Origin of the sequence: Vibrio sp. 10N.247.311.49 (assembly GCF_041467655.1) — a bacterium.
Classification (GTDB): Bacteria; Pseudomonadota; Gammaproteobacteria; order Enterobacterales; family Vibrionaceae; genus Vibrio; species Vibrio crassostreae_C.
Genome location: NZ_JBFSVA010000013.1, coordinates 57,672 through 144,377, shown reverse-complemented (window position 1 = coordinate 144,377; position 86,706 = coordinate 57,672). Strand labels below are relative to the sequence as shown.

Here is an 86,706-nt window from a genome sequence, read left to right as displayed (position 1 = left end):
CTCGCATCTCGCATCTCGCATCTCGCATCTCGCATCTCGCATCTCGCATCTCGCAGTATGTTACAAGCAATAAAAAGCCCCGCAAGCTTTCACTTGCGGGGCTTTTTTAGCTAATTGAGAAAAGGGCTAATTACTTACCAGCTTCTTTTTCTGCTTTAACTTTTGCAATCACTTCGTCAGCAACGTTAGTTGGACATGGTGCGTATTGTGCGAATTCCATAGAGAATTGGCCACGACCAGAAGTGATAGTACGTAGGTGACCGATGTAGCCGAACATCTCAGAAAGAGGTACGTCAGCTTTAATACGAACACCAGTAACGCCAGCTTGTTGATCTTTGATCATGCCACGACGACGGTTAAGGTCACCGATAACATCACCAACGTGATCGTCTGGAGTGAACACGTCAACGTTCATGATTGGCTCAAGAAGTTGCGCGCCAGCTTTAGGCATAGATTGACGGAATGCGCCTTTCGCTGCGATTTCAAATGCGATAGCAGATGAATCGACTGCGTGGAAACCACCATCGAAAAGTTCAACTTCAACGTCTAGAGTTGGGAAGCCAGCTAGTACGCCGTTTTCCATCATAGATGCGAAGCCTTTCTCAACTGCAGGCCAGAATTCTTTAGGAACGTTACCGCCCACAACTACAGAGTTGAACTTGAAGCCAGAACCTGCTTCGCCTGGTTTGATACGGTAATCGATCTTACCGAATTGACCAGAACCACCAGATTGCTTCTTGTGCGTGTAGCTATCTTCAATTGCTTGAGTGATAGTTTCACGGTAAGCAACTTGAGGAGCACCTACAGTTAGGTCAACGCCGTATGTACGCTTAAGGATATCTACCTTGATGTCTAGGTGAAGTTCACCCATACCTTTCAGGATAGTTTCGCCAGTCTCTTCGTCAGTCTCAACTTGGAAAGATGGATCTTCTGCAACCATTTTACCGATCGCGATACCCATTTTCTCAGAACCGCCTTTATCTTTTGGAGATACAGCGATTGAGATTACTGGAGTTGGGAATACCATTGGCTCAAGCGTTACTTGGTGCTTAGGATCACATAGAGTGTGACCAGTTTGCACGTTCTTCATACCAACGATCGCAATGATGTCACCAGCTTGTGCGCTAGTTAGTTCGTTACGGTCATCAGCTTGCATCTCAACCATACGGCCAACACGTTCTGTCTTGCCAGTGAATGAGTTAAGAATCGTGTCACCTTTGTTCAGTTTACCAGAGTAAATACGAACGAAAGTTAGAGCACCGAAGCGGTCATCCATGATTTTGAATGCAAGCGCTTTGAAAGTTTCATCTGTAGAAACGATAGCGTGTTCGCCAGTTTCTTCGCCGTTCTCATCCATTAGAGGTTGAGGATCAACTTCAGTTGGTGCTGGTAGGTAATCTACTACAGCATCAAGGATAAGTTGCATACCTTTGTTCTTGAACGCAGAACCACAGAACGTTGGGAAGAATGCGATATCACGAGTACCTTTACGGATACAACGCTTAACGTCTTCAATAGAAGGCTCTTCACCTTCCATGTAAGCTTCCATTAGGTCATCGTCTTGCTCTACAGCAGTTTCGATTAGCTCTTCACGGTATTGCTCAACGTCATCAACCATGTCCGCAGGAACATCTGTGATTTCGTAGTTTTCAGGAAGACCAGTGTCATCCCAAACGTATGCTTTACGGCTTAGTAGGTCTACAACACCAACGAACTCGTCTTCACGGCCGATTGGTAGAACCATTACTAGAGGAGTTGCACCTAGAACGTTTTTAACTTGGTCAACAACGTTGTAGAAGTCTGCACCCATACGGTCTAGTTTGTTAACGAAGATCAGACGAGATACTTCTGATTCGTTAGCGTAGCGCCAGTTAGTTTCTGATTGAGGTTCAACACCACCAGAACCACAGAATACACCGATACCGCCATCAAGAACTTTAAGAGAACGGTATACTTCAACTGTGAAGTCAACGTGTCCAGGAGTATCGATAACGTTTAGACGGTGATCGTTCCAAAAACAGCTTACAGCTGCTGATTGGATAGTAATACCGCGCTCAGCTTCCTGTTCCATGAAGTCAGTCGTTGATTCGCCATCATGTACTTCACCAGTCTTGTGGATTTGACCAGTTAGCTTAAGGATACGCTCAGTGGTAGTTGTTTTACCCGCATCAACGTGCGCGAAAATACCAATGTTTCTGTATTTCGATAAATCTGCCATTGTCTTACTCTGTTAATAGGATATAAAATGCGCGCAGAGTATATCACAATCTGTGAAGACTGATAGCTTTGCATGCATTTGGGACTAAAAAACTTTGCCTTTTTCTAACATATAGAAAAAGGCACTCAGTAGTAACAATCTAAATGATTGTTAATTATAGTGCTAACCTAAAGCCTAATCGGCGTTAAGGTTAGGCTGAATTGCTGCTGTATAGAGTAGCTGAAGTGAGTTCAATTACAACTCATCAAAAGCATTAATTGCTTCCGATAATTTTTTCACACCGTGGATCTGCATTCCTGGAATGCCACCTTTAGGCATGTTAGCCGCCGGTACAATCGCTTTCTTAAAGCCGTGTTTAAATGCTTCATTTAAACGCTCTTGTCCGCTCGGTACAGGTCGAATCTCACCCGCTAGGCCTACTTCTCCAAATACCACCACATCTTTTGGTAATGCGCGGTCTCTGAAACTAGAAAGTAGAGCCATCACCAACGCAAGATCAGCACTGGTTTCGGTTACTTTAACACCACCGACGACATTCACAAACACATCTTGGTCAGCCATTTGTAAGCCGCCGTGTTTATGCAGCACCGCTAATAACAAAGAAAGCCTGTTTTGCTCTAGGCCGACAGCGACGCGACGTGGGTTAGCCAGCTGTGAATAATCCACCAGCGCTTGGATTTCGACAAGAAGTGGACGCGTCCCTTCCCACACCACCATGACAGAACTGCCCGAGGTTTCTTCTTCACCACGAGACAAGAAGATAGCGGATGGGTTGCTGACTTCTTTTAGCCCTTGCCCTGTCATCGCAAACACACCCAGTTCATTCACTGCACCAAAACGGTTTTTGTGGCTGCGTAGCGTTCTAAAACGGCTATCGGTTCCGCCATCTAATAAAACAGAACAGTCAATAATGTGCTCAAGTACTTTTGGCCCTGCTAAGGTGCCGTCTTTAGTTACGTGTCCAACTAAGAACACAGCAACGTTATTCTGTTTTGCGTAGCGCGTTAATGCGGTTGCCGATTCACGAACCTGTGCAACACTGCCCGGAGAAGATTGAACATCCGCAACGTGCATAACTTGGATCGAGTCGATAACCATGATCTTAGGTTGTTCTTTTTCTGCAACCTGACAAATCTTATCCACGTTCGTTTCTGAGAGCATCTTTAGGTGCTCTTTTGGCAATCCAAGTCGAGACGCACGCATCGCGACTTGTTGCAGAGATTCTTCCCCGGTTACATAGAGAGTCGGTAATTGAGAAGAAAGCTGACACATGGTTTGTAATAGCAGCGTTGATTTACCGGCACCCGGGTTACCACCAATCAGGATCGCAGCACCCGGTACGACACCACCACCAAGTACGCGGTCTAGCTCTTTAAAGCCACTACTAAAGCGTGGTACTTCTTGTAGATTAATTTCAGATAATGTCTGAACGCTCGATTCTGTTACTGCACCTGCATAACCAGATAATCTTTCATTGCGCGCTACTTGAGGTGAAGCGGCTAACCTAACTTCTGTAATCGTGTTCCAAGCACCACATGCGTTGCACTGCCCCTGCCAACGTGGAAAGTCAGCACCACAGTCATTACACACATAAGCTCGTTTTGCCTTAGCCATAAAACCTCAATAATTTACTCAGTTACACAATGATGTTGTCAATTTGTGACTTATTTGACCGTACGGGTGAAAATAAACGTTGCAGTCATACCACTTATACTTAAAGATCGATTTAAACTAGTCGATAACATAAATGCACCGTCCATTCTAACAAGAAAAGTATGCAGCAATCTGAAATTCTATCTGTAGCAGAACGTCTTATCCCGGCCTACCACGCCGAAGATTTCGAATTCCTTCTTTCTCAAATGACAGAAGGCGAATCTCCGTCTCTAAAACTGCTCGTTAAAATGGAACTGAATCGTATCATGGCTCCGTGTACAAAGAGCATTGATTTACGCGGGCGTATTGATAATGAGTGTCGTCAGTTCACTCTCGATGGCCGTAAGCACTGGCTCGATGATATCGCTTTAAACGCATATCAACGTGGTACGAAAAAGTTTAAAGGTTACACAGAAGGCGCATGGGAGTTAGTAATGACTCCGCGAACTCAGCCTCTGAGCGTTGTTAAAACATCTTCTCAAGGTAACCACGACATTACTAGCGCCAATAGCCCGTACGAAGCGGAAGCTATTAACCTAGGTTACGACTTAAAACGCCAAGAGAACAGACTCAAGATTAGCTCGCAGGTCGAGATCACCACATCGAAAGGGCAAAGCCTACATGGTGTAACGGTTGATATCTCCCCGTCGGGTGCAAAGTTCAAAGTACCGAGCGCCTTTCGATACAACCTCGGCGAGATCATCAGCGTTAAGTTCTCAGAGCTTATCGAAAAGTCCCAAGAAAACGATGTTAACCAAGCGGTTGAATTTCGTGTTTTGGGTATCGACGAATCTTATGAGAACAACGCGGTCAAATTTCTAAGAACCATCAAGGTAAGCGACAACAATATTGTGGCTCGCTTACTCGATGAGTCTTTAAATAGCACCAGTAAGAAAACCAGCCATGAGAATCAAGATAGGATTATTCGAACTCGTACTCGAGGAATCGAACATACCTATCTAAAGCATACTTGTAACCTACCCCTGTTTTTCAGCGGCAGCGAACTAAAGCTTGCCCTACTGACGGATAACAACCATCCATTATGGCAATATTGGCACGACGAACGAAATCAACAAGCGCTGGGTACCCTGTTCAACGAGCAACGTATGAACCTGTTGGCGAAACCAGGAGTGAAGGGAACCAGTAACGTTATCTACTCTTTTACCCATGAACACCAAAACAAGACCTTGTTCTATTCAATGATGCTGCCTGAAGCCTCTCGTGAACAAAGACAGCTGTTCTGGCACATCGGTGGCAAACGTAAAAGTTGGAAGGCGTTCAAGTTCTCGGTTTTCGAACTTTCAGACACTGAGCGACAAGCATTAGCTAAACACTCGGATACGCTGGCTCAAAGCTCAGCTCAACTGACGCATTGCGGAATCTTGCAAGAGATTGGCGATCACGAAAGTGCGGCGGACTATCTTCTGAGTGAAAAGCCACGCATTCCAAGCAGTGAATTGAACCGCTTCCGTCACCCGCGTACTGTCGTCGGCAATATTCAAAGCATCTACTTTGACTCTCAGACTCGTCGTAAAGAGCCGAGATACCAATTTAAGTCACCGTTGCAACTTACATCACAAGATGGCACAGCGGCGAACGGACACACCTTAGATATTTCGAAGCGTGGACTGAGCATTAGCCTTGAACACCCAATGGTACTCAAGATTAATGATCCGGTATTAGTGAACTTCAATGAACTGCAGCTCTATGACAAGAACCTGCCACTGAGCACAGTGCCTTACCACGTAATTCGAGTGAGTCCGAATGGTCGCAACGTGCAGTTGGTTATTGCCGAGAACGCCAAGACAATGCGTACCATCGCTTTCCTTAATGGGCTTATCGATCAAAACCAAAGTAAGCTGATTAAGAAGCAAGAGATACTGCCAACACATTCGCTACTCGAATCACTGCACAACATTTTGTTGAGCAAGATGGTCAGTAACCCAATATTCATTGATAAGCCAAGTTCAACGCTGCGCTGTAAGATCATTGGTGTGAATTTCCCACTGAATAAGCATCTAACGTTACTTGCTAAGCTTGGCCATAATCAAAAGTTCTCACTCGAGCCAATCTTCAAGGGTCACACCAACTCACTGTTGGCTGAGCCACTAAAAAGAATTGAAGGTGCGGAGCCTAAGCATCATGACGTGTACATTGCTGCAGTGAAGTTTGGCGACAAAATCCAGTCGGTACACACCAAGTTGGTCAAAGACTTCGCCTCAGCAAAGGAACGCATCTTATTCATCAAGAAAGCGCAGCACTTAGGTGATGTGTATGTATTGCGAGTCACCACGGCACCTATCTTTAATCCGCTAACGAGTTTATTCCAGTCGGATTTAGAAGAGCTTTCACGCATCAGTATGCATCAAGCTAAGAAGCTAGAGAATGAGGTGACGGCGTTTATCGGTTATGGCGAGATAGAGGACATTACCGATGAAGTGCTGATTCGATTGGAGCTAACACGCTAGCCTCGAGTGGCGTATTAACTTAAGCATGAAAATTGAAAAAGCAGGCTGATAGCCTGCTTTTTTTGTGTCTGAGCCACTATTGCTAAATAAGATACATAGCCAATAGCACTTAGGTAGAGCCCCTAAGGTTTCGCTTGCCAGCTGATCTTCTGTTGCTTAGCCAATACACCCGACAAGATACACAGCACACCGCCTAAACCTGCGTAACGAACAGCAGTTTGAGCTTGCTGCTCTACTTTTGGTTTTGCGTGGTAGGCAATGCCTAAACCTGCAGAGCCCATCATCACCAAGTCATTGGCACCATCACCAACGGCAACGGTATTATGTAGTTCCAATTCGTACTCTTCAGCCAACTCTACCAAGATATCCGCTTTGGTCTGCGCCGAAACAACATCGCCTAAGACTTCACCCGTCAACTTACCGTTGACGATCTCAAGCGTGTTTGATTGAGCATGGTCTAGATCAAGGGTATCTTTCAGGTAGTCAGAGAAGTAAGTAAAACCGCCTGATGCAATCGCCGTTTTCCAGCCAAGCTTATTTAGAGTATTCACCAGCCCGACCAAGTCTGGCATGAATGGCAATGACTGACGCACTTGCTCTAATATCGATTCATCCGCACCTTTCAGTGCTCCTACTCGCTGGCGTAGGCTCTGTTCAAAGTCGAGCTCGCCTTGCATTGCTCGTTCTGTGATTTCAGAGACTAACTCTCCCACTCCAGCTAGCTTGGCAATCTCATCGATGCATTCAATTTGAATCGCTGTGGAATCCATATCCATCACGATCAAACCTGGCTTAGATAAGTCTGGTACCTCGCTAAGGCAAGCATAATCAAGCTTTAGCGCTTGGAGGATTTCTTCGTGTGCTGGCGTTAGATTGCCTGACATCAAAGCCACTTCATAATGCCCAACCTTCCACGTATCGAGGATGGTGTTGTAAGTGCCAGTGAAAAAGTCGATGTCATCGAAAGATTGTGGAGATAGGTACTCACCAAACACAATCCAATTGGCCTTGGATTTAGCGAGTTGAGAAGCGAAACGAGTCTCGGGGAGTCGAGTTAATAATGTCGTATGCCTTTTTATCGGCAGATATTTCTGAGCGTCCATGTGTATGATTCCTAATTAACTATGCTAAACGTTAACCTATTGCAATTTGAAAACGCAAGTCTCAATATGTCTTAATCATAACATTTGTTTATTTCAGGCTTCGTGAAACATGAATGAATCATTGTTCTCAATACGTAACGCTTTACGAATGCTAGCCCTCATTTTGTTGGCTACCATGTTCGTTGTAACGATTAAAAATACGGTCGTGATCAGTAAAGGTAACGAGAAGATCCAAGCAAAACAGTTGGAAACTCTTACCAAGCTGCTTATCTCTCAGGCATCACTTTCAGCCAGCAAGATGATCACGCAACAAGACCAAGAGCGATTGCTTGATCTGACTAACCAGCTATCTCAAGACCGACTGGTGTTCGATACCACCATCTATGATGCAGAGGGTATTCGACTGGCTTCGAGCGAAAAAGCCCTCTCGGTACGTGAGGTTCTTGGCTTAGATACGCCACTTTCAACAGCAAGTATCGGCAGACAACAGTTAGTTGAACCTATTTATTCTCCAGAGAAAACGATCATCGGCTTTATTCGAGTGACTTTTGAAACCGGTAAGATGACGGCGATTTCTGATCACCACTACCGCAAAAGTGATCACTACATGATCGGTATGGTGTTGATGGGGTTTGTGAGTGGCGTGTTGTTCATCATGCTGATTCGCAGAAGACCAACTAAGTCTGGTGAGAACTTACTATTGAAAAATGTAAGCTCATAAACACACTAGGCTGACAATAAATACTAGACTCAGAATAAGTACAGCAATCCAATAAAAAGCCCCGACGCTCAGGCAGCAACGGGGCTTTTTGTTATCTGTTAACTTATCAAGCTAAGACAAATCAAGATTATTCTTGGTCACCAAGCAACACTGAGTCTAGTGCGATAACCATCATGTCGTTGAAAGTCGTTTGACGTTCATCTGATGTCGTTTGCTCACCAGTCTTGATGTGGTCAGAAACAGTACAGATCGTTAGAGCTTTTGCGCCGTATTCAGCACACACACCATAGATGCCAGCCGCTTCCATCTCTACGCCAACAATGCCGTATTTGTCCATTACTTCGAACATCTCTGGATCTGGCGTGTAGAACAGCTCAGCCGAGAACAGGTTACCGACTTTTACGCCGACACCGAGAGCTTTGGCTGCATCTTCTGCCGCGCGCACCATTTTGTAATCCGCAATCGCCGCAAAGTCATGATCTTTAAAGCGAATACGGTTCACTTTAGAGTCAGTACATGCGCCCATGCCGATCACCACATCACGCACTTTGATATCTTCGCTCACTGCACCACAACTGCCCACACGAATGATCTTCTTCACACCAAAGTCTTTGATAAGCTCAGTCGCGTAAATAGAACAAGATGGAATGCCCATACCGTGTCCCATTACCGAAACCTTACGACCTTTGTAAGTACCGGTGTAACCAAACATGTTGCGAACGTCGCACACTTGAACCACTTCTTCTAAGAAGGTTTCAGCGATGTATTTAGCACGTAGCGGGTCACCTGGCATTAAAACTACGTCAGCGAAATCACCCATTTCAGCATTAATATGTGGAGTAGCCATTGAAAATATCCTTAATCTCAAAACAAAAAAAGAAGAGAGAGGTTTCCCTCTCTCTTCGTTAACTATTATAGAAAGCTTGTACCGTGTCCCATTGGCGATGTACCAAAGTATGACGCTAAGCTTTGACCGATATCAGCGAACGTATCGCGACGGCCTAAAGAACCGGCTGGAACCTTCTGACCGTAAACAATCACAGGGATGTGCTCACGAGTATGGTCTGTACCTGGCCATGTCGGATCACAACCGTGGTCAGCCGTTAGGATAAGCACATCATCTTCTTTCATCATATCGATGATTTCATTGATGCGACCATCGAAGTACTCAAGTGCCACTGCATAACCAGCAACATCACGGCGGTGGCCGTAAGCTGAGTCGAAATCAACGAAGTTAGTGAACACGATAGTGTTGTCGCCTGCTTCATTGATCGCTTCTTTGGTTGCTTCAAATAGCGCAGGAATACCTGTTGCTTTGGTTTTCTGAGTGATGCCACAACCCGCGTAGATATCAGAGATCTTGCCGATTGAGTGAACGTTACCGCCCTTCTCATCAACCAACTTCTGAAGAATGGTGGCTGCAGGTGGCTCAACAGAAAGATCACGACGGTTACCAGTACGTTCGAATTGACCTTTACCTGGGCCAATGAACGGACGAGCGATAACACGACCAATGTTGTAGTCTTCTAGCTCTTCACGAGCAATCTGACAAAGGTCTAATAGGTTTTGCAGGCCGAATGTCTCTTCGTGACAAGCGATCTGGAAAACAGAATCTGCAGAAGTATAGAAGATAGGCAAGCCAGTCTTCATATGCTCTTCACCTAGGTTATCTAGGATTTCCGTGCCAGATGAGTGGCAGTTACCTAAGAAACCAGACAGGCCTGCACGCTCAAGGATGCGGTCAGTCAGTTCTTTTGGAAAGCTGTTCTCTTTGTCGGTGAAGTAGCCCCAGTCAAACAGTACAGGAACACCCGCAATTTCCCAGTGACCTGATGGCGTGTCTTTACCAGAAGACAGCTCAGCAGCGTGACCGTAAGCGCCAATGATCTCAGCGTCTGCATCCATACCAGGAGCAAAGCGACCTGTAGACTCTTTGTGAGCCATCGCTAGACCTAGCTTAGACAGGTTTGGCAATGTCAGTGAACCTTTACGATCTGCATTGTCTGCAAGACCTTGGTCACAATGATCTGCGATGTGGCCCATAGTGTCAGAACCTACATCACCAAATTTGTCTGCATCCGCTGTTTCACCGATACCGAATGAATCTAAAACTAAAATAAATGCTCTTTTCATTTTCTTCACCAACTTATTGCTCTTTGCACCAGAACTCTGTTTATCGGCATACACGAGGTATGCCGATACCTGTTATTTACACGTCTTCAGAACGAATCTGACGGTAAACGTCTGGCGTTGCTGTATATTCTCCGCCCACAGTGATTGCATTTTGTAATGCTGTTGCAGCTTCTTGCCACTGTTGTTCGTTGCGAGCATGAATCATTGCTAATGGTTTATCTTCACTTGCTACTTCGCCAAGACGAATGAAGTGATCAAAACCGACTGCGTAATCAATGCTGTCAGTTGCTACGCGACGACCGCCGCCCATACCAACCACAGCCATACCAATTGCACGAGTATCCATTGCTGATACCACACCGCTTTCTAGCGCGTACACTGGTTTAATAATTTCTGCTTTTTCTAGGTAGTTATCGTAGTTCGTTACGAAATCAGCTGGACCGCCAAGGCCCGCTACCATCTTACCGAAGCACTCTGCTGCTTTACCGTTATCCAGTACTGTCATCAGTTTTTCGCGCGCTTCGTCTGAATCTTTTGCAAGGTTACCCAACACCAGCATTTCAGCACACGATGCCATCGTAATTTCTAGCAAACGTGGGTTACGGTATTCACCCGTTAAGAATTGAACCGCTTCACGAACCTCTACTGCGTTACCCGCTGAAGAAGCTAGAACTTGGTTCATGTCCGTTAGGATTGCTGTTGTTTTAGTACCTGCACCATTTGCTACTGCAACGATAGATTTCGCTAGCTCTTCTGACGCTTCGTAAGTCGGCATGAATGCGCCTGAACCTACTTTTACATCCATCACTAGAGAATCAAGGCCAGCAGCCAGTTTCTTAGATAGGATTGAAGCCGTAATTAGCGAGATGTTATCTACGGTTGCTGTGATATCACGAGTCGCGTAAACACGCTTGTCAGCAGGCGCTAGATCGCCTGTTTGACCGATGATAGCCACACCAGCATCTTTCGTTACTTCACCGAACACTTCGTTGGTTGGTGTAATGTTGTAACCCGGGATAGATTCTAGCTTGTCTAGCGTACCGCCAGTGTGGCCTAAACCACGACCAGAGATCATTGGAACGAAACCACCACATGCTGCCACCATAGGGCCAAGCATCAGAGAAGTTACGTCACCAACACCACCAGTAGAGTGTTTATCAACGATTGGGCCATCAAAGTTCATGTGGCTCCAGTCAATCACCATACCTGAATCACGCATTGCACACGTTAGTGCGATACGTTCTGGCATCGTCATTTCATTAAAAAAGATAGCCATTGCGAATGCGGCAATTTGGCCTTCAGAAACCGTGTTTTTAGCAACACCTTGAATGAAGAAGTTAATTTCTTCAGCTGTTAGGACTTCACCGTCACGTTTTCTGCGGATAATTTCTTGAGGTAGATACATTAGTGCCTCCCAAACTCTAGTGAGTATGGTTTGTAGGGAAAAGAGGTAATATGGAGTGGCTTGACGCCACTCCATCAAACAGACTTATTATGTTCAATACTCTAAATATTTGGCGTTGCAGTTAGGCGACCAGTGAGTTCATTCCTATGAGCATAGAGGCTCTATGTGATTAGGAGGAACTTACGCAGTCAACAACGCTGCGGTGTCAAATATGACGAGTAAATTAGTATGCTGCTGGATCAGCAGTCTGGTCTGTCACTTCTAATGTATTAAGAAGGTTAGTTAGTAGGCTTGAAGCACCAAAACGGTAGTGCATGTTGTCTGCCCACTCAGCGCCTAGTAGCTCATCAGCCATTGCTAGGTATAGTGCTGCATCTTCAGCAGTACGTACGCCACCAGCTGGTTTGAAACCAACTGTTTTAGCAACACCCATGTCACGAATAACTTCAAGCATCATGCGCGCGTACTCTGGAGTCGCGTTTACTGGCACTTTACCTGTTGAAGTTTTGATGAAGTCTGCACCTGCTTCGATACAGATTTGAGAAGCTTTCTTGATTAGTGCTTCTTCTTTCAGTTCACCTGTTTCGATGATCACTTTAAGCGTGATGTCACCACAAGCTGCTTTACACTGTTTAACTAGCTCAAAGCCAACTTCTTCGTTGCCAGCAATAAGAGCACGGTATGGGAATACTACGTCAACTTCGTCTGCGCCGTACGCTACCGCTGCTTTTGTTTCTGCAACAGCAATTTCGATGTCGTCATTACCATGAGGGAAGTTAGTTACAGTCGCAATGCGTACTTCTGGAGTACCTTGCTCACGCAACGCTTTCTTAGCTGCTGGGATAAAGCGAGGGTAAATACAGATTGCAGCGGTGTTGCCTACTGCAGTCTTCGCGTCATGACAAAGCGCCACTACTTTTTCAGTAGTATCGTCGTCATTTAGCGTAGTTAGGTCCATAAGTTTAAGTGCACGTAGAGCTGCTGCTTTTAAATCGCTCATTTCTATCTCCGATCAATATATTCAAATAGTTAACTACTTCGCCCTCCATCCAGTATAGATGGATATTTTAGTAATGCTCAGTAGCCACAAATGAACGGACTTGGTTCCCTGAAGACTTGATAACTTTCGCTACCAATTGCAATCCTTGTCACCGCACAGTACCAGTTTGGTCTATGGCACAACAAATCAGTCATGTTGTGTCTAACATCTATAGCGTATCGCTAATTTTGGCTTAATCCCAGAAGAATAACGTTCGAGTTGATTTCGAGGTTACTTTCTTGCCAACAGAGACATCCTATCCCTTTAGCTTATACATTATAGGTATCCATCAATAAATTGTAGTGCTCCTTAGAACGCAAACGGTTTGTATCTCAAAAAAACATTCTAGACCCTACATCGAATCTAAGCATAAGCGCGTGCATATACTAAAAACGGTAGGCCTAAAAACAAAAAAGCCCCGCAGCAATTTCTTGCTACGGGGCGATATTATTATGGCGTCTATATATCGATTTCTAACTAATTAGAAAGACAGGAAGAAGCCAGCAATTGTTGCTGCCATCAGGTTAGATAGAGTACCAGCAATTACCGCTTTAACACCCATACGTGCGATGTCGTGGCGACGGCTTGGTGCAATACCACCTAGACCACCTAGAAGAATCGCAATTGAAGAAAGGTTTGCGAAACCACATAGTGCGAATGCGATGATAGCTTGAGTCTTCTCAGACATCACTTGACCAGTTGCTGCAACAACTTGAGCGTTTTCACCAACGTATGGTACGAAGTTTAGGTATGCAACGAATTCGTTAACAACTGTCTTCTGACCAATGAAAGAACCAGCGATAGTTGCTTCTTCCCATGGAACACCAATGATGAATGCTAGCGGTGCGAAGATCCAACCTAGAAGAAGTTCTAGAGTTAGGTTTTCCATACCGAACCAACCACCGATGCCACCTAGGATACCGTTGATTAGAGCAATTAGACCGATGAATGCTAGTAGCATTGCACCAACGTTAAGTGCTAGTTGTAGACCAACTGATGCGCCACCTGCTGCTGCGTCGATAACGTTAGCTGGTTTGTCATCGCCACCGTCCATTTCGTCAGCGATGTTGTCGTCTGGCGTATCTGTTTCAGGCTTGATGATTTTAGCGAATAGTAGACCACCAGGTGCTGCCATGAATGACGCTGCAACTAGGTACTCTAGAGGTACACCCATAGATGCGTAACCTGCTAGTACACCACCAGCTACAGAAGCCAAACCACCACACATTACTGCGAATAGTTCAGAGTTAGTCATTTTAGGAACAAATGGACGAACAACTAGAGGTGCTTCAGTTTGACCAACGAAGATGTTTGCTGCTGCAGACATAGACTCGGCGCGAGAAGTACCTAGAGCTTTCTGAAGACCACCACCAAGAACTTTGATTACAATTTGCATAACACCAATGTAGTAAAGTACAGAGATAAGTGCAGAGAAGAAAATCAGAGTTGGTAGTACTTGGAAAGCAAAGATGAAACCGATACCGTCAACTGAGAAGTTAACTAGGCTGCCGAATAGGAAACCAGTACCGTCTTTACCGTAGTCGATCACGTTTGCTACACCAGCAGAGAAACCTGCAAGTAGATCACGACCCCAAGGGATGTAAAGTACGAATGCACCAAGTGCGAATTGGATAGCGAAAGCGCCACCCACTGTTCTTAGATTAATAGCTTTGCGGTTGTCAGATAGTAGTACTGCGATTGCGATCAGTGCAACCATTCCGACTAGGCTCATAAACAGGCTCATAGTTTATGACTTCCTTATTAGTTATTTATTGGCGTGTTACAAAATGGGGCTATAAAGCGGAGGCAATTATACTCATGCGACCACTAATAAAGTAATGCCGTCCTCACACTTTCGTAGAAGATTCATGTACCATTCACACACAAATGTGACCCAAATCACAAGCTCAGTGCAATTTACGCAAACGATAAACAAAAACCTTCGATTTTATTCACATATACCGAATGCGCGATGGCTATTTTGCCAAATTTGCGCTGCAATCGATTGCTTTGGCTCTTTTCTAAGCAAAAAAAGTTCATTTAAGATCGTAACTAAATATTTGGAATGATTAACATTTCCTTGGTTTCCATACATGGGCATGTCCGGAGCATCCGTTTCCAATACCAGACATTCAAGGGGCAATTTTGCGATGGTTGTGCGTGTTTTTTGCGCTCTTGGGTAAGTTATCGTTCCACCGACGCCAATATAGAAACCGAGCTTGATCCACGCCAAAGCTTGCTGTTCACTCCCAGAAAAACCGTGAATCACACCACCTAAGGTGAACTTATGCTGCTTTATTAGCTCGATAAGTCGGTTGTAAGACTTCCTCTCATGGATGATTAAAGGCAGGTCAAACTCCTTCGCAAGCTCCATTTGTTGGATGAAAAAGCGCTCTTGTTTCTCTCGTTCAACGTCCACAAAAAAGTCGAGCCCGCACTCACCTATCGCGACACATTGGCTGTTTTTTGAAGCGAGTAATTGGTGAAGTTCTTCAAATTGCATCTCATCCGCTTGCTCTAAAAAGTAAGGATGAAAGCCTAATGCGTAGTAAACATTGGGGTGAGATTGAGCGATTTCATCGAGCTTCCTCCAGTTACTTTGGCCAATAGAAGGGATGATTAACTTCTCGACTTGAGCTTGCTTTGCTTCTTTAAGATAGCCATCAATACTTTGTTCAGGTGTAAAACCTTGCTCAAACGCCTCAAAATCCGCGTGGCAATGAGTATCAAACAGCGGAAAGTCACTTATTTGCTGTGTCATCTTCCCTACTCTCTGTTTGTTTCCCTTGAGGATCACGGCGATAAGCAACACAACTGCGCTTGTTCTCAGGCGTTAACCCAAGCTCTTCACACCACTTATCGTATCTTTTAACCCAAGTTTTTATCCAACCCAACATAACTGCCTCTAACCTCAGCCTTTAAACCTCAAATAAAACGCATTAAAAAACGCCTATTGCAGAACAATAGACGTTTTTGTTTAACTCTAATAGATCGCTGAGAAATTAGTGCTCGCGCGTCGCTCGGAATTGAACTTCAGGGAAACGTTCAGAAGCTAGGTTCAAGTTCACCATAGTTGGTGCGATGTAAGACAGGTTGTCACCGCCATCTAGCGCTAGGTTAGATTGGTTCTTACGTTTGAATTCTTCTAGTTTCTTAGCGTCATCACATTCAACCCAACGAGCTGTTGCAACGTTAACACCTTCGTAGATAGCTTCTACGTTGTATTCCGCTTTCAAGCGCGCTACAACCACGTCGAACTGAAGGACACCAACCGCACCAACGATCAGGTCGTTGTTCTGCATAGGACGGAATACTTGTACTGCGCCCTCTTCTGAAAGCTGAACTAATCCTTTTAGAAGTTGCTTCTGCTTCAGTGGATCGCGTAGACGGATACGACGGAATAGCTCAGGTGCGAAGTTAGGAATACCAGCGAACTTAAGGCTCTCACCTTGAGTAAAGGTATCACCAATCTGGATAGTACCGTGGTTATGTAGACCGATAATATCACCCGCGTATGCTTTTTCAGCACGCGCACGGTCGCCCGCCATGAAGGTTACCGCATCCGAAATACTTACGTTCTTACCAGTACGAACATGGTTCATCTTCATGCCTTGGTCGTAAGTACCTGATACGATACGCATGAATGCGATACGGTCACGGTGTTTTGGATCCATGTTTGCTTGGATCTTAAACACGAAACCAGAGAATTTCTCTTCTGTCGCTTCTACATCACGCTCATTCGCTTGGCGCGTTTGAGGTGCAGGAGCCCACTTCGTTAGACCATCAAGCATGTGGTCCACACCAAAGTTACCCAATGCAGTACCGAAGTAAACCGGCGTTAGCTCACCAGCAAGGAACAGTTCGTGATCAAACTCCGGACAAGCACCAATAACAAGCTCTAGTTCTTCACGTACGCTTTCCGCAAGATCAGCACCTACCGCTTCATCTAGCTCAGGGTTGTCCAAACCTTTAATGATGCGAACTTCTTGAATCTCATGACCGTGGCCAGATTCGTACAAGATCGTTTCGTCACGGTGAATATGGTAAACACCTTTAAACTCTTTACCACAACCGATTGGCCATGAGATCGGAGCACAGGCCATACCTAGCTCGCTTTCCACTTCATCAAGCACTTCCATCGGGTCACGAACATCACGGTCAAGTTTGTTCATAAACGTTACGATTGGAGTATCACGAAGACGTGTTACTTCCATCAGCTTACGAGTACGGTCTTCGACACCTTTAGCAGCATCGATAACCATCAAACAAGAATCAACCGCTGTTAGCGTACGGTACGTATCTTCCGAGAAATCTTCGTGTCCTGGAGTATCGAGTAGGTTTACTAGGCAATCATTGTATGGGAATTGCATTACCGACGTAGTTACCGAGATACCACGTTCTTTTTCCATCTCCATCCAGTCAGATTTAGCGTGCTGGTTAGAGCCACGGCCTTTTACGGTACCCGCTTTTTGAATCGCGTTTCCGAATAAAAGAACTTTTTCAGTAATCGTGGTTTTACCCGCATCCGGGTGAGAGATAATCGCAAACGTTCTACGTTTGCTCACTTCTTGTTGGAAAGACATAGTCGCCCTTTGCTGATCTAAAGCGTAAAAAGGGCAAGTAGATAATACTTGCCCTTGAATTCTGTGTGCGGATTATACAGAAAGCGTATCACTTTCTAAAGGGTCAGTTTACACCCTATTTTTTGGCTAATTTTGTGATTAGCTATCTAGTTAGCGAAAAGACGTAACATGACTAGCTAAAAGACATAAAAAGATAGCTCATAATGATGGCATCTTCGTTGCCTTGTTTAGTTGGATAGTAATTACGACGGCGATCAACTTCGTTGAAGCCTGCCTTTTCGTAAAGATTAAACGCGTTCACATTACTTTCGCGAACTTCCAGCCAAGCGCTTTCAGCGTCAGCTTGCTCACACATATCAAGGAAATGTTCCGTTAACGCTTTTCCATACCCTTTGCCTTGCTGGCTTGGGTCTACCGCGATATTAAGCAATGTGACTTCGCCAACGATGTTTTGCGCGAAGAAATAGCCCACCACTTGTCCATCAACCTCAAGGACATGATGACAAGCGCCTCGGCTATCAAGATCTCGGATCATATTTTCAGACCAAGGGTGAGAATGCGCGGCCTGCTCTATCTTCCAAATGGCGTCTAGGTGTTGTTGTGAAGTCGGTAAAAATTGATTAGTCATAAGCACAAATTTGTTGCCATAAGTCGCGGCGGTGTTGGTTGTTACCGTTAATGTCAGACAGTAATGGCGATTGAAGTGTTTTAGCCTTCAGCTCTTGAGCCGACTCACAACCAGCAAACCATATCCACTCAACCGAACCTAAATCCACAGTAGACAAGTGTTGCGGTTGAAGGTGTAAAGCCTGAGATAAGTCGAGCTTGATACTTTTGAGTACTCGCTCAAACATCACGGCGAGATCTTCCTGAGGTTTTTCAGGCGAAACCAACAGTAACTTGCAATCGCTCGAGAGCGGAGTCAATTCAGATTCATAACCTGCTAAACGCTCTGGGTGACTTAGTTCCCATTGGCTAATGCCCATCTCATGTAGGTATTGCGCGTGTGTTTGTGACATATCTAGCGGTAGTAACCTTAAGTTTATTGGAGCCAAAGTTTATTGGAGCCAGAAGTTTGTTAGAACTAGTTTTGTGAAAGCTGCCTCTATTGAAAGAGCGCTTATTAGAGCAGGGCTGATACTAACAAAAAATAAAGGAGCATCAAGCTCCTTTATTTAGACTAAATCAGTTTGTATCTTGTTGCGTGATAAATCAGCTTATAAGTCGTTGAACTCGGGGCTGTAAGCAATCTCACCAGCATGTCCAGCAAACGCACCGTTTACCAATTCAATCGCTTGGAAAGCACCTTCAGGCACATCCCAAACACAACTCAGGCCAAACTCGCTCGCAGCCTTGAAACCAAAGCGGCTGTAATAAGCAGGGTCACCCAACACAACGCAAGCTGGGTAACCAAAATCAACCAAAGTGGAAAACGCATCTTCAACTAGAGATTTGGCAATGCCTTGGTTGCGGAACTCTTCTTTCACAGCGAGAGGCGCAAGCCCTTGCCAGTTATGATCGTCGCCATCAAGAGTGATAGGGCTAAACATCAGGTGACCAACCACCTCGCCTTCATCAGAACAAGCCACCAGCGATAGCGTTAAATGGCTATTCTCACGCAAGCTCATAACCAAGTTAGCTTCTGCATCTGTTTCAAAAACAGATTTCAATAAACGATCAATGACAAGTATATCTGCCGGTGCTTCAGTTCGAATAAGCATTCATTACCTCACTTTGTGTATCTGGGGATTGTACTCCCTTCTGCACAAAATCAGCTAATTGATTTAACAAAGTTTTCATAGGAGTCGGCAATAAGTCCAAATCTACGCTATCCATCAAGTTTTTAACTTCTAAACCGAGCTCGGTATCGCCTTCAATAGACAGTCTACGTTGGAAGAAAAGCGTATCTGGGTCTTCTTTACGCCCCGCAATCAACACAAGATCGTTAAGATTGCCGCTAAAGCTTACATCTTCAACCACCTCTTTATCAGCTACAACCAGTTGCTCATTTTTGTAGCTAATACACCAACTTAACCCCATGTCTTTTATTGAGACTTTCAGCCATTTGTCTTCTAAAAACTCAAAGTCACCGTCCTCTAAAGCTTCCTTGAATACATTCTTAAGCGCCTCCAATAAGGCTCTTTTTTGTACTGTTTTAGGCAATAACTGGACTGGAGATCGCAAAATTGATGCGGCATTTTGAACTAGTTGAGTGCGAATCTTGTTTATCACGTGACTTATCCGTAACTTTGTCAATAATATGGAATGCATCATAGATGATGTTGAGATCTCAGTTACTGTTATGTATCAAATTAACTTCTGTTTGATACTCGACCTTTAATATCCTGAAAATCACAGTTATAGTAACTCAGGTAATGAGAATTACAGCGGATCGCTGCACTCACAGGTAAATATCGATAGCCACACAAAAAGTAATAAATATTTATCGATAGTGAATATTCAAGCTCTTGGAGAATTGGTAGTACTTTGATGCCTCCCCAACAACTACAACATTGGTTTACCCAGCTAACTGCAAATAGTCCGTTCTTTTTTGCAGTACTTGATGCTCAACATAACTATTTTATGGTGAATGAGCGTTACTGCGATATTGCTGGTTTGAGTCAAACAGAGCTTGCAGGCATGAATGATCGCCAAACATTGGGCGAACAGTTCTACCAACATCTCAAGCCTTACTATGAGCGTGCATTCAGTGGCGAAACGATTGAGGCCGAAGTCACCCTCAACGAAACAGACCTCGATACCAGCCTTCATTTCAGCCTATCTCCGCTTACCAATGGCAACAAAACCGACTACATCGTCTTTCACGCCTTCGACACATCAGAAAACCAAGTACTTGTCCGTTCTTTAGAAGAATCCGAAGCCAAATTCCACAAACTATCTCAACTACTTCCAGATGGATTACTGCTCGTTGAAAGTGACTACATCTTGTCATCTAACCCAGCAGCAGCGCGCTTGCTTGGCTTTAACTCAACCACAGAGTTAATTGGTGAAGAGTTGGGACGCCTATTTATCGATGAACAAACCAAAACAGTCTTCAATAATAACCTCAGCTCTATTATTTCTGAGTCTGGTTTGGTTTGCTTAACGGGTGCACGATGCGGCTTTGAACGTAAGGTTCAGCTCAACATCGACTCCACCACTGTTCTTGGAAGCAACACTCAGTTGGTGCTTATCCAAGACGCACAAGAAACCGCAAAACAATACACACCAGCAAACAGTGAAGATGCCTACATAGATGCACTGACCAAACTCTACAATCGAGTTGGGTTTACTAAGCGTCTTGAGCAGTTCATTCACAACGATACGCCGGTGGTGATGCTCTACTTAGACATTGATAACTTTAAAAATATCAATGACTCACTTGGTCATCACATCGGTGACAAGGTGATTAAAGAGGTCGCTTCGCGTCTTAAACGCTTACTGCCTCGTAAGGCCGTGATTGGACATTTAGGCGGGGATGAGTTTGGTATTATCCTTCCAGAACCTGAACATCAGCGAACACCTGAAATGCTCGCTGAAAAGATCATTTCCCTGATCAATCAACCCTTCGATCTTCACCACTTTAGCAAGCGCTTAGCCTGCTCTATTGGTAGTGTGAGCTTTCCTCAAGATGGTACTGATGCTCGTATCTTGCTGCAAAATGCAGACACAGCAATGTATGAAGCGAAAGATCGTGGTCGTAATCGTCTGATCAAGTTCAACGAACAGATGAATAAAGAAGCGCGTATGCGACTGTGGCTTGAGATAGAGCTCCAAAAAGCACTGCAACAAAATGGACTTGAGGTTTGGTATCAACCGAAAGTGAATGCCCGTGATTTCACCATCAACGGCGCTGAAGCTCTGGTACGTTGGAAGCATCCTGTCGAAGGTTATATCAGTCCGGCCGCGTTCATTCCTGTGGCGGAACGAGCAGGGCTTATTGAACAACTTGGCCGAGTGGTAATGCGTGAAGTATTTGCTACGGTTAAGCGCTGGAAGATGCAAGGTATCCTTCCAGGTCGAGTGGCTATCAACCTTTCACCAGAACAGTTTGGTAACCCGAAACTGATTGATTACATGGAAAAGCTACTGCGTTCGACCGAGCTTGATCCAAGTGCGATTACGTTCGAGCTAACGGAAAGTGCGGTGATGAGTGATAGTGAACACACACTCCAAATGCTTAACGCCATCAAGAAACTTGGCTTTGCTCTCTCCATTGATGATTTTGGTACAGGTTACTCTTCACTGTCTTACCTTGCTCGCTTCCCAATTGATGAGCTTAAGATAGACCGTGCTTTCATCTCTGATATCGATACCCTACCAAAGCAAATCACCGTAATTGAAAACATCATCAACCTAGGTAAATCTCTCGATTTGACCGTGGTTGCTGAAGGTGTCGAAACCAGTGAGCAAGCAACTCTGCTATCGAACCTCAACTGTAGTTCGATTCAAGGCTTCCACTTCTACCGTCCGCAACCAAAACAAGATGTCGAAGAGTTGTTTGCCCAAAACCGCCGTCATAAGAACTAATCAAGTACCTCATATTTAAACCAAGCCAACATGTAAAACGGTCACTCGTCAGTACCTCAAACGGAGTAAAAGCAGATTTATCCATCTAAACCTGCCTTACATCAATTCCGTCATTCACAATTCTTCATAAAATGCTCGCTTCAACTTAATTCTACTGGTAGTGAGCAAATGGAACTCTTATGCCCAGCGGGTAACTTACCTGCTTTGAAAACCGCTATTGATTGTGGTGCGGATGCTGTCTATATCGGATTCAAAGACGATACCAATGCCCGACACTTTGCAGGCCTAAACTTTGCGGGTAAAAAGCTCGATCGTGCTGTGCAGTATGTGCATGACCACAACAAGAAAATTCATGTTGCCCTAAATACGTTTGCTCACCCAAATGGCTTCGACCGTTGGACTAATGCCGTAGACAACGCCGCTGCTCTGGGTGTTGATGCGCTGATCATCGCAGACATCGCGGTGCTTGAGTACGCAGCAAATAAGTATCCAGATCTAGAACTGCACCTATCAGTGCAAGCATCTGCGACCAATGCGGCGGCTATCGACTTCTACCATAAAAACTTCAACGTTAAGCGTGTCGTACTGCCGCGTGTGTTGTCGATTCATCAGGTCAAACAGCTTTCTCGTAATATCACTTCTGACGTTGACCTTGAAGTATTCGCTTTCGGTAGTTTGTGCATCATGGCAGAAGGTCGTTGCTACCTCTCTTCATACATGACAGGCGAATCACCAAATACTGTTGGTGCTTGTTCTCCCGCAAAATACGTTCGCTGGCAAGAAACAGAAACTGGCCTCGAGTCTCGCTTGAACGAAATCCTTATCGATAAGTATGAAGCAGGTGAGAACGCAGGTTACCCAACGCTGTGTAAAGGCCGCTTTGAAGCCGAGATCGATGGTGAACGTAAGCGCTATCACGCACTTGAAGAGCCCACCAGCCTCAACACGCTATCCATGTTGCCTGAGCTTTTCGCGGCAAACGTTGCCTCAGTGAAGATTGAAGGTCGCCAACGCAGCCCGGCTTATGTTGAACAAGTCACTCGCACTTGGCGCGCAGCTATCGATCGCTACTTAGCGAACCCAGAACAATACCAAGTGGAACAAGCTTGGAATGCGACACTGGCGAATGTATCTGAAGGTACACAAACCACGCTTGGCGCTTATCACCGTAAATGGCAATAGAGCCAAATGGAGAACTCAATGAAATACGCATTAGGCCCTCTACTTTATTTTTGGCCAAAACAAGACGTTGAAAGCTTCTATGAGCAAGCGAAATCAAGCTCTGCCGATATCATCTACCTAGGTGAAGCGGTGTGTTCAAAGCGTCGTGAGATGAAAGCGAAACACTGGATGGACATTGCTAAAGAGCTGTCGGCTTCAGGTAAGCAAGTCGTACTTTCCACCATGGCATTGCTAGAAGCACCAAGCGAAGTCAACATCATGAAGAAGTACATCGATAACGGTGACTTTGCGATCGAAGCCAATGATGTGTCTGCTATTCAACTGGCCAGCGAAAGCAAAGTACCTTTCGTGGTTGGCCCGGCAGTAAACACCTACAACGCACGCACCCTGAACCTGTTCTTGAAACAAGGTATGACGCGTTGGTGTATGCCGGTTGAGCTTTCTCGCGAATGGCTAAGCAACGTAATGACCCAGTGCGAAGAGCTAAATATTCGTAACAAGTTCGAAGTTGAAGTGTTTAGCCACGGCTACCTACCGCTTGCTTACTCAGCACGCTGCTTTACCGCTCGCGCTGAAAACAAAGCTAAAGACGATTGCGAAACCTGCTGTATCAAGTACCCAACAGGGCTACAAGTAGAAAGCCAAGAAGGCCAATCAGTCTTCAACCTTAACGGTATTCAGACGCAATCAGGCTACTGCTACAACCTAGTCAACGATTTGCCAAATATGCACGACTTGGTTGATGTGGTTCGTTTAAGCCCACTCGGCATCGATACCTTCTCTGAAATCAATAACTTCAGAGCGAACGAGCAAGGTCAAAAACCGATGAAGATTGAAAGCCGCCAATGTAATGGTTACTGGCATCAGCTTGCAGGTTTAGACGTTAAGAACATCTAGTTCCTCGCATTGGACTAACCAGCAACAGATACAAAAAAGGTCTAGCGTTCGCTAGACCTTTTTAATGCGACTTAAGAAACACGGCCTATGCCGTCGCTGTTTCCATCGGTGAGGCATCGAGCTTCTTTAAGTCTTTGTAGAGCATTACCATCACCACCACACTTAGTGCGATGTTAGACAGTGGGTACGCAATCCAGATCCCCGGCACACCATACAACTTAGGCATAATGTACAAGAACGGTAGTTGGATAAGCATATTACCTATAGTCACAAACATCGCCTTGCTGCCCTTGTTCACCGCTTGATAGTAAGCAGCTGCGACTACCAAGAAGCCATCCAGCGCCAGTGCAAACATGTGAAGGCGAATACCCAACACGGTGTACTCAACCAACTGAGGTTCGTCTGAGTTAAATACTGATACAAACTCACGTGGGAACGCATTGAGAAGCAGCACGAACGCCACACCAATCAATACCGAACTCATCATCGCAATCTTAAGTAGCTTGCGGATGTTTGCTTGGTTACGCGCACCATGGTTGTAGCTCACCAATGGTTGCATGCCGTTGGCGATACCTTCAGCCGTGAGATAATAAACCGTCACGATGTAGCCCAAAATCGCGTAAGCACCGATCATCAACTGGTCGCCATATTGAGAGAACAACGCATTGTGCAACGCCACCATCATCGAACCATAAGCGTACATAAAGAAGCTTGATGTACCAATGGCGAAGATTTGTGGAATCACATCCAGCTTCAATCTCAACTCATTCCAACGTAAACGTAGGTTTGCTCGACGCGAGAAGAAGTAAGCCAAGCCGAGAGCCGTTACTACAAACTGGGCAATCGCTGTTGCTAATGCTGCACCCATCAACTCCCAGCCATAGAGAGCGATAAACAGGTAATCGAGCACGATATTAATCACCGCACCAACGATCATCAGTATCGTCGCTAAGTTCGGACTGTCATCGTTACGCAGTAGAAACGGCATCGCGATCGAACCTAGCGTGAAGACACTAGCACCAATCAGAATGTGTAAGTACTGCAGACCAAGTTCATACACTCGCCCTTCAGCGCCCTGCCAAAGCAAGAAGTTATCAGCAAACAAGAACAGCAATGCAGAGACAATAGGCGTTATCGCTAACAACAAGGTTAAGCCCGTTGCTAAGATCTGCTTAGCGCCTTGAGTATCTTTTTCACCTTGGCGAATCGAGACAAGCGCACCTGTGCCCACACCCACCAACATACCAATACCAAGAATCGAACCAATCACAGGCCACGCAACATTGATACCTGCAAGTCCATCAGCCCCCACATAGCGGCCAATGAAGATGCCATCCACCACTTGGTACAGGCCATTAACCAACATGGCCGCCACGGTAGGGATTGTGTATCGCCAAAATTGACGACTAATTGAGTTACTCATTTCTTACTCTACTTTCATTTGTGAGTCGCATATCAACAAGATATGACTCGAAAAATTAGTTAACAAGGCTAACTAAATATCTAAATTATTTACTTTAAAGCTTTATTTAATAATAGGTTTAACTGCTGAGATTCTTGCTCAGACAAACGGCTTTCCAGTATCTGTGCCATGACCTGATAGATCTTACTTTCTTCTTCCAAGCCGACTTCCGCTTTGCTGGTCAGTACGACCAACTTAGACCTCGCATCTTCGAGCGAAGCTTTACGCTCAACGAGACCTTTTCTCTCTAACCTTTGAACCATAGTAGTTGCTGAAGGCTTGGTTACTTGCATTTCAATCGCCAGATCTGTCAATCGGATCGGTTCAGGAGAGGCTTGAATGACCTTCAAATAGTCATATTCATTGAAGCTCAATTGGCAAATAGGATCTTCATTTACCTGAGTGCGCCATATCTTAGAGGCGAAGCGCTCAATCTTTTCTAAATTCTGGTTCAGCATACTCACCTAATCAAAGAATAGCATTTAGTTAGCAAGGCTAACTATTTTAGTGTTGTTTAAATAAAAAGCAATCAAAACGAGATGAAGATCATAAAAAAGGAGCATAAAAAAACCGCTGACAGACAGCGGCTTTTCGGAATCAAAATGTGTTGCTTACTTAGCGTTGGCTTCTTCTTCGGCCTCAGCCAGCTTAACTTGCGCTAAGTGCTCAGCTTTAAGTGTGGTGAAGATACGGCTTAATTCTAAGAAAGAGTAACGATGTTCTACGTATTCATACACGTTAAAAGAAACCGCTAACTTGTACAAAGAGATAGCATTCGCGTAATCACCATTCATATGGTAACGCTTAGCAAGGTAGAAGTACGTCTCTGTTAGACGCTGCGCAAGTAACGTGTTGTCACGAGTACCGGTTAAGATCGCCTTGAAAGCCTGCTCTTCAGTAATGTCATCAAGCATAATCGCGACTAATACCCAACCCCACTGCTCATCACGGCTCTCGTAACGTTTTTGCAAATCAAGCTTAGCCTGCTCTGGCGTCAGCTCATGCTGAATGATGTACAACCACAGAGCGCGAAACGGATCGCTAGGATCGTCGGCATAGTGCTTCATCATCTCTTCATTGGCTAAGTCGTAACGCTCGCCATAGTAAAGCGCGATAGAGCGGTTCCTTTCTGCGTAAGAGTTTGCAGGATCAAGCTCTAACGTAGAATCAAAAGATTCATAAGCCGCATCAAACTCCCCTACCTGCGTAAAGTAAACACCCAAAAGATTGAAGATATCAGGTTGAGCAGGGTTCAATGAAAGAGATTGGTTGAAGTCGAGACGCGCGAGATCACGCAGGCCAACACTGTCGTAGTAGTTACCACGTTCAAACAGCATCTTAGCTCGAACTTCATCGTTCAAATCTGGGCGCTGTAATAACTGACTAAGACGTGCAATTTGAACTTCTTGCTGAACGCTTGGTTGCAGTGGCACAGCCATCGGTGGATAAACCCAACTTGAGGTGTTATCTGATGTTGTCGCACAACCTGTTAGTACAAGCAGTAAACACATACTCGCGGTTTGAAACCATTTCACAAATAATTACTCCTGTTATGACCGCAATAAAAAAGGGGAGCGATATGCTCCCCTTTATAACATGCTTTGTTGACGATAGGTTAGAAATCACTAAAAAGCGATATCACCATCGACACACTGAGAATTACTCAGCAGCAGGTGCTTCGCCTTCAGCTGGCGTTTCAACTGCTTCTTTCATGCTTAGACGTACACGGCCTTGACGGTCAATTTCAAGAACCTTAACAGGAACTTCTTGACCTTCAGTTAGGTAGTCAGACACTTTCTCAACGCGCTTGTCAGCGATTTGAGAGATGTGTACTAGACCATCTTTACCTGGAAGGATAGTAACGAATGCACCGAAGTCAGCTAGACGAGCAACTTTACCTTGGTAAATGCGGCCAACTTCAACTTCAGCTGTGATCTCTTCGATACGACGGATAGCTTCTTTAGCAGCTGCGCCTTCAGTAGCAGCAATCTTGATTGTGCCATCGTCTTCGATTTCGATTGTAGTACCAGTTTCTTCACAAAGAGCACGGATAACTGCGCCGCCTTTACCGATAACATCTTTGATCTTATCAGAGCTGATTTTCATTGTGTGGATACGTGGAGCGAATTCAGAGATATCTTCACGAGCACCAGAGATAGCTTCATCCATTACAGAAAGGATGTGCTTACGTGCACCTTGCGCTTGGTTAAGTGCAATTTGCATGATCTCTTTAGTGATACCTTCGATCTTGATGTCCATTTGAAGTGCAGTGATACCAGCGTTAGTACCTGCTACTTTAAAGTCCATGTCACCTAGGTGATCTTCGTCGCCAAGGATGTCAGAAAGAACAACGAAATCGTCGCCTTCTTTAACAAGACCCATTGCGATACCCGCAACAGAAGCTTTGATTGGAACACCAGCATCCATAAGAGCTAGAGATGTACCACATACAGAAGCCATTGAAGAAGAACCGTTAGATTCTGTGATTTCCGATACAACACGAACTGTGTATGGGAATTCTTCAACAGAAGGCATTACTGCTTGGATACCACGTTTAGCAAGCTTACCGTGACCAATTTCACGACGCTTAGGAGAACCAACGAAACCAGTTTCACCTACACAGTATGGAGGGAAGTTGTAGTGTAGAAGGAAGTTGTCTTTCTTCTCACCCATCAGGCTGTCGATGATTTGAGCATCACGTTGTGTGCCAAGCGTTGCAGTAACAAGTGCTTGAGTTTCACCACGAGTGAATAGAGAAGAACCGTGTGTACGTGGAAGAACACCAGTACGTACGTCTAGCGCACGAACCATGTCTTTTTCACGGCCATCGATACGTGGGTTGCCAGCGATGATGCGGCTACGTACTACGTTTTTCTCTAGAGAACCAAGCATGCCGCGGATTTCGCGCTCATCTAGGTTTTCGTCTTGTGCAATTAGAGCTTCAACAACGTCGTTCTTGATTACGCCAACTTGCTCGTAACGAGCCATTTTCTCAGTGATCTGGTACGCGTCAGATAGACGAGTTTCAGCAAGTTCAGCAACTTGAGCTTTAAGCTCAGTGTTAACTGCTGGTGCTTCCCAGTTCCAAGATGGAGTTGCAACTTCAGCAGCAAACTCGTTGATTGCTTTGATTACAACTTGTTGTTGGTCGTGACCGTAAACAACAGCTGAAAGCATTTCTTCTTCAGATAGGTTATCTGCTTCAGATTCAACCATAAGTACTGCGCCTTCTGTACCAGACACAACTAGGTCTAGTTTAGAGTTTTCAAGCTCAGTATTTGATGGGTTAAGAACAAGTTCGCCGTCGATGTGACCAACACGTGCAGCACCGATAGGACCATTGAATGGAGCACCAGAGATAGCAAGCGCAGCAGATGTTGCGATCATAGTGATCATGTCTGGGTTTACGTCAGGGTTGATAGAAACAACCGTAGCGATAACTTGAACTTCGTTTTTAAACGCACTTGGGAAAAGTGGACGAATTGGACGGTCAATCAGACGAGCTGTTAGTGTTTCGCCTTCAGATGGACGACCTTCACGCTTGAAGAAACCACCAGGGATTTTACCCGCAGCGTATGTACGCTCTTGGTAGTTTACTGTTAGTGGGAAGAAGTCTTGACCTGCAACTGCTTCTTTCTTAGCAACAACAGAAACGAATACTGAAGTATCGTCCATAGTCGCCATTACAGCAGCAGTAGCTTGACGTGCAATTACGCCCGTTTCTAGAGTAACGGTGTGGTTACCGTACTGGAACGATTTTACAACTGGTTTTTCAAACATTGTATATCCTTAGCTCTAAAGTCAGACTTTAGATTAAGTGAATAATGACTCAAGACATTACCAATCGCGACTAGTGAAAAGGGACTTAGGATGGTGACTCTTTGTATGTGTTCATACGCCGAATTAAGACCAAATCCGCCTTTGAATAGTCGCGACCTATTGGCCGACATCTGTGACTGTAATCTCTTGAGAGGTTGATTGCCAAACGCTGAAAACGCTATAGGCGGGCGTAGTATAAACTATTTTTATTAGGAGATATATTTCCTATCAGAAAAAGCCAGATGATATTCTGAGCATCCAGCCTAGCATTTTCTTACAGGCACAAAAAAAGGAGCATAAATGCTCCTTTTCTTCAAACTGTCTTTGCAGACATCGCTATTAGCGACGTAGGCCTAGACGCTTGATTAGGTCTTGGTAACGAGCAAGGTTTTTGCCTTTCAAGTAATCAAGAAGCTTACGACGGCTAGAAACCATACGTAGTAGACCACGACGGCTGTGGTGATCGTGTTTGTGCGCTTTGAAGTGACCTTGTAGGTGGTTGATAGAAGCAGTAAGTAGTGCTACTTGTACTTCTGGTGAACCTGTGTCGCCTTCAGATTGTGCGTATTCTGCAACGATTGCTGCTTTAGTTTCTGCATTCAGAGACATAATTCTCTCCTGATAAGAGTAAGTTTATATTTGTAGCAGCCAATCTCTGATTCAGCCGCTACGCGAGCCGAGGATTATAGGGAAGTTTGTCAGTTGGTGCAATAACAATCGAACCCATTAAAAACGAAAAAAGCGAACCACCTAAATTAGGCGTTCGCTTTCTATCTTATTTGCTCGCTTTTCACGACTCAGCGCTAAGATCCGATGTAAGCGCTACGCTTGTGGCTCTTCATCTCTGAAAACAACCAAACGCTTCGGTGCAACTCGGCCATCTTCAGCAATCTGAGCTACGCCGACAAACAGCTTCTCTTCGCCACTTGTCATACGAACCGTGCCTTCAGTTGGCGCACCAGCAACCTGAACTGGCATACCGTGCTGAACTAGGTCAGTCAGTTCCGCGTTCAGGTTTACTTCTGGTAAGTCTTCAACGGCAGTGTCCATTGGCATCAGCAGTGGATCAAGCAGCTCTTTCGGTGCAATTTCTTGCGCCTGTGCTTGCTCTAAGATCTCGTTTAACTGCTCCAAAGTCACCATACGCTCGTATGGGTACTTCGCGACACCTGTACGACGAAGCATGGTCACGTGAGCACCACAACCTAGCATCTCACCAAGATCGTCGGTAATTGTGCGGATGTATGTGCCTTTCGAACAATGCACTTCCATTTCAACTTCATCACCTTCAAAGCGAAGCAGTTCAATAGAGTACACAGTGATCTTACGAGACTCACGAGGAACCTCAATACCTGCACGTGCGTATTCGTACAAAGGCTTACCTTGATACTTCAATGCCGAAAACATTGATGGTATCTGATCGGTTTCACCCTTGAAGCTCGCAATGCAACGCTCAAGCTGTTCTTGAGTCACGTTAACATCACGTGTCTCTACCACTTCACCATCAGAGTCAGAGGTATTGGTACGCTCACCAAGCTTAGCGATAACAACGTAGCGCTTATCAGAATCTAGAAGAAACTGAGAGAACTTCGTCGCTTCACCAAGACAAATTGGCAGCATGCCAGTCGCAAGAGGATCCAGAGCACCGGTGTGCCCTGCCTTCTCTGCAAAGTAAATACGCTTTACTTTTTGCAGTGCATCATTAGACGAAATACCAGTCGGCTTATCTAATAGAATTACCCCGTTGATAGGGCGACCTTTACGACGGCGAGCCATTACTCTTCGCCCTTAGACTGAGTTTCGTCAGTGCGGCCAGCTTCTTCTTGCTTACGCTTGTCGTCGTTCAGAACTTCACTTACTAGGTTAGACATACGCATGCCTTCTACTAGTGTGTTGTCGTAAGTAAAACGAACTTCAGGCGTTAGACGGTGGCGAATACGCTTACCAAGAGCCATACGAACTGGCACTTCATGCTCTTTAAGAGCTTTAAGGCATGATTCAGGAGTTTGCTCACCAACACACAGGAAAGTCACGAACACTTTTGCGTAAGCAAGGTCACGAGACACTTCTACGTCTGAGATAGTTACCATACCAATACGTGAGTCACGAACTTCACGTTGTAGGATAAGAGCAAGCTCTTTTTGAAGCTGCTGAGACACACGTTGTGTGCGGCTAAATTCTTTTGACATTTTCTTTTCTCACTTAGAAAGATGGGGGGCTTGGTAATTACCAGCCCCCCATGGTGTATTCAACAACCGATTACTTATTACCTTTACTAGTAATGTTAGTAACCTTAGTCAATATGTCGAGTCGTACAGACTGATTAGTCTAGAGTACGTTTAACCTCAACGATTTCGAATACTTCGATCTGGTCACCAACGCGAACGTCGTTGTAGTTCTTAACGCCGACACCACACTCGTAACCGTTCTTAACTTCTTGTACGTCATCTTTAAAGCGACGAAGTGACTCTAGTTCACCTTCGTAGATAACAACGTTTTCACGAAGTACGCGGATTGGGTTGCTACGCTTAATCGTACCTTCAGTCACGATACAACCAGCGATTGCACCAAGTTTAGGCGACTTAAATACGTCACGAACTTGTGCAAGACCAATAATCTCTTGACGGAATTCAGGAGCAAGCATACCGCCCATCGCCTGTTTAACTTCGTCAATCAGTTGGTAAATGATTGAGTAGTAACGTAGATCTAGGTTTTCGTTCTGAACCGTGTTACGCGCAGTTGCGTCAGCACGAACGTTGAAACCAAGGATGATAGCGTTAGAAGCTGCAGCAAGCGTTGCATCAGTTTCAGTAATACCACCAACACCAGAACCTACGATGTTCACTTTCACTTCGTCAGTTGACAGTTTCAGTAGAGAGTCAGCAATCGCTTCTACAGAACCTTGAACGTCAGCTTTAAGTACCACGTTAAGCTCAGCAACTTCGCCAGCCGTCATGTTCGCGAACATGTTCTCTAGTTTCGCTTTTTGTTGGCGAGCTAGTTTAACATCACGGAATTTACCTTGACGGTAGTTCGCAACTTCACGTGCTTTACGCTCATCACGTACAACAGTCGCTTCATCGCCTGACGAAGGAACACCAGAAAGACCTAGAATTTCTACAGGAATAGATGGACCTGCAGTTTCGATGTCTTTACCGTTTTCATCACGCATTGCACGAACACGGCCGTACTCTTGACCACAAAGAACGATATCGCCTTTGTTTAGAGTACCAGACTGTACTAGTACTGTTGCAACTGGACCACGACCTTTATCAAGACGAGATTCAACAACAACACCAGACGCCATGCCTTCTTTAACCGCTGTAAGTTCAAGAACTTCAGACTGAAGAAGGATTGCTTCTAGAAGACCATCGATGTTTGTACCCTGTTTTGCAGAGATGTGAACGAAGATGTTCTCACCGCCCCATTCTTCAGGGATAACGTCGTATTGAGCTAGCTCATTCTTAACGTTGTCTGGGTTTGCACCCTCTTTATCGATCTTGTTCACAGCAACAATCAGAGGAACACCTGCCGCTTTCGCGTGCTGGATTGCTTCGATTGTTTGTGGCATTACGCCATCGTCTGCTGCAACTACAAGTACAACGATATCTGTCGCTTGAGCACCACGAGCACGCATAGCTGTAAACGCCGCGTGTCCAGGAGTATCAAGGAAAGTGATCATACCGTTGTCAGTATCTACGTGGTAAGCACCAATGTGCTGCGTGATACCGCCAGCTTCGCCAGAAGCAACGTGTGCTTTACGAATGTAATCAAGTGTTGAAGTTTTACCGTGGTCAACGTGACCCATGATAGTAACAACAGGAGCACGACCTTCAGCGATAGCATCGCTATCACGGTCAGCTAGTACTGCTTCTTCAAGTTCGTTTTCTTTACGTAGGATTACCTTGTGACCCATTTCTTCAGCAACAAGTTGTGCTGTTTCTTGGTCGATCACTTGGTTGATAGTCGCCATAGCGCCCATCTTCATCATTACTTTGATAACTTCAGTTGCTTTAACTGACATTTTGCTAGCCAGTTCAGAAACAACGATAGTTTCGCCGATAGCAACGTCAGATTTAGCAACAGTTGCTGACTTATCGAAGCCTTGCTGCATTGAAGTTGGTTTAGCAAGCTTACCTTTACCGCCACGACCACGCTGGTTACGACCACCACGGTTGTTTGCAGGTTGGTTAGCAGGAGCTGCTTTCTTCTTGCGACGACGAGGTGCTTTCTCATCTTTCTTATCTGCCGCATCTTCAGCTTCACGAGCGTAAGTAGAAGTAGTCACATGGTAATCCGCAGATTTCTCTTGCTCTTTCTTCTTCTTCTCTTCTTCAGACCAACGTTCTTGGTTCTCTTCTGCTAACTTACGAGCTTCTTCAACAAGCTTAGCTGCTTCAGCTTCTGCTTTACGAGTTGCTTCTAGCTCTTGACGAGCTTTAAGTTCATCCGCTTCTTTTTTCGCTTGTGCGTTAGCGTCTGCATTTTTTGAATTCATGTCTTTTTTAGCCTTTTCAGCTTGTGCGCGTTGAGCCTTCTCTTCAGCTTCACGTTTTGCATCCGCTTCACGTGTTACTTTTTCTTCAGCTTCGCGCTGTGCTTTCTCTGCAGCATCACGTTTCGCTTGCTCTTCAGCATCGCGTTGTGCTTTCTCTTCCGCTTCACGATTAGCTACTTCCTCAGCTTCACGTTTCGCTTCATCTTCAATAGTGCTGCGCTTCACGTAAGTACGCTTTTTACGTACCTCTACTTGAACATCCTTACTCTTACCGCCTCCAGCGGCAACACTTAGCGTGCTGCGGGTCTTGCGTTGAAGAGTTAAACGAGTCGGTTCTGTTTCGCCTGAAGTATCGCCGTGCTCCTTTTTAAGGTGCGTTAGCAATGTTTGCTTCTCTGAATCAGTCACTTGATCCGACCCTGCTTTCTTCATGCCTGCATCAGCAAGTTGTTCAATTAAGCGGTCAACTGGCGTACCAATCTCTTCACTCAGTGCTTTAACTGTTAATTGTGTCATACCGCTTTCTCTCCTTGCTGAATTATTCTTCGTCGCCGAACCAACAGATGTTACGCGCAGCCATAATTAGCTCGCCTGCACGCTCTGCAGTTAGGTCTTCGATGCCTTCTAGTTCATCAACGCCTTGGTCAGCTAGGTCTTCCAGTGTCGCAACGCCTTTTGCTGCTAGCTTGTAAGCCATTTCACGCTCAAGACCTTCAAGTGCAAGTAAGTCTTCAGCAGGCTCAACACCGTCGAAAGTTTCTTCTTTCGCTAGCGCTAGAGTAGTCAGTGCGTCTTTTGCGCGGTTACGTAGTTCTTCAACGATACCTTCGTCTAGACCGTCTACTTCAAGAAGCTCGTTCACAGGAACGTATGCTACTTCTTCAAGCGTAGAGAAGCCTTCTTCAACAAGCATTTGAGCAAAGTCTTCTTCAATGTCTAGGTGCTTCATGAAGTTTTCAATAGATGCAACTGCTTCTTCTTGGTGCTTCTTCTCAAGATCAGCAACAGTCATTACGTTCAGTTCCCAACCAGTAAGTTGAGACGCTAGACGTACGTTTTGACCGCTACGGCCAATCGCTTGTGCTAGGTTATCCGCTTCAACAGCGATATCCATAGAGTGTGCGTCTTCATCAACGATGATTGAAGCAACATCAGCAGGAGCCATTGCGTTGATTACGAATTGAGCCGGGTTATCATCCCAAAGAACGATATCGATACGTTCACCACCAAGATCGTTAGAAACAGCTTGTACACGTGCGCCACGCATACCAACACACGCACCAACTGGGTCAATACGTTTGTCGTTTGTTTTCACAGCGATTTTAGCACGAGAACCAGCGTCACGTGCAGCACCTTTAAGTTCAATTAGCTCTTCACCAATCTCAGGCACTTCAACACGGAATAGTTCAGCTAGCATTTCTGGCTTCGAACGAGTAACGAAAAGCTGGAAACCACGAGCTTCTGGTTTAACTGCGTAAAGAAGACCACGAACACGGTCACCTGGACGGAAGTTTTCACGAGGAAGTTGGTCATCACGAAGGATTACCGCTTCAGCGTTGTTACCTAGGTCTAGAATAATAGTGTCACGGTTAACTTTCTTAACTGCGCCAGTTACTAGCTCGCCTTCGTTATCGATGAACTGCTCAACGATTTGAGCGCGTTCAGCTTCACGTACTTTCTGTACGATAACTTGCTTAGCCGTTTGAGTCGTAATACGGTCAAACGTTACTGATTCGATATCATCTTCAATGAAACCGCCAAGTTCGATCTCTGGGTCATCGTACTTTGCAGCTTCAATAGAGATTTCTTTTGTTGGGAATTCAACTTCCTCAACAGCTTCCCAACGACGGAAAGTTTCGAAATCACCCGTTTTACGGTCAATTTCAACACGAACTTCAATTTCTAGTTCGCTTTTCTTTTTTGTTGCCGTTGCAAGCGCGATTTCAAGCGCTTCAAAAATACGCTCACGAGGAACTGCTTTCTCATTTGAAACAGCTTCTACTACCGCCAAAATTTCTTTGTTCATTAATCTAGCCTCTTAAGCTCTTCTCTCTAGGAGAACTAAAATTTAGGGATCAGGTTAGCTTTCGCAATATTGCTCAGGACGAATTCTTCTTCTTGTCCTTCAACCAATACTTTCACTGTCTCGCCTTCGATAGATTGGATATCACCTTTCCATTTACGACGGTTGCCGACAGCCATTTTCAAAACGATGCTTACCTCGTGACCAATAAATTGTTGGTAATGCTCTGCTTTGAACAGTGGTCTCTCTAAACCTGGTGAAGACACTTCAAGGTTATAAGCCACTGAAATTGGATCTTCAACGTCCATTACGGCACTTACTTGGTGGCTAACTTCAGCGCAATCATCTACATTGATACCGTTTGGTGAATCGATGTAAATACGTAGCGTTGAGTGCTCACCAGCACGAATAAATTCTAATCCAACTAACTCATAACCTGATGCTGCTACTGGAGCGTCAAGCATTTCAGTAAGTTGTCTTTCTAAACCAGTCATTTAACCACTCCAGAAACAAAAAAAGGGCTCAAAGCCCAATTTAAATTCCAAGCAAACATTATCTAAATACATTTACAAATGCTTAGATAACAAAAAACCCCGTATAAGCCGGGGTTTTTGTTGCTGGACCCTTATATGTTAAGTGCCATCACATTCGATATCGCACCTAACTCACAGTGAGGTTCACACTGTGCAAACTTGCTACCAATACAAGCTATATAATAGCATTGAAATTGGTTGCGGGAGCCGGATTTGAACCGACGACCTTCGGGTTATGAGCCCGACGAGCTACCAAACTGCTCCATCCCGCGTCCGACTTGCGAGCATTATACGCCCAACAAGATGTTTTACAAGTTTGTAAACATGGTGCCGAGAGAGGGACTCGAACCCTCACACCCTAAGGCACTAGCACCTCATGCTAGCGTGTCTACCAATTTCACCATCTCGGCATCAAATCTTTACAGATTATTGTGGAATTTCGTCGCCTTGCGCCGGAACTTCACTCACTGCATCATCAGCTTGTTGAATCACCTGACCTTGGGTCGGGTCAATCCATTGTGACTCAGTTTTATGTGTAGACATATTACCAAGCACTAAGCTAAGGATAAAAAATGTAGTTGCAAAAATTGCAGTCATTCGGGTAAGGAAATTTCCTGAGCCACCAGCACCAAACACAGTGTTTGAAGCGCCAGCACCGAAAGAGGCTCCCATATCTGCGCCTTTACCTTGTTGAATCAACACTAGGCCAATTACACCAAGCGCTGCCAACAGGTAAATCACAAGTAGAACTGTAAACATTTTTCCACCTATGTTCCTAATTGTTGAGCCAGCGCCGTTCAAAAAACTATTTTTAAGAACAAGGCTAGCGACCTCCTAACTGAAGGCCGAGCAATACTAGCGAATGCGACGATGGCTGACAAGGAGAATTTGCTAAAAAATAAGCCTTTACCAAGTGAATGGTCAAAAAAAGGTCAAAAGCGACACAAAACTCATTTATGTCTCTTTTGACCGTTATATCTTTTGACCGTGATATAAGTCAACCACTTCTAATCACAAGCGCTATTCGCTGCGCCAGCTAAGTAAAAGGTTAAATTAGCAGTTTGCTTTTACTGCATCTGCAATCTTAAGCGCTGATGCTTGAACAAGCTCTGCATCTTCGCCTTCAACCATGACACGCAGTAGTGGCTCGGTACCAGACTTGCGTAATAGCACACGACCTTTCTCGCCAAGCTCAGCTTCTACTTCAACAACCGCTGCTTTTACCGCTTCGGCTTCTAGTGGGTTTGAATCTCCGCTGAAACGAACGTTTTCTAGAACTTGAGGGTACAACGTCATGCCCTGAGACAACTCATTCAGTGTCATTTCGCTATCAACAACTGAAGCCAAAACTTGCAGAGCAGCAACGATAGCATCACCCGTCGTCACTTTATCTAGTAGGATAACGTGCCCCGAGTTTTCAGCGCCGATCTTCCAGCCTTTAGCAAGAAGCTGTTCCATTACGTAACGGTCACCAACAGCAGCACGTACAAACGGAATACCTAACTGCTTAAGGCCGTTTTCCATACCCAGGTTGGTCATTAGTGTACCAACAACGCCGCCTTTCAACTCACCGCGACGCAGTGCATCACGAGCAATAATGTAAGCGATTTGGTCGCCATCAACTTTGTTGCCTAGCTCGTCAACCATGATGATACGGTCACCATCACCATCAAAGCCAAGACCTAATGCCGCTTTTTCTTCAAGCACTTTTGCTTGCAGAGCACGTACATCCGTCGCACCGACTTCGTGGTTGATGTTAGTACCGTTTGGCTCAACACCAATCGCAACGACCTCAGCACCCAGTTCTTTAAATACAGCAGGCGCAATGTGGTAAGTCGCACCATGTGCACAATCGATAACGATCTTCATGCCAGCTAATGTCATTTTATGTGGGAACGTACTTTTACAGAACTCGATGTAACGGCCAGCCGCATCGTTCAAACGTACTGCTTTACCTAGCTCTGAAGAATCAACACATTCGATGTCTTTATCCAACTCAGCTTCAATTGCCAACTCGATATCGTCCGGCAGTTTTGTTCCCTCAGAAGAGAAGAACTTGATACCGTTATCGTAGTATGGGTTGTGTGATGCAGAGATAACAATACCGGCTTCAGCGCGGAAGGTTTGAGTTAGGTAAGCCACAGCAGGTGTTGGCATTGGGCCAGTAAACGTAGCCTGAAGACCAGCAGCAGCAAGGCCAGCTTCTAGCGCTGACTCAAGCATGTAACCAGAGATACGAGTATCTTTACCAATGATGACTTTCTTTGTGCCTTGCTTCGCAAGAACACGACCCGCAGCCCAGCCAAGCTTCAGAACAAAATCAGGTGTAATCGGGTACTGGCCTACTTTGCCACGCACACCATCTGTGCCGAAGTAACGTCTCTTATCAGACATATTGATTTTCCTTAATTATGATTAGTGATTGTTATTCATCACTTCGATTATCTTCATCGCTTCCAATGTATCTTCAACATCATGAACGCGAATAATTTGTGCGCCTTTGATTGCAGCGATGGTAGCGCAAGTGACGCTAGCAACCATGCAATCTGCTGGAGCTTTGTCTAGTAGCTTAAAAATCATCGACTTTCTCGACATCCCCGCTAAGACTGGCAACCCAAGCCTGTGAAACTTTTCAAGGTGCGCTAATAGGTGGTAATTATGCTCAATGGTTTTACCAAAACCAAAACCAGGGTCAAGGATCAGCTGATCTTTTGAAATACCCACCGCCTCACACGCTTCTACCCTTTCTTGCAAGAATGCTTCTACATCCTGAAGAACATCATCATAACTTGGGTTAGCTTGCATGGTTCTCGGCTGACCTTTCATGTGCATCAGACAAATCGGAACATTAGCATCAGCGGCGACTTGTAATGCTCCAGGCTCTTGCAAAGCGCGCACATCATTGATCAAATCAGCGCCCGCTTCAACAGCTTGGCGCATCACTTCCGCTTTACTGGTATCTATCGAGATCCACACATCAAACTTGGCACGAATGGCTTTAATAGCAGGAATGACACGGGCAAGCTCCTCTTCTAACGAAACATCAGGAGCGCCAGGTCGAGTTGACTCACCACCAATATCGATAATGCTAACGCCCGCTTGAACCATGCGTTCAGCTTGCTGTAAGGCATTATCAAGTGAGTTAAATTTCCCACCGTCAGAGAAAGAGTCAGGGGTGACATTGAGGATGCCCATCACATGTGGGCGATCTAACACGAGAGTTTTATTCTTTGCTTTTAATATCATGGAAGGCCGATCTTAAAGGGAAAAACACCATAGGCTATAAACAGAAAAACCCTGAGCGTACTCAGGGTTTTAATTGATAGTTTAGCGATTAAGAATCTTTGTTTTGAGCATCATCTGATTCAGATTTAACTTCTTCAACTTTTGACTCTTCAGCTTTAGGTTCCGCTTTAGCTTCTTCTGCCTTAGCTTCAGGTTTTGCTTCTTCCTTTGTAGGTTCAGCTTTTACCTGATCACCCCAACCAGCTGGATCACGAATCTCTTGCTTACGCTCCATCAAGTCATCAATTTGACCTGCATCGATCGTTTCGAACTTCATTAGAGCGTCTTTCATCGAATGCATGATATCCATGTTATCTTCAAGAATCTTCTTAGCTCTATCGTAGTTACGGTCGATAAGGATACGAATCTCTTCATCGATAAGCTTAGTCGTGTCATCAGAAACGTGCTTAGCTTGGCTCATGCCGCGACCTAGGAAAACTTCACCTTCTTCTTCTGCGTAAAGAAGAGGACCCAATTTCTCAGAGAAGCCCCACTGCGTAACCATCTTACGAGCAATATCAGTTGCACGTTCGATATCGTTAGACGCACCAGTTGACACTTTGTCTTTACCGTAAATAAGTTCTTCAGCAAGACGACCACCGTACAAACTAGAGATCATTGATTCTAGATGTTGGCGAGACATGCTTACGCGGTCTTGCTCAGGTAGGTACATGGTTACACCAAGCGCACGACCACGTGGAATGATTGACACCTTGTACACTGGATCGTGTTCAGGTACCAAACGACCAACAATTGCGTGACCCGCTTCGTGGTAAGCCGTTGACTCTTTCACTTCTTCAGACATAACCATTGAACGGCGCTCTGCACCCATCATAATTTTGTCTTTCGCAAGTTCAAACTCAACCATAGATACATTGCGCTTGTTACCACGAGCAGCAAATAGCGCCGCTTCGTTCACAAGGTTCGCAAGATCTGCACCAGAGAAGCCTGGAGTACCACGAGCGATCAGCGACGGTTCAACATCACCTGATAGTGGCACTTTACGCATGTGTACTTTAAGAATCTGTTCACGACCACGTACATCCGGTAGACCAACCACAACTTGACGGTCAAAACGACCAGGACGAAGTAATGCAGGGTCTAGTACGTCTGGACGGTTAGTCGCAGCGATAACGATAATACCTTCGTTACCTTCGAAACCATCCATCTCAACCAACATTTGGTTCAGTGTTTGTTCACGTTCATCGTGACCACCACCAACACCAGCGCCACGTTGACGACCTACAGCATCAATTTCATCGATAAAGATGATACAAGGTGCCGCTTTCTTCGCTTGTTCGAACATGTCACGCACACGAGATGCACCAACACCAACAAACATTTCAACGAAGTCAGAACCAGAGATAGTAAAGAACGGTACTTTCGCTTCACCGGCAATCGCTTTTGCAAGCAATGTTTTACCCGTACCAGGAGGACCAACCAACAGGATACCTGTCGGGATCTTACCACCTAGCTTTTGGAAGCGGCTTGGGTCACGAAGGTAGTCCACAAGCTCTTTCACGTCTTCTTTTGCTTCGTCACAACCAGCAACATCAGCAAACATGGTTTTGATTTGTTCTTCGCTCATCATTCGAGCTTTACTCTTACCGAAAGACATCGCGCCTTTACCGCCGCCGCCGCCTTGCATTTGACGCATGAAGAAAATCCATACACCAATCAGTAAGATCATTGGGAACCATGAGATGAAGATAGTGCCAAGCAGGCTCTGCTCTTCAGGTGGTGTACCCTGAACTTTTACGTTTTGATTAATTAAGTCATCAAGTAGCTTTTGATCATAAACAGGCATGTAAGTTACATACTTAGAACCACCACCACGACGTGTGAAAGTGATTTCGCTGTTATTGAACTGTGCGTCTTGAATCTGGCCTTGGCCAACTTCCTGTACAAACGTGGTGTAATCTACTGCTCTGCCGTTACTTTCCCCAGGGCCGAAGCTCTGGAATACCGACATCAACACTACCGCGATAACAAGCCACAGAATTAAATTTTTTGCCATGTCACTCAAGGTGTAAGCCTCTCGATAACTAATTGTAATTAAAGGTAGGGTACTACAGTTTGTAACCTGTAGCCATGTTGTTAACTCTCACTCTTGGAAGAGAATCGTTAACCTTTGTAACCAGTGGCTACGATAAACACTTCACGAGATCGAGCTCGAGAAGAGTCGGGTTTTCTAACTTTTACTGTTTTAAACATCTCACGGACGTCCTTAACGTATTGGTCAAACCCTTCGCCTTGGAATACTTTTACAACAAAACTACCATTGGTAGCTAGAACTTGTCGACACATATCCAAAGCTAATTCAACTAAATACATAGCTCTTGGCTGATCCACAGAATTGTTGCCTGCTATATTAGGTGCCATATCTGACATCACGACATCAACCATGTTTGGTTGTATACGTTCCAACAAGGCATCTAGCACAGCTTCTTCGCGGAAATCGCCTTGTAAAAAGCTAACACCAGCAATCGGATCCATTGGTAACAAGTCACACGCAATGATTTGTCCGTTGTCTCCAACAATCTTAGCAGCATATTGAGACCAACCGCCAGGTGCTGCACCCAAATCCACAATGGTCATCCCAGGAGACAGCAATTTATCTTTCGTTTGAATCTCTTCCATTTTGAAATAAGCACGTGAACGATAGCCTTTCTTTCTTGCTTCATTTGCGTACTTGTCGTCGAAGTGTTCCTTCAACCAACGGCCTGAACTGGCCGAGTGTTTCTGTTTGCTCATTGGATACCTAAATTGGAGGAAAGTACTAATTGCTGAATAAATTATAGTCTTCAGCATTAGATGGCGTTAAAATAGGTTTTTTCAACCCTAATAGTAAAGAAAATTGGCCGCGTAATGAACCTAAGTACCAAACAAAAGCAGCATCTAAAGGGCCTAGCTCACAGTTTAAAACCTGTAGTGCTAATGGGCGCAAATGGACTTACTGAAGCTGTTCTAGCGGAAATCGAATTAGCTCTAGATCACCACGAACTGATCAAAATTAAAGTTGCATCAGAAGACCGTGAAACTAAGCAGCTGATTATCGATGCAATTGTACGTGAAACTAAAGCTGAGAAAGTACAGACTATCGGTAAAGTTCTAGTACTGTTCCGTCAGTCAGAAGCACGTAAAATCGAGATTCCACGTAAATAAGCGAGTTTGATATAAGCTAACTTCACTAATAGGAAGCCACAGCGCTTATCTTTTAGTGTAGCGTGAGAAACGAAAAAGGTCGCATTTAGCGACCTTTTTACTTATCAGAAACAAAGAAAATTCAATTAGATATATTCTACTTTGTCGATTTCGAAGTCTTTGTCACCACCAGGGGTAGAGATCATGACTTCGTCGCCTTCCATTTTACCGATAAGACCGCGAGCAATTGGCGATTTCACAGAAATGCGACCCGTTTTGATGTCTGCTTCGTCTTCTGAAACGATTTGGTAGCGGAACTCATCATCGGTATCCACATCAATCAGTGTCACTGTCGTACCAAAGATAATCTTGCCCGTATTATCCATTTGCGTTACATCGATGATCTGAGCCAGTGATAGCTTATATTCAATATCACGGATCTGAGCTTCACAAATACCCTGCTCTTCACGAGCGGCGTGGTATTCAGCATTCTCTTTCAGGTCACCTAGTTCACGTGCTTCACCAATAGCTGCTGAGATAACAGGGCGTAGCTTAAGTAGGCGATCTAATTCGTCACGTAGCTGCTGAGCGCCACGTACTGTCATTGGAACCTTTTCCATTTTTTACCTCTATGCCAAAGCTTTCTTTGGCCAACATAAATACACCCAACGTATTTATTGGGTGATAGAAACAAAACGATTTGGCTTAGTGTAAACAAACTTTATGGCTAAATCACCTTTATTCCACTTTGCGTTATAAAAGCTTTATCTAGGTCTAAATTACAGACATCACAAAAATGAATAATAACCTCCCCATCAATAAGTTGAGAATTAAATACCTAAAAAAACAAAAAACAAACAAAATAAACACAGATCACACTTTTATAAAAATCACTTTAAAACAAACACTTAATCAACAAGAGATATAATAAAACAGTGTTCATTTTTTAGTTTTATATCATTTTACTAACTGACCATGGAACTTTAGAGGTAAAAAGTAACCCATGGATTGCACTGGCATTTTTCAGACTTCTGTTCTAATCATGATTATGAAGCCTGATTAATACAGGCAATACACAAAAGGGTTCAAATCCTTGATAAAACTTCTATGGACAGTAATTAGGAAATAATAACATGAACAAGACTATGATCGCGCTTGCTGTATCTGCTGCAGCTCTTGCTACTAACGCAGTGGCAGCGGACGGTAAACAAGCTGGTGGTATCGAAGGTACATCTGTATACAGCTCAAACGGCACTTCTCTAGAAATCGGTGGTCGTGCGGAAGCTCGTCTATCTCTAAAAGATGGCAAAGCACAAGACAACTCTCGTGTACGTCTAAACTTCCTAGGTAAAGTTGAAATCCAAGACGGCCTATACGGTGTTGGTTTCTACGAAGGTGAATACACTACTGCAGACTCTGACGCGACAGCTACCGACAATGGTTCTGATATCGACCACCGTTACACATACGCTGGTATCGGCGGTACATTCGGTGAAGTGACATACGGTAAAAACGACGGTGCGCTAGGCGTTATCACAGACTTTACCGATATCATGTCTTACCACGGTAACTCAGCGGCATACAAAATTGCAGCAGCAGACCGTACAGACAACATGCTTTCTTACAAAGGTGAGTTCCAAGACCTAGCGGTTAAAGCAAGCTACCGCTTTGCTGACCGCGCTGAACAAGGTGGCGAATTCGTTGAGAACGAAGCAGACGGCTACTCTCTATCTGGTATCTACGCAATCGGCGACTCTGGCTTTAAGCTAGGTGCAGGTTACGCTGACCAAGACGAGCAAAACGAGTACATGCTAGCGGCATCTTTCCGCACTGAAGCTCTATACTTTGCTGGTGTATTCACTGACGGTGAACTATCTAAAGATAACGGCGACTACACTGGCTACGAATTCGCAACTGCTTACACGCTAGACAAAGCTGCATTCACTCTAACGTACAACAACGCAGAAACAAATGGTGATACATCTGCTGATAACGTTGCTGTAGATGCGACTTACTACTTCAAGCCTAACTTCCGTACGTACATCTCGTACAACTTCAACCTTATCTCTGAAGGCGACAAGTTCGGTACGGCTGATACTTTAGTTAACCGTGGTGCAACTAAAGCACAAGCTGAAGACGAGCTAGCTATTGGTCTACGTTACGACTTCTAATTCTGATTATCTAATTGATTAATTAGTTAATTGAGAATCAAAACGCCCGCTCTCTAGCGGGCGTTTTTTATATCTGTATACTGAAAAAATCAGCCATCCAAGAAAATCTTCTATGCGCCTTCTACCCACTCTACTTCTATGTAGTTTTTCCATTAGCGTTTTCTCGATTAACGCTTTCGCATACGCCCCTCTAAAAACACTGCCCGATGGTAGTAGTACGAGTTTGATACTCAAATCGTTGAGTGATAATTCGGGCGAACTTAATACCGATAGCGATGACTTTTATCCACCAGCCAGCACGTTAAAACTGGTGACGGCTTTAGCGGCTAAATTAGAGCTGGGCGACAACTTTCATTACATCACCAGCATTGTTCGTTCTGGCAATGATTCGATCATTTCATTTAGCGGTGACCCAACACTACAACGTGAACAGCTAAAAAGCCTGTTAGCTCAGTATGCTAAGTCTCAATCCAGAACCATCAAAGGCAACTTATACCTGGATAACACAGCTTATACCGGCTATCAGCGAGCGGTGGGGTGGCCTTGGGACATTCTAGGCGTTTGTTACAGCGCGCCCTCTAGTGCAATGACCTTAGACAGCAACTGTGCACAAGCCTCTATTTATACAAAAGATAATGGTGCGACACGCGTTTATATTCCCGCTCACTATCCGATAGACGTGACGACCACCGCTGCCACGGTAACTCGCTCTGGGCAGAAGGCAACACAATGCGACTTGGAGCTCATCACCACACCAGATAACGCTTACAAGCTCTCTGGTTGCTTGGTTGAGCGTAAAAAGCCACTGCCACTCAAGTTCGCGATTCAAAATCCAGAACTTTACACCTATCAAGTCGTTACATCGCTTCTCAAAGAACTGAAAATAGAAGTAAAAGGTGATGTGATTATTGGTAAAAAAGCGCAAGCAGACAAAACCACGTTAGTCGCTAGTCACAACTCAGAAAAGCTTCCTGAACTGCTCGATATCATGCTCAAGAAGTCAGATAACCTTATCGCAGATAATCTAACTAAAACGCTAGGAGCAACATTTTATGTTCAACCGGGCAGCTTCAATAACGGCACTGAAGCAATAAAACAGATACTGCTGACCAAGGCTAATATTGACCTCAGTAAAGCGCAGCTCGTCGATGGTTCAGGGTTATCCAGAAATAACCGAATGAGGTCACAGACCATGGCTCAAGTGCTTCGTTATATCTGGGAAAACGATCAACAGCTCAGCCTGATTGAGGCTATGCCTACATCTGGCACTGATGGAACGCTCAAATACCGTCAGAGCATGAGAAAAGCACCGATTCAAGGCAACATTATCGCCAAGAGTGGTTCTCTATACGGCAGTTACAACATGGCGGGATACGGATTAGATAAAGCGGGAAAACCAAACTCTCTGTTTGTACAATTTGTCCGTGATTACTTCCCTGAAGAACAAGATCCAGACAAACCAGTGGAAGCACCTATCACCCAGTTTGAGCGTGCTTTCTACAAAGATGTGGTCGAGTTCAGTCAAACACAAAGCAAATCTAAGTAATGCTTAGCTCTGTGTAAACTTCTACTCAAACAATAAAAATGGCGCTGAAGACCTTAAATCTTCAGCGCCATTTTTGTTTCTCAGATGTATTTAGCTATTTTTATAGGTGCCTATTTTTATAGGAGCTAAGCGATACCGAGGAATGAGTTAACCACAGTGAAGTAGATCCACATTCCTGAGATATCAACTATGGAAGCAAGCACTGGGCTCACTAACACCGCTGGATCAAGCTTAAATAGCCTAGCAACTATCGGCAATCCGCCACCCAGCACGGTTGATATGGTCACCTGAATAAACAGCGCTACCGCAATAGCTAACGCAATCATGTTGATATCATAACCACCTGTCGCTTGGTTTTCACTAAAGAGCAAAATACGTCCAATCATCACTACAGCAATCGCTAAAGCTAAACAAATAGCAACTCTAAACTCTTTCCATAGAACGTTAGCCCATTGGCGTTTTTTCAACTCACCTGTGGCTAAGGCTCGGATCACCAAAGTCGCTGCTTGTGTTCCGGTGTTACCACCAGCAGCAGCAATTACCGGCATGTAGATTGCCAAAAGTACCAACTGACTGAGAATGTCTTCATACTGAGCAATGATAAGCCCTGAGACGATTCCCAATAGTGCTAACGAAATAATCCAACCGATACGCTGCCTGACGTGGCTCATGACGCCAGTCGAAAGGTAACCCTGTTGAGGTTCTACCTCAGAGTAGATCAGCCCTAGTTGGTGAGCTAGATGTCGAGAGCGCTTCTCAAAGCCCTGCTCTTCTAGCTCACTAAGTAAAGTCTGAATCGTACTCAAAGAGCATTGCCCCAGCACTAGCACCGCATCTTCGAGCGGCATTCGATTCAAAAGATTAATTTGTTGTTCACGTCCGTACTGTTGAAATGCATTCGATACAGCTTGGATGTCTTGCTCTGAGTACAGAGCTTCAATAGATAAAAAAGTGTTGTTCATTACCGTCATGGCGAATCTCCCGATTGGCAAAGGTAACGACCATCAAAACAAATAGCCTATAGCTAATACACCAAGAGCGTACAGCTAAGCGCACCAAGAGCTGAAAGCTACTGATGTGTCTACTTGTTAGAATCTAGTGTGTGGAAAAGAATGCGGGGGAAAACAAAGATACCCTACCTGAACGGCAGGACAATAGATCAATACCGAGACAGGTTATTCTTCTCCATTCAAACTAGGAGGATGGTCGGTATTGTTCATAAAAATCTCCAGAATTACTGTCAATTTGACAGCGCGCATAGTGTAGCAATAGGCGTTTCAAAGTTTCGTCAATTTTAAGTCAATAAAAAAGGCATCCGTGGATGCCTTTGGTTCAATTATTGATGTGCATTATTACTTAATAGTAATACGAGCAAACTTACGCTTACCTACTTGGTAAACGGCAGTACCTGCTTCAGGCACGAATTTGCTGTCTTCAATCTTCTCGCCTTCAAGCTTAGCCGCACCTTGCTTGATCATACGCATCGCATCAGAAGTCGAGTTTACAAGACCCGCTTCTTTTAGAACGTTCGCAATTGGCAGGCCTGCTTCGAATTCAAACTCCGGCATTTCATCAGGAACTTGGTTCTTAGCAAAACGGTTAACGAACTCTTGCTCAGCGGCTTCAGCATCTGCTTCACTGTGGAAACGAGCAATGATCTCTTTCGCTAGCAGTACTTTAACGTCACGCGGGTTCTTACCTGCATCAACGCCAGCTTTCAGTTCCGCAACTTCTTCAAGAGGACGGAAAGACAGTAGCTCGTAGTAGCTCCACATTAGATCGTCAGAGATAGACATGATCTTACCAAACATCTCGCTTGGTGCTTCGCTGATACCGATATAGTTATGCGCAGACTTAGACATCTTCTTAACACCGTCTAGACCAACAAGTAGTGGCATCATCAGTACCGCTTGTGGTTTTTGACCTGCCGCTTTTTGCAGTTCACGACCCATTAGAAGGTTAAACTTCTGGTCAGTACCGCCAAGCTCAACGTCGCTCTCTAGTGCAACAGAGTCGTGACCTTGTAGAAGTGGGTACATGAATTCGTGGATTGCGATCGGTTGACCACCAGCATAACGCTTTTTGAAGTCATCACGCTCAAGCATACGAGCAACAGTTTGGTTAGAAGCAAGACGAATCATGCCTTCAGCGCCAAGCTCAGATAGCCATTCAGAGTTGAAGCGAATTTGCGTTTTCGCAGGATCTAGAATTTTGAATACTTGTTCTTTGTAAGTTTCAGCATTCTTCAATACGTCTTCGCGGCTTAGCGGTGGACGTGTTGAGTTTTTACCTGATGGGTCACCAACCATTGCAGTGAAATCACCGATAAGGAATGTCACTTCATGACCAAGCTCTTGGAAAGCACGAAGCTTGTTAAAGATAACCGTATGGCCTAGGTGGATATCTGGAGCTGTTGGATCGGCACCCAGCTTAATGCGTAAAGGACGACCTTCTTTTAGTTTTGCAATCAGTTCGTCTTCTGGAATCAGTTCTTCTACGCCACGTTTGATCTCGGCTAGTGCAGCTTCAATACTCGCCATTCTTGTTCACTCCCACAGATTTGGCAAAAATACATTAATTAGACATCTTACTTGAATAGCGATGTATTTTGAAACCAGTTACACTATTCCGTCGTCGATTTTCATAATATTTACAGAACGAACCGGAACATGTTGTCTATTTTTGCACGCCTTCCTATTTTGCACCGGGCTTTTATCGCATTTTTTAGTGCCATAATTTTCGTCGCGATTTTCTTACTCCCCGACGTCAACAGTTTGCGTGACGATTCGGGCGCTTTAGTTGTGGGAAAACATTACCCACTGACTATCAATGCCTCTGCACTTATTAGCTCAAGTGACGCTCCACCGACGGCAGTGCTCAATTGGGAGAAATACACCGTTCGCTCTGGCGAAAGCACCTCTGTTTTATTTGAACGTATTGGCCTCTCATACCGTCTGCTGATCACGCTACTCAATACCAATAATGATATTAAGAAGCAGCTGTCTAACCTAAGACCTGGTGATGTCTTGCAGTTCGGCTTTGATGAAAACAACGACCTTATTCAGTTAAAACGACAACTTAGTGCGTTTGAAAGCTTCAAGATCACTAAATCTGGCGATTCTTTCTCATCAAGTTTCGACAAAAAAGAAGTGGTATACCAATACAATTATGCCGAAGCCAACATCACCTCTAACTTCTGGAACGCTGGCGTCAGCGCAGGTTTAACCGCAAACCAAATTATGGAACTGGCCGGCATCTTCGGTTGGGATATCGACTTTGCGTTAGATATTCGTAAGAACGACAGCTTCAAAATCTTATACCAAGAGAAAGTGGTTGAAGGTGAAGTAGTTGGTCGCGGTAAGATCATGGCAGCCGTGTTCAAAAACCAAGGCGATTCATTTACCGCGGTATTGGATGATAAAAGCGGCAACTACTTCGATGAAAATGGTCGTGCGATGAAGAAGGCGTTCTTGCGCTCACCAATTGATTTTCGTCGCGTAACATCGAACTTTAACCCTACCAGGAGACACCCAGTAACCGGTAAGATTCGAGCTCACCGCGGTACTGACTACGCAGCCCCTGTTGGCACGCCTATCTGGGCAGCCGGTGACGGTATTGTTCAGAAGTCAGGTTACAACCAATTCAATGGTAACTACGTGTTCATCCGCCACAGCAACACCTACATCACCAAGTACCTGCACATGAAGCGACGTATGGTGAAAACCGGTCAGCGCGTAAAACAAGGCCAAACCATTGGTACTTTGGGCGGTACAGGCCGTGTGACTGGCCCGCACTTACATTATGAATTCTTGGTTAATGGCGTACATAAAAATGCGCGTACCGTGAAATTGCCTCAATCCAAGTCGTTAACTGGTAAAGCAAAAGCAACCTTTATTGCCAACTCAGAGATTCGATTAAGAAACCTTGAGCGATACGGTCAGTTACTAGCGACTAACTAGGCGTTTGTAGCTTCACTGCAAAATAGAAAAATGCAAAGAGCGCCCATCAAGGCGCTCTTTTTTATGCTCACATACCACAACTAGCTACTGTTTTTCAGGTTTGTTGTTCCGTCCAAGCATTAACAAACAAGGGGTTAATACTAAAGTCAGCACCGTGGCAAACGCCAAACCACCAGCAATAGCGGTCGCAAGCTGTGACCACCATTGTGTACTTGGCGCGCCAAACTCTATCTTTTGATTAATCAGGTCGATGTTCATCTCTAACACCATCGGCATTAAACCTAAGATAGTCGTAACCGTCGTGAGCATTACTGGCCTTAAACGCTGAACACCGGTTCTTAGAATCGCATCTCGCTTGTCCAAGCCTCTTTTGATGAGCTGATTATAAGTATCAATCAACACGATGTTGTTGTTCACGACTATGCCGGCGAGCGCTATTACCCCAATTCCCGACATCACGATGCCAAACGGACGTTGGAAGATCAGTAAGCCAACGAACACGCCAACCGTTGAGAACAGCACCGCACTCAGAATCAAAAACGCTTGATAGAAGCTATTGAACTGAGTAATCAGAATCAAAGCCATTACCGCCAAAGCAACCAAGAAAGCACTTTGTAAAAAGGCTGACGAGTTTTCTTGTTCTTCGTTTTGACCACGGATGCGAAATTCCACGCTACTCGGCAGCCCTAGCTCACTCAATGCTTGTTCGATCTTTGGTAGTTCGAGAGCAAGGTTATACCCTTCTTCCATATCCGCCATGATGTTCACCACACGCTTGCCATCAAGGCGTTTAATGGTGTCTTGCTTATGGTCGGGAACGATCTGAGCGAAATTAGTAATAGGTACTAAACCTGCTGGCGTTTTCACCCTAAGCTGGTCGAAGCGCCCGATATCACGCTTATCATTAGGGTAGCGCACCAAGATATCGACCTCTTCTGAAGAGTCATCGGGCAGATAATCACCAATCTTGAGACCATTAGTCACGAATTGAACGGTATTACCCACTAAGGTCGCATCAGCTGCAAAGCGCGCAGCATCGTCGCGGCGAATATCCACCTTCCAATCGATGCCATTTTTACTCGCAGTATCGCTGATATTGGTCAGTGCTTTATTTCCATCAGCCCAACCTCTCACAATTTTTGCAGCCTGATTGAGCTGCTCTGGAGTTCTTGCCGACAGCTCAATCACTAAGTCATTTTCAACCGGAGGCCCAGCATCAGGGAACTTATATTCAATCTCAACACCAGCGTATTGATCGGTTTGTACCTTCAACTCATCAATAATCGCCTTAACGCTGCGTCGATATTGCCAGTCAACAGGCGTAATTGAGATCAAACCAATCTGGTCGTCACCACCAGTACGCGTGTAAACGGTATCGAACTCATCATGATTGAGCATCATCAGTTCAATATCACGCATGATGTCATCCTTTTCTTGGATAGACAGATCCCCATGCGAGCGAACTTTGACATTAAAGAATGGCGGATCAACTTCTGGGAAGAACTCTGCACCTAGACCCGCTTTTGAATAAGTAAAACCAACTGCAACCGCGAGCAGTGCCGCACTGAACAAAATCTTAAAGGGGTGTTTAATCGCTAAAGAAAGCGTGTGGTAGTAAGCCTTGGTTAAACCAGTAGCCTGTGAAAAGTCACCATTATGCAGTGCGACCATTCGAGCTTGGCTTTTAGACGATACGTATTGAGGTTTGCCAATCAAACCGCCCAGCACGGGCACAAACAACAACGCCATGATCAATGATGCAGTTAAAGTCGCGATCAGAGTTAGTGGTAAGAACTTCATAAATTCGCCCGTCACATCAGGCCAAAACAGTAACGGAGCAAATGCGGCTAAGGTTGTGGCAGTCGATGCGGTTATCGGCCACGCCATCCGTTTCGCTGCATCTCGGTAAGCGGCTTTGCGCCCTTCCCCCTCTTGCATTCGCCTGTCTGCAAATTCGGTCACCACAATCGCACCGTCTACTAGCATCCCCACCGCCATAATCAGAGAGAACAGCACTACGATGTTGACGGTTAAGCCAAACACCGAAAGAACCAATAACCCGGTTAGGAATGAGCCTGGAATGGAAATACCCACTAACAAAGCGGTACGCACACCAAGAATCGCGATGATAACGATCACCACCAGAATAATGGCGGATAAGATATTGTTTTGCAGATCATTAAGCATGATCTTCACATCTTTAGATTCATCCCAGGTGTATTTGACCAACAGGTTATTTGGCCATTCCGCTTGCTGCTGAGCACCAGCCATTACCGCTTTGACTAGCTCAACGGTTTCGATGATGTTCTCACCTGCACGCTTCTTGATATCCAACACCACCGCAGATTTGCCATCTAAACGAGCAAAACTTTCAGGATCTCGAAACGCTCGACGAACCGTAGCGACATCGCCAAAAGTGACCACCTGCTTGCCATCCACTTTAATAGGCAACTCAAGCACGTCTTTTAAGGAGTTAAATACCGAAGGGACTTTGACAGAAAAACGTCCGTAGCCAGTATCAACAAAACCTGCGGCCACCACTCGATTGTTCAGAGCGATCAGATTATAGATATCCGCTTGATCTAAGCTGTAGCTCTCCATCAATAACGGATCGACAATGATCTCGACGATGTCAGCGCGATCGCCCGCAATATCGACTTCAAGGATTTGGCGATAGCTTTCTAATTTGTCTCCAAGCTCTCGGGCAATTTGCACTATGGTGCGCTCAGGAACGGTACCGAATAGCACAACAGACAAAACAGGTTGCTCAGAAGCCAGCGTCACCTCATTTACGGTCGGTTCGTCACTGTCTTCTGGTAGTTTTGGTTTAGCCAGATCAACCGCGTCACGCACATCGGCCATTGCTTTGGTGAGATCGACGCCAACATTAAACTCCAACACAACAGAGGCATGCCCTTCTGCTGCGGTTGCTGTCATCTCTTTTACGCCTTCAATCGACCTCAGCTCTTGCTCAATAGGTCGAACCAATAAACGTTCTGCATCCGTTGGCGAGATCCCTTGGTGCCCGACCGAAACATAGATAATTGGGATGGTAATGTCTGGGCTCGATTCCTTAGGTATCGTGATATAGGTGACGACACCGGCTACAAGGATTAACGCTAAAAGGGAGAGCATTGTTCGAGCACGAGACAAGGCTGCATCAATAATTGAATACATCGGTTATCTCCTACTCTGCGGTTACGTTAGAGAGTTCAGCGACTTGCTCAACAGCAATCACCGAATCACCATCACGCACAAACCCTTGGCCTACTGTGATGATATCGACGCGTTGACCTAGCCCTAGCCCCGTGAGCCACACTCCATCTTGTTCGGCCTTTACTAGCTGAATGCCTACAAACTTCACCGTTGGTGAGTCATCGACTGAAACCAAGGTTTTGACCCCTAGGTTACCCGCCTCATCCAATGCTAGCATCGCCGGTGTTATCTTTATTGCATCTCTTGTTTCTAGGTTGAGTTTAACTTCGGCACTGACACCTGCTGGTAATAGGCCTTTAGAGTTATCGATTTCTATCTCGATTGGGAAGGTATTAGTAGCAACAGAAGAGATACGAGAAACATAGCGTAAACGGCCTTCCGCTTCTTCTCGCCCTAACAAACGAACCAAAGCAGATTGATTGACTAGCAAATGTTGGATATGACGCTCACTGACATCCGCCTCAATAACCAAAGGATCGAGGTCAATCACGCCAGCAACAGGATCGCCAACACTAACGAAATCACCGAGCTCCACCATCAAATCTTGAACCACACCCGAAAAAGGCGAAGTAATCACAGTATTCTTTAAAGCCAATTCCGCATTGCGCATCATGGCTTTTGATTCTGTTAATGAAGCCTCAGCTGTGGTGTAGGCGATTTCACCTTGCAGTCCTCTTTTCTTCAGTGACTGCGCCGCTTTGAACTCTTTCTGCTTCAAGCGATATAACGCAGATGCTCGCTCTAGTTGAATCTCTAAATCACCCTTATCTATCTGGGCAATGGCTTGTCCTGCTTTAACCATCCCCCCCTTAACAACATTCAATCTGACAATCTTACCCGCGACTTCTGCACCTAGACGAGCATGCCTATCGGGCGCCGTTCTTCCATAGAGATCAATCGTTTTAAAGGTCGGTGATGAGGTGAAGGTTTGAAAGGAAACCTTAGCCAGCGGAATTTCTGTTGCCTTTTTTTCAGGTGACTCTTCTGCTTGCCCTACGCCTAAACCAAGCCAGATCGACAACAACACGACTAGAGTCAGAGAAACCAGCCACGGCTGCTTCAATTTCTGAAAAAGTGGTGAGTTAGAAAATAGAGTGGGCATAACAAATCCTTTTGTCCGATGTCATTCAGGCGCGCTAGTTGGCTTAATAGCGTGATGTGCAACTTCCTTATGCACAAAGGTAACCTTAACAGACCAATCCTCAACGAAGTTGGACGCTATCGACAGTTTAAAAAATATGCCGTGTACTAAAAATGAGAGGAATGCTTTGAAAAGTAATAAGTTACTAAGTAAAAACAAAAACGCCGAACATAAGTTCGGCGTTTGAAATGTATCTAATACAGCTTTGAGCTCAAGCTATTTTCAACTCATGCTATACGCTGAATGATGCGCCACAACCACATGTTGTTGTAGCGTTCGGGTTGTTCACAAAGAAGCGTGCACCTTCTAGGCCTTCAGTGTAATCAACCATGCCGCCCATTAGGTATTGTAGGCTCATTGGATCAACAACCAGCGTTACACCGCTGTTTACAATTGTAGTGTCGCCATCATTTACTTTTTCATCAAATGTGAAGCCGTATTGGAAACCGCTACAACCACCACCTGTAATGTATACACGCAGTTTTAGTTCTGGGTTTTCTTCTTCAGCAATTAGCGTTTGTACGCGGGTAGCTGCTGCATCAGAAAAAGACAATGGGATATTTACTTCGCTCACGACAACCTCTCTTACCTGTGTCAAAAACAACATGATACAAATCTAATTCGAGACCATAGTTGTTGAGTATTTTCTTATATTCCGGTGATTATCTAATACCTGACTGAAACGTTCAAGTATTCACCACAGGATCGGTCCTTTTACTGCTGTAAACTCACCAATATCTAACAATTAAAACGTGTAACCACACAAAACAACCAGATTCGGGTGATTATCTGGGCGAAAGCATTCCTAGTTGGATTAGGGATAGGTACAATGCGTGCCAATTGGTCCGACAGTCAAAAGAGGATATATCAATGACCAAATCAGCAGAGCTGTACGAAAAAGCACAGCAAACTATTCCTGGTGGCGTAAACTCTCCAGTTCGTGCATTCAATGGCGTAGGTGGTTCTCCAATCTTCGTTGAACGCGCTGATGGCCCACTTATTTTTGATGCTGATGGTAAAGCGTATATCGATTACGTTGGCTCTTGGGGGCCAATGATCCTTGGTCACAACCACGCTGTTATTCGTGATGCTGTGATTGCAGCAGCTCAACGCGGCCTTAGCTTCGGTGCTCCAACCGAAACTGAAATCAAAATGGCTGAACTGGTATCTGAGATGGTTCCATCAATGGAACAGCTACGTATGGTGAGCTCAGGTACAGAAGCAACAATGAGCGCGATTCGTCTAGCTCGTGGCTTCACTGGTCGTGACAAAATTCTTAAGTTTGAAGGCTGCTACCACGGCCACGCAGACAGCCTACTTGTAAAAGCTGGTTCTGGCGCACTGACTTTAGGTCAACCAAGCTCTCCAGGCGTACCGGCTGATTTTGCGAAACTAACGCTAACAGCAACCTTCAACAATCTAGATTCAGTACGTGAAATCTTCGCAGCAAACAAAGGCGAGATCGCTTGTATCATCGTTGAGCCAGTAGCGGGTAACATGAACTGTATCCCTCCTGTAGAAGGCTTCCACGAAGGTCTACGTGAAATCTGTGATCAAGAAGGTGCATTGCTAATCTTTGATGAAGTAATGACAGGTTTCCGCGTTGCTGAAGGTTGTGCTCAGGCTTACTACAACATCAAGCCAGACCTAACGTGTCTTGGTAAAGTGATTGGCGGCGGCATGCCTGTCGGTGCTTTCGGTGGTCGTAAAGACGTGATGCAATACATCGCACCAACTGGCCCTGTTTACCAAGCGGGTACGCTTTCAGGTAACCCTGTTGCAATGGCTGCTGGCTACGCATGTTTGAACCTTCTACGAGAAGAAGGCAACGAAAAGCGTCTAGCTTCAAAAACTAAGCAGTTGGCAAAAGGCTTCAAGCAACTTGCTGACAAGCACGGCATCCCGATGCTAGTTCATCAAGTTGGCGGTATGTTTGGTTTCTTCTTCACTGACCAAGAAACTGTGACGTGCTACGAAGATGTAACTAAGTGTGATGTAGAACGCTTCAAGCGCTTCTTCCACCTAATGTTAGATCACGGTGTTTACCTTGCACCTTCAGCATTCGAAGCAAGCTTTACTTCTCTTGCTCATGGTTCAAAAGAACTTGATGCAACACTAGAAGCTGCTGACCGCTCTCTTGCGATCATTGCTGCTGAAAGCAAATAATCGAAAGCACTTTATAAGTCGCTAACCGATTGAATTTAGGGCTGCATTAAATGCAGCCCTTTTTTATATATCGCGCTCACCAGCCACAAATATGACAGCTTATTTAGCCGTCGACTAAGGCTAAAGCTGAACCAAAAGCATTAACGTTCCCAGAAAAGGAAAACCAACAACATCAAGGTACCAAGGAACATTCTGAACCAAGGGATCTCTTTTTTTGTTTGCTGTTCTTCGTCTTGGCATTTCTTATCTTTATTACAGCATCCCATTATCAAAACTCCTCATTGCTAACTCTCTGTTTTGCAGCCATTATAAACTCAGAACGCAAATATAGAGACCATTACCGTGTCAGAAAAACTCAAAATCAATTCCAGCCACTGGGTGATCATCATTGCCCTACTCGCGGCGGCTTATGCTTGTTACTTGCTTATCGAGCCATACGTTAACTCTATCGTGATGGCCTTTATCATTTCACTATTGATGTTCCCAATCCATGAGTGGCTTGAAAAAAAGCTCCCGAATAAAGAAAACATCGTCTCTCTGCTGTCTTGTATCATACTGACCTTCATTATTGTTATCCCTTTATTGGCAGTATTCGCAGCAATTGTTCAGCAAGGTTCTCTGTTCTCTCAGAATACTTACCAATGGGTGACCCACGGTGGCATTCAGACTCTGTTTGCTCATCCGTTAGTGGTCAAAGCGCTGTCATTTGTGAATAACTACCTGCCTTTCGACAACATTGAGCCCCAAGCCATCGCACAAAAAGTCGGTGAGTTTGCGACCAGCTTTGGTTCTAAGCTAGTTGGTATCAGTGCCAAAATCTTAGGTGACGCAACCAATTTCTTGATGGATTTCTTCTTGATGCTGTTCGTTTTGTTCTTCTTATTAAGAGATCATGACAAAATCATCAGTGTGGTTCGTCATATTCTGCCGCTGTCTCGTAGCCAAGAAGACAAACTTCTAACAGAGATAGAACAAGTATCTAAATCAGCAGTAATGGGCTCATTCTTAACCGCAATAGCGCAAGGTTTTGCCGGCGGTTTAGGTATGTGGATTGCCGGTTTCCCAGGTCTATTTTGGGGTACTATGATGGGCTTTGCCTCTTTCATCCCAGTTGTGGGTACCGCATTAATCTGGATTCCAGCAGCAACCTACTTGTTCCTAACTGGTGATACCACGTGGGCGATTTTCCTAACGGTTTACTGTGTAGCGATTGTTGGTTCAATTGATAACCTTCTGCGTCCGCTGCTAATGCAAGGCAGTGCAGGCATGAATACCCTGATGATCTTCTTCTCACTATTGGGTGGTATTCAACTGTTTGGCCTAATTGGTCTTATCTACGGACCATTGATTTTTGCGATTACCATTGTCCTATTCAACATCTACGATGAAGAGTTTAAGGACTTTTTAAACCAGCAAGACAAGAGTTAACGAACTTGACGTCAACTTGATTGGCGAACCCGTATTAAACACTTCAAGCTTTGGGCGGATTATGCGAAAATCCGCCCTCATTTTTTGCTAACGATTCAACAGAGTGTCCTATGTCAGCTTATATTGCACCAAGCCAGATTGCTCAACGCCAACTCGCCTACTTTGAAGGCAAACATGTTTTAGTTGCCGGTGAGGCAGAAGACTTGTTCCCTGTTGAGTTAGCGAAGCATTGTGAATCTGTCTCTGTGTTTACTTCTAATTACAGCTACTACCGTCAATTAGAAGGCTACAACACCATCCAACGTTTTTATGGTGCGGAGTTTACCGAAGAGACTAAAGCCGACTTAGTGATGTTGTACTGGCCAAAAGCCAAAGCGGAAGCGGAATTTTTGTTGGCGATGCTATTTGCCAAGCTAGGCAAAGATACCGAGATCGTCGTGGTTGGTGAAAACCGTTCAGGCGTGAAAAGCATCGAGAAGATGTTTGCTCCTTACGGCAAAGTTGTTAAATACGATTCAGCGCGTCGTTGCTCTTTCTACTGGGGTCAATGCTTCGAGCAACCACAAGCGTTCAACCTGCAAGACTGGTTTAAGACCTACACGGTTAACATTGGTGAGCAATCACTTACGGTAAAAAGCCTTCCTGGCGTCTTCAGTCACGGTCAATTCGATGTCGGTAGCCAACTTCTGTTGGATACTCTGCCAAAACTAAAAGGCAAGGTACTGGATTTTGGCTGTGGTGCAGGCGTATTGGGCGCGGTGATGGCATCTCGTAACCCAGATATCGAGCTAGAAATGTGCGACATCAGTGCATTTGCCGTGGCATCAAGCCAAGCAACGCTAGAAGCGAATGGTTTAACGGGTAAAGTCTTCGCATCCGATGTCTATTCTGATACTGCAGAAGACTATCAGTTCATCATCAGTAACCCACCATTCCATTCAGGTTTAGACACTAGCTACAGCGCGACTGAGACCTTACTTTCTCAGGCTCCTAAGCATTTGAAGCGTTCTGGTGAGATGATTATTGTTGCGAATAGTTTCTTAAAATACATTCCAATTATTGAACAAGCGTTTGGAAAATGCGCGACTCTAAATAAGACCACTAAATTCGCGATCTATCACGCAAACAAATAACCTCTCTAGCACAGCGCAGGGTCATTATCTGCGCTGTCTGTTCATATTTTTGTCAAAACTCTATAAAAATGAGCTTTTGCACACGCTTTAAATACCACTTACTTGTCAAAGTAAAAAAACTCGTTAATTTCGTTAAATTGGAACCCGTTAATTCTATTCTCTGTACTTGTTTTCGCCCCTTTTAGCAGTACATCAAAGGAAAGTAGTACCCAATTTATGTTTAGATTCTATCGTAAGCAGAAGTTTAAGCGCCTTCAAAATACCCTAATGCTGGCATTTCTTGTCCTCAGTATTACCCCTGTGACACTTATCGCGATATTTTTCCTCCAATCGCACAGTCAGGATCTCCAGGAACAAAGCACCTCACACCTTGTTTCGGTTCGTGATACTAAGCAGCAGCAAATTGTCGATTACCTACAAGCTCAAGAATCCCAAGTGATGGGCTTTGTTCGCTCAGAATTGGCCAATGCCAGTGGCGGGCGATTTTATGGTTTGATCAATGCATTTCAACGATTGGGGTTAGATATTGACGAGGCACGCAGTAATGCACAGCAGCGCTATATTCAAGGCTCTGGCGATCAAATCAAAACGTCGATCCTCCCTGAATCCAGCAGCTTTATTGGCAGCGAGCGTTATCGCCTGCTCCACAAGCGCTACCATAATGCTTACCTAGAACTGCTTAAACGCTCTGATTTTGACGATATTCTCTTAGTTGATATCAACGGTAACGTCGCTTATTCCGTCTTTAAAAATGACGATTACGGCACCAATCTGCTGACAGGAAAATACAAGGACTCCAACCTAGGTATTACCTTTCAACGACTAGCCAAAGACGTAACCGACCGACGCAAATCTAACGAAGATTACACGCCGGTTATCGTTTCTGACTTTAAAGACGAGAATGGCAAACAGACCGCATGGCTAGGCGCACCTATCGTTCAACAAGGCTACCTACACAGTTACGCGATGTTTAGGCTACCAATCAACGGCATTACTAAGTTGATTGCGGATCTCAACAAGAGTTCGAATATTCAAACGCTGCTTGTAGGTGATGATCACCTGCCGCGTAGCCTTGCTCATTCACAAGAATCTATCAACTTGAGCCTTGATGTTGTCGATAAAGCATTGGCTGGCGAAACAGCGGTTGGCACCTTCGACAACACCCTAGATCAAGCGATCATCGCGGCATATACGCCAATTGAACTGAAATACGCAACATGGGCTCTTGTCGTAGAGCTGCCAGAGAAAGAGGCGTTTGCCCGTATTCATCAGTTAGAAAAGATCTTCGTGATCGTGATGCTAACGGCGATCATTCTGGTAGTCGTTGCATCGCACTATCTGTCTAACTTCATCACATCCCCACTGCTTAAACTGACGTGGGCTGCCGAAAAAGTATCGGCGGGTGATCTCGATGAAACCATGATCAATACCGAGCGCAAAGATGAGATAGGCCGACTCGCGGTGAGCTTCGAAAGAATGCAGCGATCTATTCGTGAAAAAATGCAGCTCATCAAAAGCCAAAACGATGAGCTTGAGGACAACCTTAAGACCATTCAAAAGCAAAACGAAGAGTTACAACTGGCAAATAAACTCAAAGATGAGTTCTTAGCGACTACTTCACATGAATTGAGAACACCACTGCATGGCATGGTGGGTATCGCTGAAGCGTTGATATCTGGAGCTAACGGCCCTATTCCTGCTAATCAGAAATATCAGTTGGATATCATCATCAATAGCGGTCAGAGATTGGCGACCTTGGTTGATGATCTGCTTGATTATCACAAGATGCGCTATGGCAGCTTAGATATTAAGAAATCAGCCGTTGATTTGTCGGCAGCCACCAGCTTGGTCCTAGAGTTGTCTCATCACCTATTGGGCAATAAGCCAATCCGTATTATTAACCAAGTCCCAAGTGATTTAGGTCTGGTTTCATCGGATCCTCAACGACTTGAGCAAGTGATGTATAACTTGGTCGGCAATGCCATCAAGTACACCTCAGAAGGTAAAATTGTTATCTCTGCCAGCGTTATCGATGACAACATTCGTGTACAAGTTGTCGATACTGGCCAAGGTATACCGGCCGAGTACCTTGAGCACATCTTTGAGCCATTGATTCAAGCAGGCCAAGATGCGAGTAACTACCGCCAAGGTGCAGGGCTTGGATTATCGATCAGTCGTCAGTTGATCGAGCTAATGGGCGGTTCACTGTACGTTAGTAGCCAACCAATGCTCGGCACTACGTTTAGCTTTACCCTGCCCCTAGCTACTCAAGATGAGTTAGACAGTTACAACGAATCAGGTCACTACTCGCACTTCCAAGCGCCTGATTTAATTGATAACAGCCAACAAGAAAATAGTGTTATCAGTGAAAACCCAGATGGCCCGTTATTGGTTATCGCCGATGATGAGCCGGTTAACCTGCGAGTATTAGACAGCTTCTTGAAGTTAGAAGGTTATCGAGTACGTACTGCATGTGATGGCCCTGAAACCATTGAACTGATTGAGAAAGAGAAGCCAGAGCTGCTTCTACTCGACATCATGATGCCAGGAATGAGCGGCTATCAGGTTTGTGAAGCACTGCGTAAGCAATACGATCATGCTCAGTTGCCAATCATCATGCTAACGGCACTCAACCAAGCAGAAGACCGTGTTCGAGGTTTCGAAGCTGGCGCCAATGACTACTTGTCTAAACCGTTCAACAAACAAGAACTAGCGGCTCGAATTACAGCACATCTATCAGCAAGCAAAGCTGAACAAAGACGCCTTGAAAACGACCAACTGCAACTCGAGCTCAAACATAGAGCGATGGTTGAGGCTAACTTGTTAGAAACTCAAGGCCGCTTATTAGAGCAACTAGAATCGGCACCTGAAGCCATCATCTGTATTCGTGACGACCAACGTATTCGCTTTGCTAACGAAGCTGCGGCGAAGCTATTCAGACGCGGACAAGAACAACTTAAACGCTCAATGGCCGACGAGATCATTGCGCCTAAATACCTTAAGGTAGAACAAGCCCACTACTGCGGTGATATTGATATCTATATAGACGATACACGTCAGCGCATACCAAGTGACATCCTTAAGCTGCCTGAAGGCTCAGGGCTCGACACCATGTATATCTTCAATGTAGGTGGTGGTGTTAACTCAAACCGAATCAATAACCTTGAAACGGCGGTTGAAGCTCTCTCTAGTTATGCCTTTGAAGGCGACAAAGATAAGTTGCAACAGTTGAAGGAGCTTGGCGGAGAATTTACTCGTCTTGCTGACAAGGCAACCGGTGAAGGTAAAAACAAGCAAGAGTTAATGCGCGAGGTACTGGTCGATGCGATGACTAATGCCATCATCTACTGGGAATCGGTGACTGGTGAAACCAAGTTCGCTTTCGCCGAGAAGAGTGGCTTGTGGCGCGTCTACTTAGACCGCAGTACGCTGCAAACTCGAACGCTAGACAAATACCTACGCGTAGAAACCCTACCGAAAACCCCTCGCTGGCGAACGGTACTGAGCTCAATCGAATTCATACTGGAACACTGTAAAGAACAGACGCCAGAAAGAACCCATATTGAGATGCTAAGAGATAAACTTCAGAAACTACTGACCAGTTAATCCCTGAACCAACATCACGATACTTTGAATAATGGAGCCCACCTAGCGTGGGCTTTTTTGTACGCCTAATAATCACAAAAAGTAGAATCCCAACGCTTGCAACGCACTTTTTTTACGCCTTTAAACAAGGGGAAATTCACGCTAATTACTCACAGTGCGTGCTGGTAACCGTCAGTACTTTTCGTTCTATTCTCAATCATATCTGACCGTTATCTGACTCTTTGTTGCAGTTTGAGAAGCGAGTCACAACAGAACGGCAGATTTAATTTTCTAGGGAAATTTAACGTAAAACTGGCAAGTGACCGAGATCTACAATTATACCAACGTAGGGTAAGGCATTATAATAAAAAGCCTTTAAAGTTAGTGGCCACTTACAACCTGCAAGAACCTCAAAACCAAATGCGAGTCACATCACTTTAACAATTGCGTACGAAAAACCACCAAAGCAACCTATTTTGACGTTAATGACGTGGGGTTGTGTGTTTTTAACATTTTTGACGGGAAACGAGTTTGATTAATTCATCGATAAGGTGTTTTCTTACTCCTGCCAAAGGCCTACAGGCCACTCTTACCACTTCTCAGAATCAACGATGAATCTGGAGCAACGAAGAAGAGGTAGGCCTTTAACCAGAGTGTGTATCTACTAAACAATTTAGCGACAGATAACATTCAATCCATTAGTGAAATGAAAGCAAATAGTAAGGAACAGCTATGCTTGCCAATATAAAAAAAACAGCAATAGCAACAGCAATTATTGCAACTGCTACAACAGGTTTTGCATCAGTAGCAACCGCTGCAGAACGCAGTGAACTGACCGTTCACCCGAAAGAGTACACTACATTCGTACGTAACTTTAACCCGTACCTTGGTGCTACTAACCTACATACTACAACTGACTTCATGTATGAGCCGCTAGTAGTATTTAACGAAATGCACGGTAACACTCCAGTGTTCCGTCTAGCTGAAAACTTCAAGATGTCAGATGATCTGATGAGCGTTGTTTTCGACATTCGTAAGGGTGTTAAATGGTCAGACGGAGAAACTTTCTCTGCTGATGATGTTGTTTTTTCTTTCAACCTTGTAAAAGAGAAGCCAGAGCTTGACCAATCTGGTATCAACTCTTGGGTAACTTCTGTAGAAAAACTGAACGACAACCAAGTTAAGTTCACACTAACAGAAGCAAACTCAAACGTACCTTACGAGATTGCTAAAGTACCTGTAGTACCTAAGCACATCTGGAAAGACGTTAAAGATCCATCAACGTTTACCAATGAGAACCCGGTAGGTTCTGGTCCATTTACAGAAATCGATACGTTTACAGCGCAGCTATACATCCAGTGTGCAAACCCGAACTACTGGGATGCAGACAACCTAGATGTTGACTGTCTACGTGTTCCACAAATTGCGAACAACGACCAATTCCTAGGTAAAGTTGTAAACAGTGAAATGGACTGGACGTCTTCTTTCGTTCCAGATATCGATCGTACATACGCAGCAGCTAGCCCTAAACACCACTACTGGTACCCGCCAGCAGGTACACAGGCATTCATCGTTAACTTCAAGCACCCTGATGCTGCGAAGCATGAAGCATTGAGCAACGTTGACTTCCGTCGTGCTTTCTCTATGGCTCTTGACCGTCAAACTATCATCGACATCGCATTCTACGGTGGCGGTACTGTAAACGATTTCGCATCGGGTCTTGGCTACGCGTTTGAAGCTTGGTCTGATGAAAAAACTCATGACAAGTACAAAGGCTTCAACACTTACAACGCTGAAGGCGCGAAGAAGCTTCTTGCTGACGCTGGCTTCAAAGATGTAAACAAAGATGGTTTTGTTGACACTCCATCAGGCAAGTCTTTCGAACTAATGATTCAATCGCCAAACGGCTGGACTGACTTCAACAACACAGTTCAACTAGCGGTAGAACAGCTAAACGAAATCGGTATTAAAGCAAAAGCTCGTACACCTGACTTCTCTGTTTACAACCAAGCAATGCTTGAAGGTACATACGACGTAGCATACACAAACTACTTCCACGGTGCGGATCCATACACGTACTGGAACAGTGCTTACAACTCATCACTACAATCTGGTGATGGTATGCCTCGTTTCGCAATGCACTTCTACAAAAACGACAAGCTAGATGGTCTTCTAAACAGCTTCTACAAAACAGCTGATAAGAACGAGCAGCTAGACATTGCACACGGTATCCAGCAAATCATCGCTGCAGACCAAGTGACAATCCCTGTGATGTCTGGTGCTTACATGTACCAATACAACACAACTCGCTTCACTGGTTGGTGGAACGAAGAAAATCCAAAAGGCCGTCCAAACATTTGGGCTGGTATTCCAGAGCGTCTACTTCATGTACTGGACCTAAAACCAGTTAAATAAGTAATCGTTCAATCCTTGCGGCGTAACCTCTTACGCCGCTTATAAAAATCCCCACACTCTCAATTGAAAGTATGGCGCTAGTCGTCAGGGGATTTTTCGTTCCAAATTTCGCTAGGAGCGACCTGAATCCAGAAACAGGGAAACAATCTGGGTGAGTAAGGTGTGAGTTATGGGTTATTTTTTAAGACGTTTGTCATTTTATTTTGTCGCGCTATTAGTTGCTGCGACGTTAAACTTTATTATTCCAAGAGCAATGCCTGGTGACCCAGTTACCATGATGTTTGCGAACGCTTCTGTACAAGTTACTCCAGAGCGTATTGCTGCAATGAAAGAACTATTAGGCTTCGTTGATGGTGGCTACTTAGTTCAATACGTGGCGTACATGAAGAACATTCTTAGCTGGGAACTTGGTACATCAATTCAATTCTACCCACTTTCTGTAAACACACTGTTGGGTGGAGCATTCGGTTGGTCGCTTTTCTTAGCCGGCACCGCAGTTATTCTTTCTTTCTCGATTGGTTCAATCCTAGGTATTTTCGCAGCGTGGAAACGCGGCAGTAAGTACGATGCCTTCGTAACGCCAGGGATGCTGATTCTACAAGCCGTTCCTCAAGTTGTTATCGCGATGATTGCACTATTTACCTTTGCAATTGGCTTGAAGTGGTTCCCAACAGGGTATGCCTACACCGCTGGTACTATACCTGATTGGACAAGCTGGGCATTCATTAAAGATGTCGCTTACCACGCCTTCTTACCACTGTTCTGTGCTTCTGTTGTTCAAATTGGTGGCTTCCTAGTAAACATGCGTAACAACATGATCAACCTACTAGCCGAAGACTACATCACCATGGCGAAAGGCAAAGGCCTGAGCGAAAACCGAGTGGTATTCAACTACGCAGCTCGTAACGCGATGCTACCTAGTGTGACAGCCCTTTCAATGTCGCTAGGTATGGCAATCGGTGGTCAGTTAATTATCGAAATCATCTTTAACTACCCGGGTCTTGGCAGCGTACTTTTCAACGCAATTAACGCTCGTGACTACCAAGTACTGCAAGGTCAGCTGCTTATCATGACGCTATTCATGCTGTTCTTTAACCTAGTTGCAGACATGCTTTACGTTGTTCTTGACCCTCGTCTTCGTAAGGGTGGTAAATAATCATGAAAGACTTTCTAAAACTCATTTGGCGTAACCCGATGGCCCTAACAGGCGTCATCATCCTAAGTATTTTTATTCTTGGCGCGATTGCAGCTCCATTAATCACCAAACATGTACCAGACAAGCGTACAGGTAACCCACACGAATATCCTGGTTTCGTGGTGAAGTCTGCACAAACTAACCCTGATGGCTGGGTTGCTCAAAATCTAGCAGACGACCGTCGTACATTGATCATGTCTAAAAAGGCAGACCACGTACTAGGTACAACTCGTATGGGTCGTGACGTTTGGTCTCAAGTGGTATACGGCGCACGCGTATCTCTTGCTGTAGGTTTTGGTGCGGGTCTAACCGTATGTTTACTCGCAACTGTTATTGGTGTTTCTGCAGGTTACTTCGGTGGCCGTGTCGATGACGTTCTAACAGCCGCAATGAACATCATGTTGGTAATCCCTCAATACCCATTACTGTTCGTAGTAGCAGCCTTTATCGGTGAGGCAGGGCCACTCACCATAACCTTGGTTATCGGCTTTATGTCTTGGGCTTGGGGTGCCCGTGTTGTTCGCTCCCAAACCTTAGCACTGCGTGAAAAAGAGTTTGTAAAAGCCGCTGAAGTTTTGGGTGAATCTTCATTCCGCATCATCTTCGTAGAGATTCTGCCAAACCTTATCTCTATCGTTGGCGCAAGCTTCATCGGTTCGGTGATGTACGCAATCATGATGGAAGCAACCATCTCGTTCCTAGGTCTTGGTGACCCGAACACAATCAGCTGGGGCATCATGCTTTACAACGTTCAAACCTCTTCATCAATGCTGATTGGCGCTTGGTGGGAACTGCTGGCTCCTTGTATCGCACTGACACTACTTGTAACTGGCCTTGCTCTACTTAACTTCGCGGTCGATGAAATTGCTAACCCGCAACTGCGTTCTCACAAAGGCATGAAGCGTTGGAAGAAACTAGCAGCTCAAGACAAAGAAGAACGTGAACCAGAACTACCACCACAAAATGCACTTTGGAGCGGAGATAAATAATCATGTCTGAACCACTAATTTCTATCCGCAACTTATGCGTGGATTACATCACAGAGTCTGGCGATGTTCGTGCGTGTAACAACGTAAGTTTCGACATCGCTCCAGGTGAAGTCTTCGGCCTAGCTGGTGAATCTGGCTGTGGTAAATCAACGGTCGCTTTCTCTCTTATGCGTCTTCATAAGCCGCCCGCTTACATCAGTGGTGGTGAGGTTATCTTCAACGGTGAGAACATCCTTGAATACAGTGATGACCGTATGCAGTCGTTCCGTTGGAGTGAGATGTCGATGGTATTCCAGAGCGCGATGAACGCACTCAACCCAGTACTACCGATGGAAGAGCAGTTCTGTGACGTAATCATGCGTCACACCAACATGACTCGCGAGCAAGCTAAGCAGCGTGCTGAAGGTCTACTTGAAATCGTCGATATTCACCCGAGCCGATTGAGTGACTATCCTCACCAATTCTCTGGCGGCATGCGTCAGCGCTTGGTTATTGCTATCGCGTTAGCACTGAATCCAAAGCTGATCATTATGGATGAGCCGACAACCGCACTTGATGTGGTTGTGCAACGCGAAATCCTACAAAAGATCTATGCACTAAAAGAAGAATTTGGCTTCTCAATTCTGTTCATCACCCATGACTTGTCATTGATGGTCGAGTTCTCTGACCGCATCGGCATCATGTACTCAGGTGAGCTAATCGAAGTGGCTAACTCTCAAGATATTCTAGAAAACCCTTACCACCCTTACACCAAAGGGCTGGGAAGTTCTTTCCCTCCACTGACAGGGCCAAAGACAAAGTTAGCAGGTATTCCGGGTAACCCTCTGAACCTGTTAGAGATCCCTGAAGGGTGTCGTTTCCAAGCTCGTTGTGACCGTGTACATGAAAAGTGTACCAAGGTGCCAACCAAGCTGCGTTCTATCGACCCGGGACATTTGTCTAACTGCCACCTGTATGGTGACCCAATAGTACAAAGGAAGCTATAGCTTGCGTGAATAACGAACAAGGCGGCTCGACCGCCTAAAAACAAGCAAAGCGAATAAGGATTCTGGAGACAATTATGAGCAAAGATTTCGGTCAATTATTGGTAGAAGGCAAGAATGTCGTAAAAGACTTCCCAATAAGCAGTACCACCATTCAAACCCCAATGATGCGTGCGATTAACGACGTGTCATTCAAGATGTACAAAAGCCGTGGCCTAGCAGTGGTTGGTGAGTCTGGTTCAGGCAAATCAACAACCGCAAAAATGATCGCAAAAATGTACGCACCTTCAGGCGGCACGATCGAATACAAAGGTCGTGATATCCAAGAGATCTCAAGCAGAAAAGATCTTATGCACTACCGTGAAGGCGTGCAGATGGTATGGCAAGACCCGTTTGGTTCATTGAACCCAACACACAATATCTTCCACCACATTGCTCGACCACTGTTGATCCACAAGAAGGTAACCCCGGGCAATAAGAGAGAACTAGAAGAACGTGTTTACGATCTTTTAGAGCAAGTGGGCCTGATCCCACCAAAAGAGACGGCGAAGAAGTACCCTCACCAACTGTCTGGCGGCCAACGTCAACGTGTCAACCTAGCCCGCAACATCGCGGTAGGTGCCGAAGTTGTACTAGCCGATGAGCCAACTTCAATGCTTGATGTATCGATTCGTGCCGGTGTTTTGAACCTGATGGAAGAGATGAAGTTCGAGAAGCAAATGTCTCTGCTTTACATCACTCACGATATCGCAACCGCTCGTTACATCGCTGAAGACCTTTCGGTGATGTACGTGGGACACATGGTGGAATGGGGCGATACCGATGACGTGATTGCTAACCCTCAGCACCCATACACCCAATTGCTTGTTTCGGCCGTTCCAGATCCTAAGAAGTCGATCCACGAGCAACTTGCAGGCAACAAAGGTGAGATTCCTCTGTGGACACCAGTATCAGCAGGCTGCCCATTTGCAGGCCGATGTACTCACGCAATGGATAAGTGCAAAGAGCAGCTACCAGGGGTTACGCAGCTCGCTGATAACCACTTTGTGCGCTGTTACCTACACGAAAGCTAAGCAATAAAACCCAAGTTAGGGTCTTCGGACCCTAACTATTTATATCCAAAACATTCAAGTACCTAGCCAATAGAAACTAGGACTGTCGGAGAATATTGATGCTGTTATTGACCAACCATATTGGCTATGAGTCCACAGGCCCGAAGCAAGCTATCCTACAAACTAAGAAAGCTCGCCTATCAAGCACTACGGCTCTACTCGTCTGTGCTGACAACCATATGACTGTCGGAAATTTTGATGTGGTTAAACAAGGCCGCGTAGCAAATTGGCATCAAGGGCAATTCTTCACTATTGATTTCAGTTCAGTCACTGAATCTGGTCGCTACTACCTACGTTTTGACAACCTGCGTTCAGAAGTATTTGAGATTGGTAGCAACCTATTAATGAACCACACGTTTTCTGATGTGCTTCATTACTTTAAGTCACAACGCTGTGGCGGGATTTTCGACAAAAAAGATCGACAAGCACAAATTCTAGGTACCGACCGATACGTCGATGTCCACGGTGGATGGTATGACGCATCAGGTGATGTCAGTAAATATTTTAGCCACCTGTCTTATGGTAACTACCTAAACCCACAACAAATTCCGATGGTCGTTTGGAACATGCTAAAAAGCGTACGCTTGACTAGCCATAACCCAGACTTCCCGAAATTCTCCATGACTCGTCTAACGGAAGAGGCTCTGTTCGGTGCCGACTTCTTAGTGCGTATGCAAGACGCTGACGGATACTTCTATATGACGGTATTCGACAAATGGAGCAAAGATATCAACCAACGCGATATCTGCGCTTATGCGACTCAAGAAGGTCATAAATCAACGGACTTACAAGCGGGCTACCGACAAGGTGCAGGTGTTGCTATCGCAGCATTAGCCGCAGCTTCTGAGCTTGAAATCTCTGGCAGCTACTCGAGCCACGCATACCTTGAAATGGCGGTTAAGGGTTACTGGCATCTAAAAGAGTACAACCTCCAGTATCTAAACGATGGTGAAGAGAACATCATCGATGAGTATTGCGCCCTACTCGCAGCCAATGAGCTGTATCGCGTAACACAAGACCAGCAATACCTATCAGAAGCAAGAACTTGGGCGACTCGTTTAATCTCTCGTCAGCAATCCGATGATTCATTTGAGCACTTCTGGTCGGCAAACTCTGATGGCTCTCGTCCATACTTTCACGCAGCTGAAGCCGGTCTTCCTGTGATTGCACTATGTGAATACATCGACAATGAAACCGATGCTGAATTAAAAGAACAGGCGCGCACAGTTGTTGAACAAGCTTGTCAGTTCGAAATCAACATCACCGACAAAGTCACCAACCCATTTGGCTATCCAAGACAATACGTTAAATCTGTCGATGGTGATAAACGTGATGCCTTCTTCGTCGCTCAACAGAACGAAACCGGTTACTGGTGGCAAGGCGAGAACGCACGCCTTGGCTCACTCGCAACCATGGCTTACCTAGTTCAACCGCACATTAAAGATAGCGAACTTCAAGAGCGCTTAATCCAGCTTTCACAAAATAGCCTTGATTGGATCTTGGGCCTCAACCCATACCACATGTGCATGCTCGATGGTCATGGCCATAACAACCCAGACTACCTACCTAAGCTTGGGTTCTTCAATGCGAAAGGCGGTATCTGTAATGGCATCACAGCTGGTTTTGAAGATGAACAAGACATTGCGTTCAATCCACCAGCACAAAAAGATGACATGCTTCAAAACTGGCGCTGGGGTGAGCAATGGATCCCTCATGGTGCGTGGTTCTTATTAGCAACCGCTGCACAGTTCAACTTCTTAGCTCAGCGTAAGGAGCAATAATCATGACTCTTTACTACGTCGGTATTGATGGTGGTGGTACTTCTTGTCGTGCTCGTATTCGTGACGCTCAAGGCAAACTGATTGGTGAAGCGAAAAGTGGCAGTGGCAACATCCTTTTGGGTGTTGATGTTGCGATGAGCTCAATTATTGATGCCATCACAAAAGCGGCACAACAAGGGCAACTCAACTCAGACCATTTTTCAAATATGCATGTTGGCCTAGCGCTGGCTGGCGCTGAGCAAAAATCAGCATGGTTCGACTTCATGGCTCAACCACACCCTTTCGCAAGCATGACACTAAATACCGACGCTTATGGCGCTTGCATTGGTGCTCACAATGGCCAAGACGGCGCAATCATGATCGGTGGTACGGGTTCTTGCGGTATCTTCCTAAAAGACGGTGAGCAACATGTGGTTGGCGGTCGTGAATTTCCGATTTCAGATCAAGGCGGCGGCGCAGTCATGGGCTTACGTTTGATTCAACAAGTCTTGCTTGCAGAAGACGGTATTCGCAACAAAACCCCGCTGACTCTACATGTGATGAATCACTTTAATAATGATGTGGATGCCATTGTCGAATGGTCAAAAGGTGCTATTCCAAAGGATTACGGTCAATTCTCACCAGTTATTTTTCAACTCGCTAACGAAGGTGACGAACTGGCTATCGATATGCTCAAGCAAACCGCGGCTGATATCGAAATGTTTGTCTTAGCACTGCATCGAAAAGGCGCTGACAAGGTGTGCTTAATGGGAAGTATCGCTGAGCGTATTCTCAACTGGCTATCACCACCAGTACAACAATGGATCGTTAAACCTCAATTCGACGCTATTGAAGGCGCATTGATGTTTGCCGGAAAACCACAACACAACTTGTATCAACAGGCTTAGCAGGGAAGTTATATGAATTATCGCATCGACTTAGCTGTTCTTTCTGAACAAAAAAATAACTGCCGATTTGGCCTTACGGTACATAACTTAAGTGACCTCGACGTAAAAGATTGGTCTCTGCACTTTGCATTTGATCGTTTCATCCTTCCAGAGAGTTTATCGCAAGGAGAGCTGACTCAAGTTGGCAGCTTTTGCTCATTCACACCAAGTTCGTCAGTGTTAAAGGCCAACAACCATTACTACTTTGAATTCAGTATTCAAAGCGCACCATTCCGCTTCTATTCTGATGGCCTTAACGATGCCTTTATCCAGTCACATAATGATGGAGAAACATCGGTACTGCCTGTCGCGATATCACCCATAGTACTGGCTTCGCCATACCGTGAACGCAATCAAATACCTGAAGTTAACGCTGCTGAGATTGCATTGATTCCTCAGCCTAATCAGATCGAATTTCAGCAAGGTAGTTTCGCGCTAAGTAACTTCGCGCTAAATAACGACTGCAGAATTGAGGTTCAATCTCATCTTGCTGATAAGGCAGTCTCTTGGTTCCAGCAAGAGTTGCTCTCGACCTTTGAGCTGTGTCTTTCGACCGCGCTTTCAGCTGAACTTTCAAAAGACGAAAGCGGCAACATTCTATTTCGCAGCAACCCGACGTTAGATGAAGCCGAATACAAACTGACCATCACTGCACAACAGATTATTGCTGAATCAGGCAGCCAGTCGGGCTTTACACACGCTGTGGCAAGCTTGATTCAACTAGTTCAACAACTGGACGCAGAGAACTTCTCTCTACCATGTTGCAAGATAGCCGACCAACCGCGCTTTAAGTACCGCGGCATGATGTTGGACTGCGCTCGTCACTTCCACTCAGTAGAGCAAGTGAAGCGTTTAATCAATCAACTGGCGCACTACAAGTTCAACGTATTTCATTGGCACCTAACTGACGATGAAGGTTGGAGAATTGAGATAAAGAGCCTGCCACAGCTAACAGAAATTGGCGCTTGGCGTGGCCCTGATCATGCACTAGAGCCGCAATATACCCACATTGCGGAAAACTACGGCGGCTTCTACACGCAACAACAAATTCGTGAAGTCATTGAATATGCAGAGCAACGCAGCATCACGGTGATCCCAGAGATCGATATTCCGGGACACTGCCGTGCCGCAATCAAATCACTGCCTGACATGCTGGTAGAGCAAGCGGATACCACTCAATACAAGAGCATTCAGCACTACAACGACAATGTACTAAACCCAGGTTTGCCCGGTACTTACCAATTTCTAGATGCAGTTATTGAAGAAGTCGCAGAGCTATTCCCGAGCGAATTGATTCACATGGGTGCAGACGAAGTGCCACCCGGTGTGTGGACCAACAGCCCTGCTGCTCAAGCATTGATGAAAGAACACCAGTACCAAGACAGCAAAGACCTACAAGGCCACCTATTCCGCTATGCCGAAAACAAGCTTAAGCAACTCGGCAAACGCATGGTCGGCTGGGAAGAAGCACAGCACGGCGACAAAGTGAGTAAAGAGACCATCATCTACTCATGGCTCAGTGAAGAAGCGGCTGTCAATTGCGCTCGCCAAGGCTTTGATGTGGTGTTGCAACCTGCACAGTTTACCTATCTCGACATGACCCAAGATTATGCACCGGAAGAACCGGGCGTAGATTGGGCTGCCGTTATCCCATTAGAACAAGCTTATACCTACGAAGCACTTGCTGAGGTATCCGACACCGACCCAATTCGTAAGCGGATCCGCGGAATTCAGTGTGCTCTATGGTGTGAGATCGTCACCAACCAAAAGCGTATGGATTACATGGTATTCCCAAGAATTAGCGCTTTAGCTGAAGGATGTTGGACACATAAAAACAACCGAAACTGGCTAGATTACCTATCTCGCCTAAAGGGGCATCTGCCATTACTCGACAAACTCAATGTTGATTATCGCAACCCTTGGAAAGCTCAATAAAACAAACCAAAGCGACACTCATATCGAGTGGTTGCTGACTCAAATTAAGGTGCTCAGTTAGATACGACTCAGCATCACTATTTAAAAATTAGCTGCATAGATGCAGTTTGTTAAAAAGGAAATGACAATGAAATACGGCTATTTCGATAACGACAATCGCGAATACGTCATCACTCGCCCTGATGTACCAGCACCTTGGACAAACTACCTAGGTACTGAAAAGTTTTGTACCGTGATTTCGCACAATGCGGGCGGTTACTCGTTCTACAATTCTCCGGAATACAACCGTGTTACTAAGTTCCGTCCAAACGGCACCTTTGACCGTCCTGGACACTATGTGTACCTGCGTGATGATGAGACAGGTGATTACTGGTCTATCTCTTGGCAACCAGTGGCAAAGAGCCTAGATGAAGCGAACTACGAAGTTCGTCACGGCCTGTCATACTCAAAATTCAAATGTGAATACAGCGGCATTACCGCAACCAAGACGCTATTCGTACCTAAGGGTGAAGATGCAGAAGTTTGGGACGTTGTATTAAAGAACAACACTGACAAGCCACGTACTATCAGCACTTTCTCGTTTGTTGAGTTCTCTTTCAGCCATATTCAATCAGACAATCAAAACCATCAGATGTCTTTGTACTCTGCGGGCACGTCTTACCAAGAAGGTGTTCTGGAATACGACCTGTACTACAACACTAACGACTTTGAAGGCTTCTACTACCTAGCTTCAACTTTCTCACCAGACAGCTACGATGGCCAACGTGACAACTTCCTTGGTATGTACCGTGATGAAGCAAATCCAATTGCGGTTGAAAACGGTAAGTGTTCTAACAGCGCTCAAACTTGTTACAACCATTGTGGTTCTCTGCACAAGCAATTTACGATTCAACCCGGTGAAGAAGTTCGCTTTGCGTATGTACTCGGTATCGGTAAAGGCAACGGTGAACGCCTACGTGAGAAGTACCAAGACACAGCAAACGTAGACGCCGCTTTCCAAGGCATCAAAGATCACTGGGACGAGCGTTGCAACAAATTCCAAGTTAAGTCGCCAAACGAAGGCTTAGACACAATGATCAACACGTGGACGCTATACCAAGCGGAAACCTGTGTGGTTTGGTCACGCTTTGCATCATTCATCGAAGTTGGCGGTCGTACTGGTCTTGGTTACCGTGATACGGCTCAAGATGCTATTTCAGTACCCCATGCCAACCCACAAATGACCAAGAAACGTATTATCGACCTGCTTCGCGGCCAAGTGAAAGCGGGCTACGGTCTACACTTGTTCGATCCTGACTGGTTCGATCCAGAGAAAGCCGACGTTGAGCCATCAAAATCACCAACAGTTGTTCCAACACCGTCAGATGACGACAAGATCCACGGCATTGAAGACACATGTTCTGATGACCACCTATGGATCGTTCCGACCATTATCAAATACGTAATGGAAACCGGTGAGCACGACTTCTTCGATGAAGTGATTCCATACGCAGACGGTGGCGAGGCGACAGTTTATGAACACATGAAAGCGGCACTGAACTTCTCTGCTGAATACGTGGGTCAAACGGGTATCTGTAAAGGTCTTCGAGCTGACTGGAATGACTGTTTGAACCTAGGTGGTGGTGAATCTTCAATGGTTTCATTCCTACACTTCTGGGCGCTACAAGAATTCCTAGATCTTGCTAAGTTCCGTACTAACGATGCTGACGTTGCGAAATACACTGAAATGGCAGCTAACGTTCGCGAAGCGTGTGAAACGCACCTTTGGGATGACGAAGGCGGCTGGTACATCCGTGGTCTAACTAAAAATGGCGACAAGATCGGTACCGCTCAACAAGCTGAAGGTCGTGTACACCTTGAGTCAAACACGCTAGCCGTTCTATCTGGTGCTGTATCTCAAGAACGCGGTGAGAAAGCGATGGACGCTGTTGATGAGAACCTTTTCTCAGAATACGGCCTACACCTAAACTCTCCTTCATTTGCAACACCAAACGATGATATCGGTTTCGTAACTCGCGTTTACCAAGGCGTAAAAGAGAACGGCGCAATCTTCTCTCACCCTAACCCATGGGCCTGGGTGGCAGAAGCGAAGCTAGGCCGTGGTGACCGTGCGATGAAATTCTACGACGCACTAAACCCATACAACCAAAATGACATGATTGAAACACGCTACGCAGAACCATACTCGTACGTGCAGTTCATCATGGGTAAAGACCACCAAGACCACGGCCGTGCAAACCACCCATGGTTAACAGGCACCTCTGGTTGGGCTTACTTTGCGGTAACCAACTTCATTCTAGGTGTTCGTACTGGCTTCGAAGGATTAACGGTTGATCCTTGTATCCCAACGGATTGGCCAGAGTTCGAGGTTACTCGTCAATGGCGTGGCGCGACTTACAACATCACAGTGCAAAACCCGAATGCAGTAAGCAAAGGCGTTGCCTCTATCACTATCAATGGTGAGTCAGTTGAAGGCGCAATCCCAGTACAGGCAGAAGGCAGCGTGAACGATGTTGTCGTTGTTCTAGGCTAGTCACGCAATTTAACGAACAGCTCTTGTCTCAAGTCTTTACAGGCTTGAGACAATGAGACTAAAAGGATTTTCTAATGATTAAATTTGGTACAGGTGGCTGGCGCGCTTTCATTGGTGAGGAGTTCACTAGAGAAAACGTCCGTTTGGTAGCGCAAGCACTCGCTAACATCATCAACAACGAAGATGCAGCCAAGAATGGGTTTGTGATCGGCTATGACCGTCGTTTCCTTTCCGATAAAGCCGCATGTTGGTTTGCAGAAGTACTTGCGGCGAACAACATCAAAGTAAGCTTCATCGATAAGTTTGTTCCAACACCTATCGTGATGTTCCAAGCAAAAGAGATGGGATGCACCTACTCGGCGTGTATTACCGCCTCTCACAACCCAGCCGATTACAATGGCATCAAGGTATTCATTGAAGGTGGCCGTGATGCTGATGAGATCATCACAGAGAAGATCGAACAGCAAATCGCAACACTGACCAACGAAGATATTATTCGTGTCGATTTCGAGCAAGCGTTGAATGACAAAGAGATCGAAATCATCAACCCGATGAACGCCTTTGTTGATTCCATCATTAATGCCATCGATATTGAATCGATTAAGAAAGCGAATCTACGCGTGCTGATCGACCCAATGTTTGGTGTGGCGAAAAACGCTCTGCAAACCGTGCTGATTAACGGTCGCTGTGATGTCGACGTCATCAACGATGGCAAAAACCCAGATTTTGGTGGCTTAATGCCGTCGCCAAATGCTGCAACGCTGTATCGCTTGAAGCACTTAGTTGCAGCAGAAGGCTATGACATTGGTATTGGTACTGATGGCGATGCTGACCGTTTGGGAATCATCGATGAGAAAGGTCACTTCATTCACCCTAACGAAGTGCTACTCCTACTTTACTACTACTTGCTGGAATACAAAGGCTGGAAGGGCTCTGTCGTTCGTAACATCGCAACCACACACCTACTGGATAAAGTGGCGGCAGATCATGGTGAGAAGAGCTTTGAGGTTCCTGTAGGCTTTAAGCATATCAGCTCACAAATGGAGGCCGATGACTCTCTGATTGGTGGCGAAAGTTCAGGTGGTTTAACCATTCGTGGTCACATCAAAGGTAAGGATGGCGTATTTGCTTCAAGCTTACTGGTTGAGATGATCAGTGTGACAGGCAAGAAGCTGTCTGAATTACTTGATGAGATTTACTCTAAATATGGCTATGCCTACACCGCAGAAGGCGATTATAAGTTTAAACCTTCAGAGAAAGAAGCGCTCTACACTAAGATCTACGTCGAGAAGCAACTGCCTGAATTTGAATACGAAATTGAAAGAGTCAGCTATGAAGATGGTGCCAAGGTGTACTTCAAGAATGGCGGCTGGGTCATTGCTCGCTTCTCAGGAACAGAGCCGTTACTACGAATCTTCGCAGAAATGGAAGATAAAGACACTGCAGAACGTGTTCTTCAAAAAGTGAAAGACTTCCTCTCTCTATAGGCTTATAGAGTGCAGCAGTTTTGTATGGGACTTAACAAATCACTGCCTTGTTAAAGCCTATAAGTGAAGAACTCTTGCCCAGTACTTTGATTAAAGTGCTGGGCTTTTTTATCGCGATTCTTGTAACGATTAGTATCGCGTTATATCTCTTTAAAAAGCCAATACGCCTTTGGTATCGACTTTTACGTTGACCGGCATACCCACTTCAAGTGCTTCTGACGAGGTTGCTAATAACTTCTGACCATGCGCTTCGATTACATAACGACAGTGATCACCCATAAATTGCTGTTCTAGCACCGAAATAGCACTATCTTGCTCGTAACTTGCTTGGATATGCTGGGGCCTTAGCAGAAGCTCACATGTATTGCCGAACTCAATCTCCGTTTGCGGTTTGGCTTCAACCATACCCAAACTGGTTTCAAATTCATGCTCCGAAATACGCTGTGCATTGAGGTAGCTACCGCCACCCAAAAAGTCTGCAACAAACTTACTTGAAGGATGGAAATACAACTCAGATGCCGAACCATACTGCTCAATCACACCATGGTTCATTACTGCCATTTTATCTGCAAATGCGAACGCTTCTTCACGGCTGTGAGTTACGAAGATAGCTGTAACACCCTGCTTCTTAAAAATCTTGCGAATCTGAGAAATCAGCTCATGACGAACCTGAGTATCGATGTTTGAGAATGGTTCATCTAACAGTAGCAAGTCTGGCTTGTACGCCAAAGAACGAGCAATAGCGACACGCTGTTGTTGACCACCTGAAAGTTGGTGTGGGTAGCGGTCACCGTACTCATCTAAGTGAACCAACTCCAGCATCTCTTGAACTTTGTCTTTCTTTTGCTGCTCAGAAAGGTCTGTCAAGCCAAAGCCGACATTCTGGTTTACCGTCAGATGCGGAAACAGGGCGTAATCTTGGAAAATCATACCAATGTTACGCTGCTCTGGTGGCAACCAATTCTCGCCATCATCAATGGTTTGACAGTTCAAACTCATCACACCGCTACTTAATGGAAGTAAGCCTGCAATCGCCTTCAGTAAGGTCGTTTTACCGCAGCCACTCGCACCAAGAAGACAAACAATTTCACCATGCTCAACTTCTAACGAGAGCGCTTCCAAAATGGTTTGCGACTCATACTTACAAGTCAGATCTTTAATTGATAATGCACAACTCATTAGTTTTTCTGCTCCAAGGAACGGTTTACGATGATCAGAGGAATTAAACCCACCAACACCAATAATACAGCAGGCATCGCCGCCAATTCTAGGTGCTCATCTGAGGCATAGTTATAAACATAAGTCGCCAATGTCTCGAAGTTGAAAGGACGCAGCAGCAAGGCCGCATTCAACTCTTTCATTGATTCGATAAACACCAGTAAGCCAGCGATCAATGCGCCACGTTTAATCAAAGGTAAATGAACACGGCGTAACATCTGATTGGTATTGCAACCCATGGTTTTTGAGGCCATATCCAATGAAGGGGATACTTTACTCAAGCTGCTTTCAATACTGCCAATTGCCACTGCAGAGAAACGTACGACCATGGCAAAAATTAGCGCGAACATGGAGCCAGAGAAGATCAAACCAGGTCGCCCCCACTCCATCACTTTCGCAATGTCATTGACCAAGTGATCCATGAACAAAACAGGTACCATCACCCCAATCGCTAACACGGTGCCTGGAACGGCATAGCCCATCGAAGCGAGACGCATATAAGCCTGATTTTTCTTACTCGGACTAACGCGTTGATTAAAGTTAACAATCATCGCGATAATCACGCCAATAATCGCAGCAGCTACCGAAACGTAAAGGCTGTTGATGGCATATTCTCTGAATTCAGGGGTCCAGCTTTGAGCAAAATATTTGTAGGCGTAAATAATGAGCTGGCCAAGAGGGAATAAGAACGCAACGCAAACTAATCCCCAGCACCAGAATAGTGCCAGCCATTTTTTCCAACCAGAAAGGTCGTAACGAAAATCTTCGCGGCTGCTGAACTGATTCTGGAATAGCTTCTGCTTACGGCGACTGTATCGCTCTGAGCTCAACAGTAGGATCACGATAACCAGCATGATTGCCGATATTTTCGCAGCTGCCGTTAAGCTTGAGTAGCCTAGCCAAGTATCATAAACCGCAGTCGTTAAAGTATTTACCGCAAAGTAACTCACGGTACCAAAGTCACCGATGGTCTCCATAGCAACAAGCGATAAACCGACCGCCATTGATGGACGAACAAGTGGTAAGGAGATACGACGGAAGCTTTCCCAAGGCGAGCATTTTAGCAAACGAGCAGATTGTAATAAGGAGACGTTTTGCTCCATAAATGCCGCGCGGCACAGCAAATAAACATAAGGATAGAGAACGAGAGACAGAACAATAATAGCGCCGGATAAGGTTCTAATATCTGGGAACCAATACTCACCGGGTCCCCACCCAGTAAGATCTCGCAGTAGAACCTGAACAGGGCCGGCAAAGTCGAACCAATCGGTAAAGATATAGCCAACAATATAGCCTGGCATTGCTAATGGCAGGACGAGTGCCCACTGCAAAACACGCTCTCCCGGAACACGGCACATTGCCATAACCCAAGCCGACGGAATACCAAAAACTAAAGACAGGAACATGGTTCCTATGACTAAAACCACCGTATTGTAGGCATAGGTAGGCATCACTGTGGACATCAGATGAGAAAATAGCTCATCTGTTTCTCCAACAGTCGTCGTAAAAATCGCTAAGATCGGTAAAACCAGTAATACAGCAATAATGCCGCTACTGGTGTTCCATAAATAATTCTTTTCTTTCATCGCCTAACTACAACGAGGCTTAATGAAACACAAATGCATTTGCAAATACATCTCATATCCTTTTAATGGTGGGGTTATTTATACCCATATACTCTAATGACTTCAAGGTGAGATGCTAATAACTCAAGGGATCAACGGGGTGCTTTGTATCAAAAAGTGATTTTCCAATAACAAACAACCCCAAGTAGCCAAAATGGCGACTTGAGGTTGTCATTTTACTTAGGCCGAAGCCTACCGTAATAAATTATAGATCGAACTTAACTTCGTCTAATAGCTTGATTGCAGCCGCGTGGTGGTTTGCAATTTCGTCTAGAGAAATAGTATCCGCTTTGAACTCGCCCCATGAAGCAACAAGCTCAGAAGGTTTAACGTCTGCTTTCACTGGGTATTCGTAGTTCACTTCTGCGTACATGCTTTGTGCTGTGTCACCAGATAGGAATTCCATCAGCTTAACGGCATTCTCTTCATTTGGAGAGTATTTAGCCATTGCCATACCAGAGATGTTTACGTGAGTACCTGTAGTCTCTTGGTTAGGGAAGTTAATGTAAACAGAGTCAGCCCAAGCTTTTTGCTCTTTATCATTAACCATCTTACCTAGGTAGTAGCTGTTACCAAGAGCAACATCACATAGACCTTCTTTAATCGCTTTAACTTGCGCGCGGTCGTTACCTTGAGGCTTACGTGCTAGGTTTGCTTTTACGCCTTCTAGCCATTCTTTCGTTTCAGCCTCACCTTTGTGAGCAATCATCGAAGATACTAGAGAAACATTGTATGGGTGCTTACCACTACGAGTACAGATTTTGCCTTTAAATTCAGGCTTAGTTAGATCTTCGTAAGTGAACTCTTCACCTAGACGACCAACACGGTCACGTGAAGAATAAACGCTACGTGTACGAGTTGTTAGAGCGAACCACTCGTTATCTGTATCTTGGTATTGAGCTGGGATGTTCTTTTCAAGTACATCGCTTTCTACAGATTGAACCAGACCTTGTTTAGTTAGCTCAGATAGACGGCTGATATCTACAGTTAAGACAACGTCAGCTGGGCTGTATTCACCCTCTTGAGCTAACTTCTCTGCTAAACCTTTTTTAGCAAACTTAACGTTTACTTTAATACCAGTCTCTTTTGTGAACTCTTTGAACATTGGCTCAACAAGGAAAGGTTGACGGTAAGAGTATACGTTTACTTCTTCCGCAGCCATTGCTGTCGGGGCAATTACACCACACGCTAGAGCTGAAAGTGTTAGCAGTTTCTTCATTGTAAAATCCTTTATATCGAAATGATAATGTCTATCAGTTGCGTTATTATATTCATCATTAACATAATTACAATGACGACCAACAAAAAATCCGTCTATTCAGACCATTCAAACTCTCACTTTTGTAACAAACCATTTCAACTTTGTGTCTTGTCGTTCCCCTTAAACAATGAGCCTAACTTCAACGTTCGTGTTTATATATTGTGCAACCGTAAATACAACAAAGCCCCGCAACAAGAGTTGCGGGGCTTTCTTTGTCCAACCTAACCCATTCAGATTAGGCGACGACTGTTGATTATTTTACTGATACAAACTCAGGGTAAGCGCCGACACCACAATCGTGCATGTCCATACCTTCAAGTTCTTCATCTTCCGTTACTCGGATACCGATTGTTGCTTTAAGCACCGCCCATACTGCTAGGCTAGCACCGAATACCCATGCAAAGATGACTGCTGCACCCATTAGCTGAGCACCAAACGTTGCATCAGCGTTGCTTAGTGGCACAGCCATTAGACCGAAGAAACCACATACACCATGTACAGAGATAGCACCTACTGGATCATCAATCTTAGCTTTGTCTAGTGCGATGATGCTGAATACAACCAATGCACCAGATACCGAACCAATCGCTACAGCAAATAGAGGTGATGGTGATAGAGGGTCTGCAGTGATTGCTACTAGGCCAGCTAACGCGCCGTTAAGAATCATTGTTAGGTCTGCTTTACCCCAAGTTGTTTTACATACTAGTAGTGCTGCAATTGCGCCTGCTGCTGCTGCTGCGTTGGTGTTAAGGAAGATTTGACCTACTGCTGTTGCGTTCTCAAAATCCGAAACCATCAGTTGAGAACCGCCGTTGAAACCGAACCAACCGAACCAAAGGATAAATGTACCTAGCGTTGCAAGTGGCATGTTTGAACCAGGAATCGGGTAGATTTCACCGTTCTTACCGTATTTACCTTTACGAGCACCGAGTAGTAGAACACCAGCTAACGCTGCTGCTGCACCAGCCATGTGTACGATACCTGAACCTGCGAAGTCACTGAAACCCGCTTCTGATAGGAAACCACCGCCCCAAGTCCAATAACCTTCAACAGGGTAAATGAACGCTGTTAGTACTACAGAGAAGATTAGGAATGACCAAAGCTTCATACGCTCAGCAACCGCACCAGATACTACAGACATTGCTGTTGCAACGAATACTACCTGGAAGAAGAAGTCTGATTCTAGAGAGTGATCTGCGCCTTCACCTTGTGTACCAATTAGAGTACCAAATGATGGCAACCAACCGCCTTCACCGTTGTCGACATACATGATGTTGTAACCAACCACTAAGAAAGCTGTACAAGCAATTGCGTACAAACAGATGTTCTTAGTTAAAATTTCTGTGGTGTTCTTTGAACGAACTAGGCCAGCTTCTAACATCGCGAAGCCTGCTGCCATCCACATTACCAACGCACCTGAAATGAGGAAGAAAAAAGTGTCTAGTGCGTAACGTAGTTCCGTTACTGTTGTTGTAAGTTCCATATTAAAGTCTCCAGTCCTTGTAATTCTTTAAAGTGCTTCAGCATCCATTTCACCAGTACGAATTCGTACGGCTTGGCTTAGGTCATACACAAAAATTTTGCCGTCGCCGATTTTTCCGGTGTGTGCCGCTTGGCTAATCGCTTCAACAACTCGGTCAACATTCTCAGCTTGGGTAGCAATCTCTAGCTTCACCTTTGGTAGGAAATCCACTTGGTACTCTGCACCACGATACAATTCAGTGTGTCCCTTCTGACGACCAAAGCCTTTCACTTCAGAAACAGTCATACCTTCAATACCCACATCAGAGAGCGCTTCGCGTACATCGTCTAATTTGAATGGCTTAACAATGGCATTTATTAATTTCATATTCGTTCCTTAAATTCTTACTTAATCCGTTAATTCTCTTATTACAATCCAAGTAGCGTGCCAAAAAGTTAAGTGATTGATTTTAAATAAGATGAAGATAATAAGGTCGTAATAACGAAAAAGGCCGCACCAACATGGTGCAGCCTTTTCACTATCTTAATGCGCGATGCTCTTATTGCTCCAGTTTTGGGCAACGGAGCCTTCAAAGCTCTGAATGACTAACAAATAGGTCTTAGGACTAGTAACCTAAAAAATCCATCCAGCGTTCGATGAGCAGTTCGAAATCGTCGATTCCACAGCTTGCTTGGCTTTCACAGTTATAGAAGTCGAACTCACTGCCCTCTTCCATCTCTTGCTCATGCGCTAACACGTTTTCTTGAATCGTTACTTCGTCTTCATTAATCGCAAGGCTAATCTCTTTGCCAAGCAACGTAACTTCATTGCTCAAGTCCTGTCGAGATTGCTCAATCAACGCCATCACATGATCTAATTTTTGCTTATCTTTACCGATCTCTTCTTGAAGCCAACGGCCAACAATCTCATGGCCCATGCTGCATTTCACATAGTATTCACCCATTAGAGTGTTTCTAGTAAATTCAAACTCCATAACTCAACCTATACTGCATTAATACTCAAGCGATACTATTTCTGAGTATACCATTGTCTTGTCAGAAACGAGCGTATTGACGAATTTATCGTTACGATCCAACCTACACAGTCAATGAAGAGGAGGGCTCTATGCAGTTGAACGAAATGATTGCCAAACAAATTGTCGAACGAACCATGAAGATCATCCCACACTCGATTAATGTGATGGATAATAAAGGTCGCATTATTGGATCCAGTGATCCTACTCGCTTATACCAAAAACATGAAGGAGCGGTACTTGCCATCACCGAATCACGAGTCGTTAATATTGACGAAGCCACTGCCGAACACCTAAAAGGGGTTAAGCCTGGAGTTAATTTACCGATTCTATTTCAGGATAATGTCATTGGGGCGATTGGGGTTTCTGGGACACTGCAGCAAGTTCATCATTTTGGTGAGCTGGTGAAGATGACCGCTGAGCTTATTGTTGAACAAGCTGTACTTATGTCTCAAGTAGAATGGAATAAGAGGCATCGTGAAGAATTGGTATTGCAATTAATCCGAGGTAGCACGCTTAATGACATGCAACTGCAATCCATCGCACAGCGTCTGGATCTCGACCTTGCACAACCGCGGATTGCCGCCATCGTCAAGGTGTTACCGATAGAAGACACTGCGCCTTCATTGGAAAACTTACAGCAATTAGTACATTTACTTGAATATCCCGAGCGCGATAATTTAGTCGGTATCTTGTCTGTTTCACAAAACGAAGTGGTGGTACTCAAGCCTATAACCCTGATAGGGAACAGCTGGTCCAAGGATGCAGAAGCCAAGCGCGTGAAATTGCTACTCAAAAGAATAAAGAAAGAAGCTAAGTTTCAAATCAAGATTGCGCTTGGGGATTACTTTACCGGACTTTCTGGTTTAGCACGCTCATATGATACCGCTGAGCTCACTATGCGCAGTGTCGGTAACCGCCCCGGAGACATGTTTTTCTATCAAGACTATCGACTGCCGGCCATTATGAGTAGCCTGTTACAAGATCCATGGATTCGTGAGCAACTGGAGCAGTCTTACCTACATCTTCAACAACAGGACAGTAAAGGGATACTGATCAAAACTTTGAAGACATATTTAAAGCAGAACTGTGATTCAGCTCTCACCTGTAACGAACTACATATCCATCGTAATACGCTACGCTATCGAACAGACAAGATAAACCAAATAACATCATTAAATATCAACAATATAGACGATCTATTTCAACTCTACATTGCAATAAATCTATTCCACTGGTCGAGCTAAAAAATGTGCAACTGCACAATTTAAAAGGACCGATTTGAGCACTTATTTGTAGAGAATGACAAAGACTTACCAACCCTATATCTTTATATTTGCCGAAAATGACACATCGTTATCTGGGAAATAGAACATGATTGAAGTTTCAACTCTTGGCGCACTTTCAGCATTGATTGTTGCTATCGCGCTCATTCTTAAAAAAGTGCCACCCACCTACGGCATGATCATCGGTGCTTTGGTTGGCGGCGTGGTTGGCGGCGTTTCTCTCACCGAAACCGTTGAGTTAATGATAGGTGGTGCCCAAGGGATCGTCACTTCAGTGATGCGAATTCTCGCCGCTGGTGTGTTGGCCGGCGTACTAATTGAATCAGGGGCGGCTACCTCGATTGCAGAATCCATCATCAAAAAAGTAGGCGAAACTCGCGCCTTACTTGCTCTTGCCATTGCGACCATGATTTTAACCGCTGTT

The 86,706-nt window shown here is 45.1% G+C and carries 68 protein-coding genes and 2 tRNA genes (1 of these 70 cut by a window edge); 25 read left to right on the top strand and 45 right to left on the bottom strand.

Annotated elements, in window-relative coordinates; genetic code table 11:
* Positions 1-130: 130 nt before the first annotated feature.
* Positions 131-2,218 carry an elongation factor G gene (gene fusA, locus AB6E54_RS14380; protein ID WP_123301053.1) on the bottom strand — a complete coding sequence of 696 codons (2,088 nt, stop codon included), beginning with the start codon at positions 2,216-2,218 and terminating at the stop codon, positions 131-133.
* A 234-nt stretch (positions 2,219-2,452) separates the two neighbouring features.
* Positions 2,453-3,832 (bottom strand): DNA repair protein RadA, encoded by a 1,380-nt coding sequence (gene radA / locus AB6E54_RS14375; protein ID WP_017058826.1) that lies wholly within the window; start codon positions 3,830-3,832, stop codon positions 2,453-2,455.
* Between the two features lie 161 nt (positions 3,833-3,993).
* On the opposite strand from radA, the gene AB6E54_RS14370 reads away from it, so the two are divergent.
* Complete coding sequence (locus tag AB6E54_RS14370; RefSeq protein ID WP_017058827.1) at positions 3,994-6,339, top strand: PilZ domain-containing protein; 2,346 nt, start codon at positions 3,994-3,996, stop codon at positions 6,337-6,339.
* A 122-nt stretch (positions 6,340-6,461) separates the two neighbouring features.
* Here the strand turns inward: AB6E54_RS14370 and serB are convergent, their stop codons facing one another.
* Entirely contained in the window at positions 6,462-7,442 is a 981-nt protein-coding gene (gene serB / locus AB6E54_RS14365; protein ID WP_017058828.1) for a phosphoserine phosphatase, read from the bottom strand.
* A gap of 109 nt (positions 7,443-7,551) precedes the next feature.
* Here serB and AB6E54_RS14360 point away from each other — a divergent pair, with 109 nt between their 5' ends.
* Positions 7,552-8,163 (top strand): YtjB family periplasmic protein, encoded by a 612-nt coding sequence (locus AB6E54_RS14360; protein ID WP_372106446.1) that lies wholly within the window; start codon positions 7,552-7,554, stop codon positions 8,161-8,163.
* A 127-nt stretch (positions 8,164-8,290) separates the two neighbouring features.
* On the opposite strand, the gene deoD is transcribed toward AB6E54_RS14360, so the two are convergent.
* The 12 genes from deoD to AB6E54_RS14300 all read right to left on the bottom strand — a co-directional run bounded on the left by deoD (position 8,291) and on the right by AB6E54_RS14300 (position 19,555).
* A complete protein-coding gene (gene deoD, locus AB6E54_RS14355; protein ID WP_017063285.1) occupies positions 8,291-9,010 on the bottom strand; it encodes a purine-nucleoside phosphorylase in 720 nt (239 codons plus the stop codon).
* Positions 9,011-9,075: 65 nt separating this feature from the next.
* Positions 9,076-10,296, bottom strand: a complete 1,221-nt coding sequence (locus AB6E54_RS14350) for a phosphopentomutase (RefSeq protein WP_372106448.1) — start codon at positions 10,294-10,296, stop codon at positions 9,076-9,078.
* A 76-nt stretch (positions 10,297-10,372) separates the two neighbouring features.
* Positions 10,373-11,701, bottom strand: a complete 1,329-nt coding sequence (gene deoA / locus AB6E54_RS14345; protein WP_372106449.1) for a thymidine phosphorylase — start codon at positions 11,699-11,701, stop codon at positions 10,373-10,375.
* A 223-nt stretch (positions 11,702-11,924) separates the two neighbouring features.
* A complete protein-coding gene (gene deoC, locus AB6E54_RS14340) occupies positions 11,925-12,701 on the bottom strand; it encodes a deoxyribose-phosphate aldolase (protein WP_010436196.1) in 777 nt (258 codons plus the stop codon).
* A 520-nt stretch (positions 12,702-13,221) separates the two neighbouring features.
* Positions 13,222-14,484 carry a NupC/NupG family nucleoside CNT transporter gene (locus AB6E54_RS14335; protein ID WP_017058833.1) on the bottom strand — a complete coding sequence of 421 codons (1,263 nt, stop codon included), beginning with the start codon at positions 14,482-14,484 and terminating at the stop codon, positions 13,222-13,224.
* A gap of 204 nt (positions 14,485-14,688) precedes the next feature.
* Positions 14,689-15,501, bottom strand: a complete 813-nt coding sequence (locus AB6E54_RS14330) for a TatD family hydrolase (protein WP_372106451.1) — start codon at positions 15,499-15,501, stop codon at positions 14,689-14,691.
* Positions 15,482-15,637, bottom strand: coding sequence for a DUF5363 family protein (locus AB6E54_RS14325; RefSeq protein ID WP_157938685.1), 156 nt, complete (start codon positions 15,635-15,637; stop codon positions 15,482-15,484). The genes AB6E54_RS14330 and AB6E54_RS14325 overlap by 20 nt, the downstream gene beginning before the upstream one ends.
* A 105-nt stretch (positions 15,638-15,742) precedes the next feature.
* Positions 15,743-17,323, bottom strand: coding sequence for a peptide chain release factor 3 (gene prfC / locus AB6E54_RS14320; RefSeq protein ID WP_017063282.1), 1,581 nt, complete (start codon positions 17,321-17,323; stop codon positions 15,743-15,745).
* Between the two features lie 172 nt (positions 17,324-17,495).
* Complete coding sequence (gene rimI / locus AB6E54_RS14315; protein WP_017063281.1) at positions 17,496-17,951, bottom strand: ribosomal protein S18-alanine N-acetyltransferase; 456 nt, start codon at positions 17,949-17,951, stop codon at positions 17,496-17,498.
* On the bottom strand, positions 17,944-18,342 hold the full coding sequence (locus AB6E54_RS14310; protein WP_017063280.1) for a DNA polymerase III subunit psi: 399 nt from the start codon (positions 18,340-18,342) through the stop codon (positions 17,944-17,946). Before AB6E54_RS14310 ends, rimI begins: the two co-directional genes overlap by 8 nt.
* Positions 18,343-18,540: 198 nt before the next feature.
* The gene (locus AB6E54_RS14305) at positions 18,541-19,044 is read right to left on the bottom strand and encodes a GNAT family N-acetyltransferase (RefSeq protein WP_017063279.1); all 504 of its coding nucleotides are present in this window, start codon (positions 19,042-19,044) and stop codon (positions 18,541-18,543) included.
* Positions 19,028-19,555, bottom strand: coding sequence for an SCP2 domain-containing protein (locus AB6E54_RS14300; RefSeq protein ID WP_029235120.1), 528 nt, complete (start codon positions 19,553-19,555; stop codon positions 19,028-19,030). Before AB6E54_RS14300 ends, AB6E54_RS14305 begins: the two co-directional genes overlap by 17 nt.
* Before the next feature lie 258 nt (positions 19,556-19,813).
* On the opposite strand from AB6E54_RS14300, the gene AB6E54_RS14295 reads away from it, so the two are divergent.
* From AB6E54_RS14295 to AB6E54_RS14280, 3 genes are all read left to right on the top strand, one after another.
* The gene (locus AB6E54_RS14295; protein ID WP_017068226.1) at positions 19,814-21,853 is read left to right on the top strand and encodes a bifunctional diguanylate cyclase/phosphodiesterase; all 2,040 of its coding nucleotides are present in this window, start codon (positions 19,814-19,816) and stop codon (positions 21,851-21,853) included.
* A 168-nt stretch (positions 21,854-22,021) separates the two neighbouring features.
* The gene (locus AB6E54_RS14285; protein ID WP_017068227.1) at positions 22,022-23,035 is read left to right on the top strand and encodes a peptidase U32 family protein; all 1,014 of its coding nucleotides are present in this window, start codon (positions 22,022-22,024) and stop codon (positions 23,033-23,035) included.
* Between the two features lie 18 nt (positions 23,036-23,053).
* Positions 23,054-23,932 carry a U32 family peptidase gene (locus AB6E54_RS14280; RefSeq protein ID WP_017059237.1) on the top strand — a complete coding sequence of 293 codons (879 nt, stop codon included), beginning with the start codon at positions 23,054-23,056 and terminating at the stop codon, positions 23,930-23,932.
* Between the two features lie 85 nt (positions 23,933-24,017).
* Here AB6E54_RS14280 and AB6E54_RS14275 read toward each other — a convergent pair whose 3' ends face one another.
* The 17 genes from AB6E54_RS14275 to rlmE form a co-directional block, all read right to left on the bottom strand.
* Positions 24,018-25,355 (bottom strand): MATE family efflux transporter, encoded by a 1,338-nt coding sequence (locus AB6E54_RS14275; protein WP_017065966.1) that lies wholly within the window; start codon positions 25,353-25,355, stop codon positions 24,018-24,020.
* Between the two features lie 89 nt (positions 25,356-25,444).
* Entirely contained in the window at positions 25,445-25,852 is a 408-nt protein-coding gene (locus tag AB6E54_RS14270) for a MarR family winged helix-turn-helix transcriptional regulator (protein ID WP_017056675.1), read from the bottom strand.
* 153 nt (positions 25,853-26,005) lie between these two features.
* Positions 26,006-26,929: a lipoprotein NlpI gene (gene nlpI / locus AB6E54_RS14265; protein WP_017059235.1), complete on the bottom strand. Its 924-nt coding sequence runs from the start codon at positions 26,927-26,929 to the stop codon at positions 26,006-26,008.
* Between the two features lie 124 nt (positions 26,930-27,053).
* Entirely contained in the window at positions 27,054-29,174 is a 2,121-nt protein-coding gene (pnp, locus tag AB6E54_RS14260; protein ID WP_017059234.1) for a polyribonucleotide nucleotidyltransferase, read from the bottom strand.
* A 378-nt stretch (positions 29,175-29,552) separates the two neighbouring features.
* The gene (gene rpsO, locus AB6E54_RS14255) at positions 29,553-29,822 is read right to left on the bottom strand and encodes a 30S ribosomal protein S15 (RefSeq protein ID WP_010436144.1); all 270 of its coding nucleotides are present in this window, start codon (positions 29,820-29,822) and stop codon (positions 29,553-29,555) included.
* 213 nt (positions 29,823-30,035) lie between these two features.
* Positions 30,036-30,989 (bottom strand): tRNA pseudouridine(55) synthase TruB, encoded by a 954-nt coding sequence (gene truB, locus AB6E54_RS14250; RefSeq protein ID WP_017059233.1) that lies wholly within the window; start codon positions 30,987-30,989, stop codon positions 30,036-30,038.
* Positions 30,989-31,402: a 30S ribosome-binding factor RbfA gene (gene rbfA, locus AB6E54_RS14245; RefSeq protein ID WP_017065964.1), complete on the bottom strand. Its 414-nt coding sequence runs from the start codon at positions 31,400-31,402 to the stop codon at positions 30,989-30,991. Before rbfA ends, truB begins: the two co-directional genes overlap by 1 nt.
* A gap of 134 nt (positions 31,403-31,536) precedes the next feature.
* Entirely contained in the window at positions 31,537-34,227 is a 2,691-nt protein-coding gene (infB, locus tag AB6E54_RS14240; protein WP_017059231.1) for a translation initiation factor IF-2, read from the bottom strand.
* Between the two features lie 22 nt (positions 34,228-34,249).
* Complete coding sequence (gene nusA / locus AB6E54_RS14235; protein ID WP_017059230.1) at positions 34,250-35,737, bottom strand: transcription termination factor NusA; 1,488 nt, start codon at positions 35,735-35,737, stop codon at positions 34,250-34,252.
* A 35-nt stretch (positions 35,738-35,772) separates the two neighbouring features.
* Entirely contained in the window at positions 35,773-36,228 is a 456-nt protein-coding gene (gene rimP, locus AB6E54_RS14230; RefSeq protein WP_004738265.1) for a ribosome maturation factor RimP, read from the bottom strand.
* Between the two features lie 234 nt (positions 36,229-36,462).
* Positions 36,463-36,539 (bottom strand) — tRNA-Met (locus AB6E54_RS14225).
* A 53-nt stretch (positions 36,540-36,592) separates the two neighbouring features.
* Positions 36,593-36,677 (bottom strand) — tRNA-Leu (locus AB6E54_RS14220).
* 16 nt (positions 36,678-36,693) lie between these two features.
* A complete protein-coding gene (gene secG / locus AB6E54_RS14215; protein ID WP_017059392.1) occupies positions 36,694-37,026 on the bottom strand; it encodes a preprotein translocase subunit SecG in 333 nt (110 codons plus the stop codon).
* A 294-nt stretch (positions 37,027-37,320) separates the two neighbouring features.
* On the bottom strand, positions 37,321-38,661 hold the full coding sequence (glmM, locus tag AB6E54_RS14210; RefSeq protein ID WP_017059393.1) for a phosphoglucosamine mutase: 1,341 nt from the start codon (positions 38,659-38,661) through the stop codon (positions 37,321-37,323).
* A 21-nt stretch (positions 38,662-38,682) separates the two neighbouring features.
* A complete protein-coding gene (gene folP, locus AB6E54_RS14205) occupies positions 38,683-39,513 on the bottom strand; it encodes a dihydropteroate synthase (RefSeq protein WP_102331943.1) in 831 nt (276 codons plus the stop codon).
* A gap of 88 nt (positions 39,514-39,601) precedes the next feature.
* Positions 39,602-41,569: an ATP-dependent zinc metalloprotease FtsH gene (ftsH, locus tag AB6E54_RS14200; protein WP_017059395.1), complete on the bottom strand. Its 1,968-nt coding sequence runs from the start codon at positions 41,567-41,569 to the stop codon at positions 39,602-39,604.
* Between the two features lie 107 nt (positions 41,570-41,676).
* Entirely contained in the window at positions 41,677-42,306 is a 630-nt protein-coding gene (rlmE, locus tag AB6E54_RS14195) for a 23S rRNA (uridine(2552)-2'-O)-methyltransferase RlmE (RefSeq protein WP_017059396.1), read from the bottom strand.
* A gap of 114 nt (positions 42,307-42,420) precedes the next feature.
* On the opposite strand from rlmE, the gene yhbY reads away from it, so the two are divergent.
* Positions 42,421-42,717 carry a ribosome assembly RNA-binding protein YhbY gene (yhbY, locus tag AB6E54_RS14190; RefSeq protein WP_004738252.1) on the top strand — a complete coding sequence of 99 codons (297 nt, stop codon included), beginning with the start codon at positions 42,421-42,423 and terminating at the stop codon, positions 42,715-42,717.
* 125 nt (positions 42,718-42,842) lie between these two features.
* Here the strand turns inward: yhbY and greA are convergent, their stop codons facing one another.
* Complete coding sequence (greA, locus tag AB6E54_RS14185; protein ID WP_017059397.1) at positions 42,843-43,316, bottom strand: transcription elongation factor GreA; 474 nt, start codon at positions 43,314-43,316, stop codon at positions 42,843-42,845.
* Between the two features lie 513 nt (positions 43,317-43,829).
* On the opposite strand from greA, the gene AB6E54_RS14180 reads away from it, so the two are divergent.
* Positions 43,830-44,867 carry a porin gene (locus AB6E54_RS14180; protein ID WP_102331942.1) on the top strand — a complete coding sequence of 346 codons (1,038 nt, stop codon included), beginning with the start codon at positions 43,830-43,832 and terminating at the stop codon, positions 44,865-44,867.
* Positions 44,868-44,979: 112 nt separating this feature from the next.
* On the top strand, positions 44,980-46,413 hold the full coding sequence (gene dacB, locus AB6E54_RS14175) for a serine-type D-Ala-D-Ala carboxypeptidase (RefSeq protein WP_372106453.1): 1,434 nt from the start codon (positions 44,980-44,982) through the stop codon (positions 46,411-46,413).
* Between the two features lie 125 nt (positions 46,414-46,538).
* On the opposite strand, the gene AB6E54_RS14170 is transcribed toward dacB, so the two are convergent.
* Both AB6E54_RS14170 and tyrS read right to left on the bottom strand, forming a co-directional pair.
* Complete coding sequence (locus AB6E54_RS14170) at positions 46,539-47,384, bottom strand: magnesium transporter (RefSeq protein ID WP_102331940.1); 846 nt, start codon at positions 47,382-47,384, stop codon at positions 46,539-46,541.
* A gap of 381 nt (positions 47,385-47,765) precedes the next feature.
* Positions 47,766-48,953 (bottom strand): tyrosine--tRNA ligase, encoded by a 1,188-nt coding sequence (gene tyrS / locus AB6E54_RS14165; RefSeq protein ID WP_017059402.1) that lies wholly within the window; start codon positions 48,951-48,953, stop codon positions 47,766-47,768.
* Positions 48,954-49,082: 129 nt separating this feature from the next.
* Between tyrS and AB6E54_RS14160 the strand changes: the two genes are divergently transcribed.
* Positions 49,083-50,372: a peptidoglycan DD-metalloendopeptidase family protein gene (locus tag AB6E54_RS14160; RefSeq protein WP_065584911.1), complete on the top strand. Its 1,290-nt coding sequence runs from the start codon at positions 49,083-49,085 to the stop codon at positions 50,370-50,372.
* Between the two features lie 84 nt (positions 50,373-50,456).
* Here AB6E54_RS14160 and AB6E54_RS14155 read toward each other — a convergent pair whose 3' ends face one another.
* The 3 genes from AB6E54_RS14155 to erpA all read right to left on the bottom strand — a co-directional run bounded on the left by AB6E54_RS14155 (position 50,457) and on the right by erpA (position 55,303).
* Positions 50,457-53,549 carry an efflux RND transporter permease subunit gene (locus AB6E54_RS14155; protein WP_372099992.1) on the bottom strand — a complete coding sequence of 1,031 codons (3,093 nt, stop codon included), beginning with the start codon at positions 53,547-53,549 and terminating at the stop codon, positions 50,457-50,459.
* Positions 53,550-53,559: 10 nt separating this feature from the next.
* Positions 53,560-54,690 carry an efflux RND transporter periplasmic adaptor subunit gene (locus AB6E54_RS14150; RefSeq protein ID WP_372106455.1) on the bottom strand — a complete coding sequence of 377 codons (1,131 nt, stop codon included), beginning with the start codon at positions 54,688-54,690 and terminating at the stop codon, positions 53,560-53,562.
* A 271-nt stretch (positions 54,691-54,961) separates the two neighbouring features.
* A complete protein-coding gene (gene erpA, locus AB6E54_RS14145) occupies positions 54,962-55,303 on the bottom strand; it encodes an iron-sulfur cluster insertion protein ErpA (protein ID WP_004734539.1) in 342 nt (113 codons plus the stop codon).
* Between the two features lie 296 nt (positions 55,304-55,599).
* On the opposite strand from erpA, the gene hemL reads away from it, so the two are divergent.
* Positions 55,600-56,895 (top strand): glutamate-1-semialdehyde 2,1-aminomutase, encoded by a 1,296-nt coding sequence (hemL, locus tag AB6E54_RS14140; RefSeq protein WP_010436060.1) that lies wholly within the window; start codon positions 55,600-55,602, stop codon positions 56,893-56,895.
* A 140-nt stretch (positions 56,896-57,035) separates the two neighbouring features.
* Here the strand turns inward: hemL and AB6E54_RS14135 are convergent, their stop codons facing one another.
* Positions 57,036-57,161, bottom strand: a complete 126-nt coding sequence (locus tag AB6E54_RS14135) for a hypothetical protein (RefSeq protein WP_004734537.1) — start codon at positions 57,159-57,161, stop codon at positions 57,036-57,038.
* 76 nt (positions 57,162-57,237) lie between these two features.
* Here AB6E54_RS14135 and AB6E54_RS14130 point away from each other — a divergent pair, with 76 nt between their 5' ends.
* The 13 genes from AB6E54_RS14130 (at position 57,238) to AB6E54_RS14070 (ending at position 78,397) form a co-directional block, all read left to right on the top strand.
* Positions 57,238-58,323 (top strand): AI-2E family transporter, encoded by a 1,086-nt coding sequence (locus AB6E54_RS14130; protein ID WP_017059406.1) that lies wholly within the window; start codon positions 57,238-57,240, stop codon positions 58,321-58,323.
* A gap of 110 nt (positions 58,324-58,433) precedes the next feature.
* The gene (gene rsmC / locus AB6E54_RS14125; protein WP_017066801.1) at positions 58,434-59,456 is read left to right on the top strand and encodes a 16S rRNA (guanine(1207)-N(2))-methyltransferase RsmC; all 1,023 of its coding nucleotides are present in this window, start codon (positions 58,434-58,436) and stop codon (positions 59,454-59,456) included.
* A 216-nt stretch (positions 59,457-59,672) separates the two neighbouring features.
* The gene (locus AB6E54_RS14120; RefSeq protein ID WP_017063266.1) at positions 59,673-63,062 is read left to right on the top strand and encodes a response regulator; all 3,390 of its coding nucleotides are present in this window, start codon (positions 59,673-59,675) and stop codon (positions 63,060-63,062) included.
* A 711-nt stretch (positions 63,063-63,773) separates the two neighbouring features.
* Positions 63,774-65,456 (top strand): ABC transporter substrate-binding protein, encoded by a 1,683-nt coding sequence (locus tag AB6E54_RS14115; RefSeq protein WP_017056650.1) that lies wholly within the window; start codon positions 63,774-63,776, stop codon positions 65,454-65,456.
* Between the two features lie 169 nt (positions 65,457-65,625).
* Entirely contained in the window at positions 65,626-66,612 is a 987-nt protein-coding gene (locus AB6E54_RS14110; RefSeq protein WP_017059409.1) for an ABC transporter permease, read from the top strand.
* A 2-nt stretch (positions 66,613-66,614) separates the two neighbouring features.
* Positions 66,615-67,640, top strand: coding sequence for an ABC transporter permease (locus AB6E54_RS14105; RefSeq protein ID WP_017056648.1), 1,026 nt, complete (start codon positions 66,615-66,617; stop codon positions 67,638-67,640).
* Between the two features lie 2 nt (positions 67,641-67,642).
* Positions 67,643-68,626 (top strand): ABC transporter ATP-binding protein, encoded by a 984-nt coding sequence (locus tag AB6E54_RS14100; protein WP_017063265.1) that lies wholly within the window; start codon positions 67,643-67,645, stop codon positions 68,624-68,626.
* Between the two features lie 74 nt (positions 68,627-68,700).
* Complete coding sequence (locus tag AB6E54_RS14095) at positions 68,701-69,696, top strand: ABC transporter ATP-binding protein (protein WP_017063264.1); 996 nt, start codon at positions 68,701-68,703, stop codon at positions 69,694-69,696.
* A gap of 98 nt (positions 69,697-69,794) precedes the next feature.
* Positions 69,795-71,516 (top strand): glycoside hydrolase family 9 protein, encoded by a 1,722-nt coding sequence (locus AB6E54_RS14090; RefSeq protein ID WP_372103556.1) that lies wholly within the window; start codon positions 69,795-69,797, stop codon positions 71,514-71,516.
* A 2-nt stretch (positions 71,517-71,518) separates the two neighbouring features.
* Entirely contained in the window at positions 71,519-72,403 is an 885-nt protein-coding gene (locus AB6E54_RS14085) for an N-acetylglucosamine kinase (RefSeq protein WP_102331935.1), read from the top strand.
* A 12-nt stretch (positions 72,404-72,415) separates the two neighbouring features.
* Positions 72,416-74,377: a beta-N-acetylhexosaminidase gene (locus AB6E54_RS14080; RefSeq protein ID WP_372168915.1), complete on the top strand. Its 1,962-nt coding sequence runs from the start codon at positions 72,416-72,418 to the stop codon at positions 74,375-74,377.
* Positions 74,378-74,504: 127 nt separating this feature from the next.
* Entirely contained in the window at positions 74,505-76,910 is a 2,406-nt protein-coding gene (locus AB6E54_RS14075; RefSeq protein ID WP_372106458.1) for a GH36-type glycosyl hydrolase domain-containing protein, read from the top strand.
* Between the two features lie 74 nt (positions 76,911-76,984).
* Positions 76,985-78,397 carry a phosphoglucomutase/phosphomannomutase family protein gene (locus AB6E54_RS14070; protein ID WP_102319894.1) on the top strand — a complete coding sequence of 471 codons (1,413 nt, stop codon included), beginning with the start codon at positions 76,985-76,987 and terminating at the stop codon, positions 78,395-78,397.
* Between the two features lie 150 nt (positions 78,398-78,547).
* Here the strand turns inward: AB6E54_RS14070 and AB6E54_RS14065 are convergent, their stop codons facing one another.
* From AB6E54_RS14065 to AB6E54_RS14040, 6 genes are all read right to left on the bottom strand, one after another.
* The gene (locus AB6E54_RS14065) at positions 78,548-79,576 is read right to left on the bottom strand and encodes an ABC transporter ATP-binding protein (protein ID WP_102331933.1); all 1,029 of its coding nucleotides are present in this window, start codon (positions 79,574-79,576) and stop codon (positions 78,548-78,550) included.
* Positions 79,576-81,201 (bottom strand): ABC transporter permease, encoded by a 1,626-nt coding sequence (locus AB6E54_RS14060; protein ID WP_372168913.1) that lies wholly within the window; start codon positions 81,199-81,201, stop codon positions 79,576-79,578. Before AB6E54_RS14060 ends, AB6E54_RS14065 begins: the two co-directional genes overlap by 1 nt.
* A 244-nt stretch (positions 81,202-81,445) precedes the next feature.
* Positions 81,446-82,459, bottom strand: a complete 1,014-nt coding sequence (locus AB6E54_RS14055) for a Fe(3+) ABC transporter substrate-binding protein (RefSeq protein ID WP_017059419.1) — start codon at positions 82,457-82,459, stop codon at positions 81,446-81,448.
* Positions 82,460-82,754: 295 nt separating this feature from the next.
* Positions 82,755-83,984 (bottom strand): ammonium transporter, encoded by a 1,230-nt coding sequence (locus tag AB6E54_RS14050; protein WP_017059420.1) that lies wholly within the window; start codon positions 83,982-83,984, stop codon positions 82,755-82,757.
* Positions 83,985-84,011: 27 nt separating this feature from the next.
* Complete coding sequence (gene glnK, locus AB6E54_RS14045; protein ID WP_004738200.1) at positions 84,012-84,350, bottom strand: P-II family nitrogen regulator; 339 nt, start codon at positions 84,348-84,350, stop codon at positions 84,012-84,014.
* Positions 84,351-84,588: 238 nt separating this feature from the next.
* Positions 84,589-84,957 carry a YacL family protein gene (locus tag AB6E54_RS14040; RefSeq protein WP_019824378.1) on the bottom strand — a complete coding sequence of 123 codons (369 nt, stop codon included), beginning with the start codon at positions 84,955-84,957 and terminating at the stop codon, positions 84,589-84,591.
* 131 nt (positions 84,958-85,088) lie between these two features.
* Between AB6E54_RS14040 and AB6E54_RS14035 the strand changes: the two genes are divergently transcribed.
* Positions 85,089-86,243, top strand: coding sequence for a sugar diacid recognition domain-containing protein (locus AB6E54_RS14035; protein ID WP_372106461.1), 1,155 nt, complete (start codon positions 85,089-85,091; stop codon positions 86,241-86,243).
* A gap of 127 nt (positions 86,244-86,370) precedes the next feature.
* Positions 86,371-86,706 carry the 5' portion of a GntP family permease gene (locus AB6E54_RS14030; RefSeq protein ID WP_017059423.1) on the top strand. The gene runs 930 nt beyond the window's last position, so 336 of the gene's 1,266 nt are visible here — the first part of the coding sequence; the start codon lies at positions 86,371-86,373; its stop codon lies off the right edge, out of view.

Excerpts from the sequence above, each read along its gene's own strand:
- AB6E54_RS14050 (WP_017059420.1), bottom strand. The coding sequence starts at position 83,984 with ATGGAACTTACAACAACAGTAACGGAACTACGTTACGCACTAGACACT.
- AB6E54_RS14350 (WP_372106448.1), bottom strand. The coding sequence starts at position 10,296 with ATGAAAAGAGCATTTATTTTAGTTTTAGATTCATTCGGTATCGGTGAA.
- AB6E54_RS14330 (WP_372106451.1), bottom strand. The coding sequence starts at position 15,501 with ATGACACAGCAAATAAGTGACTTTCCGCTGTTTGATACTCATTGCCAC.
- AB6E54_RS14120 (WP_017063266.1), top strand. The coding sequence starts at position 59,673 with ATGTTTAGATTCTATCGTAAGCAGAAGTTTAAGCGCCTTCAAAATACC.
- fusA (WP_123301053.1), bottom strand. The coding sequence starts at position 2,218 with ATGGCAGATTTATCGAAATACAGAAACATTGGTATTTTCGCGCACGTT.
- AB6E54_RS14280 (WP_017059237.1), top strand. The coding sequence starts at position 23,054 with ATGAAATACGCATTAGGCCCTCTACTTTATTTTTGGCCAAAACAAGAC.
- AB6E54_RS14105 (WP_017056648.1), top strand. The coding sequence starts at position 66,615 with ATGAAAGACTTTCTAAAACTCATTTGGCGTAACCCGATGGCCCTAACA.
- pnp (WP_017059234.1), bottom strand. The coding sequence starts at position 29,174 with ATGTTTGAAAAACCAGTTGTAAAATCGTTCCAGTACGGTAACCACACC.
- AB6E54_RS14155 (WP_372099992.1), bottom strand. The coding sequence starts at position 53,549 with ATGTATTCAATTATTGATGCAGCCTTGTCTCGTGCTCGAACAATGCTC.
- hemL (WP_010436060.1), top strand. The coding sequence starts at position 55,600 with ATGACCAAATCAGCAGAGCTGTACGAAAAAGCACAGCAAACTATTCCT.
- glmM (WP_017059393.1), bottom strand. The coding sequence starts at position 38,661 with ATGTCTGATAAGAGACGTTACTTCGGCACAGATGGTGTGCGTGGCAAA.
- rsmC (WP_017066801.1), top strand. The coding sequence starts at position 58,434 with ATGTCAGCTTATATTGCACCAAGCCAGATTGCTCAACGCCAACTCGCC.
- AB6E54_RS14090 (WP_372103556.1), top strand. The coding sequence starts at position 69,795 with ATGCTGTTATTGACCAACCATATTGGCTATGAGTCCACAGGCCCGAAG.
- rpsO (WP_010436144.1), bottom strand. The coding sequence starts at position 29,822 with ATGTCTCTGAATGCAGAAACTAAAGCAGCAATCGTTGCAGAATACGCA.
- AB6E54_RS14180 (WP_102331942.1), top strand. The coding sequence starts at position 43,830 with ATGAACAAGACTATGATCGCGCTTGCTGTATCTGCTGCAGCTCTTGCT.
- AB6E54_RS14055 (WP_017059419.1), bottom strand. The coding sequence starts at position 82,459 with ATGAAGAAACTGCTAACACTTTCAGCTCTAGCGTGTGGTGTAATTGCC.
- AB6E54_RS14150 (WP_372106455.1), bottom strand. The coding sequence starts at position 54,690 with ATGCCCACTCTATTTTCTAACTCACCACTTTTTCAGAAATTGAAGCAG.
- truB (WP_017059233.1), bottom strand. The coding sequence starts at position 30,989 with ATGGCTCGCCGTCGTAAAGGTCGCCCTATCAACGGGGTAATTCTATTA.
- AB6E54_RS14325 (WP_157938685.1), bottom strand. The coding sequence starts at position 15,637 with ATGTTGGGTTGGATAAAAACTTGGGTTAAAAGATACGATAAGTGGTGT.
- AB6E54_RS14295 (WP_017068226.1), top strand. The coding sequence starts at position 19,814 with ATGCCTCCCCAACAACTACAACATTGGTTTACCCAGCTAACTGCAAAT.
- AB6E54_RS14310 (WP_017063280.1), bottom strand. The coding sequence starts at position 18,342 with ATGTCACAAACACACGCGCAATACCTACATGAGATGGGCATTAGCCAA.
- rimP (WP_004738265.1), bottom strand. The coding sequence starts at position 36,228 with ATGACTGGTTTAGAAAGACAACTTACTGAAATGCTTGACGCTCCAGTA.
- dacB (WP_372106453.1), top strand. The coding sequence starts at position 44,980 with ATGCGCCTTCTACCCACTCTACTTCTATGTAGTTTTTCCATTAGCGTT.
- AB6E54_RS14035 (WP_372106461.1), top strand. The coding sequence starts at position 85,089 with ATGCAGTTGAACGAAATGATTGCCAAACAAATTGTCGAACGAACCATG.
- AB6E54_RS14110 (WP_017059409.1), top strand. The coding sequence starts at position 65,626 with ATGGGTTATTTTTTAAGACGTTTGTCATTTTATTTTGTCGCGCTATTA.
- AB6E54_RS14095 (WP_017063264.1), top strand. The coding sequence starts at position 68,701 with ATGAGCAAAGATTTCGGTCAATTATTGGTAGAAGGCAAGAATGTCGTA.
- AB6E54_RS14135 (WP_004734537.1), bottom strand. The coding sequence starts at position 57,161 with ATGGGATGCTGTAATAAAGATAAGAAATGCCAAGACGAAGAACAGCAA.
- AB6E54_RS14115 (WP_017056650.1), top strand. The coding sequence starts at position 63,774 with ATGCTTGCCAATATAAAAAAAACAGCAATAGCAACAGCAATTATTGCA.
- AB6E54_RS14335 (WP_017058833.1), bottom strand. The coding sequence starts at position 14,484 with ATGAGCCTGTTTATGAGCCTAGTCGGAATGGTTGCACTGATCGCAATC.
- rlmE (WP_017059396.1), bottom strand. The coding sequence starts at position 42,306 with ATGAGCAAACAGAAACACTCGGCCAGTTCAGGCCGTTGGTTGAAGGAA.
- rbfA (WP_017065964.1), bottom strand. The coding sequence starts at position 31,402 with ATGTCAAAAGAATTTAGCCGCACACAACGTGTGTCTCAGCAGCTTCAA.
- rimI (WP_017063281.1), bottom strand. The coding sequence starts at position 17,951 with ATGACTAATCAATTTTTACCGACTTCACAACAACACCTAGACGCCATT.
- AB6E54_RS14060 (WP_372168913.1), bottom strand. The coding sequence starts at position 81,201 with ATGAAAGAAAAGAATTATTTATGGAACACCAGTAGCGGCATTATTGCT.
- AB6E54_RS14075 (WP_372106458.1), top strand. The coding sequence starts at position 74,505 with ATGAAATACGGCTATTTCGATAACGACAATCGCGAATACGTCATCACT.
- AB6E54_RS14085 (WP_102331935.1), top strand. The coding sequence starts at position 71,519 with ATGACTCTTTACTACGTCGGTATTGATGGTGGTGGTACTTCTTGTCGT.
- AB6E54_RS14065 (WP_102331933.1), bottom strand. The coding sequence starts at position 79,576 with ATGAGTTGTGCATTATCAATTAAAGATCTGACTTGTAAGTATGAGTCG.
- prfC (WP_017063282.1), bottom strand. The coding sequence starts at position 17,323 with ATGTCTTTCCAACAAGAAGTGAGCAAACGTAGAACGTTTGCGATTATC.
- deoC (WP_010436196.1), bottom strand. The coding sequence starts at position 12,701 with ATGAGCGATTTAAAAGCAGCAGCTCTACGTGCACTTAAACTTATGGAC.
- secG (WP_017059392.1), bottom strand. The coding sequence starts at position 37,026 with ATGTTTACAGTTCTACTTGTGATTTACCTGTTGGCAGCGCTTGGTGTA.
- AB6E54_RS14040 (WP_019824378.1), bottom strand. The coding sequence starts at position 84,957 with ATGGAGTTTGAATTTACTAGAAACACTCTAATGGGTGAATACTATGTG.
- AB6E54_RS14070 (WP_102319894.1), top strand. The coding sequence starts at position 76,985 with ATGATTAAATTTGGTACAGGTGGCTGGCGCGCTTTCATTGGTGAGGAG.
- AB6E54_RS14305 (WP_017063279.1), bottom strand. The coding sequence starts at position 19,044 with ATGCTTATTCGAACTGAAGCACCGGCAGATATACTTGTCATTGATCGT.
- deoD (WP_017063285.1), bottom strand. The coding sequence starts at position 9,010 with ATGGCTACTCCACATATTAATGCTGAAATGGGTGATTTCGCTGACGTA.
- AB6E54_RS14160 (WP_065584911.1), top strand. The coding sequence starts at position 49,083 with ATGTTGTCTATTTTTGCACGCCTTCCTATTTTGCACCGGGCTTTTATC.
- AB6E54_RS14170 (WP_102331940.1), bottom strand. The coding sequence starts at position 47,384 with ATGACGGTAATGAACAACACTTTTTTATCTATTGAAGCTCTGTACTCA.
- AB6E54_RS14370 (WP_017058827.1), top strand. The coding sequence starts at position 3,994 with ATGCAGCAATCTGAAATTCTATCTGTAGCAGAACGTCTTATCCCGGCC.
- AB6E54_RS14080 (WP_372168915.1), top strand. The coding sequence starts at position 72,416 with ATGAATTATCGCATCGACTTAGCTGTTCTTTCTGAACAAAAAAATAAC.
- greA (WP_017059397.1), bottom strand. The coding sequence starts at position 43,316 with ATGGAAAAGGTTCCAATGACAGTACGTGGCGCTCAGCAGCTACGTGAC.
- tyrS (WP_017059402.1), bottom strand. The coding sequence starts at position 48,953 with ATGGCGAGTATTGAAGCTGCACTAGCCGAGATCAAACGTGGCGTAGAA.
- AB6E54_RS14270 (WP_017056675.1), bottom strand. The coding sequence starts at position 25,852 with ATGCTGAACCAGAATTTAGAAAAGATTGAGCGCTTCGCCTCTAAGATA.
- glnK (WP_004738200.1), bottom strand. The coding sequence starts at position 84,350 with ATGAAATTAATAAATGCCATTGTTAAGCCATTCAAATTAGACGATGTA.
- AB6E54_RS14285 (WP_017068227.1), top strand. The coding sequence starts at position 22,022 with ATGGAACTCTTATGCCCAGCGGGTAACTTACCTGCTTTGAAAACCGCT.
- yhbY (WP_004738252.1), top strand. The coding sequence starts at position 42,421 with ATGAACCTAAGTACCAAACAAAAGCAGCATCTAAAGGGCCTAGCTCAC.
- deoA (WP_372106449.1), bottom strand. The coding sequence starts at position 11,701 with ATGTATCTACCTCAAGAAATTATCCGCAGAAAACGTGACGGTGAAGTC.
- infB (WP_017059231.1), bottom strand. The coding sequence starts at position 34,227 with ATGACACAATTAACAGTTAAAGCACTGAGTGAAGAGATTGGTACGCCA.
- AB6E54_RS14100 (WP_017063265.1), top strand. The coding sequence starts at position 67,643 with ATGTCTGAACCACTAATTTCTATCCGCAACTTATGCGTGGATTACATC.
- AB6E54_RS14275 (WP_017065966.1), bottom strand. The coding sequence starts at position 25,355 with ATGAGTAACTCAATTAGTCGTCAATTTTGGCGATACACAATCCCTACC.
- nusA (WP_017059230.1), bottom strand. The coding sequence starts at position 35,737 with ATGAACAAAGAAATTTTGGCGGTAGTAGAAGCTGTTTCAAATGAGAAA.
- AB6E54_RS14360 (WP_372106446.1), top strand. The coding sequence starts at position 7,552 with ATGAATGAATCATTGTTCTCAATACGTAACGCTTTACGAATGCTAGCC.
- radA (WP_017058826.1), bottom strand. The coding sequence starts at position 3,832 with ATGGCTAAGGCAAAACGAGCTTATGTGTGTAATGACTGTGGTGCTGAC.
- folP (WP_102331943.1), bottom strand. The coding sequence starts at position 39,513 with ATGATATTAAAAGCAAAGAATAAAACTCTCGTGTTAGATCGCCCACAT.
- ftsH (WP_017059395.1), bottom strand. The coding sequence starts at position 41,569 with ATGGCAAAAAATTTAATTCTGTGGCTTGTTATCGCGGTAGTGTTGATG.
- serB (WP_017058828.1), bottom strand. The coding sequence starts at position 7,442 with ATGGACGCTCAGAAATATCTGCCGATAAAAAGGCATACGACATTATTA.